The organism is Sphingomonas sp. CBMAI 2297 (assembly GCF_029870595.1).
In the GTDB taxonomy this organism is placed as follows: domain Bacteria; phylum Pseudomonadota; class Alphaproteobacteria; order Sphingomonadales; family Sphingomonadaceae; genus Sphingomonas.
In genome coordinates, this window is the sequence record NZ_JAPDIR010000012.1 from 1 (window position 1) to 112,555 (window position 112,555).

The window sequence follows — 112,555 nt, forward strand, 5'->3', positions numbered from 1 at the left end:
CAGGGCGCGCTCGCCTTCGACCGGGTCACCTTCCGCTATCCCACCCGCCCGGACAGCGCCGCGCTCACCGATTTCTCGCTCGACGTCCGCCCCGGCGAGACGGTGGCGGTGGTCGGCCCCTCGGGCGCCGGCAAGTCGACGCTGTTCCAGCTGCTCCAGCGCTTCTACGATCCCGATGCCGGCGAAGTCCGTGTCGACGGCGTACCGGTCCGGGCAGCCGATCCGGCCGATATCCGGGCGCGCATGGCGATGGTGCCGCAGGAGACGGTGATCTTCGGCGCCTCGGCCCGCGACAATCTGCGCTACGGCGCCTGGGATGCCACCGACGACCAGATCTGGGCCGCCGCCGGCGCCGCCAATGCCGCCGATTTCCTGCGCGACCTGCCCCAGGGGCTCGACACCTTCCTCGGCGAAGGCGGCGCGCGCCTGTCCGGCGGGCAGCGCCAGCGCGTCGCCATCGCCCGCGCGCTGCTCCGCGACGCCCCCATCCTGCTGCTCGACGAAGCCACGTCCGCGCTGGATGCCGAGAGCGAGCGCCTCGTCCAGGACGCGCTCGAGCGGCTGATGGCAAACCGCACCACGCTCGTCATCGCCCATCGCCTCGCCACGGTGCGCGCCGCCGGCCGGATCATCGTGATGGACGAGGGCCGCATCGTCGAGACCGGCAGCCATGCCGAACTGGTCGCGAAGGGCGGCCTCTACGCCCGGCTGGCCGCGCTGCAGTTTCACGAAGCCTGACCCGCGCCAGGGCGAGAACCCAGACAGGCCCTTGAAACCCACCCGTCATCCCCGCGCAGGTGGGATCCAGGATAGTGCGGGACGATCGAAGCAATCACGCGCATGCTTGCCGGAACCGGCATAGCGAACCTCGCGCCCCTGGCCCCTGGCCCCTGGCCCCTGGCCCCTGGCCCCTGGCCCTCCGCCTGCGCGGGGATGACGGGGAAAGGAAGCCGGGATGACGAGGAAGGGATAGCGGGGATGACGAGGAAGGAACATGAGTCCCCAGCCTGGCCCCGCGGCGGATCGAACCACGCTTTCCACATCCGATCCGGTCTGCTTCACTCGCCGCGGGGAGAGGGTTCGGGGCAGAAATGGGAAAACCGGTTTACGTCCTCGGCACGGGGCTGTCGCACAATGGCTCGGCGGTGCTGCTGCGGAACGGCCAGGTCGCGGTCGGGATCGAGAAGGAACGGCTCACGCGCCGCAAGCATGACGGCGGCAACGACAGCGACGCGATTCGCTATTGCCTGGATGCCGAGGGGATCGCGCTTGCGGACATCGCCCTGGTCGTCCAGTCCGCCAATTTCGACGTGCCGCCCCGGGCCCGCTTCCATGGTCCCCGCCTGTTCGCGGACGATGCCCATCCGCCGATCGCCACCATCTCCCACCATCTCGCCCATGCCTGGAGCGCGGCCGGCACCAGCCCGTTCGGCAGCTGCGCGATCCTGGTGGTGGACGGCTGCGGCAGCCCGCTTGCGCAATGCACCGACCTGGCCGGCGCCGCCCTGCCGGACGATCTCACCGGCCCCGATGCGCCGATGTGGTGCGAGAAGGACAGCTTCTATCGCTTCGACGGCCGCCGCATGACGCCGCTCGTCAAGGATTTCAGCCCGCTCGACCGCACCGCCGGTCGCTTCCGCATGAACGCCACCCGCCACTCGATCGGCGGCTTCTATTCGGCGGTAAGCCATTATGTCTTCGGCAATCTCGACGATGTCGGCAAGCTGATGGGCCTGGCTCCTTATGGCCGCCCCGGCGCGGTGGATGCCGCCGCCTTCGAGATGCGCGAGGGCCGCATCTTCGTCGCCGATGCGTGGAAGGCGGCGCTCGATCGCCCCGCCTCCGGCCAGGACGCCTTCCGCGCGGACTTCCAATATTATGCCGACATCGCCTTCTGGGCGCAGCGCCAGGTGGAGGCGGCGATCGCCGCGCTGTTCCAGAACCGGCTCGCCCGCTTCCCCGCGAGCCAGGTCTGCTATGCCGGCGGCGTCGCGCTCAACGCCGTCGCCAATGCGCGGCTGCTCGAGGACGGCGTGGTCGACCGACTCTATATGGAGCCCGCCGCCGGCGACAACGGCATCGCGCTCGGCTGCGCCTATCATGGCTGGATCGAGCTGCTCGGCCAGGAAAAGGCGCCGCATGACGGCGGCACCTGCTTCGGCCGCGCCTATGGCCCCGCGGCGATCGACGCGGCCCTGGCCGATGCGCCGGGCGACTGGGAGATCAGCCGGCCCGAAACGCTCGCCCCGCAAGTCGCCGCCCTGCTCGCCGAGGGCAGGACGGTCGGCTGGTTCCGGGACGGCAGCGAATTCGGCCCCCGCGCGCTCGGCCGCCGCTCGATCCTCGCCCATCCGGGCTGGCCGGGCATGGGCGACCATATCAACGCCAACATCAAGTTCCGCGAGGATTTCCGCCCCTTCGCGCCCGCCGTGCTGCCCGAGCACGCCGCCCGCTGCTTCGAATCCGGCCGCGACAGCCCGTATATGATCCTGGTCGATCGCACCCGCGCCGAACTGGCCGGGGCGCTGCGCAACGTCACCCATGTCGACGGCACCGCGCGTGTCCAGACGGTGCAGCGCGACTGGAACCCCGAATTCGCGGCGCTGCTCGACGCGTTCCATGCGCGGACCGGCATTCCCGTGCTGCTCAACACCAGCTTCAACCGGCGCGGCATGCCGATGGTCGAGCGCCCGGAGGAAGCCGTCGCGCTGTTCGCCGAGACGGCGCTCGACGCGCTCGTCCTGCAGGACGTGCTGGTGCGCAAGCGGACCGGCTGATCCCGATCGGCTGCCGGCCCGGAGCGGCACGGAGGCTCCATGCCCGGCGGACCGGCAGCGATCGGACCAGGCACCGCCTCAGGCGATCGTCAGCCCCACATCGAGGTTGTTGCGCGTCGCGTTCGAATAGGGGCAGATCTGGTGCGCGGCCTGGACGAGCTTCTCGGCGTCGGCGCGCTCCACGCCGGGTAGGCCGACTTCCAGATCGGCGGTGATGCCGAAGCCGCCCGCCGCGCGCGGGCCGATGCCCACCGTCGCGGTCACGCTGGTCTCGGCCGGGACCTTGATCTTGAGCTGCATGCCCGCGACCTTCAGCGCGCCGATGAAACAGGCCGAATAGCCGGCTGCGAACAGCTGCTCGGGGTTGGTCCCCTCGCCGCCCGCGCCGCCCAGCTCCTTCGGCGTCGAGAGCCTGGCGACGAAGCGCCCGTCCTCGCTGCGGGCCTCGCCGTCGCGGCCGCCGGTGGCCGTGGCGCGGGTGCGGTACTTTACGTCAACCGACATGCTCGATCTCCTCATTCTTAGTTCGCGATATCGTTTATCGCGATACTATTCAGCTAATGCGCGAGTCGGGCCTTGTCCAGCGAATTCGTTATCGCGATATGGTTTTTGATGCTATCGGCCCCGGCCAAGGAGACGAACATGCCCGCCGCGATGCCCCTCGACGATCAGCTCTGCTTCTCGCTCTATGCGACGAGCATGGCGATCACCCGTGCCTATAAGCCGATGCTCGATCGGCTCGGCATCACCTACCCGCAATATCTGGTGCTCCATGCGCTGTGGGAGCAGGACGGCCGCACCGTGGGCGCGATCGCCGACCGGCTGGCGCTCGAATCGAGCACGGTGACGCCGCTGGTGAAGCGGCTGGAAGCGGCGGGCTTCGTCACGCGCGAGCGCAATCCGCAGGACGAGCGCCAGGTCCAGGTGCGCCTCACCGATCGCGGCCGCCACATGCGCGAGGAATGCGGGTGCCTGGCGGAGGAACTGCTGGTCCGCTCGGGGATGCGCGGCGAGGACCTGGGGGCGCTCAACCGCGAAGTGAAGACGCTGTGGAACGCGCTGCGCGAGACGCGGGACTAGGCAGGCGGAAGAACCGGCCTCGCACACGGCGTCACCCTGAACTCGTTTGGCGCTTATCCCGTAAGGACAAGTATATCCCATTCCGTCATCCCCGCGCAGGCGGGGATGACGGCTATCGGGCACGCCTTGTCCCATGGGGATAAACTTGTCCCATGGGGATAAACTTGTCCCGCGGGGATAAACGCCAACTTGTTTCAGGGTCCAACGCCCCACAAGCGACATCCGTCGCGGCACCTTGGATGCTGAAACGAGTTCAGCATGACGAAGAAGCGCCGAATGGCCGACACGCCACGTCAATCACCATACCGCCTCTTCCAATGTTGGAATTTCCCTGCTTCACTGGAACCGTCACTCGCCGCGTCGCTTCGGAAGCCGGGCAGGCCCCCCGCTCTCCCATGCGTGCATGCGAGTGCGCCAAGAGATTCAATGAATCGTTCAACCGGCCGGTTGAGCGTCGAGGAGCAGGAAACGGGCAGATGGCAGACCGCGAGTTCGATATCATCGTCTATGGCGCCACCGGCTTCACCGGCCGCCTCGTCGCCGAATATCTCGCCGGCCATTATCCGGACGTGAAATGGGCGATGGCCGGGCGCTCGCTCACCAAGCTGCAGGAGGTCCGCGACGCGATCGGCGCGCCGGCATCCACGCCGCTGCTCGCCGCCAATGCCGATGATCCCGCCAGCCTGAAGGCGATGGTGGCCCGCGCCACGGTGGTGATCACCACGGTGGGCCCTTATCAGCTCCATGGCGAGGCGCTGCTCGCCGCCTGTGTCGAGACCGGCACCGCCTATGTCGATCTGTGCGGCGAACCGGCCTGGATGGGCCAGATGATCCGCAAGTACGAAGATGCCGCCAAGGCCAGCGGCGCGCGCATCGTCTTCTCCTGCGGCTTCGATTCGATCCCCTTCGATCTCGGCGTGTGGACCGTGCAGCAGGCGGCGATCGCCCGCTTCGGCAAGCCGGCGCCGCGGGTGAAGGGCCGGGTACGGGCGATGAAGGGCACTTTCTCGGGCGGCACCTTCGCCAGCGGCAAGGCCTCGATGGCGGCGGCGGCCAGGGATCCCGCGATCCTCAAGCTGATGCTCGATCCCTTCGCGCTCACGCCGGGCTTCGAGGGGCCGGCCCAGCCGAACGGCATGGTCCCCTATCATGACGAAGCGGTCGACGCCTGGGTCGCGCCCTTCATGATGGCGGTGATCAACACCAAGAACGTCCATCGCTCGAACTTCCTGGCCGGCCAGCCCTATGGCGCGGATTTCCGCTATGACGAGATGCTGGTCGTTCCCGGGCTGGGCGAGATCGGCAAGGCGGCGGCGGAAGCGCTGGCCAAGGTCAATCCGATGGCGGCGGACAAGGGCCCGGCACCGGGCGAAGGGCCGAGCAAGGAAGAGCGCGAGACCGGCTTCTACGACCTCGCCTTCGTGGCGGAGATGCCCGACGGGCAGCGCCTTTCCGCCACGGTGAAGGGCGACCGGGATCCCGGCTATGGCTCGACGAGCAAGATGATCGCCGAGAGCGCGCTCTGCCTGATCGAGGATGTGCCCGAAGCGGGCAAGGGCGGCATCTGGACGGCGGGCAGCCTGATGGCCGCGCCGCTGGCCAGGCGGCTCGAGGCGCATGCCGGCCTCAGCTTCGCGGTCGACTGATCAGTAGAACAGCATGCCGACCCCGGCGATGGCGAGGCAGAGGACGATCACCACCGGCACCATGATCGCCCGGGTCCGGTCCAGCTGCTTCCGGAACGCGGGCAGGTCGAACCAGTAGCGACCGGCTTCCGCCTCATGGACAAGGCCGGCGCCGCGCATGCGCTCGAACTGGGTCCGTTCGATCCGGTCCTGCGGCACGAAGGAGACCGCCTCCTCGGCGGTCACCGCGTGCTGGGCGAAGAAATGCGCGCGGATCCGCTGCCGCGCGCGCATGGCCAACGCCCCGATGGAGACCGGAGCATGGGAACGGAACATCATCGGGACGCCGCCGATATGCCCCGCGCCGTTGTGGCAGCGCGTGCCGGGACGAAGAGGACGGGCGTCGACATCGGGTCGGTTCCCCCGGAATATGAGGATGCGAACATAAACCCCTGCGCTCGCCGGTTCAATCGTCCTCGCTCAGCGGCTCTTGTGCCGGATGTTGGGCGGCCGGCCGCGGCGCTTGATCGGGCGGGGGCGCCCCTTGCCGCGATCCCTGGCAAAGGCGGACGGGCCGGCCGAGCCCTTGCCGTCGGGCAGCTCGAAGCGGAGCGCGCCGGAGACGGGATTGGCCTCCACCAGCCGGAGGCGGAGGCGCTGCCCCAGGGTGAACGCCTCCCCGCTCTCGTCGCCCACCAGCCGCTGCCCGGCTTCGTCGTAGCGGAAATATTCGGTGCCGAGGTCCCGCGCCGCCACCAGCCCGTCGCCGCCCACGCCGTCGACGGTGGCGAAGAAGCCGAAGCTCTGCACCCCGGTGATCCGCGCCTCCAGCACCTCGCCGACATGGTTGGCGAGATAGGCGGCGACATAGCGGTCGATCGTCTCCCGTTCGGCTTCCATTGCCCGGCGCTCGAGATTGGAGATGCTCTCGCCGATCCGCTCCATCCCGGCGGCTTCCTCGGCGGTGAGCCCGCCGGGGCCGAGTGCATAGGCCTCGACCAGCGCCCGGTGGACGATCAGATCGGCATAGCGGCGGATCGGCGAAGTGAAATGGGCATAGCTGCCGAGCGACAGGCCGAAATGGCCGTGATTGGCGGGGCCGTAATAGGCCTGGGTCTGCGTCCGCAGCACCTGCTGCATCACCTGCTCGCGGAAATCGCTCTCCCCCACCCGCTCCAGGATGCGGTTGAAGGTGGCCGGCTTGATCACCTGGCCCAGCGCGAACTCGATGCCGAAGGTCTTGAGATATTCCCGCAGCGCGACGAGCTTCTCGCGGGCCGGCGGCTCGTGGATGCGGTACATCACCGGCGCCTTCTTCGCCTCCAGCGCCTTGGCCGCGGCGACGTTCGCCGCGATCATATAGTCCTCGATCAGCTTATGGGCATCGAGCCGCTCGCGCGGCGCCACCGAAAGGATGCGGCCCATCTCGTCGAGCACGATCCGCCGCTCGGGCAGATCGAGGTCGAGCGGCTCGCGCTTGTCGCGCGCCTTGTTGAGCGCCGCCCAGCAGCCCCAGAGCGGCCGCAGCGCGGTCTCGGTCAGCGGATGCTCCAGCTTCCCGTCGATCGCCGCCTGGGCGTCTTCATAGGCGATGTTCGCCGCGATGCTCACCACGGCGCGGGTGAAGCGCCAGCTCTTCAGCTCGCCGTGCCTGCCGATCTGGAGGTGACAGGCGAGCGCCGCCCGGTCCTCGCCCTGCTTCAGGGAACAGACCTCGGCCGAGAGGATCTCGGGCAGCATCGGCACGACGCGATCGGGGAAATAGACCGAGTTGCCGCGCTTGCGCGCCTCGCGGTCCAGCTCGGAGCCGGGGCGGACATAGAAGCTGACATCGGCGATCGCGACCACCGCTTTCCAGCCGCCTTCGTTCTTCGGGTCGTCGTCGGGCGCGGCCCATACCGCGTCGTCATGGTCGCGGGCATCCGCCGGGTCGATCGCGACGATCGGCAGGTGGCGAAGATCCTCGCGCTTGCCGAGATCGAGGCGGGACACCCGCTCGGCCTCGTCGAGAAGATCCTCCGAGAAGACATTGGGGATCGAATGCCGGTGGATCGCGATCAGCGAGAAGCTGCGCGGGGCGAAGGGATCGCCCAGCACCTCGACCACCTTGGCGGTGATCCGCGGCGGCCGACCCGCCTTTTCGGCGAGGACGAGATCGCCCGATTCGGCGCCGCCGGCATCGGAGACGGGCCAGTTGCGCCGCTCCTTCTTCTCCACGCCCTGCAGCCAGAGCCGCCCGGCCTCTTCCTTGAGCACGCCGAGCATCAGCTCCTCGCCGCGGGCGAGCTTCTTCATCGGATGGGCGATCCAGCCGTTGCCGGCCTCTTCGGTGCGGGCGAGGATGCGATCGCCCACGCCCAGCGCCGAGCGCTTGCCGCGCGCCTCGCGGACCCGCAGGCGGGGCACAGGCACGCCCTCGGCCTCCCAGCGCTCGGGCACCGCCCAGGTCGTGTCGCCATCGGCATCGGTGATGCGCAGCACGGTGACCTTGGGCACGCCGCCCATCTTGTGAAAGGCGCGGCCCGGGGCGACGTCGATCAGCCCCTCGTCGCTCATGTCCTTGAGCAATGCCTTGAGGAGGATCTTGTCCTGCCCGTGCAGCCCAAAGGCCTTGGCGATCTCGCGCTTGCCCGCCGGGGTATCGGAATTGGTGATGAAATCGAGAATCTGCTGCCGCGTGGGCAGCCCTGCTTTGATTTTGGTTTTTGCCATTGACCCCCAAGATAGGGACTCGCGGAGCAACTGCCAACGCCGTAACCTCGGGCGTGGCTTATGACCTGCTCATCACCGGCGGCGGGATCAACGGGTGCGCGATCGCCCGTGAGGCCTCGCTGCTCGGGCTCGAGGTGCTGCTCGTCGAGAAGGACGACCTGGCCAGCCATACCAGCTCGGCCTCGACCAAGCTGATCCATGGCGGGCTGCGCTATCTCGAGAGCTACGAGTTCCGCCTGGTCCGCGAGGCGCTGCACGAGCGCGAGCGGCTGCTGGAGGCGGCCCCCCACCTGATCCGCCCGCTCACCTTCGTGCTGCCCCATGCCCATGCGGTGCGGCCGTGGTGGATGGTCCGGCTCGGCCTCTATCTCTACGATGCGCTGGCGGTGGGCGGCAATTCCACCCTGCCCCGCTCGCGCGGCCTGCGCGCCAGGGACAAGGCCTTCACCGATCCGCTGGCCGGCACCCATCGCGGCTTCGTCTATTCGGACTGCCGGGTGGACGATGCCCGCCTCACCCTGGCCAACGCGCTCGACGCCGCCCATCACGGCGCCGAAATCGCGACGCGGGCCGAACTGCTGGCCGCCCGGCGCGAAGGCGGGGCCTGGCGTGCCGAGCTCTCCGACGGGCGCACCGTCGAGGCGCGCGGGCTGGTCAATGCGGCCGGCCCCTGGGTGCGGCACCTCCTCGACAAGCTGGCTATTGCTAATCATTCGCGGATCCGGCTGGTCAAGGGCAGCCATATCGTGGTGCCCAGGCTGTACGACGGCGACCATGCCTATATCCTCCAGCAGCCCGACCGGCGGATCGTCTTCGCCATTCCCTATGAAGGCGGCTTCACCGAAATCGGCACCACCGACATCCCGGTCGACCGGCCCGAGGACGCGATATGCTCGCAGGAGGAGCGGGCCTATCTCTGCGAGGCGGTGAACCGTTATTTCACCCGCCAGATCACCTCCGCGGACATCGTCTGGAGCTGGTCCGGCGTGCGGCCGCTGCACGATGACGGCGCCGCCCGGGCCCAGTCGGTGACGCGCGACTATGTGCTCGAGCTCGACGAGAACGGCCCGCCCCTGCTCTCGGTCTTCGGCGGCAAGATCACCACGGCGCGGGCACTGGCCGAGGAAGCGCTGGCGAAGATCGGGCCGCCCCTCGGCGCCAAGGTCGAGCCGGTGACGCGGGCCCGCGTCTTCCCGGGCGGCGCGATCGCCGATTTCGACAGGTTCGTCGCCACCGTCAGGACGCGCTGGCCGTTCCTGGGCGATGCCCGGGCCGAGCGCATGGCCCATGCCTATGGCTGCAACCTGGCCGACATGCTGCGCGACCGGACCGAGCTGGGCGAGGACCTGGGCGCCGGGCTCACCGCCACCGAGATACGCTGGATGCGCGACCATGAATGGGCCCGCACCGCCGACGACGTGCTGTGGCGGCGCAGCAAGCTGGGGCTGCATGCCGGGCCGGAGCTGGCCGAACGCGTGACCAGGGTGCTGGAGGAGAAATGATCGCCACCCTGCTGGCCATGGCCCTGGCCGGCGGCCCTCCGATGCTCTGCCGCACCGTCCATGGCCGGCTGTTCGCCTCGAACGGCAATCCGGCGGTGCGCATCTGGGTGGTGGGCACGAAGCGCATTCTCGGCATCGATGCCGATGAGGATCTGTCGCTCGACCAATTGCCGGCCAATGTCCGCGGGCTCTGGTTGCCGACCGGCAATCTGTTCAACGCCAGCGTCTGTGGCGACTTCCGCGTCTGCGCCCGGAAGCCGCAACGGCCCGGCGCGATGCAAATGGTGGTCATCACCCGCGCCAGCCGCCTCTACCTTGAGCGCCACCCCTTAGGATCGCCTTAAGTGCTTGTTAAACCGTCCGCGGCAGGGTCGCATCGGGGCGGAGAGAGATGGCGACCAAATTCTCGCAATATCGGACCGTGACTCCCGCGCTCGTCGAACAGCGCGCGGCGACGCGTCACCGTATCCTCGTCACTCGCGCCACCGTGACGAAGCGCGGCAACAAGCCGGTCGAGGCGATGCTCCACGATCTCTCGGTCTATGGCTGCCGCCTCGCCTGCGCGGCCCCGCACCGCGCGGGCGACAAGGTATGGCTCAGCCTGCGCGACGACCTGCCCGTGCCGGCGACCATCGTCTGGAACGACGGGGCGCATATCGGCTGCCGGTTCGATGATCCGATCGAGCGGAGCCTGGTGCGCCAGCTAACCCTGGTGATCCGCTAAGCCTGTATTTCCAGCATTCCAAAGAGCGGCCGGCCGATTCCCGGCGCAACCACGGAAACAGACGCAATCCTACATTGCAAGTTCCCGCCTAGAACCCGATCACATTGGCCCGGGTGAAGCGCTTCGCCGCCTCCGCCGTCAGCAGCCGCCGATCGGCTCCGGCGGGCCCCGCGCCCGGCCCGGCGCTCGCGAATTCCCACAGCCGCGCCTCGGGCGGGGTCAGGCGGCGCGGCTCGCCGTCGGGCCCCTTGTAGCCCATCCAGGTCCAGCCCTGGCGGCGGACATGGGCGTCCATCCAGCAATGGAGGAACGCCGCCTGGCCGGTGAGCGCCATGTTGCCGCCGGCACGCCAGGGGCGGCCGAGCCAGGTCGAGCCATCCGGCACCTCCGCTTCGCGGCGGAGGCGGCAACGGGAAAATACCAGGCCGAATTCCTGCGAGGCCGGGGTGCTGGGCGCGGCGACATAGCCGAAGCCATCTGCGTTCGGGACATAGCGCGTGACGAGCTCGCAACGCTCGAACCAGGCCGCGCCGCCGCCGAAGATGAAGTCCACTCCGCCGACGATGCGGCTATCGGCGACCAGGGTGCGGGCCTGGAGGTAGAAGCTGTCCTGATAGCCGAGCAGCACGCAGCGATCGATGGTGGTGCGGTCGGCCTCGCGGCCCACCGCCAGCGCCACTGCCTGCGCGCCGTTGCCGGCGCCGTCGCGCCGCGCGCCGATATAGTCGAAGCTGTTGGCGATGGTGAGGCCGCGCAGCGTCACGCCGGGCGCCGCGATGGTGAGCGTCCCCGATCCGCCGGTCCCCCAGCTGCCGCCGCCAGGCTTCGCCGTGCCGGCCGCGGTGCCATATTGGAGGATCGTGCCGGGACTGCCCTGGAGAGTGAGGCCGGGCGCGCGCACCGTCAGCTTCTCGGTGAAGATGCCGGGCCCGAGCAGGATGCGAAAGGGGCGCCCCGCCCGTTCGGCCCGCGCCAGCGCGGCGGCGAGCGTGCCGGTGGCGGGATCGACCACCGCATCCCAGGGCGCGCCAGCCCGCGCCGCCACCGGCAGCATCAGCGCGCCGGCGAGCAAGGTGCGCCGCGCGATCATCCGCCGCCGCTTCCCCGCGCGCTCCCGTGCCCGGCCGGGAGCGCGCACCCGGCGGAACCGGCCAGGGGCCGCAGGCTGTGGAGAAGCCGGTCGAGCGCCATCGGATATTGGCTGCGCCTTCGATCGCTCCGATAGAAGCTCAGATAGGCTGCGAAGGGCTGCCCTCGAAACACGAAGAACAGCGCGATGGTTTCCTCGCCCGGCTCGTTGGCATCGTCCGTCCACCTTGCCGCGACGGCTCTCGCGATGCCCGTGGCCGATGGATAGGAGACGGTGCGCGTCGAGGAGAATGGATTTGCCCGCCGCCGCAGCGCCATCAACTCCTCGATCGATTTCGCCTCGGCGGATCGCCGGCCGATCGCCAGCGTCGCAATTCCCTTTGGCAGGGTCTGCAGCGAAACGGGGCGTTCCCCGGGCGGCGCGGAGACGAGCAGGGGAATGGGATTTCCCGCCACGACTTTCCATCCGGCCGGCACCTGGAAGCTGTAGCAGCTGCCCTTGTCGACGAGCTTGCCGGTTGCCGTGACGTCATAGCCCTGCGCCGAAGCGGAGGTCACCAACAGGCTCAGCACAAGGGCAGGAAGTTGCATGACCGCGCTCCCGGTAGCGATGCCGTTCGGCTCTCCGAAATATATCCTGGCCGTTCCGCGTCACCAGGCGGACGCCCATCATCCCCAGCGATAGTTGAAGCTGATGCTGATCCGCGGCGCCCTGCCCGAGCCGGGAGGAACCTCGTGGCGCAGCCAGCTTTCCCACAACAGCACCGTGCCGGGTTCGGGCAGGATCTCGACAAAGCCCTGCATTGCCTCCGGCGCGTCTTCGAGGCGCGGCGGCGCCGCCATCATCATGGCATGGCGCGGATCCTCCAGCTTGAGGCCCCGCGAACCCTTGGGCAGCACGACATAGAGCGTGCCGGAAACGGCGCCGTGCGGATGGATGTGCGCGCCATGCCCGCCCTTGCCGTCGAGCACGTTCACCCAGAGGCTGTCGAGCTTGAGCTTCCTGCCCTGCAGATCGAAGGCGCAGGCCCTGGCGAATTTCGCGACATGCCGGTCGAGCAGACGCTTGAGATCCGCGAAATTGGGGTCGCGGATCGGCAGGTCGTCGAGCGAGGCATAGCTGGTATAGCCGCGATACCCATGCTCGCGGCACCAGCGGCGGCCGGCCATGTCGTCCTCGGCCAGCTGGAGGCACGACTGCTCCAGCGCCCCCAGGAGATCGGGATCGCCGAGCGGCTGCTCGTAGAGCAGGGTGGCGAAGAGCGTGCGCATCAGGCCGTCATCCCGGCGAAAGCCGGGGTGACGGGCAGGGTCCGGACGACGGTCGGGCGTTCAATATGCACGCGCCACCAGGATGCGCTCGACCGCGGGCGCGCCGGTGAAGATGCAGGCGCCGGTGGCGGGCGTCGCATCGTTCGGCACGTTGCGGAAGGTGAGCTTCAGCGCCTTCAACCGCTCGACCACCTTGTCGAGATCGGCGCCGCCCGGCCTGGCCCATTCGACCTCTACCCAGCCGGGGAACTTGCCCGCGCCCTCGAAATAAGCCTCGAGCCCCGCAAAATCGGTCACGTCGCGGACGATGTTCGCATCGGTGCGCGCCCTGGCTTCGTCGTACAGCGCCTTCTGCACGGCTTCGAGCTGGCCGACCGCATCGGCGAGAAAGGCGTCGCGCCCGACAATGGCCGAGTTGAGCTTGCCGTCCTCCTTGTAGAGATCGGTGCGGAGAATGACCGAGACGTTGCCGCCCGCCATGTCGCGCCCGCCGACCTCGACGACGAGCGGCGCGCCCTTCTTGATCCAGCCCCAGCGCTTGGTGACCGCCTTGGCGGCACGCAGGTCGAGCAGCGCGCGGACCGGCTCGCCGAACGCATGTTGCTTCGACAGTTCCTGCTGGATGCCCTTGCAATAGTCGATCAGCGCGGCGTCCTCGTCATTGTCGCGCAGCATCGGCACTATCACCACCTGCCAGGGCGCGATGCGCGGCGGCACGCGCAGGCCGTCATCGTCGCCATGCGTCATGATCAGCCCGCCGATCATGCGAGTCGACATGCCCCAGCTCGTCGTCTGGGCCAGCTCGAGCTGGCCTTCCGAATTCTGGAACTTGATGTCCTGCGCGCTCGAGAAAGTGGTGCCGAGGAAGTGCGAGGTGCCCGCCTGGAGCGCCTTGCCGTCCTGCATCATTGCCTCGATGCTGTAGGTCGAGACCGCGCCGGGGAAGCGCTCATTCTCGGGCTTCTCGCCGGCGATCACCGGCATCGCCACGCATTCCTCGGCGAAGCTGCGATAGACTTCGAGCATCTTCATCGTCTCTTCGCGCGCTTCCTCAACGCTGGCATGGGCGGTGTGCCCTTCCTGCCAGAGGAACTCGGCGGTGCGCAGGAACATGCGGGTGCGCATCTCCCAGCGGACGACGTTCGCCCATTGGTTGATCAGCACGGGCAGGTCGCGCCACGACTGGATCCAGCGGCTGAACGCGGCGCCGATCACCGTCTCCGACGTGGGGCGCACGACCAGCGGCTCCTCCAGCTTCGCCTCGGGATCGGGGATCATCCTGCCGTCCTTGTGGATCAGCCGGTGATGGGTGACGACCGCCATCTCCTTGGCGAAGCCGTCGACATGCTCGGCCTCCTTCTCGAAATAGGAGAGCGGGATGAACAGCGGGAAATAGCAATTCTCGTGGCCGGTCGCCTTGATGCGATCGTCGAGCAGGCGCTGGATCCGCTCCCAGATGCCATAGCCCCACGGCCGGATGACCATGCAGCCGCGCACGCCGCTCTCCTCGGCCATGTCGGCCTCGGTGATGACGGTCTGATACCATTCGGCGAAATTGGCTTCGCGGGTGACGTTGAGCGCATGCTTGATCATGGCCGTGCCTCTAAATGCGTGGCCGGCCCGCCGCAAGCGAGCCGATGTTCAACCTTATGGTTGCGCGATTCGTTGAATCGCTTGACACTCCCCGCAAGCGCGCGGCGGCGCAGCGGGGCATGGCGGGCGGCGAAGCCCGCCCGCATGGCAGTGCCAGCGAAAATCCTACATTGCCAGTGGCACGGCTGCTCGGCCAGTGGCAGGGCTGCTCGGCCAGGAACCGGGCGAACGGTTCGAGGGATGCGTGGATGATGGGCAGGCGTTGGCGGATCGTGGCGCTGGGGGTGGTGGCGCTCGGGCTGGCGGCGATGGCGATCACCCAGCTGCCGCGCACCGGGCCGCGAAATCCCCTCACCGATCCGGCCGCGGTGGAGCGCGAGCTGCTTGCCGACCGTCCCGGCGGGCTGTTGAGCGCGACGATCAAGCAGACCTTCCCGGAGGAGTTCGAAGCGCTCAAGGCAGTGGTGGCCGAGCGCGCGCGGGCGGGCGGCGGGCCGCAGGACATCCAGCAGGCGGCAGGCACCTTCGTCAGCGAGGCGACGCGGCGTCACCGCGCCGGCTTGGCCCAGGCGCCGGCACCGCGGCTGCGCGCCTATCTGGCAGCGGAGACCGCGCTGGCGGGCAAGCTCGCGGCGACCTCGCCCGAGCGGTGCGACGCCTATTTCGCCGATCCGCTCGACGATGCCGCCTGGTTCGCGCCGGACCTGCGCGAACTCTATCTCCGGCAGAACATCGCGCTGTGGGAGGCCGCGGCGGCGGCACGCGACCATCCCGCCGGCCGGGCGGTCAACCCGGCGGAAGCGAAACCGGCGGCGTCGTGCGACGCGGGGCTGGCCGCGCTCGCGGCGGTCGCGGCGCTGCCCCCGGCACAGTTCGAGCAGGTCTATCCGTCGATGCTTTGGGTCGAGAACCCGACCCGGCCCTTGCGATGATTTCGGCCATCCCCGCGCGGGCGGGGATCCGGGGCTTGCCGATTGCGGCTTGACCCAGGGTTGCCGCCGGCGCGCCCCTGCCGCAAAGGCTCCGGCGTGCAGGGCGATCAGATATTGAAGGGCATCTTGCTGCGATTGTTCGCGGTCGCCTGCCTCGCAACCATGTCGGCGCTGATCAAGCTGGCCGAGATGCGCGGCGCCGGGCTGGTCGAGACGATGTTCCACCGCCAGCTCTGGGCGGTGCCGCTGGTGACCGCATGGGTGGCGGCGGGCCCCGGCCTGGGATCGATCCGGACGCGGCGCTTCGGCGCGCACGTCTCGCGCACCGCGGTGGGGCTGACCGGCATGGTCTTCACCTTCGGCGCGGTGCTGCTGCTGCCGCTGGCCGAGGCGGTGACCTTCCAGTTCACCGTGCCGATCTTCGCGACGATCCTGGGCGCGGTGCTGCTCAAGGAGCCGACCGGCCGGCACCGCTGGGGCGCGGTGATCGCGGGGTTCGCCGGCGTGCTGATCGTCGCGCAGCCGGGGAGCACGCACATCCCCGCTTTCGGGGCGATGGTGGGGCTGCTCGCCGCGCTGTTCGTGGCGATCGTGGCGATCCTGCTGCGCCAGATCGGCAAGACCGAGGCGGCGGGGACGACGGTGTTCTGGTTCTCGGTCCTTTCCGTGCCGGTGCTGGCGATCCCCTATGCCTTCGCGTTCAAGGCGCATGACCCGGTGACCTGGGCGATGCTGGTCGGGATCGGGCTGATCGGCGGCGTCGGCCAGCTGGCGCTGACCGGGTCGGTGAAGCACGCGCCGGTGAGCGCGGTGGTGCCGATGGACTATTCCAGCCTGATCTGGGGCACGCTCTATGGCTGGGCGATCTTCGGCATGTGGCCGAGCGCCTGGACCTGGCTGGGGGCGCCGGTGATCATCGCGAGCGGGCTCTACATCGTGTGGCGCGAGCGGCGGCGCGGAATCCCGGATCCGGCCGTGACCAGCGCGGAGATGGAGCCGGTGTGATCCCGCCGCTCCCCTCCCCGGAAGGGACGGGCCAGGACAGATCGACATTTGGTGGCCGGGGGCTTTCCTGTTCCCCGGCAAAGGCCGGGGCCGGGGCCCGGTCTCGATGCACCGGGCCGGGCACGGTATGGACCATGTTCCTGGTCAACCGCGGCGCCATTTCTCCACTTGCATGGCAGGCGGGCCGTCAGCTTTCAGTCAGATCGGCCATGCGAGGCCCGATGGATCGACCTGAACAACAGATATCCACCCATCAAGAAAACGCCGATCATCCACAGGCCGGTCACCGCCAAAATCGATTTGCCTGCGAGAGAAGCCTCGGACCATTTTCCGATGAACGGGCCGATCAAAATCGCTGGAGCAAGCGCCAGAAGAAAGAGCTTCGCTTCATTGCGCTCGGATCGCCGCAAACCATGAAAGCGATCGCCAACTGTCTTGCCATGAAACTGATCGCGAAGGGCGTCTTCCTCGCGCTTCGTCCATCGGCCGAGGATATGTCGAACTCTCATGGGCAATCTGCTCTCATGGTCGGCGCGATGGCCGGCCATCCGTAATACCCGCAAATGGCCGTTTTCAAGCGCCGCGCCCCTTGCGATAGACCCGGATGATATTGTTGGCGGGCATCTCGACCAACCGGGCGGGCTCAAATTCGCGAGCCATCGCTTCATGATCGACCTCTTCCAGATGACGCAGGCCCCACGCCGGATTACGAGAGCGCAGGTCGATGTCGAAGGCGAGGTTGCTGGGTGCGGTCTCCACGGTATCGCGGAAATAGGGGCCGTAGAGGATCAACGGCGCGCCCGGGCCCAGCGCCCTGCCCGCCCCCGCCAGCAGCCCGAGCGTGGCTTCCCAGGGGCTGATATGGACCATGTTGACGCACAGGATCGCATCCGCCGCCGGGAAAGCGGCCGAGGCCGCATCGATCTCCAGCGGCGGGCGGACATTGGCCAGCCCCGCGCACCAGTCCGCGATCGAGGCCAGCGCATCGGCATCGGGATCGCTGGGCTGCCAGATCAGCCCGGGAAAGCGCCCGGCGAAGAAGGCGCAATGCTCGCCGCTGCCGCTGGCGATCTCGAGGACATGGCCGGAAGCCGGCAGCTCCTCCGCCAGCACCGCGGCGATCGGATCGCGATTCCGCGCGGCAGCCGGGGCGTGGCGCCTCATCCGGCGCGCGCCTGCTCGAGCAGGCGGCGGGCGCGCAGGAACATCTCCACCCGCTGCAGCGTCAGCATGCCGAGCGCGAAGGCGATCAGCACATCGGTCATCGCCATCACGTCGAAATGCACGCCGGGAATGCCGAGCGTCTCGGCATTGCGGGCAAGCGAGCGGATGAGGACGAGCGCGAGGATGAACGCCATCGCGGCGAGCGAGCCCCGCTGCGAGATCTCGTGCGTCTCCGGATTCACCGTGATCTGCATCATCCGGCCGCGCTGCCAGCCGAGCGCGGCGCCGGCGAGCAGGGCGGCGGCGGCCGCCGCCCAGGTCATCGGCGCGGGCGGGATGTTCCAGAAGGTGAAGCCAGTGATCGCCAGGTAGAGCGCGGGCACGATCCACAGCCGCTCGATCCGCAGCGGCCGCTCGCGGGTGAGCCGGCGGAAGCGCAGCGCGAGCACCACCAGGATGATCGCGATCGGGATGAGCTGATAGAGCGGATTGGGATGAATGGGCTGCGCGTGCATCGATGAGACCCCCGGAAGACTTGCAAGTGATCTATATAAGTAATACAGTAATTATGCCAGCCGAACTGGATGGCAAAGGCAAGAGGATTGCGCATGCGGCCACGCCGGTCCATCAGGGCGCCCGGAGGGTTCATGGACGTCGATCACGATAGCGCGGGGGTGAAGTTCGCGCCGCCTGCCGCTTTCCTTGGCATGCTGGTGGTGGGCCTGGCGCTGGGCAAGCTGCTGGGCAGCCCCGGACTGCCGCTCGCCCATTCGACCGAGCGCGGCCTGGGCTCGCTGGCGACGCTGCTCGGCGTGGGAATCGTGCTTTCCGCCCTGGGCCTGCTCCGCGCCGCGGGCACCGATCCCAAGCCGTGGAAGCGCTCCACCACGCTCGTCACCGACGGCGTATATCGCTGGTCGCGCAATCCGATGTATTTCGGCATGGCGCTGGCCTATGCGGGCGTGGCGATCTGGATGGACAGCCTGGTCGCCCTGCTGCTGCTCATCCCGCTGATCCTCGTGATCCAGCGCGAAGTGATCGAGCGCGAGGAGAGCTATCTCGCGCGCAAGTTCGGCGAGCGCTATCTCAGCTACAAGTCCGCCGTCCGCCGCTGGATCTGAGCGCCCCCGGCGCTCAGGGGTGCCGGGGATAGTCGCCGCGCATCGCGATGCAATAGCGCAGCTGCTTCTGCTGGTCGGTCGCCGCGGCGGGGATCGCCTTGCGCAGGTCGGGCAGGGCGAAGTTCGTCTTGCCGTCGCCGCCATAGCTGTTGCCGAGCAGCGTGTAGAGCACGTCATAGCCGCGAACGGGCAGGAGCCGGCCATCGGCTTCGACCCAGTCCTCGGGGCAGTAGCGGGCGGAGAAGAGCATGATCTCGCCGACAAAGGGGTCGTTGCCCGCATAAGCCGGCATCGGCGCGGCAAGCGTAGCGGTGGCGATGGCAGCGGCGAGCAGCGCGGTCTTCATGTCGGTTTCCCCCTTGTCCGTTTCGGCGCACGCTGCCCCGGCGGCATGCGACAAGGCAAACCGCATTTGCACGGTTCCGGGGCTATCGCGCTGTGACATAAAGAAAAAGGCCGGAGCATCGCGCCCCGGCCTTTCGCTGTTCAGCCCTGCCCCGAGGGGAAGGAGATGTCGCGGACTATTCCGCCGCTTCGGCCGCGGCCGGCGCCTTCCACGCCAGCACCGGCTTGCGCGCGGCGAGCGTCTCGTCGAGGCGGCGGCGCGGCGCGAAGTGCGGCGCGGTGCGGATCGTCGGGTCGCCGTTCTTGGCACGGGCAGCCACGCTGCGGAACGCGCCGATGAACTGGTCGAGCGTCGCCTTGCTCTCGGTCTCGGTCGGCTCCACCAGCATCGCGCCGTGCACGACGAGCGGGAAATACACCGTCATCGGGTGATAGCCCTCGTCGATCAGCCCCTTGGCGATGTCGATCGTCGACAGGCCCTCGGGCAGGCCCTTATCCGAGAAGATCGCCTCGTGCATGCACGGGCCGAACTTGGCGAAGGGCGCGTCGAGCACGTCCTCCATCGAGCGCAAGATATAGTTGGCGTTGAGCACCGAATCCTCGGCGACCTGGCGCAGGCCATCGGCGCCGTGGCTGAGGATATAGGTCAGCGCGCGGGTGAACATGCCCATCTGGCCGTTGAAGGCGGTCATGCGGCCGAAGGTGCCGGCATGATGCTCGCCCGCGGTCTCTTCCTCGACGAGATGGAACTTGTCGCCCTGCTTCTCGACGAAGGGCAGCGGCGCATAGGGCGCCAGCGCCGCCGACAGCACGACCGGGCCCGAGCCCGGGCCGCCGCCGCCATGCGGAGTCGAGAAGGTCTTGTGCAGGTTGATATGCATCGCATCGACGCCGAGATCGCCCGGGCGGACCCGGCCGACGATCGCATTGAAATTGGCGCCGTCGCAATAGACATAGCCGCCCGCCGCATGCACCGCGTCCGAAATCGCCTTCATGTCGCGCTCGAACAGGCCACAGGTGTTGGGGTTGGTGATCATCACGCCGGCGATGTCCGGACCCAGCCGCGCCTTTAGCGCTTCGAGGTCGACACGGCCGTCCTCGGTGGCGGGGATGTCCTCGACCGAGAAGCCGGCGAACGCCGCCGTTGCCGGGTTGGTGCCGTGGGCGCTGGTCGGCACGAGCAGGATCTTGCGGTCCTGCTGGCCCTGCGCGTCGAGCGCCGAGCGGATCGCGAGGATGCCGCACAGCTCGCCATGCGCGCCGGCCTTGGGGCTCATCGCCACCGCCTGCATGCCGGTGAGCGTGATCAGCCAGTGCGCGAGCTGGTCGATGACTTCCAGCGCGCCCTGCACCGTGTCGACGGGTGCGAGCGGGTGGATGTCGGCGAAGCCCGGCAGGCGGGCCATGCGCTCGTTGAGGCGCGGATTGTGCTTCATCGTGCACGAGCCGAGCGGGAACAGGCCCAGGTCGATCGCGTAGTTCTGGCGCGACAGGCGGGTGTAATGGCGCACCGTCTCGGGCTCGGACAGGCCGGGCAGGCCGATCTCGGCGTCACGGGTGAGGCCGCCAAGGCGCGAGGGCGCAGCGGGGGCTTCGCCGAAGTCGACGCCGGTGGTCTGCGACGAGCCGATCTCGAAGATCAGCGCTTCCTCGAGCATCAGCGCGCGGTTGCCGGTGAAGGTCGAAAGGTTACCCGCCTCGCCCGCTTCGGGGGTGGTGGGGCGCCAGCCGGACTGGTTGATCGTGCTCATGCCAGCACCTCCTGGAGCGCGGAGGCAAGCGTCTCGACGTCCTCCGATGTAGTGGTTTCGGTGACCGCGACGATCAGGCCGTTGGCGAGCGCGTCGGCCCCCGGATAGAGGCGGCCGAGCGACACGCCGGCGAGGATGCCCTGGTCCGCAAGCGTGCGGACGACCGGGCGGGCTTCCTTCGACAGCTTCAGCGTGAACTCGTTGAAGAAGGTCGGCGTGACCAGCTCGACGCCCGGCACCTGGGCCAGGCGGTCGGCGGCGGCCGCGGCGCCGGCATGGTTGATCGCCGCGAGCTGGCGCAGGCCCTTTTCGCCGAGCAGCGTCATGTGCACCGACATGGCGAGCGCGCACAGCACCGAGCTGGTGCAGATGTTCGACGTCGCCTTCTCGCGGCGGATATGCTGCTCGCGTGTGGAGAGGGTCAGCACATAGCCGCGCTTGCCCTCGGCATCCTGGGTCTCGCCGCAGAGCCGGCCCGGCATCTGGCGGACCAGCTTTTCCGAGCAGGCGAACAGGCCGACATAGGGGCCGCCGAACTGGAGGCCGACGCCGAGCGACTGGCCCTCGCCCACCACGATGTCCGCGCCCATCTCGCCCGGCGCCTTGATCGCGCCGAGCGCCACCGGCTCGGTGACGACGGCGACGAGCAGCGCCTTCTTCGCATGCGCAGCTTCGGCGAGCTTGGACAGGTCGGCGATGCGGCCGAGAATGTCCGGATACTGGACGACGACGCAGCTGGTGTCGTCGTCGATCCGGGCGATCAGGTCATCGGTGTCCGGCGTGGGGCTCAGCGTCGGCAGCGCCGTGACGAGCTGGTCGCCGGTGAACTTGGCCATGGTCTCGGCGACCGAGACATAATGCGGGTGCAGCCCGCCCGAGAGGATCGCCTTGCCGCGCTTGGTGACGCGGCGTGCCATGGTGATGGCTTCCCAGCACGCGGTCGAACCGTCGTACATCGAGGCGTTGGCCACGTCGCAGCCGAGCAGGCGCGCGATCTGCGACTGGAACTCGAACATCATCTGCAGCGTGCCCTGCGCGATTTCCGGCTGATAGGGCGTGTAGGCGGTGAGGAACTCGCCGCGCTGGATGATGTGGTCGACCGAGGCCGGCACATGGTGACGATAGGCGCCGGCGCCGAGGAAGAAGGGCGCTGCCCCTGCCGCCAGGTTCTTGGCGGCGAGCTTCGTCATGTGCCGTTCGACCGCGAGCTCGCTGGCATGCATCGGCAGGCCGGCGATCGGGCCGTCGAGCACCGCCGAGGCGGGCACGTCGGCGAAGAGATCGTCGATCGACTTGGCGCCGATGACGCCGAGCATCGCCTCGCGATCGGGCTGGGTAAGGGGCAGGTAGCGCATGTTTACCTTCTCGATGAATTTACAGGTGCGCCCTCGGACTCGGTCCAGACGCGGATATCGGTGGGTTTGATGCCGTAGGAATGATCGGAATCGGGTATGCCGTTGCAGCCATCCTTCGCGATGGTGCCGGTCATGATGACGTAGCTGTTCTGCAGCGGCTCGGCCTTATCGACGAATGCGTCATCCGCCGCATCCTCCGCCTTGAACCCGAGTGGCGAGAACCGGTTAACGCTCTGTTGTGCCCGCTTCGCGGCGTCACTGAGCGCGTTGCTACCGCTTAGCGCCTGAAGATTCGCCCACGCGCTCGCATACGCACTCCAACTCGCCTTATGCGGGGCAAGGAAGCAGCCGTCGCGCGTACATTCGCCCAGATATCCCATCGCCTGGACAGGCTTGGCCTTGTACGCTGCACAATTGGCGAGAATGTCCGCGACCTTGACCTGCGGTGCGGCAGCGCCGCACCCTGTTGCCAGGAGCAGGATCAAGGCCAGCGCATTCCTCACAGCTTCGAGACGTATTCCTGGTACGCGCTGTCGTTCATCAGGCTTTCCAGCTCGCCCGGATCGGCGAGGGTGAGCTTGAAGAACCAGCCTTCGCCCTCGGGGTCCTCATTGACCAGCGCGGGATTGTCGGCGAGCTCGGCATTGCCCTCGATCACCGTGCCCGAGACCGGCGCGTACACGTCGGACGCGGCCTTGACCGACTCCACGACGGCGGCATCGTCGCCCTTCGACACTTGCTTGCCCTCGTCCGGCACCTCGACGAACACGATGTCGCCGAGCTGGCTCTGGGCATATTCGGTGATGCCGACAGTGGCGGTGTCGCCGTCGACGTCGACCCACTCATGGTCCTCGGTGAAATAGCGGCTCATCAGGCTCCCTTTCTGACGTAACGATGGGGGACGAAGGGCATCTTCACGACCTCCGCCGAATGGATCTTGCCGCGCTGGGCAAGGGTGATCTTCGTGCCCGGCTCCGCGCTGGCGGCCGGCACATAGGCCATGGCGATCGGCTGCTGCAGCGTCGGCGCGAAGCCGCCCGAGGTGACCTTGCCGACCTCGTTGCCGTCGGCGTCGAGAACCAGGCCGCCCTCGCGGACCGGCTGGCGCCCCTCGACGACCAGGCCGACGCGCTTGAGGATCGAGCCGTTCTCGCGCTCGAGCATGATGCGCGCATGGCCGGGAAAGCCGCCTTCCTCGCGGCGGCGCTTCTTGAGCGCGAAGCCCAGGGCGGCGGCGACCGGCGTGGTCTCGGTATCGAGATCATGGCCATAGAGCGGCAGATCGGCTTCCAGGCGCAGCGAATCGCGGGCGCCGAGGCCGATCGGCTTCACTTCCGGCTGGGCGGTGATCGCATCGGCCAGCGCCTCGGCACCGTCGACGGGAACCGAGATCTCGAAGCCGTCCTCGCCGGTATAGCCCGAGCGGCTGACCCACAGGTCATGGCCCTGCCACGCGAAGGGCGCGCCCTGCATGAAGACGAGCGCGGAGACGCCGGGGATCACGCGCTCCAGCGCGGCGGCCGCTTCCGGCCCCTGGAGCGCGAGCAGGGCATGGTCCTCCATATGGTTCATGCCGATCTCGTCGGGCAGGAACTCGCGGAAATGGGCGATGTCGTCCCATTTGCAGGCGCCGTTGACGACCATATAGACTTCGCCCTCGGCAAGGCGGGTCAGCATCAGATCGTCCAGGATGCCGCCATTCTCGGCCATCAGCAGCGAATAGACCGGGTGCGAAAGTTTCGCGGCCTGGATGTCCGCGGGCATCAGCGCCTCGAGCGCGGCCTCGACGCCGTCGCCGGTGAAGGTCAGCTGGCCCATATGGCTGACGTCGAACAGCCCGGCATGCGCGCGCACCCAGAGATGCTCGGCCATGATGCCCTCATATTGGACGGGCATCTCATAGCCGGCGAAGGGAACCATGCGGCCGCTCCGGGCGCGGTGCCACTGGTCGAGCGGAAGCAGGCGAAGCTCCTCGGTGCCCTCCCCGCCTTCGGGATCGCCGCTCATGGGCTGGTCCTGGACTTGCTGGCTCATCGCGGCACTCCGGATTCGAGAGGGATTCGACGAAGCGGCGCGGAATCCTCGCGCACCGTTCCATCGCCCCCTCTGTCACGGAACCTGAGAGCTTTCGCCAGTCGCCTGGCTTACCCCTTCGGTGGGACGTGGCCGGGCCGCGTCCGCTTTCCAGAGTGTCGTGCCCGCGCGGTCCCTGGTGCCTGAGAGATTCCGGGGCGGTTGCTCCTTCGGCGGTGGGATTTCTTGCTATTCCAATCGAACCGCCAGCACGCTGGCTACGATTGGAACGGCCCCACACTCTCCCGCGCGTGCCTGTCGACGGGCGCAGCCTTGGCCGTGGGGATGATTCGAGTCAACGACCAAAACGTCCCGAGACTCCCCTCCCTGGAAGGGAGGGGCTGGGGGTGAGTCGAATGCTCGCAATACGGAAAGGCCCGGCGATACGGCGCCGTATCACCAGGCCTCCACCCACCCCTCGATCCCCTCCCTTGCCGGGAGGGGAGGAAGTCACCGCGTGACGTTGTACTTCAGCTGGTCCTCGGTCAGCTGGAAGCCGACCAGCGCCTCGAACGTGGCCGAGAGCACCGCGCCGCGGATCGAGGGATCGGCCAGCGGGTCCATCGCCGCAGCCTGCTCGCCGGCCTTGCGCTTCTCGGTGAGGCGCTTGCGGACCTCGTCGGGCAGCGTCGCGGCGGCGCGATCGACATAGGTGGTGGCGGTGCCGCTGGTCTGCGCGCGCAGCTGGCCCGGCTCGAAATGCACGGTGACGCGGTTGATCCGCTTGGCGACCACCGACGTGCCGCCACGCACCACCGTCACGAAATAGGGGAAGCTCACGTCGCGCGGGCCGTCGGCGCTCTGGCGGCGCGCCAGCACGTCGAAATTGACGGTGGTGACGACCTGGGGGCCGGCATCGTCGCACGTCGAGGTGACGTTGGTCATCACCGCGTTGACGTCGATCGCGCTGGCCTCGCGGCTGGTCGCCGGGTTGAAGATGGTCATGTCGCCCGTGCCCGCGGGAATCGCGACGTGCGGGCAGGCCGAGCGCACCGCCGTGACGCCGGCACCGCCGCCATTGGCATCGATTTCGCCGGTGCGGCTGCAGGCGCCGAGCGCGAGCGGGATCAGAGCGAAAACGGCGAGGTTGCGGACCAAGACGGAAACCCTTTCAAACACACGGGACCAGATGGGGTCCAAAACGGCGCGCACCATAGGAACCGCGTTGAGCCCGCGCAAGCAATCGCGTAGGTGCGAGGCGGAACTATGGCAGACCCTGTAAAACCCTTCCTCGAGCTGCTGATCGCAGCACCCCGCGGCTTCTGCGCCGGAGTCGACCGTGCCATTCGCATCGTCGAGCTGGCGATCGAGAAATATGGCGCGCCCGTCTATGTGCGCCACGAGATCGTGCACAACAAATATGTGGTCGACAGCCTGAAGGCCAAGGGCGCGATCTTCGTCGAGGAGCTCGACCAGGTGCCCGACGACGTGCCGGTGGTGTTCTCGGCGCATGGCGTGCCCAAGGCGGTGCCCGCCAAGGCGGAGGAGCGCGGGCTCGAATATCTCGACGCCACCTGCCCGCTCGTCTCCAAGGTCCATCGCCAGGCCGAGCGGCTGGTCGCCGCCGGGCGGCACATATTGTTCATCGGCCATGCCGGCCATCCCGAAGTGATCGGCACCTTCGGCCAGGTGCCCATGGGGTCGATGACGCTGGTGGAAACCCCCGCCGATGCCGAGGGCGTGCGGGTCTCCGATCCCGGCAACCTCGCCTTCCTGACCCAGACCACGCTGTCGGTAGACGACACGGCGGCGACGCTGGCGGTGCTCCAGCGCCGCTTCCCGGACATACTGGCGCCCGGCCCGAACGACATCTGCTACGCGACCACCAACCGCCAGGGCGCGGTGAAGGCCATCGCCTCGTCGGTCGACCTGATGCTGATCATCGGCGGCCTGAACTCGTCCAACTCGCTCCGCCTCGTCGAGGTGGCCGAGCGGCAGGGCACCACCGCCCATCTGATCCAGCGCGCGGAGGATGTGGACTGGGACTGGCTCGCCGGGGTCGGCACGGTCGGCGTGAGCGCGGGCGCCTCGGCCCCCGAGCTGCTGGTCCGCGAGCTGGTCGACAAGCTCTCCGAGCGCTTCGAAGTGAGCGAGCGCGAAGTCGAGACGGTGCCCGAGAACGTCACCTTCAAGCTGCCGCGCGGGCTGGAAGCGGCCTGATGCACGCCCCAAGCACAACTGCGGTTGTGCACGGGGCGCCGGCAGGAGATGGGTCGCCCCGTCCGCGGGGATGACGAAGGGGGAAATGTGGCAGTCTATACGCAGGTTTCGGCGGAGGCGCTGAGCGCGTTCCTCGACAGGTTCGACGTCGGCGAGCTCGTCTCGGCCAAGGGCATCGCCGAGGGCGTGGAGAATTCCAACTATCTGGTCGACACGACGAAGAGCCGCTTCATCCTGACGCTCTACGAGAAGCGCGTCGCCGCCGGCGACCTGCCCTATTTCATGGCGCTGCTCGAGCATCTGGCGGCCAAGGGCCTGCCCGTGCCGCCCGCGGTGCCCGATCGCGACGGCACGCTGATCCACGAGCTGGAGGGGCGGCCGGCCTGCCTGATCCAGTTCCTGTCCGGCGTCTCCGTGTCGCACCCGACGCCGGCCCAGGCGCATGCCGCCGCCGAGGCGATGGGCAGGATGCACGCCGCCGCCGCCGACTTCCCGCTCGACCGGCCCAACTCGATGGGCTTCGGCACCTGGCTGCCCTTGTTCGAGCGCTGCGGCCGCAGCCTCGACGAGATCGCGCCCGGCCTCTACGACGATATCGGTTTCGCCCTCGACGACGTCCGCTCCGCATGGCCCGGCGACCATATGGACCGCTGCGCGATCCATGCCGATCTTTTCCCCGACAATGTCCTGATGCTCGGCAATCGGGTGACCGGCCTGATCGACTTCTATTTCGCCTGCACCGACATCCGCGTCTATGATCTCGCCGTGATGCACGCTGCCTGGTCGTTCGACGCCGGCGGCCGCGCGCACGACAAGGCGGTGGGCGATGCGCTGATCCAGGGCTATTCGCGGAGCTTCCCGCTGAGCGACCTGGAGCAGCTGGAATTCCCGGTGCTGGCGACCGGCGCGTGCATCCGCTTCACGCTGTCGCGCGCCTGGGACTGGCTCAACACGCCGATGGACGCGCTGGTGACGCGCAAGGATCCGCTGGCCTTCTGGCGCCGCGTGAAAACCTATGACAGCGACCTGGGGAGCCGGCTAAGGACGCTCGCCTGATGGAATTGCAACATGTCGAGATCGCCACCGATGGCGCGTGCAAGGGCAACCCGGGCAAGGGCGGCTGGGGCGTGGTGCTGCGCATGGGCGGCGTCGAGAAGGAGCTCTCCGGCGGCGAGAAGCACACCACCAACAACCGCATGGAGCTGATGGCGGCGATCCAGGGGCTGAGCGCGCTCAAGCGCCCCTGCCGCGTCACGCTGTCGACCGACAGCCGCTATGTGCTGGACGGCCTGACCAAGTGGATCCATGGCTGGCTGAAGAACGGCTGGAAGACCGCCGACAAGAAGCCGGTGAAGAATGCCGATCTCTGGCAGGAGCTGCTCGCCGCGGCCAAGCCCCACCGGGTGGAATGGGTGTGGGTGAAGGGCCATGCCGGCCATCCCGACAATGAGCGCGCCGACAAGCTGGCCAGCGACGCGGCGGTGGCGGCCTGAAGGACCGTGTAAGCAGGGGCGCAATTTGTCCTATTCCCGGGCATAAAAAGTCCAATTCCGGATCACAAGTTGTCCGAAGCACCTCGCATGCGACCTCTAGGACTGGTCGGGAAGCCATCGATTCTAACTTCACATTGCGCCGCACAGGTCACGCTCAATCTTTTGTCATGAGAATTCAATCTTTTGTCATGGGGAATCGCCGGATCTGCGTGCTCGACTCAGCGAACCCATCGGTCATCCGAATTCTGCGTTAGAACGGACCCGGCTGGGTTGCGCCGGTTGCTGTACTTAGCAGTGTTGCCCATCCCTCGGGGGCAGACCTTCATTCAAGTTGGAGCGGTTTGTCTACTCGCGGCCATGTCCGCCGCTTTTGGGCCGCTAGCGGCCAGTCCGCTCTTGGCCCGGCAATCTCGATAGCTGCCATTCGCCGCTGGTCCGCGCCGAACAGCAGCTAGCGCCCTACTTGCAGACTTTTGGCTAAAGGCCGCGCAACACCCCACTGAACTTGCCGCAATCGCACTCGTGCCACGTCGCCGTTCCCTCTTGGCGGAAGCGAATGATATGGTTGCATTGGTCGCAAGTCACTGAAGCCACGCGACCATTCTCGGCCCACGTGTCGAGGGCGAGCAAGAACCGATCTAAATCGGGGCTGCGACTAGTGCTCTTGTTCATACCGTTGGTTAGCATCGCGGATGACATGGCGACAATGACCGCTTCCCACCCAATCTCTGTCGCTCGGGCTGAGACGCGTGAGTTCCAGAACCGCCGGGCGGTAGCTCAATAGCGGAGGTTCAACCTGCGCCGCATTGCGTCCAACTGCTGCGCGGGGCATGGCTTGGTGCCATGAACGATAGGCCGTCAGCTCAACCGGCGAGTGGCGTAACCGAAGCGCTGGAAGCCGTCTATCGCATCTTCGCGATGCGACCTCCCTCGACGATCACCGGCTGTCCCTGCTGCATCGATACGCGCGGAACGGATGTCCTGCTCACGACCCCGTTGCGGGAGATTAGCGGTCGTGCCCTTTGGCGCTGTGTGTCGGGAGCGTTCCTGACGGTCGGAGGCAAACAGGATTTCAGGTATCTGTTGCCCCGCATTCTGGAGGTGTCGGTATCCGATCCAGGCAACGCCAACGATCCGGAGATCGTACTGGGCAAGCTGGCCCTAGGCAAGTGGCGCACATGGGCAGCGGATGAGCAGTTAGTGATCGAAGCATGCATCGACGCGTGGTTCGGCCAGGCCCTTGCCCGCGATCTGGCGGAGGCGAATGAAGGCTTTGTGGGTTGGGATGCCCTGAGTGTCCTGTGTGGCGCAGGAAGAGCGGGGTTGCCGCTGCAACGCTGGCTCTCGCGTTTGGCGGAGCCCGACGCGGCACCTGTTCTGCCTGGAATGCGGGAGCAGCTTCCAACAAAGCCTTCAGGCTTCTGGGAGGATGCGCAGGATGCCTTCCATGAGGTGCGGACCTTTCTTGATCGAGATTGGGCTTAGGTCTGCTTTCCACCCATTCTCAGCCGCCCAGCGGCGCCTGGGCCGATCCAAAAGCGGTCGGGCAGCTCACCCCCCACTACCGGACATTCGCTCTTAGAATTTTCGTGCCCCGGGCTCAGCCACAAGTTGGTGCTGATCCTGCCAAATGATGTGCCCGGGGTCTCGGGTCGTAAGAACATCCACATGCACGCCACACGCCTCCAGAGCGAGCTTTAGTTGGTGCATCTGGCGTATGTGTTCGACAGCGACAGGCTTGAACCAAGAGAGCCCTGGTTGCCCGCGACCTTTCCGCCCGCCCCGCGAGAATTGTGCGGGGACGGCTAGGTTCTTTTTGAACCAGCCATATATCTCGCCGATCTGAGCCAAGGCCCAAGGGGGCGCGAAGTCACATTCGCGAGCCTCATCCAACGCCTGAAACAGGCCAAGACGCTGCCGCTGTGACTCCGCCAACTGATAGCAAACGAAACGGACGTATACGGACTCGGGCTTTGCCATCAGCTCGACTTCAACCCTTCGATGATCTGAGGTTCTTATCGCGCCGGGGCAAAGCTGTCAGTCCGCTTTCCACCCATTAGCCGCCGTCCACCCACCGCTTGAACGAACGACGGCTTTGGGGATGGCTCGCGGATCGTTCGAACGACCAATATTGGGGCGCGTAGCAGCCAGGTCGAAAGCGGCCCAATCCGATTGTGGACGGGCCGCTCCGCTTCAGATTTCGGTTCGCTCGGCAAGGATAAGGGCATCGCCGGCGAGGATTCCTTCGATTTGCGCGCGCGTCCTCGGAATGAATTCAAGATTGGGCAAGAGCTCGGCCCGATGCGCCCAGAGATCGGCGGCCGCAGATCGTCGCGCAGACCGGCTTCGTGCGCTGCGACGTCGTCGGCGGCACTCGCATTGCGTGCGACAACCTAGGATTCGGCAATGTCGCCATTGGCATCGAGTTCGAGCAGATCGAGCGCCAGTTCGCGAGACTGCCAGAGCGCGTCGGAGGCAAGGCTGACGCCGAGACCTTTGAGCAGATGGGCAAGGCCAAGCGCCTTGGCTGGACTACCGACCGAGATTGGAGCTGCGGCCGGCATCCTGTATTCGAGGCCCCCAGGGTCCAGGCCATCGGCCTCCGCCAGCACCCGACTGAGCGGCGCGCGATTGTTGAGCGTCTTCGCCATCGTGACGGCGAAAGGAACCGATGCCGTCTCCCTGGACGAGATCAGCGCCGTCGTCGCCTACAAACTCGATGAGATCACGACTGATCTGGTCTGCTGCGACATCGTGACGGGCGTAGGCGATGGCGAGCAGATGCGCACCATCCACGAAGAGTTGCCCGGCTTCGACTTGGCAATAGCGCGTCTCGAAGCCCTGCCGGCCTTCAACCAGATGTGGCGCGATGACGTGATCCTTCCGTCCTTCGCCACCAACCGCACGACCGTCTACAGTCGCACCGTCGCCTAAGCCATTCTCAAACGGACTCTAAGCCGTCTCGATGTGCGAATTCATCCATTGCAGCTCGAACTTCTGCGCCCATTCGCGCAGCACCGCATAGTAGCGCGCGCGCTCCGTCGTCACGTCGGCCAGGCTGCTTTCCAGCTCGCCTTGGGTGTCAGCGTTCACGAAGGCAATGATCCGCACCTTGTCTCCGTCGTCGATTTGCAGGACGTGACTTCCGTCATCGAAGGCGGCATCCCCGTCCGGCGCCCAGATCAGCGCATTGGCATAGAGTAGCGCATCGATTTCCTGCTTCCACTCGGGGGGAAGCACCGGCTCGGAAAACCCCCGGTCGTAAATGTGATTCACGACGTGGATGGCAAGATCCCTCGCATCGATGCGTGAGGCGAAGGTGAGCACATGCTCGCCTTCGCGGCGCAACCGCGACAGCACTTCGCTATAGGAGCTACCCATGGCGCAAGCCCGGGGGTCTTCGACGCCATATCGTTTTCCGCCGGCATGGATCAGAAAATAGCCGATGCCCATCTGGCTGCGCGAGGCGATAAATTCGTCGACATAGGATTCTATCGCCAACGCGGTGCGGTCACCCGTAAGAATTCTAGTCGTCATAGGTTGGCAAAATGCTTGATAACTTCATTGGGAACATTCCTCATCTGGATGGGGTTCGTGCCTCCCGTCGAGCCATTCCAATGGGTCTGCCCGTTGCTCGGCCGCGAGAACCGATGGTACACGCCATCGGCATCCTTGGTCCACCGCACGCCGCTTTTGTCCTCGTAGGACCGGGCATACAGTTCCCGCACATTCTTAGGCTCGGGGCTGGAGGAATTGGGATGATGCTTCGGGTTGGTGATGCGCTCCGGCCTGCCGTCGTCATCATCGGGCGGCGGCGCAGCGGCCGCAGTGGCGCTGTGCTTAGGCGTGACCTTCTTTTCGTGAGTGAAGGACGGCGGCTTCATCTGCGACGCAAGCCATAGGCCGCCGACCAGATTGATCGTGGCGGCCAGGGCCAATTCCCCGCAAACCACGATCTCTACCGGTTCGCCCACGACCGCGCCGACGCACTCGCCCGATGGATCGCGGCCATTCAGCGGATCGTTTCCGACATAGGCATACAGGTTTATCTGGTCGCCATAGCCAATGGGATCCGTCTGCATGAACCGGCCAAGGGTCGGCGAATACATGCGCGCCTTGTAGTAATAGAGGCCCAACTCGGGCAGCCAGGCCTGGCCGGTATATTGGAACCGGCCGAGATTGGCCGCGCCGGGGATCCCATATTCGTCATAGGTGTTGATGCTCACCGAGGTGCCGCTCATGTCGGTGACGGCGTCGATCGAGCCTTCATGGTCGCTGTACAGATAGCGTGGGCTCGACAAGCCCGGCCCCTCGAACCAGAGTTGAGGATCGTCCTCGCCTTCGCCATGGGCGTAGCGGCGGAGCATCGTCCCGGCCCCGTCATATTCGGCTACCAGCTGGTCACCGTCATACAGGAACTGCGTGACCGCGCCGCCCCTGGCCACCTGCCACAGCCGCCCGAGCGGATCGTAGCTCAACACTGCGCCGTTGGAGGACGAGGTCAGGTGGTTTTCGGCATCATAGCCATAGGCATAGATGCTGTCCGAGGTGAGATTGCCGTTCGGATCATAGCCAAACGTCACGGCCCCCGCCTGGCCATATTGGTTGAGGCCATTCACGGTGTAGGCGCGGCTCAGCGGCGTGTATCCGGTCCAGGCGTAGGCGTCGTTGTTCCGCAGATTTCCGACGATCTGGCTGGCGGGATTATAGGCGAGACTGGTGGCGAGGTTATAGCCGGGTGCGCCGAAGCTGTGGGTCTGGGATGAAAGCCTGGACGCCCCATCATACCCATAGGTGGTGGGCGCACTCCATGCGGAGCCGCTGTAACGATAAAGGCGTGACATCTGCCCGGCGGCGTTGAACTGCGGGCGGAGCAGCAGCGTGGAATTGTTGAGTGCGACATGATCGAGCCGCCCCAGGCCGTCACGGACATAATCGACCTGATTGCCGTCGGGCCAGGTCATCCTGGTCCAGTCCCCGCCAGCGTCGTAGCCATGGCCGATGGTGCGGCTATGGCCCCCCATGGTCGATGTCGTAAGGGTGACCTGGCCGAGGCCGTCATAGCTGTTGTAGATGCCCTGCCCGCTGGCATTGAACACGGCCGAGGTCTGATAGCCCAGCAGGTTGTAGCCAAAGCTGGTCGCGGCTGCCGCACCGCCCTTCGCCGTCATGCGATTGAGCGCGTCATAGTCGAAAGTGATCAGGCTGCCGTCACGCTTCCTCAGGCTCTTGCGGTTGCCGTTTGCGTCATAGCCATAGGCTTCGTAATCGCTCGTGTTGATCGAGCCCGCGCTGGACAGGGCCGTCGCGACGGTCGATGCGTTGAAGGCGGTCGGAGCATTCGGCCCCGGGAATATCCAGCGCTCGGCGCGGCCGAAGCCATCATATTCCATCTTCGCGCGGTTTCCGTTCGCGTCGATGATATATTCCTGCTTGCCGCCGGGCGTATAGCTGTACGTGACGTAAGCCTGTTCGAGCGTCGTACCGAAACCCCTGCGAGTCTGGACGAGATTTCCATCGCCGTCATAGATGCTCTTCGTGATCCGATCGGTGCCGAAGCTCCCGACCGGGCCCAGGGTACAGGCATCCGCCGGCAGCGACGCATAGCCATCCGGGTTCATCCGCTCCGCGATGCAGGACAGCCAGCCATTGCTGTCATAACTATATTGCGTGGCTGTCAGCGCATTGCCGGCCGCGTCCTGCTTGTAGTCGATCGCCTTGCGCTCGTCGGATCCGAATACCGTCCGCGTCGAAGTCAGCGGGACGAAGGCCTGCCATGCAGCATCGTCCTGACCGGTGGTCGTGCCGGTTTCCGACAATTGCAGCTTGCCGAAGCTGGTATAGGAAAGCCGTTTGGCGAACGCGCGCACGACGCCGTCCTGATCGGCGGCGGGCGGCCGGATTTCGCCGATGCGCTGGCGCGCGGCATCATATAGATAGCGCGTGGTATCAGCCGGACCCGGCAGGGGGCCGTCCTCGGAGATCTTGTTGCCTATCGCGTCATAGGCGAACGACGTGGCCTTGAGGACGGTGCCGTTGCCGAGCGAGACGGTCTCGCTGGTAACCAGGAGGTTGGCGTTGTACGCATAGTCCGTCCGCACTTCGTCCGCGGTCCCAAAGCAGTTCGCGATGCTCTGGCAGGCCGATTTCGTCGCCAGCATGCTCACACCGTTCACGCGGACATAGCTGAACCGGGATTCCGGACGTACGCCATGGGCATCGGCCGGCCCGAGAATGCGCGTCGTCTGGCCGGTGACCGCGTCATATTCGAAGTCCGTAACGCCGCCGCGCGGGTCGATGTTCTGCACGGGCTTGTTGCAGGTCGCGACCGACATGCAACTCGCCGGATACACCGCAGTGTAGACGATATCCCCAGGCGTGCCGGGCGTCTTGGAGATATGGCGGGCCTCCAGGAGATTCCCTCTGCCGTCATAGCTATACGTCCAGCGGTCGCCATCCGGGTTCTGCCGGGAGATCATCCTGTTATAGGCATCATATGAGAACGAAGTCTTGGCCCCATTCGAGTCGGTGACCGAGTATAGGGTTCCGGTAGACCAGCTGCCTATATAGATCTTATGATATCCATTGGCGCCAATTACCGTCGTCGTTCTTACAACATTCCATGGGTTACTGCTGTAAGTTCCATTATCCAGAACATCGGAATAAGTGTATTCATACTTACTATTGCCGATGATTACCGACTTGGCTTTACCGGACAATGTATCCAGCACGTTGACGGTACTCGTGACGTAGTATGTTCCCCATTGGCAGACAACCACAGAGGGGCTCGACTGCCCCGGATGCACCACAGCCAGGTACATCATCTTATTCATGTCATCCAGGCTCGTCCTGTCACAGTAATTCTCGGGATGAGCTATGTAGAACCGATTGCGCCTTCCCAGCGAATCGGTAATATTGATGGTATCATTATAGCCGCTTGAATCGACATCGATATTGACGTCATAGCCGAGGCCGGGCCTAGTTGGCGTGATGCCACACAAGTTGTCGCATGAATCCACGGCAGAATTCACCATGGTCACAACCTGATTTATACCAGGGCCCTCAAAGTTACTAATATTTGGCGGCACACCATTTTGATTTAACCAGTTGAATATGACCTTATAATTTGCAGAATTCTCGATCTTATCGTGACGATATTCGTAGCCGACCAGTTCTCCACACGTATTAACGCCATTGTTGCTGTGAAGCTGCATGGGGTTGCATAGTGGGATCTTGGTGTAGGTGTATTTCTTCTGGAACCCGTCCGGCCTGGTCACATCCGTCACGACACCGAGCATCTCGTGCCCCGTTGGGGAGGACGAGAACGCGTGCACGACCGTGCCGTCGCGCGCGGTGTAGGTATAGAAAGTCGTGCCGTCCGGCTGGCGCGGCGAGAGTGTCAGGCTGGAGCCATTGTGACCTGCCGAGACATAGGTCGTCGGTATGGGATCGCCATATTCATATGCCGGGGACGGCACGAACGCATCGAGCTTGCCGTCGACTCCGATGCCGATCGTGCCGAGCGGGTCAGGCTGCATCTGATATATGCCGGTGTGGCTGATCAGGTTCATGCCCATGGCGGGAAGCAGGCTGGCCCCGCCCAACCGCTTGTCGGCAAATCCGTGCTCATCATCGCCGATGCTGACGTTCGTCTCCGGATGCGAATATGTTCCGCGGATGACATCGACGCCGTTCTCGTCGATATTATACGTCTTGGGCGGCAATCCCATACTGTCGCTGGACTGGGCGCGCACGGCAGTGGGCAAAGCGATCAGCCCGAGCACGAGAGCGTGCATGGAGATGAAAGCCCGGTAGAAGCGCTTCCCACGAAATGAGAAGCTGGACCCAGGCGATACGTTGACCGGCATGGTTCTTCCTATTCTATTTGCCTGAGATTGATTGGCGCAGCCGTTCGATCACGCGCGTGAGCCGCGCATCGCGCGTAGAATCAATAGATGGAGATGGTCCCGGAGCTTATCTGGTTGTAGGTTCCCCAGATCCAGATGCCAGATTTACCGTTCACCATGTACATTGCCGATGATCGCGTCAGCAGGCCGATGCCGGGAACGTAGATGGACGTCCATCCTGAATTGGGTGGGGGCGCGGATGGCCCCGCCATGTAAAGGTCAAGCTCACCACTCTGATACTTTACCATCTGCACGGTATTTCCGTTGAAGTTGGTGTTGCTCAGCGCGCCCATCGACCAGCCGGGATAATAGCCAAACCAGTCGGTGCAGCCATTATCATCGCAGGTACCGAAACTCCCACTGGTCAAGGTGGCGGACCAGAGCGCAGGCTGGGCGGGGGTGGGCGTCGGCGTAGGGACAGGTGTGGGCGTCGGCGTCGGCGTCCCTATGGGCGCGCCGCCGGACCCGCAGGGCACAACGCCGACTCCGGTCGAATATTGCGTCCGATTTCCGGCGGCATCGAAACACGTCGCCGTGTTGATGCCGGCATCCGGGCCGCCGGTGATCGATACTCCGATCAGGCGACCAAGCGCATCATATGTGTATGTATGATTATCCGCAGAGGATGCCGCAGGCGTCACTTCGAGCAACGCCATCACGCAACAAGATACCAGAAGACGATGCTTGTTCAAAAATACCCCCTCTTCTGTCAGGTCGCTTCAGCATGACCCATGAGGCGCACGGATCACCCCGCCCTGAAAGAGCCGGGTACGAAATGACCGTTCCGGGCAAACATGCCCCATAAGAATTCTATCGAAAGCGAGCATGACGAAGCGGCGACTGACTCCCCAGAGGCTCGTCGTGCCCGTCAAGAATATTATGATGTTACGGCGCCCCAATTTCCGTGAATCAAAGACTAGGTCGCGCTCATTACAATTCTGAGACGATAATGAATAAAATCCGACATATCATCTATTTATTACTTAGAATGAACTAAGCATTACGACAATGTTTCATGCTACCTGGCCAAGTCAACGCCGGACAGTGGACTGCCCGCGATGACTGGTCCGGCTTCATAGTTAGGCCGTGAACCCATAAACGACCGCCTTTGGTGCGAGGGGGCTGAACGCCGGAATACTCCCGAGCGAAGGGCGGGAGCGATTATGGATGACAATGGAAAGTGCCAGCCACGCGAATGCGACCAGGAACGCGATCTTGCGCGGTGCGCCGACCTCGCCGTCGGGAATGACCAGCAATCGGCACAGACCGCCGAGCCACGCAGGACATCCGGCTTAGGCCAGCGCCTCGGTTGACCGATCTCTATCTTCCGCTGGCGACCGCTCGGAGCTTCTCAAACGCTCATCGAGTTGCTCGAGTGCTCGCATTGGACGCATTTGTGGTGTCGAACAGCGTCAAGGTTTTGCTCGACGAGCTTTGGCCTGACCGCAGCGAACCATTCAACGTCGCAGCAAACCGCCACCTGCGGGCCCACGGGCTCGTCCGCTTTAGGGATGTCCGAAATGTAACCGAAGGACGGGAACGTCCTTGCCATCACTATTCTCTCGCGGATTTTCTTGAGAGGCACCATCTAATTAGCGGCCCCTCAACATCACCTGACGCCGATGAACTGATCGCCAATCGCCGGCGCTCGAAATCTCCACCTGAACGAATGGTGGTTGGGCCGCGGTTCATCGCAACTTGAAAGCGTCGCGCGCCACGCGCCACCTCGAAGAAAATCTGCGCTGCATGCCTTTTGCTTCGAGCGAGCTATTACGCATTAACTTGGACAAGTTTTCGTAAATCCCGTCCGAGAGAGCGGACAAATTATGCCCGTTGGCTGGACAAATTTGAAAACGCTCATCGGCTCCTCACACGAAAGGGGGAGCCGGTCCGATTGGGCAAATTATGCCCCTGCTTACAAGGACCGACGGCGCGGCGCCACCCGCTCGGTCAGGAAGCGCCGATCGCCGCCGCCATCAGCGTCTGGGTGATCTCCTGCAGCGGTGGCGCGCCATAGGACAGCAGCTGGATCATCCCCACGAACGCGAGATCATTCTCGGGATCGACCCAGAACCAGGTGCCCGCGGCACCGTCCCAATGATAGGTGCCGCGCCCCACCGGCACGCCGGCACGTTCGGGATCGGTGAAGACCACGCCGTTATAGCCATAGCCGAAGCCGGGCCGGAACCGCTGGTGCCCGGCGACGAAGCGGGTCTCGAGCAAGGCGTCGGGCAAGCGGTTGGTCATCTGCGCGCGCACCCCCGCGGCGCTGACGATCCGGCGCCCGTCCAGCGTGCCGCCGTTCAGCAGCATCTGGGCATAGCGGGCATAGTCCAGGGCCGTCGCGTAGAGCCCGGCCCCAGCCATGGCGAGGCCGGGCTCGCTGTCCGGATCCGGCCGCATCGGATTGGCGGCGAGCTTTTCCAGCGGGCCGTCCAGCGGCTTGAAATAGAGGCTGGCGAGGCGGTGGCGCTTTTCCGGCGGCACGAAGAATGCGGTGTCGGCCATGCCCAGCGGCTCGAAGATGCGCGTGCGCATGAAATCGGCCAGGCCCTGGCCGCTCAGCCGCGCGATGATCGCGCCCTGCACATCCATCGACAGGCTGTAGCGCCACAAGGTGCCGGGCTGATGCGCGAGCGGCACCGTCGCCAGCCGCGCGACCATCTCGTCCAGGCCGGGCGCCGAGAGGATGGCCGCCTGCCGGTAGAGCGCTTCGATCCGGTCCTTCGGCTCGCCGAGCGGCAGGCCATAGGCGAAGCCGGCGCGATGCGTCATCAGCTCGGCCATGGTCGGCGGGTGATCGGGCGCGGCGCGGCCATCCTCCCCCACGAGCACCTGGAGATCGGCCAGTTCGGGAAGATGGCGGGCAATCGGGTCCTCCGGGCGCCACAGGCCCTCGTCGTGCAGGATCATCATCGCCGTCGCGGTGATCGGCTTGGTCATCGAGAAGATGCGGAAGATCATGTCCTCCGCGAGCGGCGTGCCGGCCTCGATATCGTCGAGCCCCAGGTTGCGGATGCGCGCGATCCTGCCATGGCGGAGCGTGAGCGTGACCGCGCCCGCGACGACGCCCTGGTCGATCCGTGCCTGCACCGCGGCATCCACGGCATCGAGCCCGCCGGCGGTGAGGCCGACCTGCTCCGGGGCCACCCGCTCCATCAGGCGCGCCCGTTCCAGCTGGTCGCTTCGATCGCCTCGCGCCGCACCTCGCCGCCGCCGTTGCGGGTGACCGTGACGACGCATTGCTCGCCGCCGGCCAGGTCGAAATGATTGTCGCTGAAGCGCAGCTCGGGATCCTCGGAGCGCAGCTGGACGGCCAGCGCATAGCGTTCGGCGGAGAGCGTGACGCGCAGCGCAGCGCCGGCTCGCACATGGTCCACGCGCAACCCCGGATCGCGGGCCAGCGCCAGGTCCTTGACCGCCGCCAGCAACAGCCGGTTGGGCGCAAAGGCCGCGCTTCGCACGAGGAGGACGCGATCCGCGGCATCCCGCGCAGTGCCGCGCCAGATGCGGCGGCTGGCATTGGCCGGCACTTCGAACGCGAGCCGCTCGGTCCATTCGGCGCCGCCCTCCAGCGACGCGAGCTGGATCGTCGCGCTGTCGCAAAGCGGCGCGAGCGTGTCGTTGGTGATCCAGAGCTCGGCCATGTCGCCCTCGCGCCGGAAGGAGGCCAGCACCGGCGCAAAGGCGCGGCGCGTGGCGTACCAGGCCGATTTGGCGACGCCGTCATGGTCGATCAGGCTCCAGCTCACACAGGGCCAGCAATCATTGTGCTGCCAGATCAGCGCGCCCGAGCAATGCGGCTTGCGGCGGCGATAATGCTCGATGCCGAATTTCAGCCCCTCGGCCTGAGTGAGCATGGTGAAGTCGACATAGTCCCGCAGCGTCGCGGGCAGGCCGGTGACCGGCACCATCATCGCGCTGGCCTTGTCGGCCACATCCTTGATCCGCTCGAGAAAGCCCTGGCTGCCGAGCACCAGGTCCCCGGGCGCCATCCAGCGCGCGAGCGTACCGATGTCCGGCGCGCCCTGGATGCCGAACTCGCTGACGAAGCGGGCCATGTCCTCGGCATAGCGGGTGAAGGCGACGCCCTCGGGCGAGCTGTCGTTGCCGCCCACCGCCTCGGTGTCCGGCACCAGCGGGATGCCGTGCCACACCGTCCAGTTGTGCACGTCGCCGCCGCGCATCGAATTGGGGCTGGGCCCGCCCCAGGGGCTGCCCGGCCAATAGGGCGTCGCGGAGTCGAGATCGGCGAGGATCCCCGGGATCAGCTCGTCGTAGAATTTCAGGCCGGCAAGCGGAGTGGCGGTGCCGGTGGCATGGTCGGCGAAGAACTGGATGCCCTGGTTCTCGTTGTTGCCGCACCAGAGCGCCAGGCAGGCATGATGGCGCAGGCGCGATACCTGCTCGCTCACTTCGGCGCGGACATTCTCGACAAAGACGGGGTCGTCGTCGGGATAGGGCGCGCAGGCGAACATGAAGTCCTGCCACACCAGCAGGCCAAGCCGGTCGCACTCCGCATAGAAGATGTCGTGCTCGTAGATGCCGCCACCCCAGACGCGGATCATGTTCATGTTGGCGCCGGCCGCGCGCTCGAGCAGGTCGCGATAGGTCGCGTCCGGAATCGCCCCGACGAAAGAGCTGGCGGGCACCCAATTGGCGCCCCTGGCGAAGATCGGGACACCGTTGAGGACGAAGCGGAAGAAACTGGTGCCCGGCTCGTCGGGATCGGGGGACTGGTCGATCGCGATCGTGCGGATGCCGACGCGGTGCCGGATCGTCCGGCCGCCGATGCTGGCGACCAGAGTGTAGAGCGGCTGGGCACCGAGATCCGCGGTCCACCAGAGCTGGGGATCGGGCACGGCCATCGCGACACGGCCCGAGCCATGGCGGGCCGCGCGGGCGACGGAAACGCCCTGGGGGTCGAGCAGCTCGACGGCGATGTCGGCGGGTTCGGAGAGCACGAGATCGATACTGACTTCCGCCGCGCCCGCAATGGCATGGGTGGTGAAGTTCAGGCTCCGGAGCGTCGCGCCCCTGGGCTCGATCCGCACCGGCTTCCAGATGCCGATGGTCGGCAGGTCGGGTCCCCAGTCCCAGCCCCAGCCGAACTGCGCCTTGCGCATCAGGGTACGGCGCGAGCGGCTGATCCGGTCGGTGAAGACGGGCCAGACCGGAAGCGGCGCGCCGGCCACCTTCAGCGCGGTCGGGTGGAAGCAGATCGCCAGGTCGTGCGTACCGGGCGCGCGCCCGGAGAGATCGAAGCGCCAGCTGCGGAACATGTTGTCGGCGCTGCCGAGCAGCACCCCGCCCAGATGGATGTCGGCGAAGGTGTCGAGGCCATCGAACACCAGTTCGTCGTCCGCGCCGACCTCCACCCGCGCGTGCCACCACCATTCGCGATCGCGCACCCAGGCGGCCTCCGCCTCATTCCGCCCGACATAGGGATCGGCGAGGCGCCCGGCCTCGATCAGCGCGCGATAGCTGTCGCCGGGCGCGGAGGCCGGAATCCAGCCCTCTCCCTCGCCCGCCATGGCGCCGGCCGGCACACCTTCGCCAGGCGCAAAATCCCGTATCCGCCAGGCACTGACGAATTTGCTCATGGTCCAACCCTCTTCAGCTCGGAAGGCGCCCCGCTCAGGCGGCGAACGCCTCCGCATCGATACGGTGCAAACTATCCGCCCCGGCCAGGATGGCGCGCGTGAACATGCAATCCCGCCCGCTCAGCCCGACGCGGCCGCCCGGGCCTCGGCGCGGTCGCGGCAGATGCCTTCGAAACCGAACGCCAGGAAACGGGCCATGCGCGCCTTCACGGCGGGGAAATCCTCGGACTTGCAGAGCCCGTGCGAAAGCTGGTCGATGCGCCCGGTGCGCGCCAGCGTCATCACCAGCGCGCCGGTGACGAAGTGATAACCCCAGAAGATATCCTCTTCCGGACATTCGGGCAGCGCCTGCCGCAGCAGCCCGATCAGCTTGAGCACGACCGGATCGAAATGCTCGTCGAACAGCTTCGCGCCCCAGACCGGAGCCATCGCCACCTGGGCGCCCAGCCCGGCGAAGTTGCGCCAGCCCTCGCCGCCCTGGATGTAGAGATCGAGATCGGTGTCGAGGAACGCCCGCAGCGCCCCTTCCACCGTCGGCTTGCCACGGCACTCGCCGGCATAGCGATCGAGCGCCGCCATGCGCTTGTCCGCCGTCACATGCGCGCGCCGGGCGAAGACGGCGTCGAACATCGCCTTCTTGTCGTCGAAATAATAATGGAGCAGCGAAGTATGGACGTCCGCCTGCTGCGCCACGTCCTTCAAAGTCACGCCATAGAGCCCGCGCTGCGAGAACAGATATTCCGCCGCGTCGAGGATCACTTCCAGCGTCTCGGCGCGCTGTTGCGCCTTGGTGCGCCGCTTGGGCTTGGCTTCGGTCATTGTCGCTCCATCGATCGACGAGGCCCTGCCGCCAGCAATTGCCGTAGTGGAAAGGCCCGCCTGATCCATGGCTTTTGTCCAACTTCGTCCCGGATGCAAATACCGCCCCGCGCGCCGGCCGGAGCCGGCACGCGGGCACGGATCAGAAGGTACGGCTGACGCGCAGGCCATATTGGCGCGGCGCCCCGGCAAGGCGGCGATTGCCGTTGATCGCCGCGACATAATGCTCGTCGGTGAGGTTGGTCGAATAGGCGGCGATCGACCAGGGGCCGGTCGCCAGCGTCAGCTGCGCGTTGACGATGTCGCGCGCGCCGATCCGGTCGCCGCGGGCGACGTTCTGGAACAGCGTGCCCCACACCGCGCCGATATGCGCATAGTCGACCCGCGGGGTGAGCGTCGCGTCGCCGCCCAGCGCGATGGCATATTGCGCGCCGGCGCTCAGCGTGAACTTGGGCGCATAGGCCTGCTCGTTGCCGGTCAGGTCGAGGCAGCGCGCGGTGGTCGGGCCGGTGGCGGGGTTGCACACCGCCGGCGCCGCGCCGAGCCGGGCGTCGGCCGCATGGAAGTTGCCGAGCTCCGAGTTCGAGACCGAGCCCGACAGGTCGAACGAGAAGGCGTCGAAATTGCCCTGGGCCGAGAATTCGACGCCATAGAGCTTGGTCTTGCCGGGCACATTGTAGATCGACGAGATGCTGGGCGTCGTCGGATCGACGATGTTGACCTGGAAGCCCTTGTATTCGTTGTAATAGCCGCCAAGCTGGGTGCGCAGGCGGCCGCCCATGAAGGTGCCCTTCCAGCCGATCTCATAGTCGGTCACGTCTTCGGCGGCGAAGGCGCGGGGCGGCGCGCCGACCAGGTTCGGGCCGTTGAGCCCGCCCGCCTTGCTGCCCGTCGCCACGAACGCATAGAGGAAGTTGCTCGCATCGACCGTCCAGTTCAGCGCGACCTTGCCGTTCAGCTTCTTGTCGGCGGTGAAATCATGCTGGGCGAGCTGGAGCGGCGGATACTGCGGCGTGGTCGACACCGCGTCGTTGCGCGAAGTGGTGCGCGACCAGCGGGCGCCGACGGTGAGCTGCAGCCCCTTGGTCAGCTCGTAGCCGACCTGGCCGAACGCGGCGAGCGCGGTCTTGGGGTTGGTGCCCTCGATCGCGACGTCGATCAGCACCGGGAACAGGTTGGGCGTCACATCGCTGAAATAGCCGCCCTTGGGGATGATGATCTTGTCGCTCTGCCAATAGCCGCCCAGCACCCAGGTGAAGGGCCCGCCATCGGGCGAGACGATGTTGAATTCCTGCGACCAGATCTCCTCGCTGATCTTGTCGTGGAACGCGGTCTGCGGCGCGGCCAGGCTGGGCGCGTTGGCGGTGCCGTCCGAATCATAGTCGATCTGGGTGGTGCCGCGCTGATAGCCGCTGATCGAGCGCAGGGTCACGCCGCCATCGGTGGTATAGGCCATGTTGAGCACGATGCGGCCAAACTCGTCGCGCCCGTTCAGATAGGTGTTGTTGGCGACGTTGAGCGGATCGCCCGTGGCAGTCGCCGGGCCGGCGGGCAGCCCGCCATATTCGATATTGTTGTAATCGCCCTTCAGCAGCACGCGGAAGTTCGCGCTGGGCTGCCAGAGCATGCTGGCACGGCCGCTATAGTCGCGGCGGTTACCGGGATTGCCGGTCCAGGGGCCGCTCACATTGTAGAAGGTGTCGCGGCGCTCCATGTTGCCGGCGAAGCGGAACGCCAGCGTGTCGCTCACCGGCAGGTTGACCGCGCCCTGCAGCTTGATGTCGTTGTAGTTGCCATATTGGGCGAGGGCATAGCCCTTCACCATGTCGGTCGACGGGTTCACTTCGGTGATGAAGACGGCGCCGCCGGTGGCGTTGCCGCCCGCGAACGTGCCCTGCGGGCCGCGCAGCACCTCGACGCTGGCGATGTCGTAATAGGGCTCGCTCTGGAAATAGCCCGGCAGCGTGGCGACGCCGTCGCGATAAGTGACGACGCCCACGCCGATCGCGCTGGTCTGCTCGGTCTTGCCGATGCCGCGGATGTTGAACGCATTGCCCTGGCCGGTGGTGTTGACGGTCAGCGAGGGCGTGGCGAACTGGAGCTGCTCGACCCCGTTGACGCTCTTCCTGACCAGGTCATCGCCGGTCAGGACGGTCGCAGCGACGCCGGTGCGCTGCAAGCTGGTCGAGCGGCGCTCGGCAGTGACGACGATCTCGTTCGAATGATCCGCCGGCGCATCGGCCTGGGCGGCTGGCGCGGGATCGGCGGCGGTGTCGGTGGTCTGCGCCCGTGCGGCGCCGGCGGTCATCAGAGCGACGGCGGACACCGTCAGCCAGCAAAAGGCCTTCATATCATCCTCCCAGGTGCGCCCCTCTTTGAGGTGGCGTGCGACTCAACTTACTGATTCACGAATCAAGTTCAACATTCATTGATTCATAAATCAAGATCATAATCAGGCGCCCGTGGCGGGATCCGTGCCGAAACGGCGACGCAGCGCCTGCTTGTCGATCTTGCCAGTCATCGCGAGCGGCATCTGCTCGACCCGCTCGATCGCATCGGGCATCCACCAGCGCGGGACGGCGCCGTCTAGCGCGGCGCGGATCGCCTCGTCCGATGCGCCTTCGCCTTCGATCACGAGCACCGGGCGCTCGGTCCATTTGGCATGTGCGCGGCCGATCACCGCGACCAGCGAGATGCCGGGGAGATTGCCGACGATCGCTTCGATCTCGCCGGGATTGATCCACTCGCCGCCCGACTTGATCAGATCCTTGGCGCGGCCCGTGATCGCGAGATTGCCCTCGGCATCGATCGTCGCGAGATCGCCGGTGTCGAACCAGCCCTGGCCGTCGGTCGCCGGAGTCTCCTGGCCGAAATAGCAATGGACGGTGCTCGCGCCGCGGACCTGGAGATGCCCTTCCACGCCGCGCTGCTTGGCGAGCTCCTGTCCGTCGGCATCGACCAGCCGCAGATCGACGCCGACCGGCGGGCGGCCGGCGATGCTCGCGCGCCCGGCATCGGCGGGCGGAGTTACGGTGCCGAGCGGCGAGAGCTCGGTCATGCCCCAGCTGGTCTGGACGCGGACGCCGAGCCGCGACTCGATGCGATCGATCAACGCCTGGGGCACGCCCGAGCCGCCGAGCAGCACGCGCCGGAGGCTGGGCAAGGTCTCGCCGGTCGCCTCGAGATGTTCGATCAGGCCGAGCCAGACGGTGGGGACGCCCACGGCCAGGGTGACGCCTTCGCCGCGGATCAGCGCGGCGAGGCTGGCGCCGTCATTGTGGCGGCCGGAGAAGACCAGCCGCGCCCCCGCCGCGGGCGCCGCGAAGGGCAGGCCCCAGCCATTGGCGTGGAACATCGGGACGGCGGCGAGGATCGTGTCGCGCGCGTTGATGCCCATCACGTCGCTCTGCAGCAGCGAGAGCGTGACCAGATAGTTGCAGCGATGGCTGTAGGGCACGCCCTTGGGCGCGCCGGTGGTGCCCGAGGTGAAGCAGAGGCCCGCTTCCTCGCGCTCGGAGAAGCCGCCCCAGGCGAACGGCGTGCCGCGCTCGGCGAGCAATCGCCGCTGCGTCCACACGGGCACCGCGCCGCAATCGGGGGGCGGGAAATCCGCGCCGGGCTCGTCGAGGACCAGGACCTGCGCGATGCCGGGGCATGCGCGCACCAGCTCCTCCGCGACGGCGCCCTGATCGGGGCTGATCGCGAGGAGGCGGTCATCGGCCTGGCGGATCATGTCGGCGAGCTGGGCGACGCCCAGGCGCGGGTTGAGCGTGTGGCAGCTCACGCCCATGCCGAACGCCGCATACCAGAGTTCCATGTGCCCCTGGCTGTTCCAGGCGAGAACCGCGATACGATTTCCCTTCGCGAGGCCAAGCGAGGCAAGGGCTCCCGAGAGGCAGTTGGCGCGCTCCCGGAGCGCAGGATATTCGGCTCGCACCACCGGGCCGCCAAGGCCGCCGCCGGTCACCACCTGCCCGCGCGGATGCCATTTCGCGGCGTGCGCGAGGAACTTGTCGAGCGTCAGCTCATAGGGCTGCAAGCCGCCCAGTTCCCGCACATCCCCCGTCCAGGGCCGCCCCTCGTGCATGCCAACGCTCTCCAAACGCCATTTCTTTTCGGCCTTTTGGATGGCACCGGCCGGAACGGCGTGTCAATCTTCATTTATTTTCTAGTGAACTTCTTACATCGCTGATATGCACCGCGGACGGACGCCGGAAACGCGGCGCCGATGGGAGAGCGACATGAAGGCTGGACGACCGCGCCGGCTCGCGCGCCGAAGCGCCATGCCCGTGCTGGCGATGCTCGCGCTTGCCGGCTGCGACCGGAGTGCGCCGCAATCGGGCACCGTAATCGTGCCGGCGCAGGGCGTGGCGGCCGCCCCTTCCCCCGCTCCCAAGGCGTCCGCCGCGCCGCCCGCCACCGATCATATCGAGCGGCTGCCAGGCGCGGCGCCGACCGCCGCACCCCCGCAAACGCCGCCCGCGAAGATGCAGGTGCGCAAGGATTTCACCGATCCCCCGCTTCCCGCCGAGCTCAACGACGATGGTGGCCTGAAACCCTTGCCGCCACCGCCGAGCCGGGCCGGCCCATGAGAGGAAGAACCAGAAGAAACGAACAGGAGAGGAGAAACTGCAATGAAGGCACGTCTTTCGCGTTTCCGGCTTCACTGGGCGGCGCTGCTGCTGGCGCTGGCCACGGCCCTGGCCGCCAGCCCCGCCATGGCCGCGCCCTGCACGGGCATCTGCTTCGCGCCCGGCGACTATTCGATCACGACGCTGCACAAGGGGCTGCTGCGCAACTATCTGGTGCACGTCCCGGCCAGCTATACCGGGCAGAAGGCGGTGCCGCTGCTGCTCGACTTCCACGGCTTCAGCAAGGACGCCGCCAATGAGCGGCAATGGTCGGGCCAGCTGGCGGAATCGGACAAGCGCGGCTTCATCGCGGTGTGGCCGAACGGCGTCAGCCTTTCGTGGAACGCCTATGGCTGCTGCTTCCTGGGCGATGCGCTGAACGTCGACGATGTCGGCTTCAACCGCGCGATCATCGGCGCGATGAAGACCTATGCCAATATCGACGGCGACCGCGTGTTCGTCACCGGCATCTCGAACGGCGGCGGCATGGCGCAACGCATGGCCTGCGAGGCGGCGGACCTGGTGCGCGCCGTCGTATCGGTCTCCTTTCCGCTCAACCGCGCGAGCTGCGCCCCGGCGCGGCCGATCGGCATCTGGGAAATCGCCGGCACCGCCGACACCACGATCAGCTATGCCGGCAACAGCGCCCCGGCGGGGCTGCCCAACGACCTGGCCGGCTTCCCGCTCGGCGTACAGGGCGCGCGCGAGAGCCTGGCGGCATGGAAGGCGATCCTCGGCTGCAGCGACGACCTCTATCGCGAGCAGCTGCCCGACGGCTCGCATTATGCCGGATCGCGGCTCGAGGAATATCGCAGCTGCAATGGCGGCGTGCGCGCCGGGCTGGTGACGATCGCGAACGGCGGGCACGTCCTCTACAACGGCTATACCGAGCTGGGCAGCAACCCGGACAAGGCACCGATCGACGTCGCCCCCTATATCTGGGACCATTTCTTCAACCTGTAGAAACCGACGCGCTGCCGGGCGGCCCGCGTCGCCCGGCAGCCGATCGCCGAGCAAAGGAACGATCGTGCTCCAACCCACCGAAGCGGCCGACACGCCCGAAGTCTCGCCCCCCGTGCCGCCAGCCGTCGCGATCCGCCCGACCAGATGGGGCGTCATCTGGCTGCTGACGCTCACGCTCTTCTCCGCGCTGACCGTGGGCGGGCTGCTGAGCCCCTTGCAGGAAGCGGTAAAGGCCGAACTGCACCTGCGCGACCTCGATATCGGCCTGCTGGCCGGCGGGGCGACGGCGATCCCGATCGCGCTGCTCTCGCTGCCGATCGCCTGGCTGGTCGACCACAGCACGCGCACCCGGCTGCTGGTGATCCTGGCCTCCTTCTGGGCGGTTGGCACGATCGCGACTGCCTTTGCCCCGAACTTCACCGGGCTGTTCGTCGCGCGGCTGATCGCCGGCATCGGTGCCGGCACCGCATTTCCGGTGCTGATCTCGCTGCTCGCCGACGTGTGCATGCCCGATCGGCGCGGCCGCTCGATGCTGCTGGTCTCGATCGGCGCCTGGGCGGGTGCCGCGGCTTCCTTCGCGATCGGCGGCTCGCTGTTCGGCTATCTGACCGCGCATCCGGGATCGGGCCTGCTCGGGCTGACTCCGTGGCGCGAAGTGCATCTGCTCGTCGGCGTCGGCGCGGCGCTGGCCGTGATCCCGCTCGTCTTCATCAAGGAGCCGCCGCGCTACGAAGTGGAGCAGACCAGCGTCTCGCTGCGCCTGGCGATGGAAGCCTTCTGGCGGCGACGCAAGTTCCTGGGGCCGCTGCTGCTCGGCCAGCTGACCGGCGGCATGGCCGAGGGCGCCGCCGCGATCTGGATGGGATCGCTGCTGATCCGCCAGTACAATCAGGCGCCGGGATCGTTCGGCGGCTGGGTGGGCGCGGTGATCCTGGGATCGGGCATCGTCGGATCGATCATCGGCGGCTTCGCGGCGGACGCGGCGGGCAAGCTCAAGATGCGCGGCGCGATCCTGCTGCCCGCCGCGATCGCCACCGGGCTGACCATCCCCGCCGGAGCCTTCTCGATCATGCCGACCGTCCAGGGCTTCGCCTGGGTGCTGTTCGCGCTGCTGGTGGGCGGGACGATCGTCAACCTGGTCTCCTCGGCGGCGATCGCCGTGCTGATCCCCAACGAGGACCGCGCCGTGACGCTGGCCGGAATGAAGATCGCCGGCACCATGGTGGGCGCCGGCGTGGCGCCGCCCCTGGTCGTCTGGCTCTCGACCTTCAGCACCGGCCAATGGGGCCTGGGCGAGGCGGTCGCCGTCATGGGCGTCGTGACCGGCGCGATATCGCTGGCCGGCTTCTGGATCGCGATGCGCAACGCGCCGCAGGAAGTGGCGCTGGATCCGAACGCGAAGATGATCCCGGCCGGAGCATGATGCTCCGCGCTCCTCCCCCCGCGGGGGGAGGGGCTCAGGGGAAGAGGTGCCGTTTCAGCCAGTCGTCGGCGTCGCGGTTCGAACGCACCGACACGCCCGCCGTCTTGTGGACGTTGAAGCCGTGGAAGCCACCCGGATAGACGTGCAATTCGGTGGGCACGCCGGCGCGGATCAGGCGGGCGGCATAGGCCAGGTCCTCGTCGATGAAGAGGTCGAGCGCCCCCGAGGACAGAAAGGCCGGCGGCAGGCCGGCAAGGTTCCCGGCGCGGGCGGCCGCGGCATAGGGCGAGACGCCCTCCCCGCCCGGCTCCCGGCCCAGATAGCTGCGCCAGCCGAAGCGGTTGCTGCCCGCGTTCCAGATGAACTCGCCGGCATGGGGATTGGGATCGGCGGCGCAGGTGCGATCGTCGAGCATCGGATAGATCAGCTGCTGGAAGGCGATCGCGAATTCCCCGCGATCCCGCACCAGCAGCGCCAGCGCGGCGGCGAGGCCGCCCCCGGCGCTCTCGCCGCGAATGCCGGTCCGCGCCGGGTCGATCTCCAGCGCGGGCGCCTGCGCATGGAGCCAGGCAAGGCCGGCATAGCAATCCTCGAGCGGCCCCGGGAACGGCGTCTCGGGCGCCAGGCGATAGTCGACGCTGACCAGCGCGCAGCCCAGCAGCTCGACCATGTGCCGGTGGACCGGCTCCAGCGTCACCGCCGCTCCGCCGACATAGCCGCCGCCATGGATATGATAGATGCACGGCAGGACCGCGCCCGCGCTCCCCGCCGGACGATAGAGCAGCATCGGCACGTCCGGCGCGCCGTCGCGGCCCGGCGCGGCCAGCGCGCGCTTGTCGACGCGCTCGGGATTCTCCACTTCGCCCAGCGGGATGCGCCCGGGCGCGCGGACCAGCGGCAACAGGCTCGCGTCGAGCGTGACCGCGGGCCAGAGTTCGAGCAGGTCGAGCAGCTCCGGATCGACGAGATGGCGCGTTCCGGTCATGCTCATGCTCCGATCAGATACCCAGGCCGCCCGAGACTAGCAGCGTCTGGCCGCTCACATAGTCGCTTTCCGGCGCGCAGAAGAAATAGACGCCGCCCGCCGCTTCCTCGGGCGTGCCAGGGCGGCCGAGCGGGATCTGCGCGGCCACCGTCTCGCGGAACCCGGCGGGCACGCCGAACCGGAGCGGCCGGCCCTCGATCTCGGCATGGGTGTCCGGGTGGTCGTCGGGCAGGTTCAGCCGCGTCTCGATAAAGCCGAACGCGACGCAGTTCACGCAGACCTTCAGCCGGCCCCATTCCTTGGCGAGCGTTTTTGTCATGCCGATCACGGCGGATTTGGCCGCGGCATAGTTGACCTGGCCGGGATTGCCGCCGAGGCCGGAGATCGAGGAGATGTTGACCACCTTGCGGATCACTTCGCGCCCGGCGGCGGCTTCCGCCTTCGCCATGGTCCGCCACGGCTCGGCGGCGGCGCGCAGGATGCGGAAGGGCGCGGTGACGTGCACGTCCAGCATCGCCTGGAACTGCTCGTCGCTCTGCTTGTGGATCACGCCGTCGCGGGTGTAGCCGGCATTGTTGACGATGATGTCGAGCCCGCCGAACCCGTCGAGCGCGGCCCGGACGATGCGCTCCCCGAAATCGGGCGCGGTGACGCTGCCGTTGCAGGCCACTGCCCGCCCGCCGGCGGCGCGGATCGCATCGACCACCGCGAGCGCGGGTTCCGCGTCGAGATCGTTGACGACGATCGCCGCCCCCTGCGCCGCCAGCTTCAGCGCGACCGCCCGCCCGATCCCCCGCCCCGATCCCGTGACGATCGCGACCTTGCCGGCGAGCGCTCGCATCAGGCGCGGCCGTAGAGCGTGACGACGCAGGCGCCGCCCAGCCCCAGATTGTGCTGGAGGCCGAAGCGCACGCCCTCCACCTGGCGGCCGCCGGCATTGCCGCGCAGCTGCTGGGTCAGCTCATGGCATTGGGCGAGGCCGGTGGCACCGAGCGGATGGCCCTTGGAAAGCAGCCCGCCCGAGGGGTTGGTCACGTGCCGGCCGCCATGGGTATTGCCGCCGTCGCGGATATAGGCCTCCGCCCCGCCCTCCGGGCACAGGCCGAGCGCCTCGTAGCTGATCAGCTCATTGGCGGTGAAACAGTCGTGCAGCTCGATCGCCCGGATGTCGTCCGGCCCCACGCCGGCGCGGTCATAGACCGTCCGCGCCGCCTCGCGCGTCATCTCATAGCCGACGACGCTCATCATCGATCCGCTTTCGAAGGTCTCGGCATAGTCCGTGGTCATTGCCTGGGCGACGATCTCCACCCCCGCGTCCAGCCCGTGCCGCGCCGCGAAGGCCGGCGATACCAGCACCGCCGCCGCCGCGCCGCAGGTGGGCGGGCAGGCCTGGAAGCGCGTGAGCGGGCCGTGGAGATGCGCCGACGCCATCACTTCCTCGAGCGTCAGCGGCTCGCGGAACAGCGCCAGCGGGTTGTGCGCGGCATGGGCCCGGGCCTTGACCGCGATCATGCCGAACACTTCGTCGGGCGCGCCGTGGCGCTGCTGATAATCGAGTCCGGCGCCGCCGAACTGCTGGGCGACCAGCGGCACGGCATCGTCCCGGCCGAGCAGCGCTTCCTGCCGGCTCAGATGGTGATCGAGCGACCGCTTGCGATCGGCGAACACTGCCCCGAGCGCGCCCGGCAGCATCTGCTCGAAGCCGAACGCCAGCACGCATTCCGCGACGCCGCTCTCGATCGCCTGGCGGGCGAGGAACAGGGCGGTGGAGCCGGTCGAGCAATTGTTGTTGACGTTGACGATCGGGATGCCGGTGCAGCCGACGCGGTAGAGCGCCGACTGGCCCGCGGTGGAATCGGCATAGACATAGCCGGCATAGGCCTGCTGGATCCGGCCATAATCGACTCCCGCATCGGCGAGCGCGAGGCGGATCGCCTGCTCGGCCATGACGTCCCAATCCTCGCTCCGGCCGGGCTTGGCGAAGGGGATCATGCCGACGCCGGCAATGCGGGCGCGCGCCGTCATTCGCCGCCCCGCGCGCGATCGGCCGCCGCGACGAAATCGAGGAACGCCGCGGTCGAGCCGGCATTGTCGGCGACCAGATAATTGTGCCCGGCGCCCTTGAACTCGACATATCGGCTGCCGGGGATGATCGCGTGCAGCTCGCGACCCTTCTCGACCGGGACGGCCTTGTCCTCGTCGCCGTGCAGCACGAGCACGGGCATGGTCATCCGGTCCCGCGCCCGCTCGGTGGTGGTGGCATAGGCCGCGATCGCCAGGACCTGGGCGCGCACGCCGGCCATGGTGAAGCGATCGCGCGACAGCACGCCGATATCGTGCAGGGCCGCCTCGCGCGGCGCGGCCGAGCCATAGGCTTCCGGCTTGGCGCGCTTGAACATCGCCCGCACCAGCCAGCGCGGCAGGCCGTAGATCAGTTTCTGCGCGCCCCGCATCCTGGTCTTCTCGGTCTTGAGCATCGTGCAGCCCAAAGTCACCGAGCGGGTGCGTTCCGGATATGCCATCGCGAACTCGGCCGCGATGCCGCCGCCCATCGAGACGCCATAGACATGCGCGCTGCGCTCGCCCGCCGCCTCGAGCACCGCCAGCGCATCGGCGGCGAACTGCTCGATCGTGACGCCCGGCGTGGTGTCGCTGTCGCCCGTGCCGCGATTGTCGAACCAGATCGCGCGGTGGTGCCGCGTGAGCGCCGGCAGCAGCGGATACCACATCCGCGAACTGTAGAGATGGCCCATGATCAGCAGCACCGGCGTGCCGCTGCCTTGCGCTTCCCAATGGATTCTTGCGCCGTTGCTCTGGACGAATGGCACGTCTTCTCTCCCGCGCGGTCTCTGCGCCGCATGCGACGACACAGCATGACCAGGCCGGGCATGTCAATCTTCATTCATGAATCAATTAATTTATAGCGGCATCGCGAGGGCACGTAAAAAGCGGGCGGCCCGCTGGGGCCGCCCGAGAATATGAGACACTGCGAAGTTGCGATCAGCCAGCGCCTCGGGGCTGGTCGATCGGATCAGAAGTCCACTTTCGCGCCGACGCGGAAATAGCGGCCCATGATGTTCGGGCCGGCCCAGGCCGGGTTGTAGCCGAAGATGCTGTAGGCGGCGTTCGGATCGAAGGGCGGCTTGGTGTCGAGCAGGTTCATCACGTTCAGCGACAGGGCGAAATTGTCGTTGATCCGGTGCTGGATGGTGAGGTCGACGTTCCAGATGTCCTTCGAGCGGCACTGCACCGGCGTGCCGTCGCCATAGGTCACGGCGCCATGCTCGACCGCGCTCGCGCAGTCGAACGGCGTCGCGCCATAGTCGACCTGCGATACGTGATAGCCGGCCGTGTAATAGGCGGTGGCCGTCACGCTGGTGGCGCCGAGCTGCAGCGTGTTCTGCCAGCTGGCCCGCCAGCGCGGCGAGCCCGAGCACGAGGTGTTGTTGCACGGGCTCAGCGTGCCCTCATAACGCTGCGTCGGCTGCGCCACGCCGGTGATCGGGTCGACCAGCGTGAGATGGTTCTTGTCGAGATACGATGCCTCGAACGCGCTGATCCAGCGCACGCCCTCGGCCAGCTTCAGATTGGCGTTGAAGCCGGCGTCGATGCCCTGGACGACCTGATTGTTGGCATTGGCATAGGACGCCTGGATGGTGCCGATATGCGGCAATGCGTTCGGATTGGCCGGATCCACCGGCCCGGGCCGGACGGTGAAGCCCGGAATGTTCACGACGCCGTTGTTGCGGTAATAGGCGTCGAGCACCGGCGCGGTGTTGTTCACGCCGACGATCTGGTCCTTGACCTTGATCCGCCAGAAATCGACCGTGAAGCTCAGCCCGCGGATCGGCTCGAAGATCAGCCCGGCGGTCAGGCTTTCCGACTTCTCCGGCCGCAGCGCGGGATTGCCCACATTGGTGAGGCCCAGGGCGAATTGCTGGGTGGCATAGGCATTGTTGCCATGCGCCGCGCAGAAGCTCGCATAGGTCTGGCAGAAGGTGCCGCCGCCGCGAGTCACGAAGCCGGTGGTCGGCAGGCCGAAGGCTTCGTTGAAGCTCGGGATGCGGAAGCCCTTCGACCAGGTGCCGCGCACCGCAAGCGCGCGGATCGGGGTGATCTTGGCACCGACCTTGGGCGAGAAATTCTTCTGCCCGGTCGAATAGGAATCATAGCGGCCCGAGAGGTTCAGCTCGATCTTGTCCAGCGCGGTCGCCTGGATTTCGCCAAAGGCCGAGAAGACCTTGCGGCTGCCCGAGGTGCCGACCGCGTTGATGTCGTAATAGCGTTCCCAGGGATGCGCGTCATTGCCGGGATTGGCGCTCGGCGCATCGATCGACTCATAGCGATAGGAAAGGCCGCCCGCCGCATCGACGCCGCCGCCCGGCAGGTCGAACACGTGCCGCGACAGGCTCGCGGTGGCCTGCCACAGGTCCGAGTTCGACACCGTGCTCTTCTTCGGCGCGATATAATCCCAGACGCTCTGCGGATTGGCGGACGGGTTGGTGAAGTCGAACGTCCCGCGCGCCAGCACATCCATGATGCGTTGCGCGATGAGATAGTTGGTCTGGGTGCGGGTGAGCTTGGAGTTGGCGGCGACGAAGCTCGCCGAATAGTCGAAGCCGGCGATCTGGCCGGACAGGCCGATCGTGCCGCGCAGCGTCCGCGACACCGAATCATCCGCGCGCTGGCGATCCGAACGGAACAGGACCTGCGCGGTCTGGCCGGCAGCCGCGAAGGGATTTTGCGGGTTGAGCGTGCCGTTGGTGGCGTTGCAGCCGGTGTTCAGCCCGTTGGGCGTGCCGACGCCGGTCGCGCAGACATAGACCGGCATGATCGCATAATAGGTGCCCACGGGGGTGGGGTCCGGCATGAAATAGTTGAACTGCTTCGGCGTGGACGTCGCATGGGTGGACGTCTTGTAATAGTTCGCCTGCGCGTAGAACTGGTGCGAATCACCGATATTGGCGGTGAAGCGGCTGGACACGCCGAAGCGCTCCACGTCCGGCAGCAGCATCAGATAATCCGTCGGATTGCCTTCGCATATGATGCCGTTCGCGGGGGCCGTGCCCAGCCGTGCAATCTGGGCGGCGGTGAGTTGACGCCGCGCGGCCCGCCCGCAATCGACCGAGGCGTTGAGATAGGAGAACCGCCCCGCGCCGATCGCCGCGCCCGGAGTCGTCACCGGGCGAACCAGCGCGACATTGGGCGTGGCGATCATGCCGTTCACCGAACCATCGACATTGATGCCGTTCCAGTTGTTGTTCTTCATGCAGGCGCCGCCCGCGTTGCAGATCCGGCTCCAGTCGGTGGTGTTGAACGGATAGTCGCGGTCGCGCGCCCAGAGCGGGTTCTGCTTCAGATATTCGCCGCCGATATAGAAGTTGAAGCCCTGCTCGTTGAGGTCGCCATAGCCCCAGGTCAGGTCGGCGCGCTGCTCGCCCGCGTCACCGCGCTGCGAGATGCCGGCCGAGACATTGGCGTGCAGCCCCTTGATCTCCTTCTTGGTGATCACGTTGATCACGCCGGCCACCGCGTCGGCGCCATAGGTCGACGAAGCGCCGTCCTTCAGCACGTCGATCCGCTCGATGATCGCGTTCGGGATGGTGTTCATGTCGACGAAGTTGCGCTGGCCGTCGTCCGCGAGCGGATAGGGCGCCATGCGCAGGCCGTCGAAGATGGTCAGCGTGGCCTGCACGGTGAGGCCGCGCAGCGAGATCGCGCTGGCGCCCGCGGCGAAATTGGCGCTCGCGTTCCAGCCCTGGGTGATCGTGCCGGCATTGCCCGCCGACAGGCGCTGCAGCGCCTCGGTGACGGTGTTCAGGCCGCGCTGCTCCAGCGTCTCGGCCGAGAGCACGGTCACCGGCGACGGCGTTTCCGTGTCGGTGCGCCGGATCAGCGAGCCGGTGACGACGATCGAGTCGCCGGTTTCCACCGTCGGCGCTTCGCCGGGATTTGCCTGGGTGCCGGACGGGCTGGAAGTGCCCCGGTCCTGTGCCAGCGCGGCGGGCGCCTGGGCGGCGCCGAGCGCGAGCGCCGAAAGCGCGGCCGTGGCGCGCAATATGTTCCTGAAGTGCACGAAGTTACCCCTTTCAAGTCCGCGGCCCTTGTGGGCCTGCCGATGGGCAACTATGCCGTGCTATCCGATCGCCGTGCGTAAGCTCTTCGAAAGCAAAGCGTAAATTTTCTGAAAAGACATCCCCAGGCGATAGCCTCGCATGGGCGCGTATCATCGCCCTTCATCGCGCCGCCATATCGGCGGGATGGCACGGCATTTCCGGAAACGCGCCCGATCGGGCGCCGATGTCAGCCGGGCGAACCTCGGCCGGAGCCGGCCTTCCGGGGCAAGGGCTCGAGGCGCCGGTGCAGCAGCTTCTCGACCAGTCCGCGATAATAGCCGGCGAGCTCCGGCTCGTCGCCGATGATCTCGAGGGCGCGGACGATCGGCACCCATCCGTTCGCGCCGTTGACGAAGATGGCCGCCCCCGTGCGCCGATCGGGCGAGAAATAGACGAGATCGGTCTCGCCTTCGTCATTGCCCGTGTGCTGGAGCACGGTGTGGCGGCCGTAGCGCTGCACCTGCCATCCAAAGGAATAGCCATAGCGATCCGGGCAGCGGCGCGTGAAGCGGAGCTCGCAGCCATAGCGCGCGTCGCCGGCGAGCGGAGTCACGATCCGCTCGCGGATAGCGCGCGTCTCCGATCCCCGCCGCGATGCCGCGATCAGGCGCTCGAGAAACGCGCCATAGGCGTCGGGCGTCGCGATCAGGTCATAGGCGGCGCCCAGCCCGCTCCCCTCCCGGAGCCCCGGATACAGCGATGCCATGTCGAGGAACCGGCCGTCCGCGCCCATGGGCAGCGCAAGTCGCCCCGCGGTCCAGCCCGGCAGCTCGCCCACCGCCATATGCGTGATGGCCCAGGGGCGCAGCAGGGTTTCCGCGGTGAGCGCCCGCAACGTCATGCCCGTCTTCGCCTGGGCATAGCGCGCGGCGAGCTCGATGCCCGCGCCCGAATAGCGATAGCGGGTGCCGGGCGCCCAGTCGAAGGCGAGCCTGCCTTCGGGATAATCGTCGGCCCAGTTGCGCAGCCCCGAGCGATGCGAGAGCAGAATGCGCGTGGTGAGCAGCCTGTAGCGCGGATCGCCGGCGAGGTCCGGCGACGCGACATGGGCGGCGATCGGCTCGTCCAGGTCGATCCGGCGCGCCGCCGCCAGCGCGAGCAGAGTCTCCGCCGTGACCGTCTTCGCGATCGACGCGGTGTTGAACGCGGTGTCCGCGCTGATCGGCACGCCCGGCGCCTGCTCGCCATAATGGCCCGACCAGATCAGGCGGCCGTCGCGGACCACCGCGATGCCGATGCCCCCGATCTTCTCCGCCCGCACGATTTCCGGCATCCGCCGCGCCATCGCGGCATCGAGCCTGACGGCGGCCGGAGTCACGTCCCTGGCCGCCAGGGGCTGGGCCGCGAAACCGGCAATCGCGAGAGCGGGGATCGCCCGCCGAACCATCCAATGCTTCATATGCTGCATGTGCCGCCCCTCATTTGCGCGGATAGGGGCCGGCTCCCGTGGCCGGCGGCGGTGGTGCCTGCATCGCGGTCATCACGCTCAGGCACAAGTCGAACATCCGCGCGCCCGCTGCTTCCGTGGCGATATTGCTCATCGCCACCACGGCCCGGCCGGTCCCCGGCTCCACCATCATCCCGGTCGTGAACCCCACATCCTGCCCCATGTGAAAGGCGATGGCGCGCCCTTCGACCCGCAGCAGGAACCATCCCAGGCCGATCGCGGGCTCCCACTGCGCCCGGTCCGGACGATCGACAACGGCGCTGGGCCGCAGCATCGCCGCGATACCGGCATCGGAGAGCAGCCGCCGCATGCCGTGCCCCGGCGGCGCCGCCCAATAGCGCGCCCAGCGCAGCATGTCGGCCGCATCGGCATAGAGCGTCGAGCTGCCCGCATGGACGCGGTTATAGGGGAAGACCGCGCTCACCCGCACCTGCCCGCCCTCCGCCATGTGCGGCGCGGAGAGACGGCGGCGATCGACTTCGGCGAGCAGCAGCGAGCTGTGCCGCATGCCGAGCGGCGCCAGCACATGCCGGCGCACATAATGTTCGAACGGCATGCCGCTGACCTTGGCGATCACGTCGCCAAGCACGTCATAGCCAAGGTTGCTGTAATGCACCGCCGCGCCGGGATCGCTCACCAGCTTCAGCCCGGTAAGGCCGCGCACCCACTGCTCGAGCGCCGCATCGGAAGTCTGCGGGCGCTCCCATTCATAGTCCTCGACATCGGGCAACCCCGAGCTGTGGTTGAGCATCTGCCGGATCGTGACCCGCCCGAAGCGGGGATCGGCGAGACGGAAATAGGGCAGATAGCGGGTAGGCGAGGCGTCCAGGTCGAGCCGCCCCTGCTCGGCCAGCTGCAATATCGCCGCGGCGACGAAGGGCTTGGTCACCGAGGCCATGTGGAAGACCGTGCGCCGGTCGACCGGCACGCCGGTGGCGAGGCTGACGGTGCCGGCGGCGGCGATGTGCGAGCGACCGTCGCCATCGCTCCAGCCGATCACCATGCCCGGCGCGCCGGTGGCGCGGAGATATTCCGCCGCGGCGTCACGGCGATGCGGCACGGAAGTGGCGGTCGTGGCGCAGCCGGCCGTCAGCAGCAACAATCCGGACAGCAGCGTGCGAAGCATCAGGCCAGCCGCTGCGCCGCAAAGAAGGCGTCGCGGTTCAGCTGCAGATCGACGCTGTCGCACCATTCCGCCCCGACGAGCAGGGTCCGCTCGCGCCTGCCGGTCTCGCGGAAGCCGAGCCGGTCCAGCAGGCGCAGGCACGCGGCATTGCGCGGATCGACATCGGCGGTCACCGCGGGCAGCCCGTGCAGTTCGAACCCCCGTGCGAGCACGGCGCCGAGCGCCTCCGTGGCGAATCCGCGGCCCCAGCTCAGCGGGTGCAGGATCAGGCCGATCTCCGGGAACCGGTAGAAGCCGGCCTTGCCGATCACCGCGCCGTCATGCTCGACGACGAAATCCTCGCCTTGGCCCGGTGGGATGGCGAGCATGTCCGCCAGCCATTCCCTCGACTCGCCAATGGCCGAATGGGGCGGGTGCGACCAATAGGCCGTCGCCACCGGGTCGCCCAGTATCGCGTGCATCGCGGCCAGGTCCCCGGCGCGCGCCGGCCGTAGCGTCAGTCGGGTGGTGTATAGCGTCCCGGCCGGGCCCGGTCCTGCATTCGCAAACGTCACTTGCCCTCCGCATAGCGCGCCACCCATTCGGGCGGCTCCTGCTCCTTGCTGCCATCGACCTTGACCTGGCGCTCGTTCGCCCAGCGATAGCCCCACATCGGGCCGTATTTCGTCGCGACGCGCGGCGACTCCCGATAGGCCGGGTCCGACTGCGCCTCGTCCAGCGAGACGAAGCGATAGCCCTGCTGGCGAACCAGGCGCAACAGCCGGTCCAGCGTCGCCGCGTTCAGCCGATTGAGGTGCAGCAACAGGATCGCGGGCGGCTCATAGCCGAGCACGGTGCGGTCGAGCGCGGCATAATAGGCGATCTGGGTCCGGCTGTGCGCGAGATAGGCTTCCTCGATACGCCGGCGCATCCAGTCGTCCGCGCCCGCGAGCGCACGCTCATAGGCCTGGTCGAACACATAGTCGGACGTATCGATCGTCGCGGCGGCCAGCCGATAGCCCCGGCCCGCGAGCAGCGCCTCCGCGGCCTGCCGCTTCTCCGCCGTGTCGCCGACATGATTGTAGGGGAAGCGAAAGAACCGGAGCTTGCGGCCCGCCGCCTCGGCCATCGGCCGGATCGTCGCCTCGCCATCGGCCACCTCGCGGCCGATGCCGTCAACGTCCAGTCGGTTGCTGTCGGCATGGGTGGCACCGTGATTGCCGAGCTCCAGCAGGCCGCGGTTCCATTCGCGGAGCAAGTCGGGGCCGGCATCGCCCAGGGCACGCACGTGCTGCTCGGTGACGAAGCCGGTTGCCGGCACGCGCTGCCGCTTCAGCACCGCCACGATGGCGCGATTGGCGTCGGCGGCGGCGCGCTTCCCGCCGGCCTCGGGAGCCGAGGCGTGGACATAGGGCAAGTCGTCAAAGGTGATCGCCACCCGGCGCCCGGCGGCGGGCGGCGCGGCCTGTTGCTGCGCTTGCGCGGGATGGAGCATGGCCGGCAGCAGCAGCGTCGCCGCCAGGATTCCGCTTCCCCGGCGCGCCCGGCGCCACGGACCCGTCTTCATCGTTGCACCCTCCTCGTCCTCATCCGCATCTCCGCGCGCGCACCGGCCGACGCCGCCGTCCGGACCCAAGATTGCGTGAACATTGCGGTCTCCGTCGCGTCGGCGTCAGGTGCAGGGGTAGCTGCGGCCGTCATCGGCGCGATAGGTGTCGCTGCCCTCGTCGTAATTGCCGTAGCGCTCGAGGCAGTAGCGCCGGCGCTCCCGGGCCTTCTTCTTCTTGCCGTCACTGGCGAGCGCGACGATCAGCCCGCCGACCAGCGCGGTGCCGATGACGCCGGTCACGACGCCCTTGGTCCGGGCATCGTCGCGCCGCTTGCGCTCCGCTTCGCGCCGCCAGCGATCCTCGCGCTCGCGTTCCCAGCGCGAGCGGTCCCGCTCGCAATGGATCCGGTCGCGGCCGTCGCGCCAGTCGCAACGCGGCCGGTCCCACCCGCCATCGCCATGCCAGTCGCCGCGGCGCTCCTCCTGCCCCGCGCCCGCCGGCATGCCGGCGGCGGGCAGCCCGACCGCCAGATAGGCGGCAGCACCCAGCGCCAGGGCCGTTCGGCCAAGTCTCGCCATCATTCCATGCACTCCTCGACACGCGCCCTTGCCGGGCGCGGTTCGAGTAAAGCGGATCGACATTGCGCCAGTCTGGCGCGGCCCCGGTCAGCAGCCGAGCTCGGGGTTCCGATAGCTGTCGATCCGCCAGCCCGCGGAGGTCCGATGGGCATAGAAGGTGTAGAAGCAGCGCTTCTCCTCGGTGGTCGTCGGCGCATATTCGGTCCGCCGCCGGCCGCGCTCGTAGGTGGTCGTCTCGCTGCCGCCGCTGGTGGTCGTCTCGACCTCCATCCACTGATAGGCGCGGCGTCCGTCGGGAAGGTCGCGGACGTCGACCGGCGGGCCGTAGCGCGCCATCACCGCCTCGGGCGGGCGGCCGACATAGCCGCGCATGATGTCGGCCGAGCACCCCGGCAGCGCCACCGCCAATGCAAGCCAGCCGGGGCCATGCGCCGCCCGCCGGAAAGCGGGAACGAAGAAACGGAACGGCATGCGCATTCTCCGGAAGCCTGATCGCTCGCGTGCGATCTCCCGCCCGAAGCTTGCGTCAACCTTGCGTGCTCTCGACGAATTCGAGCCGCATGATCGTTCCGCCGGCCGGCGCCTCCAGCGCGCAGGCCGTGCCGCCGTGCAGCGTCATGACCTGGCGGACGAGATTCAGCCCAAGGCCCGAGCCCGTGCCGCGCGCGCGCAGCCGGTGGAACGGGTCGAACACCCGGTCGCGCTCTTCCGCGGGAATGCCGGGACCGTCATCCTCGACTTCGATGGCCGTGCCCCGGATGCGCAGGAGCACGTTCCGCCCGCCATGATCGATCGCGTTCTGGATGAGGTTCGCCAGCACGCGCTCGATGGCGGCGGGATCCCCCCGCACCGGCCGGCCGCCCAGATCGGCGACTTCGAGATCGCCGCCGCCCGTGATCACCAGCGGGGCGATATCGGCGGCGACGCCGCGCGCGATATGGCCGAGATCCACCCCCTCGCGGAGCGGGGCGAAGCGCTCGAGCCGCTGCAGATCGAGCAGCTGCTCCGCCAGCGTCGCCAGGCGCGCGACGTCGCGCTGCAGCCGCGCCGCCAGGGGGATGTCGGCCGAAGCCTCGATCTTCGCCTGCAATATCGCAATGGGCGTACGCAATTCGTGCGCCGCGTCGACGATGAAGCGCTGCTGCCGGTCATAGCCTTCATCGAGCCGGCGAAGCGCGCCGTTCATCGACTCGACCAGCGGCACCACCTCCGCCGGAAGCCCTTCGGGCGACAGCCGGGTACCCCGCCGATCCGTGTCTATCCGCCCCGCTTGCCGAGCGGCGATGGAAAGCCGCCGGAAGGCGCGGCGAATGATCAGCGGCGTGATGATCACCGTGATCAGCGCCAACAGGCTCAGCACCGGGATCATCATCAGGTTCGACAGGAACAGCACGACGAAGGTCATGCTGAACAGCCCGCCCTTGCCGATCACGGTGAACTCGCCCGCGGGCCCGGCGGCGCGGCGCACCACCGCGATGTCGCGGAACGGCGGGGACGTGTCCCGGATGTCGGCGAAGGTGATGCGGTCGAGATTGCGCGCGATCGGCTGGTAGAGCGAGGGAACCTCACCGAAGGTGACGAACTCGCCGCGATCGCTCCGCGCCACGAACCAGAGGCCGGGCGTGGTCGCCCGCAGGTCGGCGAGCTCCTTCGTCTCCGCCAGGTGAAGCCGGCCATCGGCGCCGCGCTGGATCGACCGCGCCGCCACTTCGGTGAACTGGGGATCGATCAGCGCACCGCCCTCGTCGGCGCGGATCAGATAGCCGACGAGCGCCGCGCTGAAGACGAGCAGTATCGAGATCTGGAAGGCGAGCAGCCGGACGATCAGCTGGCGTTTGAGCGATACCGGCCGCGATGCGTTCATGGGCAATGGCGCAGCAGATAGCCGACGCCGCGGATGGTATGGATCTGAACCTCGGCATCGGCTTCGGAAAGCCGCCTGCGCAGGCGCGAGATATGCGAATCGAGCGTGTTCGACTGGATCTCGTCATCGAAACCGTAGACGGCATCCTCGAGCGCGGTACGCAGCACCGTGCGCCCCCGCCGCCGCATCAGTGCCGCGAGCACGCGCAACTCGCGGCGGGGCAGATCGAGCCGCTCGCCGCGCACCAGCGCCTCGTCATGCGCCATGTCATAGACCAGCTCGCCCACCTGCACCTCATGGAGCGGCAGCGCGGCCGGCCGCCGCCGGATCGCACGGATGCGGGCGAGCAGCTCCTCCATCGCGAACGGCTTGGCGAGATAGTCGTCGGCACCGAGATCGAGCCCCAGGACGCGATCCTCCACCTCGGCGCGCGCGGTTATCACGATCACCGGAATGCCGGGTATCCAGTGCCGGAGCTCCGCGATCGCCTCGACGCCGTCCCCGTCGGGGAGCGCGCGGTCGAGCAGAACCGCATCGCTATTGGCGAGCCGGGCCGCCTCGCGCAGATCGGCAAGGCCGGTGACGTGATCGACGACATAGCCTTCGCGCTCCAGCACGGTCCGCATCGCGCCCGCCAACTCGGCCTCGTCCTCGACCAGCAATATACGCACTACACTTCTTCCTGCTTCCGCCTGGCCGGCCGACGACATGCCGGGTTTGCCATCGAAGCCGCTGGGCGCCAAGCGCCAGACGGGGTGAGGACGGGCGGCCGGATGGCCGCCCGTCCTCGGGTTGAGAACAGACGGTCTCTCCTCCGTCCATCCTCGGGGCACGTTAGAAGCCGACCGACAGGCCCAGCCGGATATTCGAGGAGGTCAGCCCGTCGCGATAGTTCGCGCGATCATATTCCGCCCGCGCATATACGCCCGGGCTGACACCGGCCTCGATGCCGGCGCCCCACAGAAAGCCCTTCTCGGTCAGGTTGGTGCGGATGTCCTTGAGGTTGGCGGCCCGGAAATCCGTCGTCTCGCGCACGCGCAGCCAGCTATAGCCGGCCCGGCCATACAGCAGGACGTTCGGCGCCGGCAGGATCCCCGCGCGGCCCGAGGCGTCCCAGGTCCAGCCCGGCTTCAGCGCATAATCGCCCGTGGGGCTCGCCGCGGTCAGGGTCTTGCCGCCCCGGCCGATCCCGGCCTCGGCGCCGATCACCAGCAGATCGCCGAGCTGCGCGTCATAGCCGATATGGCCGCGATAGCCGATGCCACCCTTGCTCTGGTCGATGCGCGAAGCGATCCGCGGCAGGTAATAGTCGCCGTCCTGCCAGCGATAGTCGACCGAAACGCCGACCTTGACGCCGCCGAATGTCGCATCGCCTCCCGATTGCGCAAGGGCGGTCCCCGGCAATGCCGCCAAGACGCCGATCAGCACACAGATACGCTTCATCGAATTTCCCTCCGGTCTCACACGGACCGCCCTTTCCGACGGTCCTGCACCCGGTTGGGCGAGGAACCTTGCCTCAGCATTGCGCCGCTGAATCCGCCGAAATATCCCGCCCCTGCCCCTCCATCCGCAGCCGATATCCGACGCCGCGGACCGTCTCGATGCCGATATTGCGGCCGGTCGCGCGGTCGAGCTTCAAGCGCAGGTTGCTCATATGGACGTCGATGCTCCGGTCATAGGGATGGCGCGAGCGCCCCAGCACCGCGAGGCAGAGCGCGTCCCTGGTGGAGACGGTGTCGCCGCCGTGCATCAGCAGTTCGAGCAGGTTGAACTCGGTCGCGGTCAGGACGACCTGCTGATCCCCCCAGAGCGTGGCGCGGCGGGCCCGGTCGAGCCGCAGCCGGCCGGCCGAGATCATCGGCTGGGCCGGCGCGTCGCGGGTACGGCGCAGCACGGCACGGAGCCGGGCGAGGAGCTCGCGCGGGAAACAGGGCTTCGCCAGATAATCGTCGGCGCCGAGCTCCAGGCCGATGACCCGCTCGACATCGTCATCGCCCCGCGCGGTCAGCATCACGACGGCGACGGCACTGCGGGCCCGGACGCGGCGGAGCACTTCGATGCCGTCGATCCCCGGCAGCATCACGTCGAGAAGCACCAGGGCGAACCTGCCGGACAACGCGAGATCGACGCCTTCCTCCCCCGTCGCGCTGGCCGTCACCCGAAAGCCCTGCGGAAGCAGATAGTCGCCCATCAGGGCGCCCAGCTGAACATCGTCGTCGATCAGCAATATCTCGATCATGTCGGCCCGGCACATCTCGGAAGCCCCCTCCCAGACCGGAGGTCAGGCAGCCGCGGCGCGCGCGATCGGGGCGCCGCCGCCGGGCGCCGCGGAGTCAGCAAGACGCAATTTCATACACCCATCACCATCTGCCGGATCAACCGAACGGATTGCCCCGCAAGGTTGCACGAACCTTGCGGCGACGGGCCCTATTCCGCGTCGCCGCCGGTCAGCGCCGCGCGCAGCCGCAGGACCTGATCGTTCAGCGCGACCATCTGGGGCACGCTCAGCCGCGAATTGGCAAGCAGCGCATCGGTGAGGCACGAAGCGCGGCTCCGCAGCGCCCGGCCCTTCGGCTGCAGGAACACCTGCACCTGGCGCTCGTCCTTCGGATTGCGCTTGCGCGCCACGAAGCCCGCGGTCTCCAGCCGCTTCATGAGCGGGGTTATCGTGCTCGGCTCGAGCGCCAGCCGGTCCGCAATGGCCGAGATGGTCCGGCCGTCGCGCTCCCACAATGTGCTCAGCACCAGATATTGCGGATAGGTCACGCCCAGCGAATCGAGCATCGGCTTGTAGAGCCGGTTGATCGCGATCGAAGTGGAGTAGAGCGAGAAGCAGAGCTGCGCGTCGAGCGGCAGCGGCTCGCCGATGGGAGTGGTCACGACAATCCTCGCTTTTGAATCATGAGCTTACGACAAAATACATATCGCGATAAATTTCTTCTGGACAAGGGGGCGGAATGGGTGCAGTTAATGTTTATCGCGATAACGAATGTCGCGACAAACTTTGGAAAGGAGACCTCAGATGACCAAGTCCAAGATGCTGCTCGCCGCCGCCGCCACCCTCGCTCTCGGCACGGTTCCCGCCTCGGCCCAGGAAAAGGCCGCCACCCCCGTCAAGTCGGTCGTGCTGGTGCATGGCGGGTTCGTCGACGGCTCCGGCTGGATGGACGTCTACAAGATCCTGAAGAAGGACGGCTATGACGTCACCATCGTCCAGAACCCGACCAATTCGCTCGCCGACGATGTCGCGGTGACCCGGCGCGCGATCGCCGCCGCCAAGGGCCAGGTGATCCTGGTCGGCCACAGCTATGGCGGCGTGGTCGTCTCGGAAGCGGGCACCGATCCCAAGGTCGCCGGCGTGGTCTACATCGCCGCCTTCGCGCCGGACAAGGGCGAGTCGGTCTCGTCGCTGATCGCCAACCCCGCTCCCGGTGCTCCGGTGCCGCCGATCCTGCCGCCCCAGGACGGCTATCTGTTCCTCGACAAGGCCAGGTTCGCCGCCGCCTTCGCCGCCGACGTGAAGCCCGATGTCGCCGGGTTCATGGCGGACTCGCAGGTTCCCTGGGGTGTCGAGGCGCTGCAGGGCGCAGTCACCGTCCCGGCCTGGCGGGTGAAGCCGAGCTGGTATCTTGTCGCCAGCGACGACCACATGATCCCGCCGGCGGCGCAGCGCCAGATGGCGGCGCGGGCCGGGGCGCATGTCAGCGAAGTCGCGGGCAGCCATGCGGTCTATGTCTCGAAGCCGGCCGCCGTCGCCGCGGTCATCGAAGCGGCCGCGAAGGGCACGAAATAAGCCGCTTCCCCCCGCCGCCGCCGCCGGATGCCGGGCCTCGATCGAGGTCCGGCGTTCGGCGTTTCAGCGGCGGAGCAGCCAGGTGAGCGCGCTCTCGGCGCGCGCGAAGATGCGCAGATAGGGCTGGGTCATCTCGCGGCGCACCTGCATCCGGGTGATCGCGCTCTCGGTGACGACCGCGATGCGGCTCGCCTGGGGAAAGCCGGCAAAGTGGCGGCGAAAGGCGCGCACCGCCTCCTGCGCCTGCACCCCGCTGCGGCGCATGTCCATGCGCAGGAGATAGCCCGGCACGAAACCCTCGGCATCGAACTGGTCGCGCAGCTTGCGGGCATAGTCGCCGACCCGATCGGGCTCGAACATGGCGAGCCACTCGATATCGAGCAGATTCAATTCCTTGCGAAAGGTCACGCGGTACATCGCGGCCGCTCTCGCAGCCAAAGGTTAACGGCTGGTCGCCGTCACTCCTCGATCTTGACGAAGAAGCGGTCGATCACTTCGCGCGCCAGCCGCGCGGGGCGGAGCGTCTGCGCGTCGAGGCAGCACCAGCTCGACTTGACCTCGGCCAGCACTTCGCCGCCACGGCGGATCACCGTCTCGTAAAAGGCCCGGGCGCCCTGGACCTTCTCGAGCAGCACGGTGGCGACGACATCGTCCTCGAGAAAGGCCGGCTTGCGATAGGTGATCTCGTGCTTGAGCGCGACCCAGAGATGCTCGGCCACCGCCTCGACCGGCGCCAGCGCCTGCCAATGGCTGATCACGGCCTCCTGCACCCATTTGAGGTACGAAGCATTGTTCACATGCCCCATGAAGTCGATATCGTCCTGAGCGACATCGATCGGAAACTCATAGGGAAGCGCGGTGCCGGACATATTCCCGCATCATAGGGTGAATCGGGTTTCGAAGCGACTAAAATCCCTGAAATCCCGGGGTTTCGAGGAACCGACGGATGCCGTAGCGTCACCCCGGCACGACGAGGCGAACCCATCCGCCCGCGCGCCAGATTGGCCTTACCACTTGACTTGGACACGGCGGGCAAACATCGTCCGGGCATATCGCGGTGACAGCGGTAGCAGAGAGGAGACAAGATGAAACTGAAGCTTGCCGCCGCCGCCCTGGCCGGAGCCGCGCTCGCCACCAGCCCGAGCGGCATGGCCCGCCCCGTGGCGCCCGCCGCCGCCGCGCCCGCCGCCGCGCTGCCGAGCCGCGCGCAGGTGATGGCGTCGATGGAGCGCGTCGCCGACTGGCAGCTCACTCATCTCGACGACCTCAGCTACATGCCCGCCGCCCGGCCGAGCACCAAGCGCGCCCGCGACTGGCAGCAGGCGACCTTCTGGGTGGCGCTCACCCATCTCGCCGATCGCTCGGACAGCGTGCGCTACAAGGACGCGATCTTCTCCAAGGGCCGCGAGGAAGGGTGGAAGCTCGGCGACCGGCTCTACCATGCCGATGACCACATCATCGGCGCCGCCTGGATCTGGGCCGCGCGCAAGGGTGCCGGGGCCGCGGCGCTCGCGCCCATGCTGGCAAGCTTCGACCGGATCCTCGCCGAGCCCAAGACCAACGACCTCAAGTTCATCGCGCCCGAGCCCGGCGCCGGCGACCCGGGCTGCACTACCCGCTGGTGCTGGTGCGACGCGCTGTTCATGGCACCGCCAACGCTCTGGGCACTCTCGAAGGACACCCGCCAGGGCCGCTATGCCGCCTTCGCCGACAAGGAATATCGCGCGACCACGGATTATCTGTTCGACAAGGGTGCGCATCTCTATTTCCGCGACAGCCGCTTCTTCGACCAGCGCGGTGCCCATGGCGAGAAGCTGTTCTGGAGCCGGGGCAATGGCTGGGTGTTCTCCGGCCTCGCCCGGATGATCCCCGAAATCCCGGCCAAGGATCCGCGCCGTCCCTATTATATCAAGCTGTTCAAGGAGATGGCGGCGAAGCTGGTGACGCTCCAGCGCGGCAATGGCTATTGGCCGCCCTCGCTGCTCGCCGATCCCGACCGCTCGCAGGACGAATCGAGCGGCACCGGCTTCTACGTCCATGGCCTGGCCTGGGGCATCAAGGCCGGCCTGCTCGACCGCAAGACCTATCTGCCGGCGGTGACCAAGGGCTGGGCCGCGCTCGAACACGCCGTTCAGCCGAGCGGCATGCTGGGCTGGGTACAGCAGGTGAGCGACCGGCCCGATGTGGTGAAGGCAGAGGACGCGCAATTCTACGGCACCGGCGCCTATCTGCTGGCCGGCGCCGCGGTCTATGATCTGACGAGGTAAGGAAGAAGCATGAAGCACGCCCTCTGGCTCCTCGCCGCGCCGCTGCTGATCGCCGCCGGGCAGGACAGCGCCCCGCCCGCGCCGCTGGCGACGCTCAACGTCCGCCAGGCCGATGGCGGCTACAAGCTGGTCGACCGGATCGACGTGCCCGCGGATCACAGGATCCATGACGGGCTGATCGCGATGGAGGGGCCCGGCTGGGAAAGCGACCGGATCGCCTATCGCCTGTACCTCGACGAGCGCAACGTGCCCGATATCTACGGCAAGAAGCTGCCCGGCAACGTGCTGCCGACGATCGGCATGGGCAAGGACGACTATCATTCGATGGCGCCCTGGGGCCAGGACATCTTCCAGGTCGACCAGTCGCTCGGCATGGGCGGGATCGGCGTGCTGCGCGGCGGCGTGGCGACCCAGCTCGGCAAGGCGAAGATCAGCGCGCGGGTGTTCAACAATGATCGCTCGGCGACGGTGCTGGTGACCAATACCGGCTTTCCGGGCGATGGCGGGCCGGCGGATCTATCCACCACCTACCGCATCTTCGCCGGCTCGCGCCTCACCAATGTCGAGGCGCGGGTGAACGGCAATGTGCCGGCGATGATCGCCGGGCTGACGCTGCACGACGGAGTGACCAGGATCGACAGCCCGAAGCGCGGCAAATGGCGCTATTTCGCCACCTGGGGCCGGCAGAGCCTGGCCAAGGACGATCTGGGCATCGCCCTGTTCTATCCGGCCGACGAGGCAGCGGCGACGGGAAGCGACGGCAAGTCGCTCTATGTGCGGTTCTGCGATCCGCGGAACCTGCGCTACGCGTTCGGCGCGGCCTGGGTTGAAGAGCCGGGCGCGCCGCAGACCGAGCGCGAGTTCCGGAAATGGCTGGACGATACCGCGGCCGAGCTGGCCCGCCAGCCCTTCGTGGTGAGCACGGCCCAGAAGACCTGCCCGGCGAAATAGGGGGCTCCCCGGCGATAGTGCGTCTCTCCTTCTCCCCGCAAGCGGGGAGAAGGTGGCGAGGCGAGGCCGAAGCCGGAAGAGGGGCAGGTGCGCCGCGCCATCGATACGCCCCTCTCCCCGGCCCTCTCCCCGCAAGCGGGGAGAGGGAGAAGGCTGATACGCCGCTGGCCCGCCAAGCCGGTCAGCCCGGATTCTTCCCCTCGCCCACCGCCGGCGCCGCGCCGAAATAGCGCTTCAGCTCGGTTTCCGGCGCGAGCGGATAGCCGTCGCCCCAGGCGCCCCGCGCGCGCCGCATCAGCTCGTCGAGCTCGCCGGCGTCGGGGCGCAGCTCGGGCATCGGCCAGCTGTCGACCTTGCGATAATAGGGCTTCAGGAAATCGGTGGCGCCCTTCAGGCTCTTGGCGCCATCGGCATAGTTCCACACGTCCACGCCCACGCACTTGGCCATATCGGCCACGTCATAGGCGGCGAACAGCGCGTAGACCGAATAATGGAGGCTGCGCGTGCGGGCGAGCTCGAGCGGCATCTTGCCCTCGGCCGTGATCTGCGGCGAGATGCGCTTCTTGCCAAAGGCCTCGGCCACCGCCTTGGTCATCTCCGGCCGCCGGGCGAATAGCGCGAACTGCGAAGTCTGCGCGTCGAACCACATGCCGTGATTGTTCTTGGCGGCATTCTCCGCCTTGCCGTTCCGGCTCGTCTGCATCCAGTCGAGATAGTCGGAGAACCATTTCTCCAGCCCCTTCTGCTCTTCGGCGGTGAGCCGGGCCGAGGGGCCGATCAGCCCGATGCCGTCGACCACCCGCTCGAGCCGCGACGTATCGAGCACGCCCTCGGCACGGCCCTCCTCGCGCCCGGGCACGGCCTGGGCATAGTTCATATTGGGGTTCATCCGCGTTTCCGGGTTGAGGAACCAGGTGCGCACCAGGCTCGCGGCGCGCCCGGCATAGCGCGGATTGTCCGAGAAATAATAAGCGAGGCTCAGCGTCTCGACGTCCGAGCTCATGCCCTCCAGGTCGGTGACGTCGAACTTGTCGGTGTTGCGGTCCGGATTGATCTCGCCGTCCTTGCGCATGTACGGCACGCCGCCCGGCTTGCTGGGATCCGGCCACCAATAGGGCGCGAGGCTGATATAGTCGTGCCGATCGCGCGAGGGCGGGATCGTGCGCTTGTCGACCACCGTATAGAGCGGCCGCTTCATCGCCGCCTCGGCCCGCGCGATCAGCGCGTCATAGGCCGCCTTCACCGCCGGGTCGGTCTGGATCGCGGCCTTGAGCCGCATCATCGCGTCCGGCGCCAAGAAAAAGGTCCTGCGTCCGCCGAACGACGCGGAATATCCTTCCGCGCCGGCGCAGACCGGCTGCTGGGTATTTAGGCCAGGGGAGGCGATCCCGGCATGGGAGGCAGCCTGCGGCACGAGCACCGCAGCCAGGACAAGGAGAAGAGAGGAGCTGCGGCGCATCGGAGGTTCCTTTCGCGGGCTCAGTAGCGGATCCGGACGCCGAAATAATATTGCGGCCCGCTCTCGCTCACTTCGGCGATCGAGTCATAGCCGCCCTTGTAGAACACGTCCTTGGTGTTGGTGACGTTGAGCGCCTGCAGCTTGAGCTGGACGTTCTTGGTCACGTCATACTGGACCGAAAGGTTCAGATAGCCCGCATCCTGCACGCCGCGGTTCGTGCCGCTGTTCGGCTTGTAGTAATGCGAACGATAGCGATACATCGCGCGCAGCGAAAAACCCTTGCGCTCCCAATAGACCGTGCCGTTGGCGACATATTTGGAGAGGCCGATCAGGTTCTCGGGATCGAGATAGGGCGCCAGTGCCGAGGTATCCGGATACTGGAAGTTCGCCAGGGCGATGTTGACCGAACCGTTGATGCCGAAGCCGCTGAGGATGCCCGGCAGCCAGGTGAAGGCATGGCTGCCGGTGAACTCCACGCCATAGAGATGGCGCATCTCGGGATCGTTGGCGGGCGCGATCAGGTTGACATTGTAGCTCTGCTGGGTCGGCGCGCCATTATCCACCTGGGTGGTGACCGAGATCGTCGTCGGGATGCCCGCCGAACGCGAGATCACCGATCCGCGCAGCCACTTGTAATAGCCGGCGATCGAGAAGAGCGTGTCGCGGCTCGGATAGAATTCCAGGCTCAGATCCGCGTTCCAGGCGCGCATCGGCTTGAGGTTCGGGTTGCCGCTGGTCGGGTTGAAGGTGACGCTCGACGCGCCGCCCGAGCCCGAGGTCGGGTTGAGATTGATACCCGCGCCGAAGCTCTCGATCGGCGAGCGCGACAGGGCGCGATAGCCGGCGGCGCGCAGCTTGATCTTGCTCGACAGGTCGAAGGCAAGGTTCAGGCTGGGCAGCCAATATTCATATTCGCCCTTGAGCGTGTCGGTCTGGATCGTGCCGTTGGGATCGGCGGCGACGGTGTAATTGTCCGACGCGGTGTCGATCGTCACCTTGAACGGCAGGCGGAAGCCGACCGAGGTGATGCTGGTCTTCACATAGCGCAGGCCGATATTGCCGCTGAACGGCGTGCTGCCCAGCTCGCCGCCGAAGCTGGCCATCGCATAGGCGGCCCGGATCTTCTCGGTGACGTCGATGTCGCTGGGATCGCGGCTGTCGGCCGGCAGCGCCAGCGAATCCTGGCCGGTGAAGGTCTTGAACAGGCACTGATTGTCGAAGGTCGCCCAGCTCGAGAGATTGGTATTCGTCGTCGGGAAATATTCGCTGGTGGGGAAGCCGCGGCGGCAATTGGCGTTGGCGCTGCCGATGATCTGCGCCACGGTCATGCCGCCATAGGGCACGATCGTGTTCAGATCGGTGTTGCGGTTGTTGTCCAGCGTGCGCTGGTGCTCCGAATAGCGGCCGCCCGCCTTGATCGACTTGATGAAGCCGTCATTGGCGAACCGGTATTCGGCGTCGAGCCGGCCGGCCCAGATATCGTCCTTGCGATCGGTGACGAAACGCTGGCGGGCATAGACCGAGGTCGCCGTGTTCGCCGCGAAGTTCGCCGGATTGTTCACGTCGAAATTGAAGAAGGTGACGCGCGGGACGATCGGGCTCTCCGAATAGTCCAGCTCATAGCCGACGCGCGTGGTGGAGCGCATGCGGGTCGCCTTCTGCGTCTCGGTGCGGTGAGAATCGGAGAAGCTGCCATCGGCGGTGATGACGAAGTTGCCCGGCTTCCAGGTGACGGTGGCGCCGCCGCCCTTGTAGGTCTCGTTGCGCTCGCGCAGCTCGAGCTGGTTCTCGATGTTCGAATTGCCGCTATACTTGATCAGCGCGCCCTTGCTGAAACCGTTGCTGCCGTCGCCGATGATGATCGGCTTGATGCCGCGCAGCGCCTCCGCGATCGACAGGATGTTGCGGTTCTCGGTGGATTCGCGCTTCGACCATTGGCCGTCGAGCGAGATGTCGAGATTGGGGGCCGGGCGCCATTGCAGCGCGCCGATCACGGCGTTGCGCAGCTCGCGCGTGTCCTGCTGGCGGAAGCTGCGCGACTGGGTGGCGTAATAGGTGGTGCCGATCGTCTCGCCGATGCCGGTGCGCGGCGCGGCGCCGACCTGGCAGTTCACCGCGGCGCCGGCGGCATTGTTCGCAGCGGTATTGGTCGAGATCAGCGTGCCGTTGCTGGCCGAGGTGTTGCACGGCACGAAGTTCGAATTGCCGTTATAATAGTCTTCCGGCGCGGCGACGTCCTGGCGCTGATAGCCGATCGCGATGCCGATCTCGCCGATGCCGGTGCGGAACTGCTTCACCAGGCTGGCATTGGCGCGATAGCCCAGGCCGTCGCGCCCGATGATCTTGTCGTCCTTGGGCAGATACGAGCCGCGGATCTCCGCCTGGAAGCGCGACTTGCCATAATCGAGCGGGCGCATCGAGCGCAGCTCGATCACGCCGGCGATGCCGCCCTCGAGGAAGTCGGCGCGCTGGGTCTTGTAGACGATGACGCCGTTGACGAGCTCCGAAGGGAATTGCTGGAAGGCGACCGAGCGGTCCGCGCCCGCGGTCGAGACTTCGCGGCCGTTGAAGGTCGAGAAGCTCAGTGTCGGGCCGAGGCCGCGCACCGAGAGCTCGTTGGCGTTGCCCTTGAAGCGATCGGCCGAGACGCCGGTGATGCGCTCGAGCGTGTCGCCCACGCTGTTGTCCGGCAGGGCTCCGATCTCGTCATTGACGATGCCGTCGAGCACCACATCGGCATTGCGCTTCACGTCGATCGAGCTGCGCTGCTCGGCACGGGCGCCGGTGACGATGATGGCCTGTTCCGCATCCTGGGGCGCCGCGCCGTCCGCCTGGGCGGGATCGGGCGCGGTCTCGGCGGTCTGCGCATAGGCGGGCATCACCATGCAGGCGGATGCCAGCAGCGCCAGGCGCAGCGAGTTGCGTCCGAAAGCGGAAAAAACAGTCCCAGGCATGGAATCTCCCCGTCAATTATTACGCCCGTTTTCGGGTCTGATCGCGTGGTAAGGCCAATTTGGCACCGGTGTCAACCCAATTGGCCAGCACAGCCAATCCCGGATCGTAACAGCCGTCACTTGTAGCGCAGCGACCAGGTCAGCGTGAGCGGCGCGGCGAGGCGCCTGCCCGCCAGCGTGCAGCGGACGAGCGAAGCGAAGGCCCCGGTGGGCGCGCGATATTCCTTGCCCGTGGCCGGGCCGGCGGTGCAGCCGTCATAGCCGGTGGCGGAGAAGCCGGTCACCTCGCCGGCCCCGAAGGCCACGGCGCCGGGCCCGCCGCCGCGCGGATCGCCCGAGAAGCTGGCGAATTCGAGCGTCACCCCGGAAAGGTCGACAGGCGCTGCCGCCCGATAGACATCGGTGCGCGTGATCCTGCCCGGCGCGAACTCATAGCGGGTGCTCACGGTGATCCGCTTGTCGGCGGCGGGCGCGTTGCCGCCCATCCGGTCCATCGCGTCCTGCCGCCAGCTGACGATGGTGCGATCGCCCTCCCGCCGCCACGCCACGCCCCGGAACCAGGCCAGCGGCATCAGCACGCTGCCGTCGGCCAGCGCGAAGCGCGGCGTGAGCTGCGGAAAGTCCGCATCCGCCGATCCCTGGAGCATCCCGCCCGCGAACGGGATCGGGAAATAGGGATTGTGCATGTGCTGGCTCTCGGCGCCGTTGATGATCGGCAGGCCGATGACATGGCCGCGGTCGCGCAGCGTGAGCAATGCCCGGTCGTGCGCGCCGCGCGCGAACCAGGTGAAACGGGCGGCGGGCAGCGTCGCCAGCCAGGCCGCATAGCCGGGCGACGGCGCGGCGCGCCGGTAGCCGAGCCCGTTCCACAGCGCGTTGGTGTAGATATACTGGCGCGCCAGGCTCAGATTCTCGCCGAGGATCCGGTGCTTGCCGCGATAGCCGTCGGTGCGGCGGCCATCGTCCCAGAGATTGACCGAGCCGGTGGCCGGGTTCAGCCAGAAATCGGCATAGCGCGCGGCGATCCGGCTGGAGAGCGCATAGGCCATGTCGCGCTCGCGCGGAGTGAGCACCCCCAGCTTCGCCGCGGCGGTGAGCACTTCGAGGAACGCCGTCTCGCCATAGGTGCCGATGCTGCGGCCATATTCCCAGCCCTCGCCGGTGAGCGTCGCGCGCGCCAGCATCAGTTCGGCGGACTTGCGCAGCCAGGCCTTCACTTCCGGGGTGGGCGCCATGCCGGTCTCGATGAAGCGCTGGGCGATCTCGCCGATCAGCAGCACCGAATAGCGATCGAAACGGCCCTGCCCGTCGGTCTCGTCGGCAAAGCCATATTTGCCCGAATAGGTGCGGTAATGCGCGAGCATACGCTTGAGCAGCGCCCTGGACGCGGTCTCGTCTTCCCAACCGAGCAGATAGCGCAGCCGCGCGACGCTGAAGGCGACGCCGTAATAATTGTTCGGCAGGCCGTGCAGCAGGCCGAGCGACCGCGCATCGACGAAGCTGCGCCAGTCGAGGCGCTGGCGCAGGCGCGCGAGCGTTTCGGGGCGCACCGCCTGCTCCAGCAGCCCGGCCTGCTTCAGCGCATGCAGGGCGGAGACATAATAATAGATGCCCCAGGTGTCGTTGGGATCGTCGATCGTCAGGTCCGCGATCTCGCGATAGCCGGCGAGATAGCCGGCGAGGCGCGGATCGCCACGGGGCGTGTCGAGCAGGAGATAGTGCAGGCCCGAGGCGATCTTGCCGGGGAGGAACTTGTCGCCGCTGTCGAACACCGGCACGCCGTCCAGCCGCATGCCGCGCTTCTCGCGCAGCAGCTGGTGGAGCAGGCTCTCCAGCTGCGGCATCAGCCGCTCCTCGATCGTCGCGTCCATCGGCGGCGCCGTGACATAGACCGGGCCGTGCGGCGCGGGCGCCGCGTCCTGCGCAGCAGCGACCGGGCCCGCGAGCGACGCGAGACAGGCGGCGCCGAGCAGCGCGCGCGAGTGATTCTTCAATTGGCCTCTCCTTTTGGTCAGGCCAATTTCCATGCCATGGTAATCGGTGTCAAGCCACTGTGTCGCGAACCTGCTCCGGGCCGGTCCAGGGAGAGGACCCATATCCCCCGATCGTCACCCCGGCCCTGAGCCGGGAGGGCGGATACTGGCCTGTTTTCTCAACCCAGTCGCGCCGGGAGAAGCCCCCGCCCTCAGGCCGATCCGATCTTGAGCCGCTGGGCGACGCTGTTCCGGCGCGCGTCGATCTCGCTGCGGGCGCGCTCCATCGCCTCGAGCTCGGTAGCCTCGAGCAGATCGTCGACCACGCCGCGCAGGTGGCGGCGCATCGCATTGCGCGCGGCATTCGGATCGCGCACCTTGAGTGAATCGAGGATCGGGCGGTGCTCCTCCACCCGCGGCGTGATACCGCCGCGCTTGGCGCGCGCGAACATGTTGGCAGCCAGGGGCGACTTGGTGCGCAGTTCCCACAGATACTCGACCACGCTGCGGATCGCGGCATTGCCGGTGGCATTGGCGATGGCGAGGTGGAAGCGGTGATCGGCGTCCATCACGGCCGGCTCGTCCGAATCGTCCGCCCCCATGTCGTGCAATATGGCTTCGAGTTCCTCGATCTGCTCGTCGGTGATCGAAACCGCGGCGAGCGCCACCGCCTCGCCCTCGAACAGGATGCGCGCCTCGGTCAGGTCGAAGGCGCCCACGTCGAAGTTGAGCGCATCGGCACGCTCGCCGCTGCCATGGTCGCGGCGCGTGACATAGAGGCCCGAGCCGTGCCGCGCCTCGATCCAGCCCTTCATCTCGAGCGCGATCATCGCCTCGCGGATCGTCGGCCGGCTGACCTTGTATTCCTCGGCCAGGTCGCGCTCGCCCGGCAGCCGGCTGCCCGGCGACCAGCGCCCGGCCTCGATCGCCTCGGTGATCGAAGCGGCCACCCGCTGATAGAGCTTGTTGCCGGTAATCTTCATCGCACCCTCATCGTTACACTACCTCGTAGGTTGACACGATAGGTCATACAAGTGGATATTGGCCTGACCACTTCCAGGGGGTTTCGTTTTGCCACGTATCACTGCCGCCCGCGTCATCGTGACGCGCCCCGGCCGCAACTTCGTAACGCTGAAGATCGAGACCGACGAGGGCGTCTACGGCCTTGGCGACGCGACGCTGAACGGGCGCGAGCTGGCGGTGGCGAGCTACCTCACCGACCATGTAATTCCGTGCCTTATCGGCCGCGATGCCCATAGCATCGAGGATATCTGGCAGTATCTCTACAAGGGTGCCTATTGGCGTCGCGGGCCGGTGACCATGACCGCGATCGCGGCGGTCGACATGGCGCTGTGGGACATCAAGGGCAAGCTGGCGGACATGCCCGTCTACCAGCTGCTGGGCGGCGCCGCCCGTGAAGGCTGCATGGTTTATGGCCATGCCAATGGTAGCGATATCGCGGAAACGATCGAGCGCGCGCAGGAATATCTGGAGCAGGGCTATCGCGCCGTGCGCCTCCAGTCCGGCGTGCCGGGCATGGCGACGACCTATGGCGTGTCGGGCGAGCGCTTCTACTATGAGCCGGCCAAGGGATCGCTGCCCGAGGAATCGCAGTGGAGCACGGCGAAATATATGCGCTTCGTGCCCGAGCTGTTCCAGAAGGCGCGCGACGCGCTGGGCTGGGACATTCACCTGCTGCACGACGTCCATCACCGGCTGACTCCGATCGAGGCCGGGCGGCTGGGCAAGGATCTGGAGCCGTATCGCCTGTTCTGGCTGGAGGATGCGACGCCGGCCGAGAACCAGGCCGCCTTCCGCCTGATCCGCCAGCACACCACCACGCCGCTGGCGGTGGGCGAGATCTTCAATTCGATCTGGGACGCCAAGCAGCTGATCGAGGAGCAGCTGATCGACTATATCCGCGCCACCGTGGTGCATGCCGGCGGCATCACCCATCTGCGCCGGGTGGCGGCGCTCGCCGATCTCTACCAGGTGCGCACCGGCTGCCACGGCGCGACCGACCTGTCGCCGGTGTGCATGGCGGCGGCGCTGCATTTCGGGCTGTCGATCCCCAATTTCGGCATCCAGGAATATATGCGCCATTCGGAGGAGACCGACGCGGTCTTCCCCCATGCCTATCGCTTCGAGCGGGGCCTGATGCATCCCGGCGACGCGCCGGGCCTGGGCGTGGACATCGACGAGGAACTGGCCGCCAAATACGAGTATAAGCGCGCCTATCTGCCGGTGAACCGGCTCGAGGACGGGACGATGTTCAACTGGTGAGCCTGCCCATCCGCCGGCCCGCCGGGGCCGATTCACGGCGCGGAAGCTTACGAAGTTGATGCCATGGGGGCGGGTTTCGCGCTCCCGTGGCTGGCCGGAGCGTGGGAGAAGGCGCACGACTGCCGCATCCGGGCAGCGAAGCATGCGCGATCCTATATCGGAAGGGGGTGACCGGGCGCGCTCCTCCCCCACCCGTCACCCCGGGCTTGATCCGGGGTCCCGCTTCTTCGGGCGAGCTGGCTATGGAAGTCGCGCCACTCGGGATTGCCGCGCTCGATCAGCGCGAACTTCCATTCGCGCCGCCAGCGTTTCACCCGCTTCTCATGCGCGATGCGGCCGGTGATCGCAGGTGCGTGCTCCGCCCAGACGAGGCGAACGAGTCCGTAGCGGCAGCCGAAATCGGAGCCGTCGTCAGTCCAATGCCGATAGATGCGCGAAGCCAGGCTGGAGGTCATGCCGCCACCCATGGTGCCACGATAGCGATCGGCCATGATGCAGACCCACCCTCCCCGCTCATCGGGCCCCATTTCAAGCGAGACACAAGAAGCGGGACCCCGGGTCAGGCCCGGGGTGACGGATCCAGGGACGCCTGGTCGAGCCCCTCAGACCTCCTCGACCGGCGCGGCCGGGCCGTTCTTCAGGATCGATTCGATCGCGTTCCGCGCGTTGGCCTTGCTGGAATAGCCCTCGGTCCAGAAGATTATCTCGCTGTTATACTTGAACTTCGCGACATACTCGCCGGCCTTGTTCTGCTCGATCACGAACTTGTGTGCCATTGGCTTTCTCCCGAACTCGAACGGCTAACCCGGGTTAGCTTCCGAAACGTGCAGGCGAATAGGGGGCCGGGTCAATAGCCGCGACCGCCGGATCGGGCATGGTGCCGAGCAGCAGCGCCGAAGCGAGCTTCGCGGCCGCCGGCGCGGTCTGGATGCCGAAGCCGCCCTGGCCGGCGCACCAGAAAAAGCCCGGCACCGCCGCGTCGAAGCCATAGACCGGCAGGCGATCGGGAGCGAAGGTCCTGAGGCCGGCCCATTTGTGCTCGAGCCTCTCCACCCGCCAGTCGACGACGTGCTCGAACCGGTCGATCGCGGTGGCGACGTCGATATCCTCGGGCTGCGCGTCGCAGGGCGGCGTCGCGATCTCGTCGTGCGGGCTCAGCCAGATCCGGCCGCCGGCTTCCGGCTTCCAGTAGAAGCTGCCGCCGATATGCGCGACCATCGCGCTGCCGGGCGCGGGCGCGGGATCGGTCTTCAGCTGCATGATCGTGCGGCGATAGGGCCGGATGCCGAGCGGCCGCGCCCCGGCCATCTCCGCCACCGGATCGGCCCAGGCACCGGCGGCATCGACCAGCACCGCCGCCGCGAAGCTGCCCGCGCGGGTCTCGAGCCGCCATGCGCCGCCCTCGCGCCGCGCGGAGACCAGGGCGGCATGCGTCAGCAACTCCGCCCCTGCCCGCTTCGCCGCCGCCAGCATGTCGCCGTGCAGGCCGCCGACATCGATATATTCGCAGCTCGGCTCGAGCACGCCGAGCGTCCATTCCGCGCGCAGGCCCGGGATCAGCGCCCGGGGATCGACCGGGCGCAGCTCCACGCCGGTGCCTTCGAACTCGGCCAGGAACGCCGCGATCGCCGCCGCCTCGTCGGCCCGGCCGATATGGACCGAGCCCATCGGCTCCAGATATTTGCCGAGCATCGGGCCCGAGGCGGTGGTGAGCGGCTGGATCGCCGGCCCGCCATAGCTTTCGGACCAGAAGGCGGCCGAGCGGCCCGTCGCGTGACAGCCGGCGCGCTCCTCCGCCTCGAGCAGCAGCACGCGCGCATGCGGCGCGAGCTCGGCCGCCAAGCTGGCACCGGCGATGCCGGCGCCCACGATCGCTACGTCATGGGCCATCAGCGCCGCTGGGCGCGGGCGGCGAGGAAGAGGTCGATCTCGCCGATCGCGCGATTGCGGACCCTGTCCTCCTCGCGCAGGATCTCATGCGCGCTTTCCTTGCCGAAAGTGACGATGCGAGCATCGGGCAGCCTGGGCACGATCCGGAGCGCCGCCTTCGCATCGACCAGCCCGTCCGCCTTGGCGACCAGGGCGAGCACCGGCACCGGCATCTTGCGGAGCTTCGGATCGCCGGCCAGCTCGCGCATCGACTTGAACGCCTGGATCAGCCAGCGCCAGCTCGGCGGGCCGGTGACGATGGCGGGATCGTGCTGCTGCCACCAGATCTCGTCGGCATAGCGATCGGGATCATGGGTGAGCAGGTTGGCGCGAGTCTCGGTGGTGTAGGGCTTCTCGTTGCTCTTCCAGGCCGGCCGGGTGCTGTCGCCCACGCCGCCCAGGATGCGCGCGGCCCGCTCGGCAAAGGGCCCCAGCGCGCTCTTCACGCCCAGCATCGGCGCCACGATCACCGCGGCATCGGGCCGGATCGCGCCCTCGACCAGGCCGCGCAGCACCAGATGGCCGCCCATCGAATGGCCCATCACTACATGCGGGCCGGGCGTCGCCGCCTCCCAGTCCGCGTAAAAGGCGCGCAGGTCGGCGATGAAGCTGTCGAAGCTGTCGATGTCGCCGCAATTGGCCGCGGCGGTCAGCCGGCCCGAGCCGCCCTGGCCGCGCCAGTCGAACGAAGTGATCGTCCAGCCCTGGTCGTGCCAGTGGCGGAAGGCCTCGAGATATTTCTCGAAGATGTCGCCCCGGCCGCCCTGGAACAGGATCGAGCCGCGCGGCGTGGGGGTCTCGGCGGACCAGGCGAAGGCGCGCAACTGCCAGCCATCGGGGGCCGTCCAGTGATGGACCTTGGCTCCAACGGGGATGGTGCGGCGGGGATCCGGGTTTTCACGCATGGGGCTTGGTTACGTTTTGATAAGCCGTCCCGTCTAGGACTTTGGCGACATGGGGGATGTGTTCGTCACTTTGCTGCTCGTGGCACTTGCGCTGCTGCTCGTCTCGGCGGGCATCCAGGATGCGCGCACGCGCGAGATCGCCAACTGGAAGAATGCCGCCATCGCGCTGATGGCGCCGCTCTGGTGGTGGGCGAACGGGCTGGCGCTGTGGCCGGACGTGGCGATGCAGGCCGGCGTTGCCGGGCTCGTCTTCGCCTTCTTCCTCGGCGCCTTCGCGCTGGGGCAGATGGGCGGCGGCGACGTGAAGATGATCGGGGCGCTCGCCCTGTGGCTGCCGGTGCAGCCGCTGGTGTGGATGCTCGTGCTGATGTCGCTGATCGGCGGTGGGCTCACGCTCCTGATGGTGATCGAGAAGCGGCTGCGCCGCGACGCGGGGGGGCCGCTGGAGATCCCCTATGGCGTCGCCATCGCGATCGCCGCGCTGCTGGTTCTTCGCGAACCCATTTTTAACCAGTTCGGGTGAATAATTAACGCTGGCGCAACCACATAGGCCGGCGCTTTTGAGAAGGCTTGGAATAGCGAAATGGATGCACGCAAGCTGATCCTGCTCGTCGGTGCGCTCGTCGTGGCGGCCATCACCGCGTTCATGGCGCGCAACCTGATGACCGGCGCCCCCGCGCCCCAGGCCGGCGCCGTGCCGGCGGCCGTCCAGCCGCAGAACACCACCGAAGTGCTCGTCGCCAAGCGCGAGCTGCCGGTGGGCACCATCCTCGATCCCCAGTCGCTCGAATTCCGCCCCTGGCCCAAGGAGCTGGTCGAGGGCGCCTATTTCGTGCGCAGCGAATCGGACCCGGCCAAGCTGGTCGGCACCGTGGTGCGCTTCCCGATCCCCGCCGGCCAGCCGGTGACGCAGGGCGCGCTGGTGAAGCCCGGCGACCGCGGCTTCCTCGCCGCCGCGCTCGGCGCTGGCATGCGCGCGGTGACCGTGCCCGTCTCGACTCAGAGCGCCGTCGCGGGCTTCGTCTTCCCGGGCGACCGCATCGACCTGATCCTCACCCAGTCGGTGAGCGGCGGCGGCGACGGCCCGGCGCTCAAGGCGTCGGAGACGGTGCTGCGCAACCTGCGCGTGCTCGCCACCGACCAGAAGACCGACAAGCAGACCGACGACAAGGGCAACACGATCGTCAACACCTATTCGACCGTCACGGTCGAGGCGACGCCCAAGATCGCCGAGAAGATCGCGGTGGCGCAGACCATCGGCACGCTCTCGCTCTCGCTGCGCTCGATCGCCGACAATCAGGGCGAGCTCGAGGACGCGATCGCGAACGGCGATGTCGAGGTGCCGAGCGATCCGAAGAAGGAAAAGGAAATGATCGCCAAGGTGGCGCGCGCGCCGCAGGACGGCGCGACCACCTTCGCCACCGGTGCCGACGTGTCGCGCTTCCAGCGCAGCACCGTGCCGGCCAGGCCGCACGACATGGGCACGGCTGCCGCGCCCGGCGCCGCGCCCACGCCCGGCCAAAGCTTTCCCGGCGCCGCGACTCCGCGCGGCCCGGTCGTGACCGTCGTTCGCGGCAATGCCGAGACCGCCGTTGCTCTGGGGGGCAAGAACTGAGATGACTCGCAAGCTTCTTCTGAAGCGCTCGCTCGCCGCGATCGTGTCGACCGCGCTGGTCGGCGCGCCGGCGACCGGCTTCGCCCAGACCGCCAAGTCCAAGCGGCCCCACCCGGCCCGCACCAACGCGCCGGGCCGCACCAATGTGGGCGTCGCCAACCTGCCGCCGGGCACGCAGCGGCCGAGCGGCGAGATCCTGCTCTCGACCGGCCAGGGCGAGCTGATCACGCTGCCGGCCAACGTCGCCAATGTCTGGACCTCCAATCCGTCCGTCGCCGATGTCTATGTGAACAATCCGCGCCAGATCCATCTGTTCGGCAAGGATTTCGGCGAGGCGACGGTGTTCGCGACCAGCGCCTCGGGCGCGGTGGTCTTCTCCACCAACATCCGCGTGGCGCAGAACATCACTTCGATCGATCGCATGGTGAAGGTCGCCATGCCCGATGCGGACGTCCAGGTGACCACGGTCGGCCAGATCGCGGTGATCAACGGCACGGTGAAGTCGCCGCAGGACAGCGAGCAGGCGCAGCGCCTGGTCACCGGCCTGCTCAATCCCGGCGTCAACGTCAACGATCCCAATGCCCAGCTCAAGATCGCGGTGATCAACCGCCTGCGGACCGCCACGCCGCTGCAGGTGCAGCTGCAGGTGAAGTTCGCCGAGGTGAGCCGCAGCTTCGTCAAGAACATCGGCGTCAACTTCACCACCAAGGATCCGACCGGCGGCTTCCAGTTCGGCATGGCCCAGGGCCGCAGCCCGGGCTCGTTCTCGGCGACCGACCTCGCCAAATATCCGACGGCGACGATGACCCAGAACGGCGTCACCATCACCGGCGCCTATGATCCCTCCACCGGCCGGTTCGTCAATCCGCGCGCCACCGGCCTGGCCGACATCACCCGCGGCTCGGACAACGCCACCATGGGCCTGGCCGGCAAGCTGTTCGGCCTCGACGTGCTCGCGGCGATCGATCTCGGCGAGACCATCGGCCAGGTGACCACGCTCGCCAATCCGAACCTGACCGCGCAATCGGGCGAGACGGCGAACTTCCTCGCCGGCGGCGAGATCCCGATCCCGGTCGCGCAGGGCCTGGGCACCACTACGGTGGAATATAAGCAGTACGGCATCAGCCTGGCCTTCACGCCGACGGTGCTGGCCGATGGCCGCATCTCGCTGCGCGTGCGCCCCGAAGTGTCGCAGCTGACCTCGGCCGGCGCGGTGCAGCTCAATGGCGTCACCATCCCCGCGCTCAGCACGCGCCGCAGCGAGACCACCGTCGAGCTCGGCTCGGGCGAGAGCATGGTGGTCGGCGGGCTGCTGCAGAATTCGCAGAACAACTCGATCACCAAGACGCCGGGCCTGGGCGACGTGCCGATCCTGGGCGCGCTGTTCCGCTCGAACGGCTTCCAGCGCAACGAGACCGAGCTGGTGATCGTGATCACCCCCTATCTGGTGAAGCCGGTCAACGCCAACCAGATCGTCCTGCCGACCGACGGCTACAAGGCGCCGAACGACTTCGACCGCGTCTTCCTGGGCGCCCTTTCCGGCAGCGGCAAGGGCGGCGACCGCCCCAAGCCGAGCATGGCGCCGACGGACGGCCAGCCCTCGGTGGGCGCCTATTCGCCCGCGCCGGCCGGCCAGGCCGCCGCGCCCGTCCAGGCGGCGCCCGCCCCGCAACCCAACCGCAAGCAGAAGAAGGGCGGCGCCGCAGCCCCCGGCTTCGGCTTCTGACCCCGATGCGACTGACGAGGAGATCGCCCGTGCTTCCGCGCTTCACTCCCCTGCTCGTCCCGGCGCTGCTGCTCGCCGGCTGCGGCACCTATAATGGCGGCGTGGAATCGATCCATCAGCCGATCGTCCAGCGCAGCGACTATGTGCTCGACCTGCAGACGACCGGCTATTCCCTGGCGCCCGGCGAGAGCCAGCGCCTCGCCGGCTGGATGTCGGCCATGAGCCTGCGCTACGGCGATCGCGTCGCCATCGACGACGGCGCCGCCGGCGCCACCGGCCGCCGGGAAGTCGCCGCCGAGGCCGGCCGCTACGGCCTGATCCTCGCCGATCGCGCCCCGGTCACCGCCGGCCAGATCGCGCCGGGCACGATCCGCGTGGTCGTCACCCGGATGACCGCCAATGTGCCGGGCTGCCCCGACAATTCGCGCCCCGCCGAATATACGTTCGAGGCGAGCACCAGCTCGAACTATGGCTGCGCGACCAACAGCAATCTCGCCGCGATGGTCGCGGATCCGGCCGATCTGATCCGCGGCGCCGCGGGCTCGCCCACCGCCGATCCGATCAGCGCGTCCAAGGCCATCGGCGCGTTCCGCGCGGCGGTGCCCTCGGGCAGCGGCGGCAAGGTCGACGCCGGTTCGGGGAGCCCCAAGTGAACGCGCCTTTCAATCCCGCCCGCACCGGGCATCGCGATCCGTTCGTTGCGTTCGTCTGCGACGAGACGACGGCGGAGATCCTGCGCCCGATCGCGGTCGAGCTCGGCTGGTCGCCGGAAAAGGTCAACAAGGGCGGCCTGCGCAACGCGGTCCAGACCCTGTCGGTCTCGGCGAGCCCGAACATCCTGTTCGTCGATCTCTCCGAGAGCGGCGACCCGCTCAACGACATCAACGCGCTCGCCGAAGTCTGCGAGCCGGGCACGATCGTGATCGCGTCGGGCCAGGTGAACGACGTGCGCCTGTATCGCGACCTCGTCGCGAGCGGCATCCACGACTATCTGCTCAAGCCGCTGAACCCGGATGCGCTGCGCGATGCCTTCGCCCAGGCCCAGGCCGCGCTCAGCGCGCCCAAGCTGGCCGAGGCCGGCACCGATCGCCCGCATTGCGCGGTGGCGGTGATCGGCACGCGCGGCGGCGCCGGCGCCTCGACGCTCGCCACTTCGCTTGCCTGGCTGATGGGCGAGCGCCTGGGCCGCAGCACCGCGCTGCTCGACCTCGACGTGCATTTCGGCACGGGCGCGCTCGCGCTCGACCTCGAGCCGGGCCGCGGCCTGACCGACGCGATCGAGAATCCCAGCCGCATCGACGGGCTGTTCATCGAGCGCGCAATGGTCCGCGCTTCGGACCGCCTCGCCGTGCTCAGCGCCGAAGCGCCGATCCATTCGCCGATCATGACCGACGGCGCGGCCTTCTATCAGCTGCAGGAAGAGATCCGCACCGCCTTCGAATGCACGGTGGTCGACCTGCCGCGCTCGATGCTGGTCAACCATCCGCACCTGATCACCGATGTGCAGGTGGCCGTGCTGGCGACCGAGCTGACGCTGGCTTCCGCGCGCGACGCGATCCGCATTCTCAGCTGGTTCAAGTCGAACGCGCCGCAGACCCAGGTGATCGTGGTCGCCAACAAGATCCAGCAGGCGGCAGTGCTCGAGATCAGCCGCAAGGACTTCGAGGGCTCGATCGAGCGCAAGATCGACTTCATGCTGCCCTTCGATGCCAAGCTCGCCTCGCAATCGGCCAAGCTGGGCAAGCCGCTCGCCGAAGTGGGCAAGGGCAACAAGGGCATCGCTCCGCTCGTCGACCTCGCCCAGCGCATCGCCGGCATCGCCGATTCGGGCGCCGAGGATGCCGGCCCCGGCAAGGCGAAGGGCAAGAGCGACAAGCCCAAGGGCGGCGGCTCGCTGCTCGACAAGTTCAAGATGAGGATGCCGGTCAAGGCAAAGAAGTAACCATTGCGCGGCTAGGCTGCGCGCAGGTTACGCAAGCGGAGTTGGTGCGGCGTGGAGATGCTGCCGGTATTGATGCTCGCTGGAGGCACTTTCGTGGTGCTCGCGCTGATGGTGCTCGCCTTTTCGGGCCCGTCGGCCGAGCGGGCGGGCGCGCGCCGGGTCAAGACGATGCGCGAGCGCCATGTGGTGAGCGCCGTCGGCGCCAACGCGATGGAGGCGCAGATGCGCCGCGTCGCCGCCGCCCGCGCCACGCGCATGGACGTCACCGCCGCGCGCTTCCTTCCCAATCCGGCGCTGCTCCAGAAGCGGCTCAGCATGACCGGCAAGCCCTGGACGCTCGGCCAGTATATGATGGTGAGCGCCGGGCTCACGCTGGTGCCCGCCGGGCTGATCATGCTCCAGGGCCTGCCGATCCTGCTGGGCCTGGGCGTCGGCCTGTTCCTGGGCGTCGGCCTGCCGCACTTCGTGGTCGGCTTCTTCATCAAGCGCCGCATCGCCCGGTTCACCGCCAAGTTTCCCGACGCGATCGAGCTGCTCGTGCGCGGGCTGCGCTCGGGCTTGCCGATCACCGAGACGATCGGCGTGGTCGGCCAGGAAGTCGACGGCCCGGTCGGCGAGGAATTCCGCGCGGTGAGCGACAAGATGAAGATCGGCAAGTCGCTCGACACCGCGCTGCAGGAAACCGCGGACCGGCTCGGTACGCCCGAATTCCAGTTCTTCACCATCACCATCCAGATCCAGCGCGAGACCGGCGGCAACCTGGCCGAGACGCTGGCCAACCTGGCCGACGTGCTGCGCAAGCGCGCGCAGATGAAGCTGAAGATCAAGGCGATGTCGTCGGAATCCAAGGCATCGGCGCTGATCGTCGGCGCGCTGCCCTTCATCGTCTTCGCGCTCGTCTGGTTCATCAACAACAACTACATGGCCAATTTCTTCGCGGATCAGCGCCTGATGATCGCCGGCGGCGGCGGCCTGCTCTGGATGGGCATCGGCGCCTTCATCATGGCCAAGATGGTCAATTTCGAGATCTAGCGGCATGAACCCTCCTTCCCCCGGCCCCACGCTGCTCGGCGTCGACGTCATCTCGGTGGCGACGATCCTCTCGGCCGTCGCCGCCTTCGCGGTGCTGCTGGCGATCTACGCCGCCACCACGGTGCGCGATCCGATGGCGAAGCGAGTCAAGTCGCTCAACGAGCGCCGCGAGCAGCTGAAGGCGGGCATCACCGCCTCCACCTCGAAGCGCCGCGCCAAGCTGGTCCAGAAGAACGAGACCACCGACCGCATCCGCTCGCTGCTCTCCTCGATGAAGGTGCTGCAGGACAGCCAGGTCAAGCAGGCGCAGACCAAGCTGCTCCAGGCGGGCATTCGCCGCAAGGAATTCGCGGTCGCGGTGATCTTCGGCCGCCTGGTGCTGCCGATCGTGATCGGCGGGCCGGTGCTCTATCTGGTCTATGGCACCACGATGTTCGCGGACTGGAGCCCGCTCAAGGCCTATGGCCTGGTCGCCGGCAGCTTCATCCTCGCCTACAAGTTCCCGGATCTCTATCTCAAGAACAAGATCCAGAAGCGCAGCGCGGCGATCCGCAAGGGCCTGCCCGACGCGCTCGACCTGCTGGTGATCTGTGCCGAAGCGGGACTCACCGTCGATGCCGCCTTCGCACGCGTGTCGAAGGAGCTGGGCAAGGCCTATCCCGAGCTGGGCGAGGAGTTCCAGCTCACCGCGATCGAGCTGGGCTTCCTCACCGATCGCCGCCAGGCCTTCGAGAATCTCGCCGAGCGCATCGACCTGGATTCGATCCGCGGCGTGGTCACCACCATGATCCAGACCGAGAAATACGGCACGCCGCTCGCTTCGGCGCTGCGCGTGCTCTCGGCCGAGTTCCGCAACGAGCGCATGATGCGCGCCGAGGAAAAGGCCGCGCGCCTGCCCGCGATCATGACCGTGCCGCTGATCCTGTTCATCTTGCCGGTGCTGTTCGTCGTGATCCTCGGCCCCGCCGCCTGCTCGATCAACGATGCGCTGATCTCGAAGGGCCCTTAACCTTTCCGGTGGCGCGGCCTTCCCGGGCGGGATAGTTTCCCGCCAGACTAAGGGGAGGTCGACTCGATGCATGATTTGCCGTTCCAGACGATCACGCAGGTCGCAGGCTTGGGCCTTACGCTGATCGCCGGCTGGTTCCTGGGGCTCGCCAGCCATAGCGGCGGCCGCAAGTGGCGCGAGCGCCTCGAGGAGGCGGAGACCGAGAATGCCGGCTATCGCGACCGCGCCGAAAGCGATCTGCGCGACGCCGCCCGCCGCATCCGCGACCTCGAGGCCGAGAATGCCCGGCTGAGAGCCGCCGCGCCCGTTGCCGCTCCGGCTCCGGCTCCCGTTGCCGCACCCGCGCCAGCCGCCGAGCCGGAGGGCCACTCGACCGCCACCGTGGCGGCAGCCGCCGTCGCCGGCGCGGCCGCCGGTGCGGCCGTCACCCATGCGGTGGAGCAGCACGCCGAGCCGGCACCGGCCGAGCCGGCCCCCGAGCCCGCCCCCGTGGAAGCGGCGCATGTCGAGGCCGCGCCGGCAGAAGCTGCGCCCGTGGCGGCGGCGCATGCCGACCCCGCTCCCGCCGCGCCGGCGCACGACGCGCCGGCGGCGGAGGCCGAGCCGTCGCATCCCGAGCACGCGCACTAGGGCCGCCGGACCATGGCGCTTCCGTTCGAGACGGCGACGCAGTTCGCGGCGCTGGGGCTGACTCTGGTCGGCGGCTGGTTCCTGGGCCTGGCCAGCCGCTCCGGCGGCGCCAAGTGGCGCGAGCGCTATCAGGACGAAGAGCTGGAGCATGCCCGCTATCGCGACGAGGCCGAGGAGCGCATCCGCGCGCTCCAGGCCGAGCTGGCGACCGCGCGCAGGCAGGCGCCGGCGCCTGCTCCCGTGGTGGAGGATGCGCCCGGCGCCGGCTGGCGCGGCTGGTTCGGCTGGGGCCGCGACAATCTCGCGCGGATCAAGGGCATCGACGAGGCGCGCGAGAAACGGCTCAACGAGCTGGGCATCAAGACCTATCGCGAGATCGAGAAAATGGCCCCCGATGACGAGGCCGCGCTGGAGCAGCGGCTGGAGATCGCGCCGGGCACGATCGCCGGGCAGGGCTGGCGCGAACAGGCCGCGCTGCTGCGCGCCGGCAACGAGCGCGAGCATGCGGAGAAGTTCGGCTGAGGCGAGCGAAGGCGCGGCCGGACTGCGGGCTCGGCTGCGGAAGCCGGGCCGGCTGGATTCTGTTCGGCAACCTGGCCGTCATATAAGAGCCCTTGGCTAGGGCCAGGATTCGATCGGCAAACCCCGTCGTCCCCGCGCAGGCGGGGATCCAGAGCCAGGGGCGGATCGCACCGGGCTAGGCCCAGCACTCTCCGGAAAAGCGTTCGCGGGATGGCATCGCTGTCCTGCGCTACCCCGCCCTCCTGCGCGGGGACGACGGGGGCGAAGATGCGCCCCCAACCTAGCGCCGCACGGGCAGGCCGAGCAGCGCGGGCGCGTAGTTCTCGATCACTTCGGCCAGCGGGCGGCCCTGCCCGTCCAGCACGATCGCCCGTTGCCGCAGGACATGGGGGGCGACCGATCCATCCTCGCGCCGAGTCGCGATGTCCAGGGTGCGACGGCTGGGCGCGAGCGGTCGGATCGCCGCGCCGAACGGCGCGTCGCCGGCCAGCGCCGCATTGATCCCAGGCGTCAGCCGGGCGGGCACATACCAGTTCTCGGCGATCGACAGCGCCACCGCGCCGCACTTCAGCACGACACTGCGATAGGCGACCGGCTCGGCCGGGCCGACGCCCAGATCCGCGCGCTGCTCGGCCGTGGCCGGCTTCCGTCCGGCGCGATCCACCTCGGCGCGGATCGGCTCGGCGCAGCGGCGCTGGAGCACCGCCGTCGCGCTATTTGCCGCCAGCAGCTCCCGGCGGAGCGCGTCCACCGGGTCCGGCTGGAGCAGCGGCAACAGCGCCGCGAGGATCATCCCCGGCGCAGCGCCGCCTGCGCCGCCGCCAGCCGGGCGATCGGCACGCGATAGGGCGAGGCCGAGACGTAATCGAGCCGGGTCTCCTCGCAAAAGGCGATACTGGCCGGATCGCCGCCATGCTCGCCGCAGATGCCGAGCTTGATGTCGGGCCGGGTTTCCCGGCCGCGCTCGGCGGCGATCGCGATCAGCTCGCCCACGCCCTCCACGTCCAGGCTGACGAACGGGTCCTTGGCGTAGATGCCCTTCTCCACATAGGTGGTGAGGAACTTGGCCGCGTCGTCGCGCGAGACGCCGAGCGTCGTCTGGGTCAGGTCGTTGGTGCCGAAGGAGAAGAAGGCGCCCACCTCGGCGATCTCGCCCGCGCGCAGCGCCGCTCGCGGCAGCTCGATCATCGTGCCGACCAGATAGTCGATCCGGCGCCCCGTCTCGGCGAACACCGCCTCGGCAGCCTTGTCGACCACCGCCTTCATCAGCTGCAATTCCTTGGCGGTGGCGACCAGCGGGATCATCACTTCGGGAATCGGCGCCTCGCCCGATTTCTCCGCGACCGCCACGGCCGCCTCGAAGATCGCGCGGGCCTGCATCTCGTAGATCTCGGGATAGGTCACGCCCAGGCGACACCCGCGATGGCCGAGCATCGGATTGAACTCGTGCAGCTCGGCCGCGCGGCGCTTCAGCGTCTCGACGTCGAGGCCCGCCGCCGCCGCCACTTCGGCGAACTCGGCTTCCTCGTGCGGCAGGAACTCGTGCAGCGGCGGATCGAGCAGGCGGATCGTGCAGGGCAGCCCCGCCATCACCTCGAAGATCTCGGCGAAATCGCTGCGCTGCTCGGGCAGCAGCTTGTCAAGCGCGGCGCGGCGGCCGGCCTCGTCGGCCGCCAGGATCATCTCGCGCACGGCGGTGACGCGCGAGGGCTCGAAGAACATGTGCTCGGTGCGGCAGAGGCCAATGCCCTCCGCGCCGAAATCGCGCGCGGTGCGGCAATCGAGCGGAGTCTCGGCATTGGTGCGCACCTTCAGCCGGCGCTTCGCATCCGCCCATTCCATCAGCGTGCCGAAATCGCCGGCCAGCTCGGGCTGCACGGTGGGCACCGCGCCCAGCATCACTTCGCCGGTCGCACCGTCGATCGTGACGAGATCGCCTTCGCGAACCTCGCGGGCGCCGACGCGGAACAGCTTCTCGCGCGCGTTGATCGCCAGCGTGCCCGCACCCGAGACGCAGGGACGCCCCATGCCGCGCGCGACCACCGCCGCATGGCTGGTCATGCCGCCGCGCGCGGTGAGGATGCCCTTCGCCGCGTGCATGCCGTGAATGTCCTCGGGACTGGTCTCGACGCGGATCAGGATCACCGCCTCGCCCGCACCGGCGCGCTTCTCGGCGGTGTCGCTGTCGAACACCGCGATGCCCGAAGCCGCGCCGGGCGAGGCGGGCAGGCCCTTGGTGAGCACGTCGCGCGGCGCATTGGGATCCAGCGTCGGGTGGAGCAGCTGGTCGAGCGCGGCGGGATCGACGCGCAGGATCGCCTCGTCCCGAGTGATCAGCCCCTCGCTCGCCATGTCGACCGCGATCTTGAGCGCGGCCTTGGCGGTGCGCTTGCCCGAGCGGGTCTGCAGCATCCAGAGCTTGCCGCGCTCGACGGTGAACTCGATGTCCTGCATGTCGCGATAATGCTTCTCGAGCGTCTCGAAGACGGCGGCGAGCTGCGCATAGACTCCGGGCATCGCCTCTTCCATCGAGGCGGGCCTGGCGCCCGCCTTCTCGCGGGCGGCCCTGGTGAGATATTGCGGGGTGCGGATGCCGGCGACGACGTCCTCGCCCTGGGCGTTGATCAGGAACTCGCCGTAATAGGCGTTCTCACCGGTCGAGGGATCGCGAGTGAAGGCCACGCCCGTCGCCGAGGTGTCGCCCATGTTGCCGAACACCATCGCCTGGACGTTGACCGCCGTGCCCCAGTCGCCCGGAATGTCGTTGAGGCGGCGATAGACCTTGGCACGCTCGGACTGCCACGAGCCGAACACCGCGCCGATCGCGCCCCAGAGCTGGTCGTGCACGTCCTGCGGGAAGGGCTTGCCCCACAGCTCCTGCACCAGCGCCTTGTATTCGGCGACCAGCGCCTGCCAGTCCTTGGCGCTCAGCTCGGTGTCGAGGCTGTAGCCGCGATCTTCCTTGGCGATCTCCAGCGCTTCCTCGAAGCGGCCATGATCGAGTTCGAGCACCACGTCGGAATACATCTGGATGAAGCGGCGATAGCTGTCCCAGGCGAAACGCGCGTCACCGCTGATCGCGGCGAGGCCGACGACGGTGGTGTCGTTGAGGCCAAGGTTGAGCACCGTGTCCATCATGCCGGGCATCGATGCGCGCGCGCCCGAGCGGACCGAGACCAGCAGCGGATCGCCGGCGTCCCCGAACTTCTTGCCGGTGATCGCCTCGATATGGGCGATGCCGTTCGCGACTTCGGACTTCACGCTATCGGGGAAGATGCCGCCCTGGTCGTAATAGACCGCGCACATCGGCGTGCTGATCGTGAAGCCGGGAGGCACCGGCAGGCCGATCGAAGCCATGCCGTCGAGATTCGCGCCCTTGCCGCCGAGGAGATTCTTGTCGCCCTTGCCCCCGTCCGACACACCGCCGCCGAAGCGGTACACATATTGCGTCATGCAAAGCCCTTCGTTCGTTGGGGCCGCCTACCGCAGGTGCGAACAGGGGGAAACCCGCTGACTACGTTGTCATAGCGCAAGTTTTGCTATGATTGGGGACAAGTGACGAAGACACCGGTTACCCAATATAAATGCCGGGGCCATTAGCCTTTTGCCGCTTCCGTCTTGTCCCGCTGACGCTCGAGGAGCGCATGGCCGAGCGCGCCGACGAACAACAGGTCCGGCACTTCGCCCGCAAGCTTCACGCGCACCCGCTCGCCCACCAGCCTGCGCTCGCGCTCGACCGACTGCACGCGTGCCCAGGGCACGTGGATGGTCGGATGAAAGGGGCGGAAGATCAGGAAGGGGCGCAGCCAGAAGCCCGATTCCGCCGTCCAGCCCTCTACCGAGGACCCATAGTTGGGCGAACGCAGCGATCCGCCGATGTTGAGCGACACGAAGCGCCAGCGCCGCGCGGAATAGGGCGGATCGGACGTGGCGGGATAGGCGCGGGCGACCTTGCGCCATCCCTGGTTCGCGATCAGGGCGATGATCGCAAGCCAGAAGAAAGGGAAGAACAGGAGGAACAGCGCGGCGAAGAGTTCCGGCGAAACCGGAAGCCCCTGCCCCGCCGCGCTCATCCCTCGATCTTCGAGAAATCGGCGACGTTGTTCACTGCGTCGCGGATGCGGGCGAGCAGGGCAAGGCGCGCGTTGCGCTTCTGCTCGTCCGGATCGTTGACGGTGACGTCGTCGAAGAAGCTGTCGATCGGTGCGCGGAGCGAGGCGAGCGCGGCCATGGCGCCTTCGAAATCCTCCGCCGCGATCGCCGCCTCGGCCTTGGGCTCGGCGGCATCGAGCGCCCCGATCAGCGCAGCCTCGGCGGGCTCGGCTTCATAGATGCCGGTGTCCGCGACTTCGCCGGGGACCCAATTCTCCTTCTTGAGGATATTGGCGGCGCGCTTGTAGCCGGCGAGCAGGTTCCGGCCCTCTTCCGACGTGACGAACGCCTGGAGCGCCTTCACCCGGGCAAGCAGCCGGACGAGGTCGTCCTCGCCGCCCAGCGCGAACACCGCGTCGATCAGGTCGTGGCGGACGCCGGCTTCACGCTGCTGGACCTTGAGGCGGTCGGCGAAGAAGTCGAGCACGTCCTGGCTGACCGACTTGGCGAGCGGGAAGCGCAGGCCGTTGTCGAGGATCAGCGCGATCACGCCCAGTGCCGAGCGGCGGAGCGCGAACGGGTCCTTGGAGCCGCTGGGCTTCAGGTCGACGCCGAAGAACGCCGTGATGCTGTCGAGCTTGTCCGCCAGGCTCACCGCCAACGTCACCGGCGCGCTGGGCACGTCATCGCCCTGCCCGACCGGCTTGTAGTGATCGCGGATCGCCTCGGCGACCGCCGCCGGCTCGCCCTGGGCGGCGGCGTAATAGCCGCCCATCAGGCCCTGGAGCTCGGGGAACTCGCCGACCATGCCGGTGACGAGATCGGCCTTGGCGAGGCGCGCGGCGCGCTCGGCCTGGTCGGGGTCCGCCTTGACCACGCCCTGTTCCGCCAGCCACCGCGCCAGCTTGGCCACGCGGTCGACCTTGTCGGCTACCGTGCCCAGCTTCTCGTGGAAGACGATCTTGCCGAGCTTGGGCGTCAGCGCCTCGAGCCGGGTCTTGAGATCGGTCTCGTAGAAGAAGCGCGCATCGCTCAGCCGCGCCGCGAGCACCTTCTGGTTGCCCTCGACGATCTTCTCGCCGCCGTCGGTCGCGTCGATGTTCGCCACGCAGACGAAGGCATTGGCGAGCTTGCCCGCAGCGTCGCGGCAGACGAAATATTTCTGGTTCACGCGCGCGGTGAGCTGGATCACCTCGGGCGGCACGTCGAGGAACGCCGGATCGAAGCGGCCGAGCAGCGGCATCGGCCATTCGGTGAGGCCGGCATTCTCGTAGAGCAGCCCCTCGTCCTCGATCAGCGTCAGGCCGGCCTTCTGCGCGGCCATCTTGGCGCCCAGCGCGATGATGTTGCGGCGCTCGGCACCGTCGACGATCACATGGCAGGCGCGCAGCTTCTCGATATAATCCGCGGCCGAGCCGATCGTGATCCCGCCCGGATGGTGGAAGCGGTGGCCGACAGTGACCGAGGCGCTCTTCACCCCGGCGATCTCCACCGGCACCAGTTTGTCGCCGAGCAGCGCGATGATGCCCTGGAGCGGGCGCACCCAGCGCAGGCTCTCGGTCGATTCCGAAGCGGCGCCCCAGCGCATCGACTTGGGCCAGGGAAAGGCAGTGACGACATGAGTGATCGCGCTGGCGAGCACCGAGCCGGCGGCGATGCCCGGCCGGTCGATCACCGCGAACAGCAGCTTGCCGCCCTTGCCGTCGTCGCGCTCGACCAGCTGCTCGCGGCTGAGCCCGGTCGAGCGCAGGAAGCCCTCGATCGCCTGGGCCGGCGCATCGGCGCGGGGGCCCTTGCGCTCCTCGCTGGCGGCCGCGGTCATCGCCGCCACGCCGCGCACGATCAGCGCGAGGCGGCGGGGAGTCGCGTAGCTCTCGATGCTCTCGAACGGCAGGTTGAGCGCCTTCAGCCGCGCCTCGAACAGCGCGGCCAGATCGGTGCGGGCCTTTTCCTGCATGCGCGCCGGAATCTCCTCCGAGCGGAGTTCGAGCAGGAAGTCTTCGGTCACGACGCTCATACCGTCCACTCCGGGTACTTGGCGTTCCAGGCGGGCGTCATGTGCTGGATCCAGGCTTCGCAGCTGCCCTTGGCCAGATCGCGGACGCGGCCGATATAGGCCTGGCGCTCGGCGACCGAGATCACGCCGCGGGCCTGCAGCAGGTTGAACAGGTGGCTGGCCTCGATCGCCTGCTCATAGGCGGCGATGGGGATGTTGTTGGCCAGGCAGTTCTCGCATTCGGCGACTGCCTTGCGGAAGCCGTCGAACAGCATCTCGGTGTCGGCGACCTCGAAATTATATTTCGACATCTGGCGCTCGTTCTCGAGGAACACATCGCCATAGGTCACGCCCGCATCGTTGAAGGCGAGGTCGAACATCGAATCCTTGTTCTGGAGATACATCGCCAGGCGCTCGAGCCCATAGGTGAGCTCGCCGGCGACCGGCTTGCAGTCGAAACCGCCCATCTGCTGGAAATAGGTGAACTGGGTGACCTCCATCCCGTCGCACCAGACTTCCCAGCCCAGGCCCCAGGCGCCGAGCGTGGGGCTCTCCCAGTCATCCTCGACGAAGCGGATGTCGTGCCGGGTGAAGTCGATGCCGATCGCCGCCAGCGAGCCGAGATACAGGTTCTGCAGGTCGGGCGGGCTCGGCTTCAGGATCACCTGATACTGGTAATAATGCTGGCCGCGGTTCGGGTTCTCGCCATAGCGGCCGTCGGTCGGGCGGCGGCAGGGCTGGACGAAGGCCGCGTTCCACGGCTCGGGGCCGAGGGCGCGCAGCGTCGTCGCCGGGTGGAAGGTGCCCGCGCCCATGCGCATGTCATAGGGCTGGAGGATCACGCAGCCCTTCTCCGCCCAATAGTCATGGAGCGTGAGGATCATGCGCTGGAAGCTGAGAGGCTCTGCCATAGCCCCGCGCTTTGGCGCCTCCCCTCCTGCCGGTCAATGCCGGTCAATCCCGCACCGCCGCGGCGCTGGATCGGGACGCGGTTCGCGGCTACCGGTTGGCGATGATCGCGAGCCCCATGATCCGCCGCCTGCTCCCCGCATTGCTGGCGCTGACCCTTTGGGGCTGCGGGCAGCAGCCGCCTGCCCCGGCCGAGAAGGCCGATCCGGCGCTGTGGGTGGTCAAGGACGACGATACCACCATCTATCTGTTCGGCACCGTCCATGTGCTCAAGCCCGGCATCGCCTGGTTCCAGGGCGGAGTGAAGCAGGCGTTCGACAGGTCCGACACGCTGGTGCTCGAACTGGTGATGCCGCCCGATGCCGAGATGCAGAAGATCGTCGCCGAACTCGGCACCGCGCAGGGCGGCCCGTCCCTGCCCGAGCAGCTCCCCCCGGCGGAGGCGGCCCGGATGCGCGCGGCGCTGCCCGAATATGGCATGTCCCCCGATTCGCTCGACCGCGCCGAGCCCTGGCTGGCGGCGACCCTGCTCTCGGTGATGCCGCTCCGCCAGCTCGGCTATGACGACAAGCAGGGCGCCGAGCGGGTGCTCACCGACGCCGCCAGGGCCGGGGGCAAGCAGATCGAAGGATTGGAGACCGCGCGCCAGCAGCTCGGCTATTTCGATGCCTTGCCCCTGCCCGCCCAGCGCAAGCTGCTGATCGAGACGATCGACGACCTGCCCCGGGCCGGCAGCAAGATCGACCGCGCGGTCGCCGCCTGGCGCAAGGGCGATGCCGAGGGGCTGGCCAAGCTGGTCAACGAGGACATGGCCGGCGCTCCCGAAGTGACCGAGGCGCTGCTCGTCCGCCGCAACCGCAACTGGGCCGACTGGATCCAGCGGCGGATGGCCCGGCCCGGCACCGTGTTCGTGGCGGTGGGCGCCGGGCATCTGGCAGGCGAGGCCAGCGTGCAGGCCGAGCTGGCCAAGCGCGGCCTCAAGGTGGAGCGGGTTCCCTCCTAGGTTGAGGACTCACATTCCCCCTTCGTCACCCCGGCCTTGCGCCGGGGTCCCGCTGTCTCGCCAGCACAAGAAGAAGCGGGATCCCGGCGCAAGGCCGGGGTGACGGGGTTGGTCGATCGAAGGCGCGCCCCCGCCCCTCGCCAAAGGCAGCGAGTCACCACGGGATTGACATCGCCCGAGCCTTAATCTAACTAATAGGTTATATAACTGATGAGTTAGATATGGACCGACTGAGCAATACCTTCGCCGCCCTGGCCGATCCCACCCGCCGCGCGATCCTGGCGCGGCTGGCGCTGGGCGAGGCTTCGGTGGGCGAGCTCGCCCAGCCCTTCGCGATGAGCGGGCCGGCGGTGACCAAGCATCTGAAGGTGCTCGAGCATGCGGGGCTGATCTCGCGCAGCCGGGTCGCGCAGCAGCGCCCGGCCAGGCTCGAGCCCGCCGCGCTCAAGGCGGCGAGCGACTGGCTCGCCGAATATCGCCGCTTCTGGGACGCCAAGTTCGACGATCTCGACGCGTATCTCGCTGAACTGCAACGAAATGGAGAGAGCAAATGACCATGACCGAAATCGGCGTCGGCTATGAAGTGACGATCGACCGCATCTTCGCGGCGCCGCGCGAGCTGGTGTTCGACTGCATGACCAGGGCCGAGCATCTCGCCCGCTGGTGGGGTCCCCATCATTTCGACGTGCCCTTCGCCGAAAGCGATGCGCGGCCGGGCGGCAAGATTCGCCTCGATATGCGCGGGCCCGAGCCCTATGGTACCAACCCGGTACACGGCGAATATGAAGTGGTGGACCGCCCGGATCGCCTAGTGATGGTCCTGCGTGCCTTCCAGGGCGCGGACGGCAGCTGGGGCATCGAGCACCGCACCACCATGGCCTTTACCGACGCGCCCGGCGGCACGCGCATGCACATGACCACGGTGGTGCTGCAGGCGAGCGAGGAGCTGCTGCCGGCGCTGGCGGGCATGAAGGAAGGCTGGAGCCAGAGCTTCGAGAAGCTCGAAGCGGTGCTGCCGGAACTGGTGTGATCGTTTCTCCCTCTCCCCACGAACGGGGAGAGGGAGAATGCGCGCCTTGCTTTTCCCCCGCTCCCCCGCTATGCGCGCGCCTTCCGTGCCAGGGTCATCCCTGGAGGCCTGGCCGGTTGCATTGATACAACACTAGCGAATTGGAACGACACATGAGCGATACGCTTACGCTGTCGGCCGAGGCGCGCGAGCAGGTTGGCAAGGGAGCCTCCCGTTCGCTTCGTCGTGAAGGCCGCGTCCCCGCCGTGATCTACGGCAACAAGCAGGATCCCAAGAGCATCCACGTCTCCGAGCGTGAACTGACGAAGCTGCTCATGACCGGGCACTTCTTCAACTCGGTCGTGATGATCGGCGGCGAGCGCACCCTGCCCAAGGACGTGGCGTTCGACCCCGTCTCCGATCGTCCGGTCCATGCCGACTTCCTGCGCATCAGCGAGCACGCCACCGTGCACGTGAACGTGCCGATCGTCTTCACCGACGAGGAAGCGGCCCCCGGCATCAAGCGCGGCGGCGTGCTGAACGTGGTTCGCCACGAGCTGGAGCTGGTGGTCGACGCGGCCGAGATCCCCGACGAGATCAAGATCTCGCTCAAGGGCCTCGAAGTCGGCGACTCGCTGCACATCTCGGCGGTGACCCTGCCCAAGGGCGCGACCCCGGCGATCACCGATCGCGACTTCACCATCGCGACCGTGGTTGCCCCGTCGGCGCTCAAGTCGAGCGAAGGCGACACCACCCAGACCGAGGCTGCCGCCGAGGGCGAAGGCGAGTAATCCCGCCTTCCGAACTTGCGGGTTCAAAAAATCGCCTCCGCATCCTAGGTGCGGGGGCGATTTTCGTTTTCAGGAACATGCGATGCAGCTCTGGGTCGGCCTGGGCAATCCGGGCCCGCAATATGCGATGCACCGGCACAATGTGGGCTTCATGGCGGTCGACGCCATTGCCGAGACCCATGGCTTCTCGCCCGAGAAGAAGCAGTTCCAGGGCTGGGTGCGCGAGGGCCGGGTGGGCAGCCAGAAGATCCTGCTGCTCAAGCCCGGCACGTTCATGAACGAGAGCGGGCGCGCCGTGCGCGCGGCGATGGACTTCTACAAGCTCGCCCCCGAGGACGTGACTCTGTTCCACGACGAGCTCGACCTGGTGCCGATGAAGGTCAAGGTGAAGCGCGGCGGCGGCACCGCGGGGCATAACGGCCTGCGTTCGGCCGACAAGCATATCGGCCCCGATTTCCGCCGCGTGCGGATCGGCATCGGCCATCCCGGCCACAAGGACCGAGTGCACGGCTATGTGCTCGGCAATTATGCCAAGACCGAGATCGAGCCGCTGACCGACATGCTCGGCGCCATCGCCGCGGAAGCGCCCTGGCTGGCGGCGGGCGACGATGCGCGCTTCATGAGCGACGTGGCGCTGCGGCTCCAGGATTAGGTTGGCGACTCATATTCCCCCAGCCGTCATCCCCGCCTTCGCGTGATGACGGTATCTGTTGATTGAATCGGGGCACCCAGGACCCGACGATAGCGGCCTTCCGCGAATCCCGCCTTCCCCAGCTGCAGGGTTCAGCGCGCATGGCGCGCTTCCTCGGGGGTTCCGCCGGTCCACGCCCGGAAGGCCCGGAAGAAGGAATTCGGCTCGTCGAAGCCGAGCAGGAACGCGATTTCCGCCAGGGGCAGGGCCGTCTTCCTCAGATAATGGTGCGCAAGCGCTTCACGCGTCTCCGCCAGCAGCTGCTGATAGCTGGCACCTTCGGACTCGATGCGCCGCTGCAAGGTCCGCTTGCTCATCGCGAGTTTCCCGGCGATCGCCTCGATCGAAACACGGCCGCTGGGAATTCCTTCGAGAAGCGCCGCCCGAACGCGCTGCGACGTCGTGACCGCGCCGTCGAGTTCGGCGAGCTGCTGGCGCAGATGCGGCTCGAACGTTTCCCACATGCGCGCATTCGAGGTCAGGAAGGGCCGCGTCGCGTCCGCCGCGTCGAAGACGAGCTGGTAGCGCCCTCCCCGTTTCAGGCTCGTGCCCAGAAATGCTTCATAGGGAGCGATCGGCGAGGGCAAGGCAGTCGTCGTCACCGCGACCGGCCTCACCGCCTCGCGCGTGCCCATGCGGGCGAGCGACACGAAGAAGAGCAGCTCCATCAGGACCAGCGAATCCGGTGGCCGGGACGCGCAGGTCCATAGGAGCTCCAGCGTCATCCCGTCATGCCCCTCCGACACCTCGAGGCGCATCGGCGCGATCAGCCGCTTATACTGCGCGATGCGGCGGACGGCCGTTATGAAGTTCGGGCTGCACAGCGCGGCGAAGAGCGCCGGCGAGAAAGCTTCGCTGCGGATCGCCTCGCACACCCGCAGCGGAAGCAGTGCATCGCCCGATTCCGCCTCCATTCCGTTCCAGAAACGGTGATATTCATCGGGCAGGAGGCGGACCGAGGGGAGCCGCGGCAGATCCTCCGACAGGCCGGCGCGCCGCAGGACGTCGGCCGCGACGATGCCGAGGTCCTTGAGGACCATCCACCAAGTCGTGTCCAGTGCGTAGGTATCCGATGGGGCCATTCCGGTTTCTCGCGCGCGACGACTCAGGCAATCCCGATTTGCTCCCTCATGGAAGCAAAGAACTCCGCATCGCTCGTCGCGTCGCGCGCGGCAAGCAGATGCTCCGCATCGGCGCCGGCGATATAGCGGAGCCGATCGCTCTCGTCGGTCGTCGCTTCGTAAACGACTTCCGCAATCCGTTCCGGCGACGATGTGCGCTCCTGCATCGCGCTCCCCAATTGTCCCATAGCCTGGATGAGGGGCTGATATTCGGCAAGTGCCGGATCATTGTTGTGCTCGAAGGACCGCCCGCCGAAATCCGTGGCGATCATGCCGGGCTCGACGAGCTTCACGCGGATGCCGAGCGGCGCAAGCTCATATTGCAGCGCTTCGGAAAGCCCCTCCACCGCGAACTTGGTGCCGTGATAGAGCGCGCCGGTCGGGAAGGCGATCCGCCCGCCCATCGACGAGATGTTGACGATGGCGCCGCCGCGGTTCGCCCGAAAATGCGGCAGCAGGGCCTTGGTCGTTGCCATCAGGCCAATGACGTTCACGTCATATTGGCGGCGCATGCTCTCCAGGGGCGTTGCCTCCAGGGGGCCATAGGCGCCATAGCCCGCATTGTTGATCAGGGCGTCGATACGCCCGAACCTGGCCAGACCAGCTTCCACCGCGGCGGCGATCGACGCGACATCCTGAACGTCGAGGCGGGTGACGAGAATGTTGGCCAGCTGCGTCAATTCCGTTTCGGACGCAGGATCGCGCATCGTCGCGACGACGTTCCATCCCTTCGCCTGAAAGAGCCTGGCCGTGGCCCGGCCGAGGCCGCTCGAGGTTCCGGTGATCAGGATCGTCTTGGCCATCTCGTGTCTCCAACTTCGTGACGAGCGCCAATCTATCGGGCGAGCGCCGAGGCATCAGCATCGGATCGCGCCATTGCGCTATCTGATCGCGCCAGACATTCCCAGAGCCCCGCCAGTGGCGGCGCGATCATGCGCCGGCCTGGCCCCGCCCGCCCGTGCGCCGCAGCCAGAGCTCCGCCGCGATGAGGTTCGGGACCCAGGCCAGGAACGAGATGGCCCGGTACCAGGGCAGGAACGGCAGGTCCAAGGCCATGACCAGCGGCAGATAGAGCCGCAGGGTGACCGCAGCCAGGGTGAGCGCCCAGGAGCGAATCATCCAGCGGCGATGCTCGGCGAAGCGGCCTTGCCGAACGGCGCGCCAGCCCTGGAGAGTCACCGCCATCCAGAGGATGGCGAGACTGCCGAAGCCCGCCGCGGCGATCGGGCCTGCGGAGGATCCGGGCGCCAGGATCAGCCCCGCCGCCCCGCCCGCCAGGCATCCCAGGACATAGAGCCGACCGATCCAGCGGTGCGGCGGAGACGCCCCCCGGCGCAGGCGGGGCAGAAATTGAAACGAGCCCAGCACCAGCGCGGTGACCGCGCCGGCGACATGGACGAAGAGCCAGGGAACCCCCTGCGGGTTGTGCAGCGCCTCGGCCGGCTTGCGGGGCGGATGCAGCAGATAATGCGCGGCATAGAAGGCGATCCCCAGGCAGAGCAGAGCCAGGATCAGCCAGGCGATACGGACGGGCCAGGGCGTGGCCCCGGACGGCAAGGGTGCGGTGGTGGCGGTCAAGCGGATCTCCATTGGCGGTCTCGCCGAACCTCGTTGCCGGCAAGGCGGCGGCTCGCTAGGCCGTGCTTCGCGAATGGTGCCAGGATTGCGCGAACGGAGCCGCATGGACGGTAAGGCGATGGGGCAGGCAGGGGAGGTGGCGCGGCGCTGGTCGATCGATATCGCCATGCTGGTGGCGATCGGCCTGCTGATGGGATTCCTGGGCCCGTTCGCCTCGGAGCGCCTGCCCTTTGTCGGGCGCTATGCCTATTGGATGATCTGCATGGTCGGCGGCGGGCTGATCGGAGTGGTGGCGGACGACCTGCTGCGCCGGCGCATGGCGAAGACCTGGCCAAGGGTGGCGCTGGTCTCGGTACTGATGACGCCGCCGGTGTCGCTGCTGGTGCTGGCTACCGAGCATTTCCTCATCGGCGGGCCGTTCGGCTGGCGAAGCTATGCGCGGCTGCTCTGGCAGGTATGGCCCATCCTGCTGGCGGTGCTGGTGGTCCGCACCCTCGCCTGGCGGCGGCTGCCCGGCCGAATCGAGACCCGCACCGTGATCGCCCCGCCATTGCCCGAGGCCGAGGCGGCCTTCAGGCAACGGCTTTCGGCGAAACGCCGCGGGGCCCGGCTGATCGCGATCGAGGCGCATGATCATTATCTGAAAGTCCATACCGACGCGGGCGAGGAACTGATCACCCTGCGCTTCGCCGACGCGCTGCAGGAACTGGCACGGGCCCATGGCTGGCGCGTCCATCGCTCCTGGTGGGTTGCCGCCGATGCCGTGGAGGGGGTGCGCTGGCGGCGGGGCGCGGGCGAAGTCCGCCTTGTCGGCGGCCTCATGACGCCCGTGAGCCGGACCTATGCGTCGACGCTGAAGGAAGCAGGCTGGTTCTAGGCCGAGAACCCAAGCAAGCATCTGATTCTATACTGCAATTCCGGCCCCGCGCCGGGATCCCGCTTCTTCTTGCGCTGGCGAGATAGCGGGACCCCGGCGCAAGGCCGGGGTGACGAAGGAAGAATATGAGCCCCCAATCTGGGGTCAAAACCCGATCAAGACTTCGATCTATTTCGTCATCCCCGCCTGCGCGGGGATGACGGGGTTTGCCGATTGAATCGTGACCAGGGTCGGGCCCCGATCAGCAAGCCTCGCCAATGGGAGCCTGGCCTTCCCGAGGGACCGGATGGCATTGCCGAAGTTCGCGATCGACACGATCGCCATAAGAAAAGGGGCCCCGGCGAACCGGAGCCCCTTTCTGTCTCGTGAAGCCGGAGCGGCTTACTTCTTGCCGATGACCACGCCGATCAGGCGCTGCTGGGCGCCGCCAATCGTGCCCGAGGCGGAGAAGACCACGCCGACCTGCTCGCCCTGCGAGCCGAAGAAGCCGCCCGCCAGCGTGCCCGAGAGCGGGCTCGCATTGGTGAAGCTGCCGGTCCACTGGTTCTGGCCGACCGGGATCGCGCCCTGCGCGGTGAAGTTGGCATAGGCGACCGGCGTGCCGCCGCCCGCCGGGATCGTGCTGAGCGCGAAGGTCATGTCCACCACACCGGTGGCGAAGTTCACGTTCATCGTCACCGTGCCGGTGACCTTGTTGATCGCGGTGGTGGTGCCGACGGTGCTGACCAGGCGGCCGGTGATCCGGTCGCTATAGCTGACCGTGCCGGTGGTCGGCATGTCCGAGAGCGCGGTGGAATAGCCCCAGGCGGTATAGGCGAGGCGCTTCTGGCCCGCGGTCGAATCGCCGCGCCACCAATTGGCGTAGCTCACCCGCGTGAGCGCCAGCCCGGCATCGCTGGTCAGCGTCGTCGGGATCACGTTGTTCAGATACTCGACCTGGGTGAACTTGCCCGCGGTGGTCGCATCGTCGGTGCGGAAGATGAACTCGGGGTTGGTCGCCGCGGAGGGCGTGACCAGGGTGGAGGTGCAGGTCTGGCCGGTCGGCACGCAGAAGCGCGATTCCTCCTGGTTCTCGCGCATCACATAGGTGCCGGTGTTGATCGCCGAATCGGTGGCGAGGCGCACGCGGGTCGACAGCGTCTCGGTGCTGGCGGCGCCGAGAGTGACCGCGCTGGTCGCCGGATCGCCGGTATAGCTGATCGCGGCGCTATAGGTGTTGAACTCGGTCGGCGCGCTGAGCGGGAAGGTCGCATAGGTGGGCGACGGCGTCGGCGTCGGCGTGGGGCTGGCGGTCGGAGTCGGCGTGGCGCCGCTTTTGCCGCCACCGCAGCCCGACAGCGCAACCGTCGCGGCGAGCGCGCTCATGAACATGTGACGGCGAATCATTCCCTGCTCCTCAAAAACACGCGGGCACCGAAAGGGCTTCCCCCTGTACCCCAGATGAACGGCCCCCAGTCAAGCCGGACGGACCGGCTAATCCGGCTCCAATGCGGCGTTTTGAGGGCCTGGAAAGGCGAAACCGCGCGTCCCGGCCTCGCCTGCTTCCCTCGCGGGGACGGAACCGCGCACGGCAACCCGCAACCGCCCGTCGCCGAAGCGCCACGGGCGGTCGCGGCGCGGATCAGGCTTCGCGGTCCTTCAGCGACTTGCGGAGCGCCTCGATCTTGAACATGCGCGCCACCTTATCCTTCCCCGCCAGCGGGCCCGTGCCCATCTCGGCGGCGAACTGGACGCACTGGCCGACCATGTTGAACCCGCGGCCGCTGCGCTCGACATCGGAAACGGTGCCGTCGCCGTTGCTGTCCTTGCCCGCGCGGAACTTGGCCGCGACCGTCTTGGGATAGGCCCAGTCGGCATATTGCTGGATCGTCGCGCGCGAGAGCGCCGGGGCGCCGTCCTCGCCCGCGGGCAGGGTCTGATCGCCGAGCGACGCCTCCAGCTTCCCGCGATAGAAATCCTCGTACGCCTTGGTGTCGCCCGCCGCAGCGGCCACCGCCGCCTTCTGCCAGCGCAGCGCGGCCAGGCAGTCGAAATTATGCTCGACGCTGTCCTTGAGCTTCTGCGCCTTCTCGGCATCGGCGGCGCGGGCGGCGGCTTCCTCGTTCGCCTTCTTGTTGGCGGCGCTGTCGTCGCAGGCGGCGAGGCCGAGCGCGAGCACGAGGCCGGCGGCGGCGAAATTCCCGATACGGATCATTGTTCTCTCCCCTCTTTTGCCGCGGCACTCTGCCATGCGCCTTCTCCAAGTCAACGCGCTGGCAAAAGCGGCGCATTGCCTCTATCGGGGCGCCTTTCCCAATACATTGGAACAGGCTTCACATGGGTTTCCGCTGCGGCATCGTCGGGCTTCCGAACGTCGGCAAGTCCACGCTCTTCAACGCGCTGACCGAGACGGCGGCGGCGCAGGCGGCGAACTATCCGTTCTGCACGATCGAGCCGAACGTCGGCAACGTCGCCGTGCCCGACGCGCGGCTGGACAAGCTCGCCGCCATTGCGGGCTCGGCCAAGATCATCGAGACGCAGCTCGGCTTCGTCGACATCGCCGGGCTGGTGCGCGGTGCGAGCAAGGGCGAGGGCCTGGGCAACCAGTTCCTCGGCAACATCCGCGAAGTGGACGCGATCGTCCATGTGCTGCGCTGCTTCGAGAATGACGACATCCAGCATGTCGACAACAAGGTCGACCCGATCGCCGACGCCGAGACGGTGGAGACCGAGCTGATGCTCTCGGACCTCGAGAGCCTCGAGAAGCGCGTGCCCAATTTCCAGAAGAAGGCGGCGCAGGGCGACAAGGAGGCCAAGGCGGCGGCCAGCGTGCTCGGCCAGGCGCTCGACCTGCTGCGCGACGGCAAGCCCGCGCGGCTGACCCAGCCCAAGGACGTGGACGAGGAGCGCATCTTCCGCCAGGCGCAGCTGCTCACTTCCAAGCCCGTCCTCTATGTGTGCAACGTCAACGAGGAGGATGCCGCCAACGGCAATGCCTTCTCGGCCCGCGTGTTCGAGAAGGCCCGGGCGGAGGGCGCCGAGGCGGTGGTCGTCTCCGCGGCGATCGAGGCGGAGATCGCGACCATGCCGGTCGAGGATCGCGGCGAGTTCCTGGCCGAGCTGGGACTGGAGGAGACCGGCCTCGCCCGCGTGATCCGCGCCGGCTACAAGCTGCTCCACCTGCTCACCTTCTTCACCGTCGGCCCCAAGGAAGCGCGCGCCTGGACCGTGCATGCCGGCGCCAGCGCGCCCGAGGCGGCGGGCGTGATCCACAGCGACTTCGAGAAGGGCTTCATCCGCGCCGAGACCATCGCGTACGAGGATTATGTCGCGCTGGGCGGCGAGGCCCGGGCGCGCGAGGCGGGCAAGCTGCGCGCCGAAGGCAAGGCCTATGTCGTCAAGGACGGCGACGTGATGCACTTCCTGCACAGCTGAGGCCGGCCGGCCCTCACGGCTTCGGCGCGCCCGGCAGCGTGGCAAGACGCGCCTTGGGGATCTTGAGCACGATCCCGGCGGCCCGGCCCGGCACCGCGCTGACCCGATATTCGGCAACGGTGCCGAACACCTGCGCGATGTCGGCCGGGGCCAGGCCATAGTCCGCGGCGAGCCAGGCGAACATGCTCGAGCTGGCGCTGCGGAACGACGCGTCGAGCGAGCCGTCCAGACCGATCGCGACGATGTGGGTCGGCGTCTCGATGCGGACCTGGCCGGCACGCTTGCCGCGCACCAGATCGACTTCGACTTCGACGTCCATCGAAGTCTCCAGCGCATCGCCGGTGGTCTCGCCATCGCCCTGCAGCGCATGGCCGTCGCCGAAATAGAGCAAGGCGCCGGGCACCGCGACGGGGAAATAGACGGTCGTCCCCTCGCCCATCTCGTTGAAGTCCATATTGCCGCCGAACCGGCCGACATCGCCCGATCCCGGCGCCGCCGAGCTGGGATCGGCCGCCACGCCGATGCCGCCGAGCATCGGCCGGACCGGCACCCAATAGCCTTTCAGCGCATCGCCCGGCGCCTCGGGCGTGGCGATGCCCTTGTCGCGGTCGAGCCGCCAGGTGACGGGCTTGCCCAGCCCTGCCATCCGCACCGCGGTGCGCGCATCCTGCCCGCGCTCCGTCATGCCGTTGGTGCTGATCGCAGTGTCGCGGTTGAGCCGGAGCCGGCGGATCCGCACGACCAGCGTGTCGCCGGGCATGGCGCCGTCGATATAGAAGGGGCCGGTCTGCGGATTGCCCGGCGCGGCGCGGCGCACGCCCTGGGCGTCGATGCCCGCCGCGTCGATCGTCGTGGTGTGGATCGTGTCGCCCGGATTGACGTGCAGCACCGGCGGGTTGAACGCCGAGAACTGGCGGTGGAAGCGATCGGGGACGAATTCGTGCCGGCGCGGCGCCGCGCCGCTCGGCTGGGGCGCGCGCTCGGCGGTGAAGGAAAGGCGATGCGGGGTGCGCGCCGGCTCCGCGCCATCGACCAGGATCATCTCGCCGGCAATCCGCCCGTTCACCAGCCGGGCGGTCACGTCCTCCGAGCCGCCCACCGTGTCCTTGGCGAGGAAGCGGATCTCGCTGCCCTTCACCGTGCCGGTGAGCACGTCGCCGGTCAGGTCGCCGCTGATCCGGTTGCCGTCCTGCTTGATGTCGAGCGTCCAGATGGTCGGCGTGCCGAAATAATCGACGGTGACGATCCAGCGTCCGGCGAGCTGCGCCGTCTGCGCCTGTGCCGCCATCGGCGCCGCGCATGCCAGCGCCGCCGCCGCAACCCGGATTCCGCCCCGCATATCGCCTTCCCCCGACTTCGTTTCGCCTGAGGAACGGAGCGGCGACTGAACTCCGAATGAACCGATCGCCGGTTCGCGGCGGGACGCGGCGCGGATCGGACGAAGCACCGCTTGCGCGAGAGCCCCGGGCGGAGTGAAATGCGCGCATGCCGCGTTCCCCCGCCTCCGCCGTGCGTCTGCTGGGCATCGTCTCCGGCACCGGCGTGACGGGGCTGGGGCTTGCCTGTCTGCTGGTGCTGGTGATCGGGCTCGCGACCGCCGCGTCGCCCGGCGCGCCCTGGTTCACCGCGATGGAAGTGCTGGTCCTGTTGCTCGCACCATTCCCGCTCGGGCTGGTCGCGGCCGTGCGCGGCACCGGGCTGGCCTCAGGCTTCACCCGCCTCGCGCTCCCCTGCATGGCCGCGGCGATGGCGCTGACCGGCGTGGTGCATCTGTCGATCCTGGCGCTGGGGAGCACGAGCGATCCGCTCGCCTGGCCCTCCCTGCCCCATGCGCTCGACATCCTCGCCTGGAACGGACTGTTCGCGATCGCCGTGCTGCTGATGGCGCCGGCGTTTCGCGGCGAGGCGGCGATCCATCGGCTGCTGATCGCGAGCGGCGGACTGGCGCTGGCCGGCCTGATCGGGCCGATCACCGGCGTGACGGCGCTGCGAGTGATCGGCGTGGCGGGCCATGCCCTGGCATTCCCCGTCGCCGCCGCCCTGATCGCGCGCTGGTTCAGCCGCTGGCGGCCGGCAGCGCGAACTTGACCGGCGCCGCCTCGACGCGGCTCGGCAGCTCCGCCATCCCCCCTTCGCGCAGGAAGCGCAGCGCCGCGGCGGCGGTATCGGGATGGTCGCGCAGCAGCGGCATCGGCCCATTGTGCTGGCCGCGATGAACGATCAGCGCGCGGGCATTGGGAAACCAGGGCAGCAGGTCGAGCAGATTCTCCATTGGCGTGTTCGCATCCCAATCGCCCTGGACGAACAGGATCGGCGTCTCGTCGCGCACCGGCAGGCGGAAGCCGTCGCCCAGGTCGGTGCTGGGCCATAGCCCGGCCGAGGCGGTGTAGGCCGCGAAATTCCAGCGGCCGAGCATATCGAGCGCGGGATCGCTTTCCAGCTGCGCCAGCCGCGTGGCGGTGACGCCGGTGGCGGTGTCGATCAGCGGGCCGATCAGCGACTGGGTGCCCGCCTTGCGCCCTTCGGCCACTTCGCGCGCCCAGGCCTGGTAGCGGCCATGATAGAGATCGATGACAAAGGCCGGCCACCGCGCGGCATTGACCACCTTGGCGAACAACGCCTGCTGATAGTCGCCGAGCCCGATCACGACCTTGCCCTCGGGCAGGTCGACCGTGATCGGCCCCTTCGCGAAGCGATCGCGCACCGTGCGCGCCGCCGCGATCAGGCCGCCCTGGGGAATGAAGGGCCGCAGCGCCGGGTCCTGCTCCGCTTCGAACGCGACGCGCTGGAGCACAGCGAAGACATGGCCGGGCATGTCATAGCCGTTGTTCAGCGGCTCGGCCGAGGCGATCAGCGCCCGCGCCACCGTGCCCGGATGGCGCTTCAGCACCGCGAAGCTCCATTGCGAGCCGAAACTGGCGCCCATCAGCCCGATCTTCGGATAGCCGAGCGCCCGGCGGACCGCGTCGACATCGTCCGCGCATTCGGCGATCGTATAGCCGGAAAGGTCGCGGCCCGGATTGGCGGCGGCGGCCTCGTTGGCGAGCCTGCGCATCACCGCGACGTCGTCCTCGACCGTCGCGGGCCGATCGAGCGGCATCGCCGGATAGTGGAGCTCCAGCATGTCGCCGCGCAGCGTGTAGCCGCGCTGCTCGACGATCACGAGATCGTTGGTCGCGCTATAGTCGAGCCAGCTCCCCAGGCGGCGCCTGGCCGCCGGGCTCGGATCGCCGATCGTGTCGAGCATGGTGACGCCGGGACCGCCGACGAGCAGGAAGATCGGCGGCTGGCCGCCCGGCTTCGCCGCCTTGATCCGCAGCACGCCCACCGTGATCCGCCGGCTGCCGGGCTTCGCGCGGTTCTCGGGAACTTCGATCGCGCCGATCTCGTAGCGGACGGGGCGGCCGTCCGCCGCGGTCTCGGTGCCCGGGGTTAGGGAGAGCGCGTCCTTCGCCGATGCGGGCATGGTCCCCGCCAGCCCGAACGCCATGATCAGCCCGAACAGAATGCGCATCCGCCCCTCCCCGTTTCGCGGCATCGTGGCGCGTGCGAAATGAACGGCAGGTTTATCCGTCGAACGCCGTGAGGATCGGGCACGGCCCCGCGCCGCCCCCGCCGCATTCGCGCGCCAGCCGGGCCAGCGCGTCGCGCGCGGCGGCGAGCTCGGCGATCTTGCGGTCGAGCACGGCGATCTGCTCGCGGGCCAGGGCCCGGGCGCGTGGGCGATCGTCACGCGCGTCGAGCGCGAGCAGCTCGCCGATCTGCTCGAGCGTGAAGCCCGCCGCCTGGGCCGAGCGGATGAAGCGCAGCCGGCGCACATCCCGCTCGCCATAGCGCCGCACCCCGCCATGATAGCCGCGCTCGGGCTCGGCCAGCAGCCCGCGGCGCTGATAATAGCGGATGGTCTCGACCCCCACGCCGCCCGCCTCCGCCAATTTTCCGATCGTCAGCATCCCGCCTTGACTCCGTACCATGGTACGGACCCTATATGGCATCCATGACTGGAAACGCAAAGCGCGCGACGCTCTATCGCATGGTGATGCCCGATCATGTCTGCCCCTATGGCATCAAGTCCAAATGGCAGCTCGAACGGCACGGCTACACGGTGGACGATCATTGGCTGACGACGCGGGAAGCAACCGACGCGTTCAAATGGGAGCACAGCGTGCAGACCACGCCGCAGACGTTCATCGACGGCAAGCGGATCGGCGGCAATGACGACCTGACCCGCTTCTTCGGCGGCAAGGTCGCCGAGCCGGGTGCGACCAGCTATCGCCCGGTGATCGCGCTGTTCGGCATGACCGCGGCGCTGGCGATGGCGGCGAGCTTCGCGGTGACGGGCTCGCCCTTCACGGTGCGCGCGGCCGAATGGTTCGTGAGCTTCAGCATGTGCGTGCTCGCGATGCTCAAGCTCCAGGACGTCGAGAAATTCTCGTCGATGTTCCTCAATTACGACCTGCTCGCGCGGCGCTGGGTACCTTATGCCTATGCATATCCATTTCTCGAGGGGCTGGCGGGCGTGCTGATGGCCGCGGGCGCGCTGCCCTGGTTCGCCGCGCCCTTGGGCCTGACCATCGGCACGATCGGCGCGGTATCGGTGTTCAAGGCAGTCTATATCGATCGGCGCACCCTCAAATGCGCCTGTGTGGGGGGCAGCAGCAACGTGCCGCTGGGCTTCGTCTCGCTGACCGAGAATCTGTTCATGATCGGCATGGCGCTGTGGATGATCGCCGGCCCCGGCGGCATGGCGATGTAGGCACGCGAGACCCGCCGCCCCCAAAAGGCGGGACGGCGCCCGGCCAGGCATGGTTTGCCCGGCCGGGCGCCGGCATGTAACGACTTACCCCGGCAACATTTCGCTGTCAGGGGGCCGCGCATGCGCTGGTATTCGAAGATCGCCGCCGCGGCGCTTGCCGCCATTCTCCAGGCCTGTGCCACCGCGCCCGTCGCCGCGCCGCCCCCGGCTCCGGCGCCCGTCGTGGCGCCGCCCCCGGCCGAGCAGCGCGCGCCCGTGACGATCCTGATCTCGATCGACGGCTTCCGCCCGGATTATCTGGAGCGCGGCGTGACGCCCAATCTCTCGCGCCTCGCGGCCGGCGGCGTCACCGCGCCGATGCATCCCAGCTTCCCGTCCAAGACTTTCCCCAATCACTGGACGCTGGTGACCGGCCTTTATCCCGACCATCACGGCATCACCGCCAACAAGATGGAGGATGCTGCCCGGCCGAAGGAAGTCTTCACCATGATGAGCGACGACCCGTTCTGGTGGAACGCGGCCGCGCCGATCTGGGTGGATGCCGAAAAGGCGGGCATCCGCACC

105 protein-coding genes, 1 pseudogene and 1 riboswitch (1 of these 107 cut by a window edge) are annotated in these 112,555 nt (G+C 67.6%); of the genes and pseudogenes, 42 read left to right on the top strand and 64 right to left on the bottom strand.

The window, feature by feature from the left end; all coding sequences use genetic code 11:
• Positions 1 to 738, top strand: a 738-nt coding sequence (locus tag OMP43_RS16220) for an ATP-binding cassette domain-containing protein (RefSeq protein WP_280280564.1), incomplete at its 5' end; no start/stop codon positions are given.
• A gap of 353 nt (positions 739 to 1,091) precedes the next feature.
• Positions 1,092 to 2,777, top strand: a complete 1,686-nt coding sequence (locus tag OMP43_RS16225) for a carbamoyltransferase C-terminal domain-containing protein (RefSeq protein WP_280280565.1) — start codon at positions 1,092 to 1,094, stop codon at positions 2,775 to 2,777.
• Between the two features lie 78 nt (positions 2,778 to 2,855).
• On the opposite strand, the gene OMP43_RS16230 is transcribed toward OMP43_RS16225, so the two are convergent.
• Positions 2,856 to 3,281 carry an organic hydroperoxide resistance protein gene (locus tag OMP43_RS16230; protein WP_280280566.1) on the bottom strand — a complete coding sequence of 142 codons (426 nt, stop codon included), beginning with the start codon at positions 3,279 to 3,281 and terminating at the stop codon, positions 2,856 to 2,858.
• A gap of 138 nt (positions 3,282 to 3,419) precedes the next feature.
• On the opposite strand from OMP43_RS16230, the gene OMP43_RS16235 reads away from it, so the two are divergent.
• Both OMP43_RS16235 and OMP43_RS16240 read left to right on the top strand, forming a co-directional pair.
• Positions 3,420 to 3,857 (top strand): MarR family transcriptional regulator, encoded by a 438-nt coding sequence (locus tag OMP43_RS16235; protein WP_280280567.1) that lies wholly within the window; start codon positions 3,420 to 3,422, stop codon positions 3,855 to 3,857.
• Between the two features lie 476 nt (positions 3,858 to 4,333).
• Complete coding sequence (locus tag OMP43_RS16240; RefSeq protein WP_280280568.1) at positions 4,334 to 5,503, top strand: saccharopine dehydrogenase NADP-binding domain-containing protein; 1,170 nt, start codon at positions 4,334 to 4,336, stop codon at positions 5,501 to 5,503.
• On the opposite strand, the gene OMP43_RS16245 is transcribed toward OMP43_RS16240, so the two are convergent.
• Complete coding sequence (locus OMP43_RS16245) at positions 5,504 to 5,776, bottom strand: hypothetical protein (RefSeq protein WP_280280569.1); 273 nt, start codon at positions 5,774 to 5,776, stop codon at positions 5,504 to 5,506.
• 186 nt (positions 5,777 to 5,962) lie between these two features.
• Positions 5,963 to 8,194 carry a ribonuclease R gene (rnr, locus tag OMP43_RS16250; protein ID WP_280280570.1) on the bottom strand — a complete coding sequence of 744 codons (2,232 nt, stop codon included), beginning with the start codon at positions 8,192 to 8,194 and terminating at the stop codon, positions 5,963 to 5,965.
• 53 nt (positions 8,195 to 8,247) lie between these two features.
• Here rnr and glpD point away from each other — a divergent pair, with 53 nt between their 5' ends.
• Genes glpD through OMP43_RS16265 form a run of 3 tightly spaced genes read left to right on the top strand, consistent with a single transcriptional unit; the run spans position 8,248 to position 10,420 of the window.
• On the top strand, positions 8,248 to 9,696 hold the full coding sequence (gene glpD / locus OMP43_RS16255; protein WP_280280571.1) for a glycerol-3-phosphate dehydrogenase: 1,449 nt from the start codon (positions 8,248 to 8,250) through the stop codon (positions 9,694 to 9,696).
• On the top strand, positions 9,693 to 10,040 hold the full coding sequence (locus OMP43_RS16260; protein WP_280280572.1) for a hypothetical protein: 348 nt from the start codon (positions 9,693 to 9,695) through the stop codon (positions 10,038 to 10,040). The genes glpD and OMP43_RS16260 overlap by 4 nt, the downstream gene beginning before the upstream one ends.
• 47 nt (positions 10,041 to 10,087) lie before the next feature.
• On the top strand, positions 10,088 to 10,420 hold the full coding sequence (locus tag OMP43_RS16265; protein WP_280280573.1) for a PilZ domain-containing protein: 333 nt from the start codon (positions 10,088 to 10,090) through the stop codon (positions 10,418 to 10,420).
• Positions 10,421 to 10,508: 88 nt separating this feature from the next.
• Here the strand turns inward: OMP43_RS16265 and OMP43_RS16270 are convergent, their stop codons facing one another.
• The 4 genes from OMP43_RS16270 to OMP43_RS16285 all read right to left on the bottom strand — a co-directional run bounded on the left by OMP43_RS16270 (position 10,509) and on the right by OMP43_RS16285 (position 14,374).
• Positions 10,509 to 11,510 (bottom strand): pectinesterase family protein, encoded by a 1,002-nt coding sequence (locus tag OMP43_RS16270; RefSeq protein ID WP_280280574.1) that lies wholly within the window; start codon positions 11,508 to 11,510, stop codon positions 10,509 to 10,511.
• Positions 11,507 to 12,100, bottom strand: coding sequence for a hypothetical protein (locus tag OMP43_RS16275; protein WP_280280575.1), 594 nt, complete (start codon positions 12,098 to 12,100; stop codon positions 11,507 to 11,509). The genes OMP43_RS16270 and OMP43_RS16275 overlap by 4 nt, the downstream gene beginning before the upstream one ends.
• Positions 12,101 to 12,178: 78 nt before the next feature.
• Positions 12,179 to 12,781: a TIGR02466 family protein gene (locus tag OMP43_RS16280; protein ID WP_280280576.1), complete on the bottom strand. Its 603-nt coding sequence runs from the start codon at positions 12,779 to 12,781 to the stop codon at positions 12,179 to 12,181.
• A gap of 60 nt (positions 12,782 to 12,841) precedes the next feature.
• Complete coding sequence (locus tag OMP43_RS16285) at positions 12,842 to 14,374, bottom strand: aminoacyl--tRNA ligase-related protein (protein ID WP_280280577.1); 1,533 nt, start codon at positions 14,372 to 14,374, stop codon at positions 12,842 to 12,844.
• A gap of 248 nt (positions 14,375 to 14,622) precedes the next feature.
• Here OMP43_RS16285 and OMP43_RS16290 point away from each other — a divergent pair, with 248 nt between their 5' ends.
• The 3 genes from OMP43_RS16290 to OMP43_RS16300 all read left to right on the top strand — a co-directional run bounded on the left by OMP43_RS16290 (position 14,623) and on the right by OMP43_RS16300 (position 16,865).
• Positions 14,623 to 15,306, top strand: coding sequence for a hypothetical protein (locus tag OMP43_RS16290; protein ID WP_280280578.1), 684 nt, complete (start codon positions 14,623 to 14,625; stop codon positions 15,304 to 15,306).
• 114 nt (positions 15,307 to 15,420) lie between these two features.
• Entirely contained in the window at positions 15,421 to 16,311 is an 891-nt protein-coding gene (locus OMP43_RS16295) for a DMT family transporter (protein WP_280280579.1), read from the top strand.
• Between the two features lie 134 nt (positions 16,312 to 16,445).
• Positions 16,446 to 16,865: a hypothetical protein gene (locus tag OMP43_RS16300; protein WP_280280580.1), complete on the top strand. Its 420-nt coding sequence runs from the start codon at positions 16,446 to 16,448 to the stop codon at positions 16,863 to 16,865.
• A gap of 19 nt (positions 16,866 to 16,884) precedes the next feature.
• Here the strand turns inward: OMP43_RS16300 and OMP43_RS16305 are convergent, their stop codons facing one another.
• Both OMP43_RS16305 and OMP43_RS16310 read right to left on the bottom strand, forming a co-directional pair.
• Positions 16,885 to 17,475 carry a DUF938 domain-containing protein gene (locus OMP43_RS16305; protein WP_280280582.1) on the bottom strand — a complete coding sequence of 197 codons (591 nt, stop codon included), beginning with the start codon at positions 17,473 to 17,475 and terminating at the stop codon, positions 16,885 to 16,887.
• Complete coding sequence (locus tag OMP43_RS16310) at positions 17,472 to 17,990, bottom strand: CcdC protein domain-containing protein (protein WP_280280583.1); 519 nt, start codon at positions 17,988 to 17,990, stop codon at positions 17,472 to 17,474. Before OMP43_RS16310 ends, OMP43_RS16305 begins: the two co-directional genes overlap by 4 nt.
• Before the next feature lie 132 nt (positions 17,991 to 18,122).
• On the opposite strand from OMP43_RS16310, the gene OMP43_RS16315 reads away from it, so the two are divergent.
• Complete coding sequence (locus tag OMP43_RS16315) at positions 18,123 to 18,596, top strand: isoprenylcysteine carboxylmethyltransferase family protein (RefSeq protein ID WP_280280584.1); 474 nt, start codon at positions 18,123 to 18,125, stop codon at positions 18,594 to 18,596.
• Between the two features lie 13 nt (positions 18,597 to 18,609).
• Here OMP43_RS16315 and OMP43_RS16320 read toward each other — a convergent pair whose 3' ends face one another.
• From OMP43_RS16320 to OMP43_RS16350, 7 genes are all read right to left on the bottom strand, one after another.
• Positions 18,610 to 18,942 (bottom strand): tail fiber protein, encoded by a 333-nt coding sequence (locus OMP43_RS16320; RefSeq protein ID WP_280280585.1) that lies wholly within the window; start codon positions 18,940 to 18,942, stop codon positions 18,610 to 18,612.
• Positions 18,943 to 19,117: 175 nt separating this feature from the next.
• Positions 19,118 to 20,692: an aminomethyl-transferring glycine dehydrogenase subunit GcvPB gene (gcvPB, locus tag OMP43_RS16325; RefSeq protein WP_280280586.1), complete on the bottom strand. Its 1,575-nt coding sequence runs from the start codon at positions 20,690 to 20,692 to the stop codon at positions 19,118 to 19,120.
• The gene (gcvPA, locus tag OMP43_RS16330) at positions 20,689 to 22,047 is read right to left on the bottom strand and encodes an aminomethyl-transferring glycine dehydrogenase subunit GcvPA (RefSeq protein ID WP_280280587.1); all 1,359 of its coding nucleotides are present in this window, start codon (positions 22,045 to 22,047) and stop codon (positions 20,689 to 20,691) included. Before gcvPA ends, gcvPB begins: the two co-directional genes overlap by 4 nt.
• Positions 22,048 to 22,049: 2 nt before the next feature.
• Positions 22,050 to 22,532, bottom strand: a complete 483-nt coding sequence (locus OMP43_RS16335) for a hypothetical protein (RefSeq protein WP_280280588.1) — start codon at positions 22,530 to 22,532, stop codon at positions 22,050 to 22,052.
• 14 nt (positions 22,533 to 22,546) lie between these two features.
• On the bottom strand, positions 22,547 to 22,918 hold the full coding sequence (gene gcvH / locus OMP43_RS16340; RefSeq protein WP_086131087.1) for a glycine cleavage system protein GcvH: 372 nt from the start codon (positions 22,916 to 22,918) through the stop codon (positions 22,547 to 22,549).
• A complete protein-coding gene (gene gcvT / locus OMP43_RS16345) occupies positions 22,918 to 24,054 on the bottom strand; it encodes a glycine cleavage system aminomethyltransferase GcvT (RefSeq protein WP_280280703.1) in 1,137 nt (378 codons plus the stop codon). Before gcvT ends, gcvH begins: the two co-directional genes overlap by 1 nt.
• Positions 24,055 to 24,240: 186 nt before the next feature.
• Positions 24,241 to 24,378, bottom strand: a riboswitch (glycine riboswitch).
• A gap of 192 nt (positions 24,379 to 24,570) precedes the next feature.
• The gene (locus OMP43_RS16350; RefSeq protein WP_280280589.1) at positions 24,571 to 25,218 is read right to left on the bottom strand and encodes a hypothetical protein; all 648 of its coding nucleotides are present in this window, start codon (positions 25,216 to 25,218) and stop codon (positions 24,571 to 24,573) included.
• 108 nt (positions 25,219 to 25,326) lie between these two features.
• Between OMP43_RS16350 and ispH the strand changes: the two genes are divergently transcribed.
• The 4 genes from ispH to OMP43_RS16370 all read left to right on the top strand — a co-directional run bounded on the left by ispH (position 25,327) and on the right by OMP43_RS16370 (position 29,258).
• Complete coding sequence (gene ispH, locus OMP43_RS16355) at positions 25,327 to 26,280, top strand: 4-hydroxy-3-methylbut-2-enyl diphosphate reductase (RefSeq protein WP_280280590.1); 954 nt, start codon at positions 25,327 to 25,329, stop codon at positions 26,278 to 26,280.
• Positions 26,281 to 26,367: 87 nt separating this feature from the next.
• On the top strand, positions 26,368 to 27,336 hold the full coding sequence (gene thrB, locus OMP43_RS16360; RefSeq protein WP_280280591.1) for a homoserine kinase: 969 nt from the start codon (positions 26,368 to 26,370) through the stop codon (positions 27,334 to 27,336).
• Positions 27,336 to 27,773 (top strand): ribonuclease HI, encoded by a 438-nt coding sequence (gene rnhA / locus OMP43_RS16365; protein ID WP_280280592.1) that lies wholly within the window; start codon positions 27,336 to 27,338, stop codon positions 27,771 to 27,773. Before thrB ends, rnhA begins: the two co-directional genes overlap by 1 nt.
• Before the next feature lie 843 nt (positions 27,774 to 28,616).
• Positions 28,617 to 29,258, top strand: coding sequence for a hypothetical protein (locus OMP43_RS16370; RefSeq protein ID WP_280280593.1), 642 nt, complete (start codon positions 28,617 to 28,619; stop codon positions 29,256 to 29,258).
• A gap of 908 nt (positions 29,259 to 30,166) precedes the next feature.
• Here OMP43_RS16370 and OMP43_RS16375 read toward each other — a convergent pair.
• Complete coding sequence (locus OMP43_RS16375) at positions 30,167 to 30,424, bottom strand: hypothetical protein (RefSeq protein WP_280280594.1); 258 nt, start codon at positions 30,422 to 30,424, stop codon at positions 30,167 to 30,169.
• Between OMP43_RS16375 and OMP43_RS16380 the strand changes: the two genes are divergently transcribed.
• Positions 30,408 to 30,707: a hypothetical protein gene (locus OMP43_RS16380; RefSeq protein WP_280280595.1), complete on the top strand. Its 300-nt coding sequence runs from the start codon at positions 30,408 to 30,410 to the stop codon at positions 30,705 to 30,707. The genes OMP43_RS16375 and OMP43_RS16380 overlap by 17 nt on opposite strands.
• A gap of 18 nt (positions 30,708 to 30,725) precedes the next feature.
• On the opposite strand, the gene OMP43_RS16385 is transcribed toward OMP43_RS16380, so the two are convergent.
• The 8 genes from OMP43_RS16385 to OMP43_RS16420 all read right to left on the bottom strand — a co-directional run bounded on the left by OMP43_RS16385 (position 30,726) and on the right by OMP43_RS16420 (position 46,189).
• Positions 30,726 to 31,274: a hypothetical protein gene (locus OMP43_RS16385; RefSeq protein WP_280280596.1), complete on the bottom strand. Its 549-nt coding sequence runs from the start codon at positions 31,272 to 31,274 to the stop codon at positions 30,726 to 30,728.
• Positions 31,275 to 31,306: 32 nt separating this feature from the next.
• Entirely contained in the window at positions 31,307 to 35,641 is a 4,335-nt protein-coding gene (locus OMP43_RS16390; RefSeq protein ID WP_280280597.1) for an RHS repeat-associated core domain-containing protein, read from the bottom strand.
• Between the two features lie 80 nt (positions 35,642 to 35,721).
• The gene (locus OMP43_RS16395) at positions 35,722 to 36,372 is read right to left on the bottom strand and encodes a hypothetical protein (RefSeq protein ID WP_280280598.1); all 651 of its coding nucleotides are present in this window, start codon (positions 36,370 to 36,372) and stop codon (positions 35,722 to 35,724) included.
• A 1,258-nt stretch (positions 36,373 to 37,630) separates the two neighbouring features.
• Positions 37,631 to 38,839: a serine hydrolase domain-containing protein gene (locus tag OMP43_RS16400; protein WP_280280599.1), complete on the bottom strand. Its 1,209-nt coding sequence runs from the start codon at positions 38,837 to 38,839 to the stop codon at positions 37,631 to 37,633.
• Entirely contained in the window at positions 38,839 to 41,283 is a 2,445-nt protein-coding gene (locus OMP43_RS16405; RefSeq protein ID WP_280280600.1) for a glycoside hydrolase family 2 protein, read from the bottom strand. Before OMP43_RS16405 ends, OMP43_RS16400 begins: the two co-directional genes overlap by 1 nt.
• Before the next feature lie 120 nt (positions 41,284 to 41,403).
• On the bottom strand, positions 41,404 to 42,102 hold the full coding sequence (locus OMP43_RS16410) for a TetR/AcrR family transcriptional regulator (protein ID WP_280280601.1): 699 nt from the start codon (positions 42,100 to 42,102) through the stop codon (positions 41,404 to 41,406).
• 142 nt (positions 42,103 to 42,244) lie between these two features.
• Complete coding sequence (locus OMP43_RS16415; RefSeq protein WP_280280602.1) at positions 42,245 to 44,452, bottom strand: TonB-dependent receptor; 2,208 nt, start codon at positions 44,450 to 44,452, stop codon at positions 42,245 to 42,247.
• Positions 44,453 to 44,554: 102 nt separating this feature from the next.
• On the bottom strand, positions 44,555 to 46,189 hold the full coding sequence (locus tag OMP43_RS16420; RefSeq protein ID WP_280280603.1) for an AMP-binding protein: 1,635 nt from the start codon (positions 46,187 to 46,189) through the stop codon (positions 44,555 to 44,557).
• 154 nt (positions 46,190 to 46,343) lie between these two features.
• Here OMP43_RS16420 and OMP43_RS16425 point away from each other — a divergent pair, with 154 nt between their 5' ends.
• The 3 genes from OMP43_RS16425 (at position 46,344) to OMP43_RS16435 (ending at position 49,119) form a co-directional block, all read left to right on the top strand.
• Positions 46,344 to 46,694 carry a hypothetical protein gene (locus OMP43_RS16425; RefSeq protein WP_280280604.1) on the top strand — a complete coding sequence of 117 codons (351 nt, stop codon included), beginning with the start codon at positions 46,344 to 46,346 and terminating at the stop codon, positions 46,692 to 46,694.
• Positions 46,695 to 46,736: 42 nt separating this feature from the next.
• Positions 46,737 to 47,696, top strand: coding sequence for a PHB depolymerase family esterase (locus OMP43_RS16430; RefSeq protein ID WP_280280605.1), 960 nt, complete (start codon positions 46,737 to 46,739; stop codon positions 47,694 to 47,696).
• Between the two features lie 64 nt (positions 47,697 to 47,760).
• Entirely contained in the window at positions 47,761 to 49,119 is a 1,359-nt protein-coding gene (locus OMP43_RS16435; RefSeq protein WP_280280606.1) for an MFS transporter, read from the top strand.
• A gap of 34 nt (positions 49,120 to 49,153) precedes the next feature.
• On the opposite strand, the gene OMP43_RS16440 is transcribed toward OMP43_RS16435, so the two are convergent.
• The 16 genes from OMP43_RS16440 to OMP43_RS16515 all read right to left on the bottom strand — a co-directional run bounded on the left by OMP43_RS16440 (position 49,154) and on the right by OMP43_RS16515 (position 65,632).
• Positions 49,154 to 50,104, bottom strand: coding sequence for an alpha/beta hydrolase (locus OMP43_RS16440; protein WP_280280608.1), 951 nt, complete (start codon positions 50,102 to 50,104; stop codon positions 49,154 to 49,156).
• Between the two features lie 13 nt (positions 50,105 to 50,117).
• The gene (locus OMP43_RS16445; protein WP_280280609.1) at positions 50,118 to 50,945 is read right to left on the bottom strand and encodes an SDR family oxidoreductase; all 828 of its coding nucleotides are present in this window, start codon (positions 50,943 to 50,945) and stop codon (positions 50,118 to 50,120) included.
• Positions 50,945 to 52,129: a lipid-transfer protein gene (locus OMP43_RS16450; protein WP_280280610.1), complete on the bottom strand. Its 1,185-nt coding sequence runs from the start codon at positions 52,127 to 52,129 to the stop codon at positions 50,945 to 50,947. The genes OMP43_RS16445 and OMP43_RS16450 overlap by 1 nt, the downstream gene beginning before the upstream one ends.
• Positions 52,126 to 52,932 (bottom strand): alpha/beta fold hydrolase, encoded by an 807-nt coding sequence (locus OMP43_RS16455; RefSeq protein WP_280280611.1) that lies wholly within the window; start codon positions 52,930 to 52,932, stop codon positions 52,126 to 52,128. Before OMP43_RS16455 ends, OMP43_RS16450 begins: the two co-directional genes overlap by 4 nt.
• Positions 52,933 to 53,135: 203 nt before the next feature.
• Entirely contained in the window at positions 53,136 to 56,180 is a 3,045-nt protein-coding gene (locus OMP43_RS16460; RefSeq protein WP_280280612.1) for a TonB-dependent receptor, read from the bottom strand.
• A 227-nt stretch (positions 56,181 to 56,407) separates the two neighbouring features.
• On the bottom strand, positions 56,408 to 57,628 hold the full coding sequence (locus OMP43_RS16465) for a serine hydrolase domain-containing protein (RefSeq protein ID WP_280280613.1): 1,221 nt from the start codon (positions 57,626 to 57,628) through the stop codon (positions 56,408 to 56,410).
• Between the two features lie 10 nt (positions 57,629 to 57,638).
• On the bottom strand, positions 57,639 to 58,793 hold the full coding sequence (locus tag OMP43_RS16470; RefSeq protein WP_280280614.1) for a serine hydrolase domain-containing protein: 1,155 nt from the start codon (positions 58,791 to 58,793) through the stop codon (positions 57,639 to 57,641).
• The gene (locus OMP43_RS16475) at positions 58,793 to 59,347 is read right to left on the bottom strand and encodes a GNAT family N-acetyltransferase (protein WP_280280615.1); all 555 of its coding nucleotides are present in this window, start codon (positions 59,345 to 59,347) and stop codon (positions 58,793 to 58,795) included. Before OMP43_RS16475 ends, OMP43_RS16470 begins: the two co-directional genes overlap by 1 nt.
• On the bottom strand, positions 59,344 to 60,339 hold the full coding sequence (locus OMP43_RS16480) for a polysaccharide deacetylase family protein (protein ID WP_280280616.1): 996 nt from the start codon (positions 60,337 to 60,339) through the stop codon (positions 59,344 to 59,346). The genes OMP43_RS16475 and OMP43_RS16480 overlap by 4 nt, the downstream gene beginning before the upstream one ends.
• Before the next feature lie 105 nt (positions 60,340 to 60,444).
• A complete protein-coding gene (locus OMP43_RS16485; protein WP_280280617.1) occupies positions 60,445 to 60,903 on the bottom strand; it encodes a hypothetical protein in 459 nt (152 codons plus the stop codon).
• 84 nt (positions 60,904 to 60,987) lie between these two features.
• Complete coding sequence (locus OMP43_RS16490) at positions 60,988 to 61,371, bottom strand: hypothetical protein (protein ID WP_280280618.1); 384 nt, start codon at positions 61,369 to 61,371, stop codon at positions 60,988 to 60,990.
• A 55-nt stretch (positions 61,372 to 61,426) separates the two neighbouring features.
• The gene (locus tag OMP43_RS16495; RefSeq protein ID WP_280280619.1) at positions 61,427 to 62,764 is read right to left on the bottom strand and encodes a HAMP domain-containing sensor histidine kinase; all 1,338 of its coding nucleotides are present in this window, start codon (positions 62,762 to 62,764) and stop codon (positions 61,427 to 61,429) included.
• A complete protein-coding gene (locus OMP43_RS16500; RefSeq protein WP_280280620.1) occupies positions 62,761 to 63,435 on the bottom strand; it encodes a response regulator transcription factor in 675 nt (224 codons plus the stop codon). The genes OMP43_RS16495 and OMP43_RS16500 overlap by 4 nt, the downstream gene beginning before the upstream one ends.
• A 163-nt stretch (positions 63,436 to 63,598) precedes the next feature.
• Positions 63,599 to 64,207: an outer membrane beta-barrel protein gene (locus OMP43_RS16505; protein ID WP_280280621.1), complete on the bottom strand. Its 609-nt coding sequence runs from the start codon at positions 64,205 to 64,207 to the stop codon at positions 63,599 to 63,601.
• A 73-nt stretch (positions 64,208 to 64,280) separates the two neighbouring features.
• Complete coding sequence (locus OMP43_RS16510) at positions 64,281 to 65,018, bottom strand: response regulator transcription factor (RefSeq protein ID WP_280280622.1); 738 nt, start codon at positions 65,016 to 65,018, stop codon at positions 64,281 to 64,283.
• 173 nt (positions 65,019 to 65,191) lie between these two features.
• On the bottom strand, positions 65,192 to 65,632 hold the full coding sequence (locus OMP43_RS16515) for a MarR family transcriptional regulator (RefSeq protein ID WP_280280704.1): 441 nt from the start codon (positions 65,630 to 65,632) through the stop codon (positions 65,192 to 65,194).
• A gap of 154 nt (positions 65,633 to 65,786) precedes the next feature.
• On the opposite strand from OMP43_RS16515, the gene OMP43_RS16520 reads away from it, so the two are divergent.
• Entirely contained in the window at positions 65,787 to 66,557 is a 771-nt protein-coding gene (locus OMP43_RS16520) for an alpha/beta hydrolase (protein WP_280280623.1), read from the top strand.
• A gap of 63 nt (positions 66,558 to 66,620) precedes the next feature.
• Here OMP43_RS16520 and OMP43_RS16525 read toward each other — a convergent pair whose 3' ends face one another.
• Together OMP43_RS16525 and OMP43_RS16530 are read right to left on the bottom strand one after the other, a co-directional pair.
• The gene (locus OMP43_RS16525; protein ID WP_280280624.1) at positions 66,621 to 66,974 is read right to left on the bottom strand and encodes an STAS/SEC14 domain-containing protein; all 354 of its coding nucleotides are present in this window, start codon (positions 66,972 to 66,974) and stop codon (positions 66,621 to 66,623) included.
• Positions 66,975 to 67,015: 41 nt separating this feature from the next.
• Positions 67,016 to 67,426: a thioesterase family protein gene (locus OMP43_RS16530; protein ID WP_280280625.1), complete on the bottom strand. Its 411-nt coding sequence runs from the start codon at positions 67,424 to 67,426 to the stop codon at positions 67,016 to 67,018.
• Between the two features lie 216 nt (positions 67,427 to 67,642).
• Here OMP43_RS16530 and OMP43_RS16535 point away from each other — a divergent pair, with 216 nt between their 5' ends.
• Both OMP43_RS16535 and OMP43_RS16540 read left to right on the top strand, forming a co-directional pair.
• Entirely contained in the window at positions 67,643 to 68,824 is a 1,182-nt protein-coding gene (locus OMP43_RS16535; protein ID WP_280280626.1) for a glycoside hydrolase family 88 protein, read from the top strand.
• 9 nt (positions 68,825 to 68,833) lie between these two features.
• Positions 68,834 to 69,775, top strand: coding sequence for a DUF4861 family protein (locus tag OMP43_RS16540; protein WP_280280627.1), 942 nt, complete (start codon positions 68,834 to 68,836; stop codon positions 69,773 to 69,775).
• 181 nt (positions 69,776 to 69,956) lie between these two features.
• Here the strand turns inward: OMP43_RS16540 and OMP43_RS16545 are convergent, their stop codons facing one another.
• The 4 genes from OMP43_RS16545 to OMP43_RS16560 all read right to left on the bottom strand — a co-directional run bounded on the left by OMP43_RS16545 (position 69,957) and on the right by OMP43_RS16560 (position 77,144).
• On the bottom strand, positions 69,957 to 71,072 hold the full coding sequence (locus tag OMP43_RS16545) for an alginate lyase family protein (protein WP_280280628.1): 1,116 nt from the start codon (positions 71,070 to 71,072) through the stop codon (positions 69,957 to 69,959).
• Positions 71,073 to 71,254: 182 nt separating this feature from the next.
• Positions 71,255 to 74,188 (bottom strand): TonB-dependent receptor, encoded by a 2,934-nt coding sequence (locus OMP43_RS16550; protein ID WP_280280630.1) that lies wholly within the window; start codon positions 74,186 to 74,188, stop codon positions 71,255 to 71,257.
• A 116-nt stretch (positions 74,189 to 74,304) separates the two neighbouring features.
• On the bottom strand, positions 74,305 to 76,182 hold the full coding sequence (locus tag OMP43_RS16555; RefSeq protein ID WP_280280632.1) for a hypothetical protein: 1,878 nt from the start codon (positions 76,180 to 76,182) through the stop codon (positions 74,305 to 74,307).
• A 191-nt stretch (positions 76,183 to 76,373) separates the two neighbouring features.
• Complete coding sequence (locus tag OMP43_RS16560; protein WP_280280634.1) at positions 76,374 to 77,144, bottom strand: FadR/GntR family transcriptional regulator; 771 nt, start codon at positions 77,142 to 77,144, stop codon at positions 76,374 to 76,376.
• An 88-nt stretch (positions 77,145 to 77,232) separates the two neighbouring features.
• Between OMP43_RS16560 and manD the strand changes: the two genes are divergently transcribed.
• A complete protein-coding gene (gene manD, locus OMP43_RS16565; protein ID WP_280280636.1) occupies positions 77,233 to 78,444 on the top strand; it encodes a D-mannonate dehydratase ManD in 1,212 nt (403 codons plus the stop codon).
• A gap of 242 nt (positions 78,445 to 78,686) precedes the next feature.
• Here the strand turns inward: manD and OMP43_RS16570 are convergent.
• From OMP43_RS16570 to OMP43_RS16585, 4 genes and pseudogenes are all read right to left on the bottom strand, one after another.
• A pseudogene (locus OMP43_RS16570) lies at positions 78,687 to 78,971 on the bottom strand (GIY-YIG nuclease family protein); the annotation flags it as partial.
• Positions 78,972 to 79,046: 75 nt separating this feature from the next.
• Positions 79,047 to 79,220, bottom strand: a complete 174-nt coding sequence (locus OMP43_RS16575) for a DUF1508 domain-containing protein (protein WP_280280638.1) — start codon at positions 79,218 to 79,220, stop codon at positions 79,047 to 79,049.
• A 34-nt stretch (positions 79,221 to 79,254) separates the two neighbouring features.
• On the bottom strand, positions 79,255 to 80,334 hold the full coding sequence (locus OMP43_RS16580; RefSeq protein WP_280280639.1) for an FAD-binding oxidoreductase: 1,080 nt from the start codon (positions 80,332 to 80,334) through the stop codon (positions 79,255 to 79,257).
• The gene (locus OMP43_RS16585) at positions 80,334 to 81,278 is read right to left on the bottom strand and encodes an alpha/beta hydrolase (RefSeq protein ID WP_280280640.1); all 945 of its coding nucleotides are present in this window, start codon (positions 81,276 to 81,278) and stop codon (positions 80,334 to 80,336) included. Before OMP43_RS16585 ends, OMP43_RS16580 begins: the two co-directional genes overlap by 1 nt.
• 49 nt (positions 81,279 to 81,327) lie before the next feature.
• Here OMP43_RS16585 and OMP43_RS16590 point away from each other — a divergent pair, with 49 nt between their 5' ends.
• From OMP43_RS16590 to OMP43_RS16630, 9 genes are all read left to right on the top strand, one after another.
• Complete coding sequence (locus tag OMP43_RS16590) at positions 81,328 to 81,801, top strand: prepilin peptidase (protein WP_280280641.1); 474 nt, start codon at positions 81,328 to 81,330, stop codon at positions 81,799 to 81,801.
• 60 nt (positions 81,802 to 81,861) lie between these two features.
• Positions 81,862 to 82,893 (top strand): Flp pilus assembly protein CpaB, encoded by a 1,032-nt coding sequence (gene cpaB, locus OMP43_RS16595; RefSeq protein ID WP_280280642.1) that lies wholly within the window; start codon positions 81,862 to 81,864, stop codon positions 82,891 to 82,893.
• Between the two features lies 1 nt (position 82,894).
• The gene (locus OMP43_RS16600) at positions 82,895 to 84,619 is read left to right on the top strand and encodes a type II and III secretion system protein family protein (protein ID WP_280280643.1); all 1,725 of its coding nucleotides are present in this window, start codon (positions 82,895 to 82,897) and stop codon (positions 84,617 to 84,619) included.
• 29 nt (positions 84,620 to 84,648) lie between these two features.
• Complete coding sequence (locus OMP43_RS16605; protein ID WP_345848300.1) at positions 84,649 to 85,272, top strand: CpaD family pilus assembly lipoprotein; 624 nt, start codon at positions 84,649 to 84,651, stop codon at positions 85,270 to 85,272.
• Positions 85,269 to 86,561, top strand: a complete 1,293-nt coding sequence (locus OMP43_RS16610; protein ID WP_280280645.1) for a pilus assembly protein CpaE — start codon at positions 85,269 to 85,271, stop codon at positions 86,559 to 86,561. The genes OMP43_RS16605 and OMP43_RS16610 overlap by 4 nt, the downstream gene beginning before the upstream one ends.
• A gap of 51 nt (positions 86,562 to 86,612) precedes the next feature.
• On the top strand, positions 86,613 to 87,593 hold the full coding sequence (locus OMP43_RS16615) for a type II secretion system F family protein (RefSeq protein ID WP_280280646.1): 981 nt from the start codon (positions 86,613 to 86,615) through the stop codon (positions 87,591 to 87,593).
• 4 nt (positions 87,594 to 87,597) lie between these two features.
• Positions 87,598 to 88,602, top strand: coding sequence for a type II secretion system F family protein (locus tag OMP43_RS16620; RefSeq protein ID WP_280280647.1), 1,005 nt, complete (start codon positions 87,598 to 87,600; stop codon positions 88,600 to 88,602).
• A gap of 66 nt (positions 88,603 to 88,668) precedes the next feature.
• Positions 88,669 to 89,232 carry a hypothetical protein gene (locus OMP43_RS16625; protein ID WP_280280648.1) on the top strand — a complete coding sequence of 188 codons (564 nt, stop codon included), beginning with the start codon at positions 88,669 to 88,671 and terminating at the stop codon, positions 89,230 to 89,232.
• Between the two features lie 12 nt (positions 89,233 to 89,244).
• Positions 89,245 to 89,754 (top strand): hypothetical protein, encoded by a 510-nt coding sequence (locus OMP43_RS16630; RefSeq protein ID WP_280280649.1) that lies wholly within the window; start codon positions 89,245 to 89,247, stop codon positions 89,752 to 89,754.
• Positions 89,755 to 90,034: 280 nt separating this feature from the next.
• On the opposite strand, the gene OMP43_RS16635 is transcribed toward OMP43_RS16630, so the two are convergent.
• From OMP43_RS16635 to OMP43_RS16655, 5 genes are all read right to left on the bottom strand, one after another.
• Positions 90,035 to 90,547, bottom strand: a complete 513-nt coding sequence (locus tag OMP43_RS16635; protein WP_280280650.1) for a hypothetical protein — start codon at positions 90,545 to 90,547, stop codon at positions 90,035 to 90,037.
• On the bottom strand, positions 90,544 to 93,207 hold the full coding sequence (ppdK, locus tag OMP43_RS16640) for a pyruvate, phosphate dikinase (RefSeq protein ID WP_280280651.1): 2,664 nt from the start codon (positions 93,205 to 93,207) through the stop codon (positions 90,544 to 90,546). Before ppdK ends, OMP43_RS16635 begins: the two co-directional genes overlap by 4 nt.
• Positions 93,208 to 93,350: 143 nt before the next feature.
• Positions 93,351 to 93,827 (bottom strand): hypothetical protein, encoded by a 477-nt coding sequence (locus OMP43_RS16645; protein WP_280280652.1) that lies wholly within the window; start codon positions 93,825 to 93,827, stop codon positions 93,351 to 93,353.
• Positions 93,824 to 95,863, bottom strand: a complete 2,040-nt coding sequence (gene glyS, locus OMP43_RS16650; RefSeq protein ID WP_280280653.1) for a glycine--tRNA ligase subunit beta — start codon at positions 95,861 to 95,863, stop codon at positions 93,824 to 93,826. The genes OMP43_RS16645 and glyS overlap by 4 nt, the downstream gene beginning before the upstream one ends.
• Positions 95,860 to 96,753, bottom strand: a complete 894-nt coding sequence (locus OMP43_RS16655; protein WP_280280654.1) for a glycine--tRNA ligase subunit alpha — start codon at positions 96,751 to 96,753, stop codon at positions 95,860 to 95,862. Before OMP43_RS16655 ends, glyS begins: the two co-directional genes overlap by 4 nt.
• A gap of 116 nt (positions 96,754 to 96,869) precedes the next feature.
• On the opposite strand from OMP43_RS16655, the gene OMP43_RS16660 reads away from it, so the two are divergent.
• The 5 genes from OMP43_RS16660 to pth all read left to right on the top strand — a co-directional run bounded on the left by OMP43_RS16660 (position 96,870) and on the right by pth (position 100,206).
• A complete protein-coding gene (locus OMP43_RS16660; protein WP_280280655.1) occupies positions 96,870 to 97,754 on the top strand; it encodes a TraB/GumN family protein in 885 nt (294 codons plus the stop codon).
• 221 nt (positions 97,755 to 97,975) lie between these two features.
• Positions 97,976 to 98,308 (top strand): metalloregulator ArsR/SmtB family transcription factor, encoded by a 333-nt coding sequence (locus OMP43_RS16665; protein WP_167301130.1) that lies wholly within the window; start codon positions 97,976 to 97,978, stop codon positions 98,306 to 98,308.
• Positions 98,305 to 98,784, top strand: coding sequence for an SRPBCC domain-containing protein (locus OMP43_RS16670; RefSeq protein ID WP_280280656.1), 480 nt, complete (start codon positions 98,305 to 98,307; stop codon positions 98,782 to 98,784). Before OMP43_RS16665 ends, OMP43_RS16670 begins: the two co-directional genes overlap by 4 nt.
• A 152-nt stretch (positions 98,785 to 98,936) precedes the next feature.
• The gene (locus OMP43_RS16675; protein WP_086131043.1) at positions 98,937 to 99,554 is read left to right on the top strand and encodes a 50S ribosomal protein L25/general stress protein Ctc; all 618 of its coding nucleotides are present in this window, start codon (positions 98,937 to 98,939) and stop codon (positions 99,552 to 99,554) included.
• A gap of 82 nt (positions 99,555 to 99,636) precedes the next feature.
• Positions 99,637 to 100,206 (top strand): aminoacyl-tRNA hydrolase, encoded by a 570-nt coding sequence (pth, locus tag OMP43_RS16680; protein ID WP_280280657.1) that lies wholly within the window; start codon positions 99,637 to 99,639, stop codon positions 100,204 to 100,206.
• 131 nt (positions 100,207 to 100,337) lie between these two features.
• On the opposite strand, the gene OMP43_RS16685 is transcribed toward pth, so the two are convergent.
• From OMP43_RS16685 to OMP43_RS16695, 3 genes are all read right to left on the bottom strand, one after another.
• Entirely contained in the window at positions 100,338 to 101,327 is a 990-nt protein-coding gene (locus OMP43_RS16685; protein ID WP_280280658.1) for an AraC family transcriptional regulator, read from the bottom strand.
• Between the two features lie 23 nt (positions 101,328 to 101,350).
• Positions 101,351 to 102,169, bottom strand: coding sequence for an SDR family oxidoreductase (locus OMP43_RS16690; RefSeq protein WP_280280659.1), 819 nt, complete (start codon positions 102,167 to 102,169; stop codon positions 101,351 to 101,353).
• Between the two features lie 127 nt (positions 102,170 to 102,296).
• Positions 102,297 to 102,944, bottom strand: coding sequence for a DUF2306 domain-containing protein (locus OMP43_RS16695; RefSeq protein ID WP_280280660.1), 648 nt, complete (start codon positions 102,942 to 102,944; stop codon positions 102,297 to 102,299).
• 103 nt (positions 102,945 to 103,047) lie between these two features.
• Between OMP43_RS16695 and OMP43_RS16700 the strand changes: the two genes are divergently transcribed.
• Positions 103,048 to 103,821: a LytTR family DNA-binding domain-containing protein gene (locus tag OMP43_RS16700; RefSeq protein ID WP_280280661.1), complete on the top strand. Its 774-nt coding sequence runs from the start codon at positions 103,048 to 103,050 to the stop codon at positions 103,819 to 103,821.
• Between the two features lie 381 nt (positions 103,822 to 104,202).
• Here OMP43_RS16700 and OMP43_RS16705 read toward each other — a convergent pair whose 3' ends face one another.
• Together OMP43_RS16705 and OMP43_RS16710 are read right to left on the bottom strand one after the other, a co-directional pair.
• Complete coding sequence (locus OMP43_RS16705; protein WP_280280663.1) at positions 104,203 to 105,207, bottom strand: transferrin-binding protein-like solute binding protein; 1,005 nt, start codon at positions 105,205 to 105,207, stop codon at positions 104,203 to 104,205.
• Positions 105,208 to 105,442: 235 nt separating this feature from the next.
• Entirely contained in the window at positions 105,443 to 106,015 is a 573-nt protein-coding gene (locus OMP43_RS16710; RefSeq protein WP_280280664.1) for a hypothetical protein, read from the bottom strand.
• A gap of 122 nt (positions 106,016 to 106,137) precedes the next feature.
• Here OMP43_RS16710 and ychF point away from each other — a divergent pair, with 122 nt between their 5' ends.
• Positions 106,138 to 107,235 carry a redox-regulated ATPase YchF gene (gene ychF / locus OMP43_RS16715; RefSeq protein ID WP_280280665.1) on the top strand — a complete coding sequence of 366 codons (1,098 nt, stop codon included), beginning with the start codon at positions 106,138 to 106,140 and terminating at the stop codon, positions 107,233 to 107,235.
• Between the two features lie 13 nt (positions 107,236 to 107,248).
• Here ychF and OMP43_RS16720 read toward each other — a convergent pair whose 3' ends face one another.
• The gene (locus OMP43_RS16720) at positions 107,249 to 108,574 is read right to left on the bottom strand and encodes an acetamidase/formamidase family protein (protein ID WP_280280666.1); all 1,326 of its coding nucleotides are present in this window, start codon (positions 108,572 to 108,574) and stop codon (positions 107,249 to 107,251) included.
• A 146-nt stretch (positions 108,575 to 108,720) separates the two neighbouring features.
• On the opposite strand from OMP43_RS16720, the gene OMP43_RS16725 reads away from it, so the two are divergent.
• Positions 108,721 to 109,323 carry a hypothetical protein gene (locus OMP43_RS16725; RefSeq protein ID WP_280280667.1) on the top strand — a complete coding sequence of 201 codons (603 nt, stop codon included), beginning with the start codon at positions 108,721 to 108,723 and terminating at the stop codon, positions 109,321 to 109,323.
• Here OMP43_RS16725 and OMP43_RS16730 read toward each other — a convergent pair.
• Both OMP43_RS16730 and OMP43_RS16735 read right to left on the bottom strand, forming a co-directional pair.
• Positions 109,292 to 110,749 (bottom strand): alpha/beta fold hydrolase, encoded by a 1,458-nt coding sequence (locus OMP43_RS16730; protein WP_280280668.1) that lies wholly within the window; start codon positions 110,747 to 110,749, stop codon positions 109,292 to 109,294. The two genes, OMP43_RS16725 and OMP43_RS16730, sit on opposite strands and share 32 nt — an antisense overlap.
• Before the next feature lie 52 nt (positions 110,750 to 110,801).
• A complete protein-coding gene (locus OMP43_RS16735) occupies positions 110,802 to 111,188 on the bottom strand; it encodes a MerR family transcriptional regulator (protein WP_280280669.1) in 387 nt (128 codons plus the stop codon).
• 35 nt (positions 111,189 to 111,223) lie between these two features.
• Here OMP43_RS16735 and OMP43_RS16740 point away from each other — a divergent pair, with 35 nt between their 5' ends.
• Both OMP43_RS16740 and OMP43_RS16745 read left to right on the top strand, forming a co-directional pair.
• A complete protein-coding gene (locus tag OMP43_RS16740; RefSeq protein ID WP_280280670.1) occupies positions 111,224 to 111,991 on the top strand; it encodes a glutaredoxin family protein in 768 nt (255 codons plus the stop codon).
• A 120-nt stretch (positions 111,992 to 112,111) separates the two neighbouring features.
• Positions 112,112 to 112,555 carry the beginning of an ectonucleotide pyrophosphatase/phosphodiesterase gene (locus tag OMP43_RS16745; protein WP_280280671.1) on the top strand. 846 nt of this gene lie beyond the right edge of the window, so the window shows 444 of its 1,290 coding nt (coding positions 1-444); its start codon is at positions 112,112 to 112,114; its stop codon lies off the right edge, out of view.

Excerpts from the sequence above, each read along its gene's own strand:
- OMP43_RS16225 (WP_280280565.1), top strand. The coding sequence starts at position 1,092 with ATGGGAAAACCGGTTTACGTCCTCGGCACGGGGCTGTCGCACAATGGC.
- OMP43_RS16230 (WP_280280566.1), bottom strand. The coding sequence starts at position 3,281 with ATGTCGGTTGACGTAAAGTACCGCACCCGCGCCACGGCCACCGGCGGC.
- OMP43_RS16235 (WP_280280567.1), top strand. The coding sequence starts at position 3,420 with ATGCCCGCCGCGATGCCCCTCGACGATCAGCTCTGCTTCTCGCTCTAT.
- OMP43_RS16240 (WP_280280568.1), top strand. The coding sequence starts at position 4,334 with ATGGCAGACCGCGAGTTCGATATCATCGTCTATGGCGCCACCGGCTTC.
- OMP43_RS16245 (WP_280280569.1), bottom strand. The coding sequence starts at position 5,776 with ATGCGCGCGCGGCAGCGGATCCGCGCGCATTTCTTCGCCCAGCACGCG.
- rnr (WP_280280570.1), bottom strand. The coding sequence starts at position 8,194 with ATGGCAAAAACCAAAATCAAAGCAGGGCTGCCCACGCGGCAGCAGATT.
- OMP43_RS16260 (WP_280280572.1), top strand. The coding sequence starts at position 9,693 with ATGATCGCCACCCTGCTGGCCATGGCCCTGGCCGGCGGCCCTCCGATG.
- OMP43_RS16265 (WP_280280573.1), top strand. The coding sequence starts at position 10,088 with ATGGCGACCAAATTCTCGCAATATCGGACCGTGACTCCCGCGCTCGTC.
- OMP43_RS16270 (WP_280280574.1), bottom strand. The coding sequence starts at position 11,510 with ATGATCGCGCGGCGCACCTTGCTCGCCGGCGCGCTGATGCTGCCGGTG.
- OMP43_RS16275 (WP_280280575.1), bottom strand. The coding sequence starts at position 12,100 with ATGCAACTTCCTGCCCTTGTGCTGAGCCTGTTGGTGACCTCCGCTTCG.
- OMP43_RS16280 (WP_280280576.1), bottom strand. The coding sequence starts at position 12,781 with ATGCGCACGCTCTTCGCCACCCTGCTCTACGAGCAGCCGCTCGGCGAT.
- OMP43_RS16285 (WP_280280577.1), bottom strand. The coding sequence starts at position 14,374 with ATGATCAAGCATGCGCTCAACGTCACCCGCGAAGCCAATTTCGCCGAA.
- OMP43_RS16290 (WP_280280578.1), top strand. The coding sequence starts at position 14,623 with ATGATGGGCAGGCGTTGGCGGATCGTGGCGCTGGGGGTGGTGGCGCTC.
- OMP43_RS16300 (WP_280280580.1), top strand. The coding sequence starts at position 16,446 with ATGTTCCTGGTCAACCGCGGCGCCATTTCTCCACTTGCATGGCAGGCG.
- OMP43_RS16305 (WP_280280582.1), bottom strand. The coding sequence starts at position 17,475 with ATGAGGCGCCACGCCCCGGCTGCCGCGCGGAATCGCGATCCGATCGCC.
- OMP43_RS16310 (WP_280280583.1), bottom strand. The coding sequence starts at position 17,990 with ATGCACGCGCAGCCCATTCATCCCAATCCGCTCTATCAGCTCATCCCG.
- OMP43_RS16315 (WP_280280584.1), top strand. The coding sequence starts at position 18,123 with ATGGACGTCGATCACGATAGCGCGGGGGTGAAGTTCGCGCCGCCTGCC.
- OMP43_RS16320 (WP_280280585.1), bottom strand. The coding sequence starts at position 18,942 with ATGAAGACCGCGCTGCTCGCCGCTGCCATCGCCACCGCTACGCTTGCC.
- gcvPB (WP_280280586.1), bottom strand. The coding sequence starts at position 20,692 with ATGAGCACGATCAACCAGTCCGGCTGGCGCCCCACCACCCCCGAAGCG.
- gcvPA (WP_280280587.1), bottom strand. The coding sequence starts at position 22,047 with ATGCGCTACCTGCCCCTTACCCAGCCCGATCGCGAGGCGATGCTCGGC.
- gcvH (WP_086131087.1), bottom strand. The coding sequence starts at position 22,918 with ATGAGCCGCTATTTCACCGAGGACCATGAGTGGGTCGACGTCGACGGC.
- gcvT (WP_280280703.1), bottom strand. The coding sequence starts at position 24,054 with ATGAGCGGCGATCCCGAAGGCGGGGAGGGCACCGAGGAGCTTCGCCTG.
- ispH (WP_280280590.1), top strand. The coding sequence starts at position 25,327 with ATGGCAGACCCTGTAAAACCCTTCCTCGAGCTGCTGATCGCAGCACCC.
- rnhA (WP_280280592.1), top strand. The coding sequence starts at position 27,336 with ATGGAATTGCAACATGTCGAGATCGCCACCGATGGCGCGTGCAAGGGC.
- OMP43_RS16370 (WP_280280593.1), top strand. The coding sequence starts at position 28,617 with ATGAACGATAGGCCGTCAGCTCAACCGGCGAGTGGCGTAACCGAAGCG.
- OMP43_RS16375 (WP_280280594.1), bottom strand. The coding sequence starts at position 30,424 with ATGGCGAAGACGCTCAACAATCGCGCGCCGCTCAGTCGGGTGCTGGCG.
- OMP43_RS16390 (WP_280280597.1), bottom strand. The coding sequence starts at position 35,641 with ATGCCGGTCAACGTATCGCCTGGGTCCAGCTTCTCATTTCGTGGGAAG.
- OMP43_RS16400 (WP_280280599.1), bottom strand. The coding sequence starts at position 38,839 with ATGGAGCGGGTGGCCCCGGAGCAGGTCGGCCTCACCGCCGGCGGGCTC.
- OMP43_RS16405 (WP_280280600.1), bottom strand. The coding sequence starts at position 41,283 with ATGAGCAAATTCGTCAGTGCCTGGCGGATACGGGATTTTGCGCCTGGC.
- OMP43_RS16410 (WP_280280601.1), bottom strand. The coding sequence starts at position 42,102 with ATGACCGAAGCCAAGCCCAAGCGGCGCACCAAGGCGCAACAGCGCGCC.
- OMP43_RS16415 (WP_280280602.1), bottom strand. The coding sequence starts at position 44,452 with ATGAAGGCCTTTTGCTGGCTGACGGTGTCCGCCGTCGCTCTGATGACC.
- OMP43_RS16420 (WP_280280603.1), bottom strand. The coding sequence starts at position 46,189 with ATGCACGAGGGGCGGCCCTGGACGGGGGATGTGCGGGAACTGGGCGGC.
- OMP43_RS16425 (WP_280280604.1), top strand. The coding sequence starts at position 46,344 with ATGAAGGCTGGACGACCGCGCCGGCTCGCGCGCCGAAGCGCCATGCCC.
- OMP43_RS16430 (WP_280280605.1), top strand. The coding sequence starts at position 46,737 with ATGAAGGCACGTCTTTCGCGTTTCCGGCTTCACTGGGCGGCGCTGCTG.
- OMP43_RS16440 (WP_280280608.1), bottom strand. The coding sequence starts at position 50,104 with ATGACCGGAACGCGCCATCTCGTCGATCCGGAGCTGCTCGACCTGCTC.
- OMP43_RS16445 (WP_280280609.1), bottom strand. The coding sequence starts at position 50,945 with ATGCGAGCGCTCGCCGGCAAGGTCGCGATCGTCACGGGATCGGGGCGG.
- OMP43_RS16450 (WP_280280610.1), bottom strand. The coding sequence starts at position 52,129 with ATGACGGCGCGCGCCCGCATTGCCGGCGTCGGCATGATCCCCTTCGCC.
- OMP43_RS16465 (WP_280280613.1), bottom strand. The coding sequence starts at position 57,628 with ATGCAGCATATGAAGCATTGGATGGTTCGGCGGGCGATCCCCGCTCTC.
- OMP43_RS16470 (WP_280280614.1), bottom strand. The coding sequence starts at position 58,793 with ATGCTTCGCACGCTGCTGTCCGGATTGTTGCTGCTGACGGCCGGCTGC.
- OMP43_RS16480 (WP_280280616.1), bottom strand. The coding sequence starts at position 60,339 with ATGAAGACGGGTCCGTGGCGCCGGGCGCGCCGGGGAAGCGGAATCCTG.
- OMP43_RS16485 (WP_280280617.1), bottom strand. The coding sequence starts at position 60,903 with ATGATGGCGAGACTTGGCCGAACGGCCCTGGCGCTGGGTGCTGCCGCC.
- OMP43_RS16490 (WP_280280618.1), bottom strand. The coding sequence starts at position 61,371 with ATGCCGTTCCGTTTCTTCGTTCCCGCTTTCCGGCGGGCGGCGCATGGC.
- OMP43_RS16495 (WP_280280619.1), bottom strand. The coding sequence starts at position 62,764 with ATGAACGCATCGCGGCCGGTATCGCTCAAACGCCAGCTGATCGTCCGG.
- OMP43_RS16505 (WP_280280621.1), bottom strand. The coding sequence starts at position 64,207 with ATGAAGCGTATCTGTGTGCTGATCGGCGTCTTGGCGGCATTGCCGGGG.
- OMP43_RS16510 (WP_280280622.1), bottom strand. The coding sequence starts at position 65,018 with ATGTGCCGGGCCGACATGATCGAGATATTGCTGATCGACGACGATGTT.
- OMP43_RS16520 (WP_280280623.1), top strand. The coding sequence starts at position 65,787 with ATGACCAAGTCCAAGATGCTGCTCGCCGCCGCCGCCACCCTCGCTCTC.
- OMP43_RS16525 (WP_280280624.1), bottom strand. The coding sequence starts at position 66,974 with ATGTACCGCGTGACCTTTCGCAAGGAATTGAATCTGCTCGATATCGAG.
- OMP43_RS16530 (WP_280280625.1), bottom strand. The coding sequence starts at position 67,426 with ATGTCCGGCACCGCGCTTCCCTATGAGTTTCCGATCGATGTCGCTCAG.
- OMP43_RS16535 (WP_280280626.1), top strand. The coding sequence starts at position 67,643 with ATGAAACTGAAGCTTGCCGCCGCCGCCCTGGCCGGAGCCGCGCTCGCC.
- OMP43_RS16540 (WP_280280627.1), top strand. The coding sequence starts at position 68,834 with ATGAAGCACGCCCTCTGGCTCCTCGCCGCGCCGCTGCTGATCGCCGCC.
- OMP43_RS16550 (WP_280280630.1), bottom strand. The coding sequence starts at position 74,188 with ATGCCTGGGACTGTTTTTTCCGCTTTCGGACGCAACTCGCTGCGCCTG.
- OMP43_RS16560 (WP_280280634.1), bottom strand. The coding sequence starts at position 77,144 with ATGAAGATTACCGGCAACAAGCTCTATCAGCGGGTGGCCGCTTCGATC.
- OMP43_RS16575 (WP_280280638.1), bottom strand. The coding sequence starts at position 79,220 with ATGGCACACAAGTTCGTGATCGAGCAGAACAAGGCCGGCGAGTATGTC.
- OMP43_RS16580 (WP_280280639.1), bottom strand. The coding sequence starts at position 80,334 with ATGGCCCATGACGTAGCGATCGTGGGCGCCGGCATCGCCGGTGCCAGC.
- OMP43_RS16585 (WP_280280640.1), bottom strand. The coding sequence starts at position 81,278 with ATGCGTGAAAACCCGGATCCCCGCCGCACCATCCCCGTTGGAGCCAAG.
- OMP43_RS16590 (WP_280280641.1), top strand. The coding sequence starts at position 81,328 with ATGGGGGATGTGTTCGTCACTTTGCTGCTCGTGGCACTTGCGCTGCTG.
- cpaB (WP_280280642.1), top strand. The coding sequence starts at position 81,862 with ATGGATGCACGCAAGCTGATCCTGCTCGTCGGTGCGCTCGTCGTGGCG.
- OMP43_RS16600 (WP_280280643.1), top strand. The coding sequence starts at position 82,895 with ATGACTCGCAAGCTTCTTCTGAAGCGCTCGCTCGCCGCGATCGTGTCG.
- OMP43_RS16620 (WP_280280647.1), top strand. The coding sequence starts at position 87,598 with ATGAACCCTCCTTCCCCCGGCCCCACGCTGCTCGGCGTCGACGTCATC.
- OMP43_RS16625 (WP_280280648.1), top strand. The coding sequence starts at position 88,669 with ATGCATGATTTGCCGTTCCAGACGATCACGCAGGTCGCAGGCTTGGGC.
- OMP43_RS16630 (WP_280280649.1), top strand. The coding sequence starts at position 89,245 with ATGGCGCTTCCGTTCGAGACGGCGACGCAGTTCGCGGCGCTGGGGCTG.
- OMP43_RS16635 (WP_280280650.1), bottom strand. The coding sequence starts at position 90,547 with ATGATCCTCGCGGCGCTGTTGCCGCTGCTCCAGCCGGACCCGGTGGAC.
- ppdK (WP_280280651.1), bottom strand. The coding sequence starts at position 93,207 with ATGACGCAATATGTGTACCGCTTCGGCGGCGGTGTGTCGGACGGGGGC.
- OMP43_RS16645 (WP_280280652.1), bottom strand. The coding sequence starts at position 93,827 with ATGAGCGCGGCGGGGCAGGGGCTTCCGGTTTCGCCGGAACTCTTCGCC.
- glyS (WP_280280653.1), bottom strand. The coding sequence starts at position 95,863 with ATGAGCGTCGTGACCGAAGACTTCCTGCTCGAACTCCGCTCGGAGGAG.
- OMP43_RS16655 (WP_280280654.1), bottom strand. The coding sequence starts at position 96,753 with ATGGCAGAGCCTCTCAGCTTCCAGCGCATGATCCTCACGCTCCATGAC.
- OMP43_RS16660 (WP_280280655.1), top strand. The coding sequence starts at position 96,870 with ATGATCCGCCGCCTGCTCCCCGCATTGCTGGCGCTGACCCTTTGGGGC.
- OMP43_RS16665 (WP_167301130.1), top strand. The coding sequence starts at position 97,976 with ATGGACCGACTGAGCAATACCTTCGCCGCCCTGGCCGATCCCACCCGC.
- OMP43_RS16670 (WP_280280656.1), top strand. The coding sequence starts at position 98,305 with ATGACCATGACCGAAATCGGCGTCGGCTATGAAGTGACGATCGACCGC.
- OMP43_RS16675 (WP_086131043.1), top strand. The coding sequence starts at position 98,937 with ATGAGCGATACGCTTACGCTGTCGGCCGAGGCGCGCGAGCAGGTTGGC.
- pth (WP_280280657.1), top strand. The coding sequence starts at position 99,637 with ATGCAGCTCTGGGTCGGCCTGGGCAATCCGGGCCCGCAATATGCGATG.
- OMP43_RS16685 (WP_280280658.1), bottom strand. The coding sequence starts at position 101,327 with ATGGCCCCATCGGATACCTACGCACTGGACACGACTTGGTGGATGGTC.
- OMP43_RS16690 (WP_280280659.1), bottom strand. The coding sequence starts at position 102,169 with ATGGCCAAGACGATCCTGATCACCGGAACCTCGAGCGGCCTCGGCCGG.
- OMP43_RS16700 (WP_280280661.1), top strand. The coding sequence starts at position 103,048 with ATGGACGGTAAGGCGATGGGGCAGGCAGGGGAGGTGGCGCGGCGCTGG.
- OMP43_RS16705 (WP_280280663.1), bottom strand. The coding sequence starts at position 105,207 with ATGATTCGCCGTCACATGTTCATGAGCGCGCTCGCCGCGACGGTTGCG.
- OMP43_RS16710 (WP_280280664.1), bottom strand. The coding sequence starts at position 106,015 with ATGATCCGTATCGGGAATTTCGCCGCCGCCGGCCTCGTGCTCGCGCTC.
- ychF (WP_280280665.1), top strand. The coding sequence starts at position 106,138 with ATGGGTTTCCGCTGCGGCATCGTCGGGCTTCCGAACGTCGGCAAGTCC.
- OMP43_RS16720 (WP_280280666.1), bottom strand. The coding sequence starts at position 108,574 with ATGCGGGGCGGAATCCGGGTTGCGGCGGCGGCGCTGGCATGCGCGGCG.
- OMP43_RS16725 (WP_280280667.1), top strand. The coding sequence starts at position 108,721 with ATGCCGCGTTCCCCCGCCTCCGCCGTGCGTCTGCTGGGCATCGTCTCC.
- OMP43_RS16730 (WP_280280668.1), bottom strand. The coding sequence starts at position 110,749 with ATGCGCATTCTGTTCGGGCTGATCATGGCGTTCGGGCTGGCGGGGACC.
- OMP43_RS16735 (WP_280280669.1), bottom strand. The coding sequence starts at position 111,188 with ATGCTGACGATCGGAAAATTGGCGGAGGCGGGCGGCGTGGGGGTCGAG.
- OMP43_RS16740 (WP_280280670.1), top strand. The coding sequence starts at position 111,224 with ATGGCATCCATGACTGGAAACGCAAAGCGCGCGACGCTCTATCGCATG.